Genomic DNA, 115,343 nt, shown 5'->3' on the forward strand with positions numbered 1-115,343 from the left:
GATCGCTGCGTGCAGTCTCTTGATCGCCTGCAGGCGGAGCCGCCCGAGCGTCGGTGGTCGGAGCAACGCCGCGTGCTCACCGAATTCTGGAACCGCGCCGATGTCGAGGTCGACGCCGAGCCCGGGGTGCAGCAGGCGATCCGCTGGAACCTGTTTCAGCTCGCGCAGGCCACCGCGCGCGCCGACGGCCTCGGGATTCCCGCGAAGGGGGTCACCGGCTCGGGATACAGCGGCCACTACTTCTGGGATTCCGAGATCTACGTGCTGCCGTTCCTCACGTACACGAGCCCGGAGTGGGCGAGAAACGCGATCCGCTCACGTCACCGCATGCTGCCAAAAGCCAGGCACCGCGCGGCGACCATGAACGAGGAAGGCGCGTTGTTTCCCTGGCGCACCATCAACGGCGAGGAGGCCAGCGCTTACTACGCCGCTGGCACCGCGCAGTACCACATCAACGCCGACATCACCTACGCGCTGGCGCGCTACGTGAGCGCGACGAGCGACCTCGAGGTGATGCTGCTCGGGGGCAGCGACATCGCGGTCGAGACCGCCCGCATGTGGGCAAGCCTTGGCTTCTGGCGCACCGACCTCGACGGCACGCACAACTTCCATATTCACGGCGTCACCGGGCCCGACGAATACACGACGGTGGTCAACGACAACCTCTTCACTAACGTGATGGCGCGCTTCAACCTGCGGTTCGCCGCCGAGGTGGTTCGCACTCTCGCCGAGGAAGCGCCGCGCGAACACGCGCAGTTGGTGGATCGGCTGCAGTTGCAGCCCGAGGAGGTGCGCGCGTGGGAACGCGCCGCCGACGGCATGTGCGTGCCGTACTCGGACGAGTTGCGGGTGCACCCGCAAGACGCGCACTTTCTCGAGCGCGAGGTGTGGGATCTCGAGGCCACCCCGCCCGAGCAGAAGCCGCTGCTGCTGCACTTTCACCCGCTCGTGATCTACCGCTTCCAGGTGCTCAAGCAGGCCGATGTGGTGCTGGCCATGCTGCTCGCCAGCGACGAGTTCACCACCGATGAGAAGCGTCGCAACTTCGAGTACTACGACGCGCTCACCACGGGCGATTCAACACTCTCTGCCGTCGTGCAGTCGATCATCGCCGCCGAGGTGGGGTATCAAGACCTCGCCTACTCCTACTTCGATCAGGCGCTTCGCGTCGATCTCGACGACCTACACGGCAACGCCGGCGACGGGGTGCATATTGCCTCCACCGGCGGCGTGTGGATGGCGCTCGTGCACGGTTTCGCCGGCATGCGAGATGTGGGCCGCAAGCTCGAGTTCGATCCGCGACTGCCTGACCACTGGGGCGGCCTGCGCTTCAAGCTCGCCTGGCGCGGGCAGGTACTCGGGGTCGAGCTCGCCCCCGCGCGCATCAGCTTCACGCTGCTCGACGGAGACCAACCCCTGCGGGTGCAGGTGCGAGGCGAAGAAGTGGTTGTCGAGCCGGGGGAGCCGCGGCACGTGCAGCTGGATAGCCAGGGCCCGATTCTCGGGCGTTTCCCGGGGCTCTCCGCGGCCATGCTTCCCCGCGAGTCGGAGCCCGGCGCCGTCGCAAACCTCACCTCGGAGATCCCCACTGTGACCTCCGAGATCCCGACTCGCCCGCCGCAGCCGTAAGCTTCCGGCTCGCACGATGGGCCTAGGATAGAGGGTATTCTCGGCCATTCTCGAGCTCTCGAAAGGCAGACGACATGACCTATGTGATCGCGCTTCCCTGCGTTGATGTGAAAGATCGCGCCTGCGTCGACGAGTGCCCGGTCGACTGCATCTACGAGGGTGAGCGTTCGCTCTACATTCACCCCGATGAGTGTGTCGACTGCGGTGCCTGCGAACCGGTGTGCCCGGTTGAGGCCATCTATTACGAAGACGATCTGCCGAGCGAGTGGTCTGACTACTACAAGGCGAATGTCGAGTTCTTCGACGAGATTGGCTCGCCCGGCGGCGCGGCAAAAGTCGGCATCTACAACTTCGACCACCCCATCATCGCGGCGCTCCCGCCGCAGGGGGAGTAGCGTGCGCGGGCCCCTGCCCGACTACCCCTGGGATGCGATGGCGCCCTACGCCGAGCGGGCCGCGGCCCATTCCGGCGGGGCACTGAATCTGTCGATTGGCTCCCCAGTGGATCCGTCGCCCGTCTCCGTGCGGGAGGCGCTGGCCGCTGCAACCGATGCGCACGCCTACCCGGCGACCGCCGGCACCCCGCGCCTGCGCGAGGCGATCGCCGAGTGGTACCTGCGTCGACGGGGCGTCACGGTCGCCCCGAGCGCCGTGTTGCCGACGGTGGGTTCGAAAGAGCTCGTGGCGCTGCTGCCGTTTCTGCTTGGCCTCGGTGCGGGCGAGGCCGTCGCGTTTCCTCGCATCGCGTATCCCTCATACGCGATGGGTGCGGCGCTCGTGGGCGCTGACGCGGTTGCGGCTGACGATCCTGCCGAGTGGCCCGCGCACACCCGCCTGGTGTGGCTGAACTCTCCGAGCAATCCCGACGGTCGGGTGCTGAGCATTGAGGACCTGCGCTCAGCCGTCGTCCGCGCCCGCGAGCTCGGTGCCGTCATCGTCGGCGACGAGTGCTACGCCGAGTTCGGGTGGGATGCGCCCTGGGCGAGTGAGCCCATTCCGTCGCTGCTCGATCCGCGCGTCGTGGGCGACGACCACCGCGGGGTGCTCGCTATCTACTCGCTGAGTAAGCAGTCAAACCTCGCCGGGTATCGGGCAGCGTTCCTGGCAGGCGACCCGCAGCTGGTGGATCAGCTCCTCACCGTGCGCAAGCACGCCGGCCTCATGTTGCCCGCCCCCGTGCAGGCTGCCATGGTCGCGGCGCTCGGCGACGAGACGCATGTTGACACCCAGCGCGAGCTGTACCGTGCGCGCCGAGCCGTGCTGCGCCCGGCGCTCGAGGCCGCGGGCTATGCGGTCGAGGGCAGCGAAGCCGGGTTGTATTTGTGGGTAACCCGCGGGGTCGACGCCTGGCAGAGCGTGGCAGAATTCGCCGAGCTCGGCATTATCGTGGGGCCTGGCCCGTTCTATGGTGACTATTCTCCGAATCACGTGCGCCTCGCGCTCACCGCGAGCGACGCCGACATCGCCGAGGCCGCGCGTCGCATCGCCGCCGGGCGCTAGACGTTTTAGCGACCCGAGACCGGGCGATCCGCTGTTGCGCGAAACGCATAGAAATTGCGCATTTGTTTCGATATCGAGATAGTCTGAGGGTCGAGAAACCTAAAAACTCGCCGAAAGATTGCCGTGAAACGGCTAAGCTTGGAGAGTGCTGTGCTCTATATCAGGCGCGCTGCACCCACACCGACCCCACGAGGAGACGACGTGACTGAATCGACTCAGGGCCAAAGCCTTGGTACCGCGAAGCTCACTGTGAATGGCCGCGAGGCGGAGTTCCCGGTGCTCACCGCGGCCGATGGCAACTCTGCCATTGACGTCAGCACGCTGACCAAGCAGACCGGGCTCACCGCACTCGACTACGGGTTCGTGAATACGGCATCCACCAAGTCGGCTATTACCTTCATCGATGGCGAAGAAGGCATCCTGCGCTACCGTGGGTACCCGATCGAGCAGTTGGCAGCCGGGTCCACCTTCCTCGAGGTTGCCTACCTGCTGATCTATGGCGAATTGCCCACGGCAAACGAGCTGGCCGCGTTCGATGGTGAGATCCGCCGCCACACCCTGCTGCACGAAGACATGCGTTACTACTTCGAGGGCGTGCCGCACACCGCACACCCGATGGCCGTGCTGTCTGGCGGGTTGCAGACCATGTCGACCTACTACGAGAACTCGCTCGACACCGCGGTGCCCGAGTTCGTCGAGGTGAACACGATTCGCCTGCTCGCGAAGCTGCCCGTGCTCGCAGCCTACGCCCACAAGAAGTCGATTGGGCAGGCCTTCCTGTACCCCGACAACAACCTGAGCTTTGTCGAAAACTTCCTGCGCCTGAACTTCGGCAACCGTGCCGAGAAGTACGAGATGAATCCGGTGCTCGTCGACGCGCTCGACAAGCTCCTCATTCTGCATGCCGACCACGAGCAGAACGCGTCGACGTCGACCGTGCGCCTCGTCGGCTCGACCGGGGCGAACATGTTCTCCTCGATCTCGGCCGGCATTAACGCGCTGTCGGGCCCGCTGCACGGCGGCGCCAACGAGGCGGTGCTTGACATGCTCGCGCAGATCCGCGATTCGGGTCAGAGCGTGCAGTCGTTCGTTGAGCGCGTGAAGAACAAGGAAGCTGGCGTGAAGCTCATGGGCTTCGGTCACCGCGTGTACAAGAACTACGATCCGCGTGCGCGCATCGTGAAGGAGAGCGCCGGAAAGGTGCTCGCCGAACTCGGAGTGAATGATCCGCTGCTGGCCCTCGCGCAGGAGCTCGAGCAGATCGCTCTCGAAGACGACTACTTCAAGGAGCGCAAGCTCTACCCGAACGTCGACTTCTACACCGGCGTGATCTACAAGGCGATGGGCTTCCCTACCCGCATGTTCACGGTGCTGTTCGCGATCGGTCGTCTCCCCGGGTGGATCGCGCAGTGGCGCGAGGCGCACGAAGACGCGCAGACGAAGATCGGCCGCCCGCAGCAGCTGTACATCGGCAGCCGCGAGCGCAACCTCGACCGCTAGACGCTCCGGGGGCCGCGGCCAGCTGTGCTGCCCACGGCATCGGAAGAACGGGTGGGAACCTCTGCTGCATCAACAGTTGGTCCAGGATCACAGGTGGGAAACTAGCCAACCAGCGATCAATAGAAGTTGGTCACCTTCGCTTCCACTCAGGTGACCACTGGAACACGCAACCGATCTTTCTCACGGCAAGTGCAGGCGGTAGCCTGCACGCGGCAGCTCTCGCACACTGACCCCGGTCGCGGTTCAGTGCCTCAACCGGCAGAATGACCTCCAACCGGCGGATCTCGCTCCAAACAGCCGGTTGAAGGTCATTCTGCAGGATGGGGGTGGGGCGGATTGCCCCGCCTACGCGTGCAGCGCGGCGTTGAGCACGATGCCGTGGCCGGTGCGCGGCAGGGCCTCAACGGCCCCCGTCATCGAGTTGCGGCGGAACAAGAGGTTTGGCACCCCCGAAAGCTCGTTCGCCTTCGTGTCCACCGGCTCGCCAGCAGACTCGACGGTGCCGTGCGGCAGTCGCACCTTGGTGCCCGCCGTTACGTACAGCCCGGCCTCCACCACGGTGTCGTCACCGATCGAGATACCGATGCCCGAGTTCGCGCCGAGCAGCGCGCGCTCGCCCACACGCACGCGCTCGGTTCCGCCGCCCGACAGGGTGCCCATGATTGAGGCACCGCCACCGATGTCCGATCCATCTCCCACAATCACGCCCTGTGAGATGCGACCCTCCACCATCGAGGCGCCGAGGGTACCCGCGTTGAAGTTCACGAACCCCTCGTGCATGACGGTGGTGCCGGGGGCGAGGTGTGCGCCGAGGCGCACGCGAGACGTGTCGGCGATCCGCACACCCTTCGGCACGAGGTAATCGGTGAGCCTGGGGAACTTATCGAGTCCCACCGCAGTGATACCGGCCCGCTTCAGCACCGGCAGTCGCCGCGCATAGTCGGCGGGCAGCATGGGCCCGGCCGTCGTCCACGCCACGTTCGGGAGCGCCCCAAAAATGCCGTCGAGGTTGATGGTGTTCGGCTGCACCAGGCAGTGCGAGAGCAGCTGCAGACGCAGGTACGCGTCCTCGGTGCTCGCGGGGGCCGCGTCGAGATCGATCTCGAGATTGACGAACCGCAGCTCGACACCGCGCGTTTCGTCGCGACCGGCGAGCTCCTCGAGGTCGGTGGGTGCGATCAGTGGATCGCGATCCGCCGGGCGACGCCCAAGCTCAGGGGCGGGAAACCAGGCATCGAGCGTGGTGCCGTCGGAAGCGATGGTGGCGAGGCCTGCGGCCCAGGCGAAGCGCGATTCAGTCATGCCTCTAGGGTAGTAGGGTGAGCAACTCCCCAGAAACTCTCGACCTTGATCCCGCGGCCGGTCCGGTCGAACTGACCCGGCAGCTGTGCAACATTGCATCTGTCTCGGGCGACGAGCGGCGCATCGCCGACGCGGTTGAGCGCCTGCTGCAGGGTGCCCAGCACCTCCACGTCACCCGCGATGGCGACACCCTGATCGCCCGCACTGAGCTGGGGCGAGCGCGCCGCGTCGTGATCGCCGGCCACCTCGACACGGTGCCCATCAACGACAACCTCCCGGTGCGCGACGAGGTCGACCCGGCAACCGGCGAACCCGTGATCTGGGGGCGTGGCACGGTCGACATGAAGGCCGGGGTCGCGGTGCAACTCGCGCTGGCGCTCGAGCTTGCCGAGCCAACGGCCGACCTGACCTGGGTGTGGTATGACCACGAGGAGGTCGAAAGCGATCTGAATGGGCTGGGCCGCGCGCTCGCCCACGCACCGCACCTGTTCGCCGCCGACTTTGCAATTCTCGGCGAGCCCACGAGCGGCACCATCGAGGGCGGCTGCAACGGCACGCTGCGGGCGCGGGTTACCTTGCAGGGTACGCGCGCGCACTCGGCGCGCAGTTGGATGGGCGTGAACGCGATCCACCGAGCCTCGGAACTGCTCGGCAAGCTCGCGCGCTTCGAAGCGGAGATAATCACCGTCGACGGCCTCGACTACCGCGAGGGCCTGAACGCCGTGCGTGTTTCGGGTGGGGTTGCGGGCAACGTGATTCCCGACCGCTGCGATATCGAGGTGAACTATCGCTTCGCACCGAGCCGGTCGAGCGACGAGGCGGTCGCCTTCGTGCGTGCGTTCTTCGCCGATGCCGACGAGGTTGAGATCGTGGATCTCGCGCCCGGGGCGCGCCCCGGCCTCGATGCTCCGCTCGCGCAGAGCCTCGTGCGCGCGGTCGGTGCTCAGCCCACCGCGAAGGTCGGGTGGACGGATGTCTCGCGCTTCTCTGCGCTCGGAATACCCGCGGTGAACTTTGGCCCGGGGGATCCACTGCTTGCGCACGCCGACGACGAACGGGTGTCGACCTCGCAGATTGAACTCACGTTTCAGGCGCTCCGAACCTGGCTCACCGGTGAATTGTGACAAGAGTGGGCACTGAGGGTTTCCCTCGTCTATCTCTCAACCGATACAATTGAGACACCGACGCACAAGCAAGGAGATGCAATGGCGGCAATGAAACCGAGGACCGGCGACGGCCCGATGGAAGCGGTTCGAGAAAGTCGTGTAATCGTAGTTCGGGTTCCGCTTGAGGGCGGCGGCCGTTTGGTTGTTTCTGTCAATGATGCAGAGGCCAAGGAGTTGCGCGACGTGCTTTCTGCTGTCGTCGACGGCTAAATAACAAGATCCAAATATGAACGAAACCCCTGCCCGGTGGGCGGGGGTTTCGTGATTCCGTGAGGCTCTGTGAGCATTCAGAACGCGGTCACACCTCGATGCGCGTGAGCATCAGCAACCCGTCACCCGCAGGCGAAAGCACCGGGGCGATAGCGGGCGACTCAGCGACGGTCGTGAGGAGGTCGCGCATATTCTGGGTCACCTCGTCGCGAGCGGCGGGATCGGTCACGCGGCCGTGGGCGAAGGCATTCGGCACCAAGACGGTGCCCCCGGGGCGTACGATCTGTAGTGCATGCTCGAAGCAGTCGAGCAGATTGGCCGCGTCTGCGTCGACGAGCACCAGGTCGTACGAGCCGAGATTCAAGCGGGGGAGCACCTGCAGCGCATCGCCCTGAATCAGGCGCAGGTGGGCTGAGGGCACCCCGGCTTCAGCGAACACGGTGCGGGCCTGGCGCAGATGCTCGGCCTCGATCTCGATTGAGGTGAGGGTTGCCTCGGGAACGAACCGCAGCAGCGACAGGCCGCTCAACCCCACTCCCGTGCCCACCTCACAAATGGCGCGCGCGCGGGTCGTCGCGGCCAGGCCCGAGAGCTGGGCGGCCACCGCACGACTCACCGGCTCGACACCGATCTCGAGCGACAGCCGACGGGCGCGTACCTGAGCCTCAGACTCAGTGGGGTACTGCTCGGCGTACTGCCAATTGCGTTCGAGCCGGCTCAAGGTTCCTCCGTGATGATGTGTTCGTCGTGCGAATGCCTCTACGTTACCGCCCGCGTTGGCGCCTGGGATGGCGGCGCGCGGCCGAGTCGGATCGGGTGGGCCCGCTGCACTACTATGGCTTCATGGGCTTGACGATCGACAAGATCCTGGTGATCCTCGTGATCGCCATGTTCGTGTTGGGTCCAGAGCGCTTGCCCATGTACGCGAAGAAACTTGGAGAGCTGGTACGCAGTGTCAAGCGCATGGCCGACGGCGCGAAGGATCGACTTCGCGACGAGATGGGCCCCGAGTTTGACGAGGTCGATTGGAAGCAACTCGACCCGCGCCAGTATGACCCGAGACGCATCATTCGTGACGCGCTGCTCGAAGACCAGAAGGAAGCTCAGACCGAGGCCAGGCGCAGCCGTGCCGCGCAGGCGAGCCAGACACGTCGAATCGGCGGCGGCCCCGTCGCGGCTGCGTCAGACGTTACGGGCGCAGTCGCTGCCAGCGGCCTTTCTCAGGACAACCCGGGTGGTCCCCTCAACTTCGACGAGGAAGCTACGTGACCGGTAGCGCCATGCTCGATCCCGAAACACTGGCGAACGAGTCCATTTCGCGTGTGCTCGAAGAGAACGCCTCTCTGCAGCGCACCCTGGATGATCTGGGTTCCGCAGTCGATGCACACTCGATCGTTGCCATCACGGATCGTCGCGGCGTGATCCTTGAGGCGAACAGCAAGTTCGTCGAGCTGTCGAAATACACCCGCGAAGAGCTGATCGGAGCGCCGCAGAACATCGTGAACTCGGGCCACCACCCGCGTGAGTTCTGGAAAGAGATGTGGGCGACCATCGGCCGCGGAAAGGTATGGCAGCGCGAGCTGTGCAACCGTGCGAAAGACGGCAGCGAGTATTGGGTTGCCACCACGATTGTGCCGATGCTCGACCAGCGGGGCAAGCCCGAACGCTACATCGCGCTTCGCACTGACACGACCAAGCTCCACGCGGCCAGTAGACGTATGCGTGATCTGGCATACCGCGATCCACTGACAGGGCTCTTGAACCGCACCGCCATGCTTGAACGCCTGAACGAATGCACAGCGGGGAGTTCGACGGGGTACCGGGCATTCGTCACGGTGGCGCTCGAAGATCTCGGGGTGTTGAACGACGCGTTCGGATACCCGGAGGGTGATCGGCTGCTGCTGCACACCGCAGAGCGTTTAATTGGCATGCAGCCGCGACCCGCCGAGGTCGCGCGCATCGACAACGCGGGGTTTGCGCTGATGTTCGATCAGCTGGGCGAGGACCGAGAAGAGGCCGAAGCGCAGGCGATGATCCTCGCAGAACAGGTCGTGTTCGAGGTGGGCACCACGATTCGACTCGATCTCGGCTTCTCGCTGGAGCCCGCGGTGCGAGTGGGTTTTGCCCTGTGCGGCGGTGGTGAAAACCGAAGCGGCGCGGAGGTATACCAGCAGGCAGAAATTGCGCGGCGACGTGTTTCGATGTCGCGCGGCACGCATCAGCCCAGCAAGTTTGAGCCCGAGATGGTGGAGGAGATCCGCGATCGAACCAAACTGCTGCTCGAGCTCCGTCACGCCGTCGCACACGATGAGTTGCGACTGTATCTGCAACCCATCGTTGATATTGCAGGAACGGTCGAGGCGTACGAAGGCCTGGTGCGCTGGCAGCACCCCGAGCGAGGCCTCGTGCCGCCTTGCGAGTTCATTCCGCTGGCCGAGCAATCGGGGCTGATCGTTGATCTGGGCACGTGGGTGCTGCATGAGGCGTGCCGGATACTTGGCGAGTGGGCACAAGACGAGGCGAGGAAGCACCTCACGCTGTCGGTGAACGTGAGCGAGCGACAGCTCAACCCACGAAACTTTCCCGATTCCGTGCGCGCAGCGCTTGCCCGGCACGGCGCGCCGGCGGATCGACTCAAGGTCGAGGTGACCGAGAGCCTGATGCACGACGACATTGAGCGCTCGATTCAGGTGCTCGATGAGCTGCGCGAGACCGGGGTGCAGGTTGCCCTCGACGACTTCGGCACCGGGCACTCGTCGCTGAGCTACCTGGTTCGGCTGCCGGTCGATCAGTTGAAGATCGACCGTTCATTCGTGCTGCCCATCACCGAAGACAGCACCGGCGCGGCAATCGTGCAGGCGATCGTTGATCTTGCCCACGTGATGCAACTGAAGGTTGTGGTCGAGGGGGTCGAGTCGCGCGAGCAGTTTCTCTTGCTGCGCGAACTCGGCGTCGACTCGTTTCAGGGGTACCTGTTCGGTCGGCCCGCGCCGCTTGCTCAGATCTCTTAAGACAGCGGATCAGCGCGCGTCGCGCACCGAGACGCCCAGGGGCTTGCCCGCGAGCCCGCGGCCCTGCGCGGCGAGCACCCCGGCGATGCGGTTGAGCTCGCGCGCGGCGGGGTCGTGCGGCAGCTCGAGCACAGCCGGCTGACCGGCATCTCCGGAGGCGCGAAACTCGGCGCTGAGCGGGATGCTCCCGAGCAGCGGTACCACTCCGTGTTCGTCGGAACTCAGGCGGTCGGCAACGAGCTTACCCCCGCCGGTACCAAACAGATCGAGCACCGTGCCGTCTGGCTGCGCGAGGCCCGCCATGTTCTCGATCACGCCGCTCACCCGTTGCCCCGTCTGCCTCGCGACGAGTGCGCTGCGCACCGCAACGTCTGCCGCAGCCTCCTGCGGGGTGGTGACGACGAGCACCTCGGCCTGCGGCAGCAGCTGGCCCACGCTGATCGCCACGTCTCCGGTGCCGGGCGGGAGATCGAGCAGCAGCACGTCGAGGTCGCCAAACCACACATCGCAAAGAAACTGCTCAATCGTGCGGTGCAGCATCGGACCTCGCCACGACACGGCCGTCTGCCGGGGGTCGGAATCGCCCAGGAACATTCCGATCGAGATGACCTTCACCCCGTGAGCTACGGGAGGCAGGATGAGATCGTCGACGCGGGTCGGCTGCTCCACCCGCCCGTCGTGGCTGAGGCCCATCAGCGACGGAATAGAGAAGCCAAACACATCAGCATCAATGAGACCGACGGAAAGACCGCGCGCTGCGAGCGCGGTTGCGAGTGAGACCGTGACCGACGACTTTCCCACGCCTCCCTTGCCGCTCGTCACGGCGATCACTCGGGTGAGTGAGGTCGGGCCAAACTGCGACACGCGCTGGGCGCGTGCGCCACGCACCCGATCGGTGAACTCCGCGCGCGCAGCGGGTGACATCACATCGACGTCGATGTGCGCGCCCGTCACGCCAGGAGCGGAGAGGGTCGCTGCGCGAGTGTCGGCCTCGATGCGTTGCGCGGCCGGGCAGCCGGAAATCGTGAGCGAGACACCGACGGAGGCGACACCCGCGTCGTCCACGGAGACCCCGCGCACCATGCCGAGGTCAGTGATAGGACGGAGGATTTCCGGGTCCCGCACGGTGTCGAGCGCGCGCCACACCGCCTGCTCGGTGACACTGGCCGACGAGCGATCAGCGAAGTCGATCATCGATCCCTGTGCCGGGCTCGGTCTCGGAGGCATCTTCGGCGTCATTCTTCGCCGAGATGTCGTGGGTGTGCTCTCGGAAACCCGCAGCGATTTCTGCGTCCTGCTCTGCATGCGCAGGACGCTCGGCCGCCTGTTCTTGGCGATCGATCTCGCGCTCCAGCTCGAGGTCGGCCAGGAGTGCCCTGAGCTCAGCGCGCACGAAGTCGCGGTCGGGAAGGTCGCGGAGCGCGATCCGCAACGCAACAACCTCGCGCGCGAGGAACTCGGTGTCGGCGAGGGCGCGTTCGGCGCGCTGCCTGTCCTGTTCGATCTGCACCCGATCCCGGTCATCTTGCCGGTTCTGCGCGAGCAGGATCATCGGGGCAGCGTAGGACGCCTGCAGCGAGAGAATGAGCGTGAGCGCGGTGAAACCGAGTGCTGCCGAGTCGAAGCGCCACGGCTCGGGCGACATCGTGTTCCAGGCGAGCCATGCCAATGCGAACACGGTGAGGCCGAGCAGGAACCATGGGGTGCCCATACCGCGGGCGATGCCCTCGGTCCAGCGGCCGAAGCGTTCGTTGCCGCCCCCGTCGCCACGGCGAAACAGGCCAAAGCGACGTTCGGTGCGGCTGGTCGGGCTGGTGGGGGAGTCGAGGGCCGGCTGGCGCTTCGCCGGAGTCATCGGTGGGCTCCGGGCAGCGGTGTCTCGTCGACCGCGTGGCGCCAGTCGTCGGGGAGGAGATGATCGAGGACATCGTCGACGGTCACGACACCCACCAGTCGCTGTTGATCGTCAATGACGGGCAGCGCGACCAGGTCGTAGCTGGCGAGGCGCCGCGCGACCTCGGCGGCACTCGCGTGCACGGACACTGCCTCGATCTCCGTATCGACGAGCGCCGACATGCGCTCGTGCGGCGGGTAACGCAGCATGCGCTGGAAGTGGGCCATGCCGACGTACTCGCCGGTGGGGGTCTCATACGGGGGAAGAGTGACATAGACAGCGGAAGCCATCGCGGCCGGAATCTCGGTCCGGCGGATCATCGCCAAACCCTCGGCGACACTCGACTCCGCAGAGAGCACAATTGGCGACGGGCTCATCAGGCCACCGGCGGTGTCGGAATGATACTTCAGAAGTCGCCGCACGTCTTTCGCTTCCTCGGGCTCCATCAGTTCCAGGAGTTCCTCGCCCTGTGCTGCGGGGAGTGCTGCGATCAGGTCGGCTGCGTCGTCGGGCTCCATTTCGTCAAGTACGTCGGCAGCGCGGTGGTTTGAGACCTGTCCGAGGATCGCAAGTTGGTCGGTCTCGGTCATTTCCTCGAGTGCGTCGGCGACGAGATTGTCAGGCAATTCGGTCACAACTTCGATCATGCGCGCGTTCGGGAGCTCAAGGAGTGCCTCAGCAAGGTCGGCCGGCTTCAGATCCACCAGGGTCTGAATCAGGGACTCCGCGGACTGGGCATTCGCCGATTCCGTCGGGAGTCGAACGTCGGCCCAGCGCACGATGCGGGAATCGCCACGCGCAAAGGGCGCCGCGGGCTTAGGTAGTCGCACGAATACCTCGGAAACGATCCACTCGCCCGAGCGCGTGCGATCGATCGCGGCATCTTCAATCGTGGCGACGCCTGTGACATCTGTCAGGTGCACCTCACGGCCCATCATCTCGGCGATCATGCGCGTCTCGCCCAGTCGCTGCTCGAATCTGCGCACATTGATGAGTCCGGTGGCGATGATTTGTCCCGCACCGATCGATGTGATGCGCCCGATCGGCACGAATACGCGACGTTTGCCCGGGATCTCGACGATGAGCCCCACGACCCGGGGGGCCGCGGCGGCGCGGTAGACCACGAGGACATCACGAACCTTGCCGATGCGGTCGCCGACTGGGTCGAATACGCCGCGGCCGGCGAGTCGACGCACGAAAATTCGCGAACTGCTCACAGGTCAAGACTAGCTGGGTTGCCCGGCCGACTCACTGGGCTAGACCCCCGCGTGCCGAAGTTGTTTTCGTGTGCTGCTTCCAAATGGAACGAAGTAGGGGAGCGTATGTTCGCTTTGTAGGGTGCTCAATGAGAGCAAGGGATGCTTTTTGGGCCCAAACGGGCCTTGGGGGGTCGTGCATGTCGGTGGCGCCTGGTTGACTGTACATATGTTCGAAAACGATCTCGCTCGCGGGCCGGCTGGCCTGGCTGACCCGGCATTTGTCGGTGCTGGTGCTGCTGCTGTTGGTGCTGTGGGCGTTGCGGGCATGGCGGCTTCGCTCGGCGGTAGTGCATCCGCGTCTCGGGTGAGGTTTATTTCTGCAGATGCCGGCTGTGGATCAGGTGGATCGGGTGGTGCCGGTGTCGCGGGTGAGGCGCCTATTGAAGGTATGGGTACGGGTGCGGGCCGCGGTGGGCGCGGAAAAGCTGGCGGGTCTGGTCTGATCCACGATTACGATCTGGCGTTGCTCGCCGGGTATCGCGACGATTGGGTTGCGGCGACGAAGCGCAAGGCCGAGGCGGAGGCTGATCAGGCGCGGGCCCTCGCGAAGATCGTGGCACTCTCGCAGCATGTGCGCGAGGAGGTGGTGCCAGCTCCTTCGGATCCGCACGATGTGGTGTTGCGGTCGTTCGTGGCGGAGTGCGCGACTCGGGTGCATGTGAGTGACCGTGCGGTGCTTGAGCAGTGCTCGCAGGCGTGGAATCTTGCTACCCGGTTTCCGGGTGTGTTGACGGCGTTGGGGGTGGGGCAGGTCACCACGGCGCATGTGCGCGCGATCACGGCTGCGGGGGCGCAGCTGCCGGGCGGTGACGAGGGTGCCACGGTGCGGGCCGGGTTCGAGGCGCGGGCGTTGGAGCTTGCGGGGGCGCTCACGCCAGGTCGACTGCGCACGAAACTTCGTCAGGTCGCGGAGACACTCAACCCGGTGGCGCTTGAGGAGCGGCATGAGGCGGCGGTGGCGTGTCGTCGGGTGTGGGTGCGGGAGCTTGAAGACGGGATGGCGGAGGTCGGGGCGGAGGTCTCCGCGGTGCTGGCGTATGGCATCTTCGATCGTCTCTCGCAGGGCGCACGCGCCACGAAACGGGCGATCGGTGCGACGGGGGCCGCGGATCCTGATGTGGATGTGCGGGGTATGGATCAGCTTCGCGCCGATATCTTCGCTGATTTGCTGCTGACGGGTGTGACCGGGAACCCGTGCGAAAACGATGCGGAGAGGTGTGCTGGCCTTGCCGATGCTGCCGATGCTGCCTACGTTGCCGGAGATGCTGGTGTCGGGGGAGCGGGCCGCGCATGGCGGGCCCCAACGCACCGGAGCGGGATCCGCGGCATCACTCCAACGATCACCTTGCTGCTGCCGACCGGTGAGCGTGCTGAGCACGCGACCCTTGCCGGGTACGGGCCGATCGACGCGGTCACCGCCAGGCAGCTCTCCGCGACCGCGCCGGGTTGGAACCGGGTCGGTCTTGATGATGACGGCGGGGTCATATCGACCGATCGGTATCGGATCACGGAAGCGATGCGGCGCACGCTCGAGGCCCGCGATCAGCACTGCCGGTTCCCGGGGTGCCGGATGCCGACCCACTTCTGCGACGTTGACCACACGGTGGAGTGGATGAACGGCGGGGCGACTACCCTCGGGAATGCTTCATTTCTTTGCCGCCGCCACCACGCGCTCAAACACCCTGATCTGATGGACACGGCACGGTGGTCCGTGCGACAAGAGACTGGTGGCACCCTGATCTGGACGAGTCCGCTCGGGGTGGATCACGCCGATCTCCCCGAATATCATTACGCTGGGCGCGCTTCGCCACCGCCACCGCCATCCCCGGCGCCATCCTCGGCGCCCCAGCCAGGCCAGGGGAGACCTGCGCCACCTGAGCGTTCCGAAGCACCGCCCGGTCGATGACCGAGCAAGGCTGATGAGAGTCAGTTCTTAGGTGATTACTTGATTCAACTGTCCTGCTCTGGAATATTGGGCAAGCGTGGGAGAATCGCGGCATGAGCAATTCAAGCCCCGGCGCAATGCGCCGCCTCCCGCAAATGCCCGAGCTGCCCAAGGGCGAGGTTATTTCAACCTACGATCACTATGCAGATGCCATGCACGCCGTCGATCGCCTCGCGCGCGCGAACTTTCCCGTGAACGAAGTCTCCATTCTCGGAAACGATGTCTGCAGTGTGGAGCGGGTTACCGGAAAGCTCACCTACGGCCGCGTTGCACTCATGGGGGCTCTCTCGGGCGCGTACCTGGGTCTCTTTCTCGGGCTATTGCTCTTCATATTCCAGCCCGATAATGCGGCGATATTCGGTGTATTTCTCTCGGCGATAGCAATTGGTGCCGGTTTTGGAATGCTGTTCGGTGTTCTCTCTTATGCTATGAATCGAAACAGAAGAGACTTTTCCTCAGTTATGCAATTTGTTGCTACGAGGTATGATCTCATTGCTTCTCCCTCTTTGGTGCAGCAGGCAAGAGAAATACTGGCGAAAAGCAACGATTAGTGCGCGGCCTCATATTTTTCGAGGAGTGCGGCTGGAATCCGGCCCCGGTCAGACACGTCCATGCCGTTCGCACGCAACCAGGTGCGCACTGACGTGAGATCCCTGCCAGAGGCAGCACCGGTGCGAGGTACCGCGCGTGATGAGGCACGAGTAGGACTCCCGACCTTTCGTGAGACCGCGAGATAGCCCGACAATGCCGCGCGCATTTCATCGGCGTGCTCATCGGTGAGATCAATCTCATAGTTCACACCCTCAAAAGCGAACTTCACGGTGCGGCCTGCGCCAGGAACAATCTCAGTGCCGTCGAGATCGTCGACGAGGATTTCTGTAATTCGCTTTGCCATGAGACACCCTGTATTTCATTCATTTGCGCGAATGTCGCGATATGTATCTGAATTGCCCCATCAGGTAATGAGTTGGATACATAGATTACGAATGAGTATAAGGGAACTCGGAATTCACGCGGGGATTCACCGAATCATTCCTCCTGATACGCAGAAGTGTATTTACTCTCCGGGTGTGCGACGTGAGCGAACCCATTCCTCGACGGCCTCGGGAGTGCGGGGAATCGCTGCAGAAAGATTGATGCAGCCGTCTTCGGTGACAAGAATGTCGTCTTCGATGCGCACCCCAATGCCGCGATACTCGGCGGGGGCAGTGAGATCGTCGGGCTGGAAGTAGAGCCCGGGCTCGATCGTGAACACCATTCCCGCCTCCACGATCCCGTCAAGGTACATTTCTCGCCGCGCCTGCGCGCAGTCGTGCACGTCAAGTCCCAGGTGGTGGCTCGTGCCGTGCACCATGTAGCGGCGGTGATAGGGGGTGGTGTCGTTTGTCGCGGCTGCGGGCAGCAATCCCCACTCGCGGGTCTTTCGCTCGATCACGCGCATCGCAGCATCGTGCACATCACCAAAGCGGATCCCGGGCCGCACGATGGCTCGCGCCGCGTCTGCCGCCTCGAGCACCGCTTCGTACACCCGGCGCTGCACCTCGGTGAAGGTGCCCGAGATCGGCACCGTGCGCGTAATGTCAGCGGTGTAGAGGCTGTCCATCTCCACCCCGGCATCGAGCAGCAGCAGCTCGCCGTCGCGCACCTCGCCATCGTTGCGCACCCAGTGCAGGGTGCACGCGTGGTCGCCTGCCGCCGCGATCGTCTCGTACCCGACGGTGTTGCCCTCAAGTCTTGCGCGCTGGTTGAACACGCCCTCGACGACGCGCTCACCGCGGGGCGCCTGCGCGGCCCTGCCGAGGGCGCTGAGCACGTCATCAAAGCCGCGGGCGGTCGCGTCGACGGCCGATCGCAGCTCGCTCACCTCGAACTCATCTTTCACGAGCCGCATCTCGGAAGTCACGCGCGCCAGCTCCGCGTCAGCCAGTGTTCGATCATGGTCGGTGTCGACGAAGGTATCGAGCGGTGCGGTTGCGATGCCAAGGTCGGCCGCGACCTGGGCGAGCGAGGGGCGGTTCCCGATCCAGAACTCTCCGATCTCGGAGTTCGCGAAGAACTCGTCGGTGTCGCGGCCGGCGCTCTCGCGGAAGTACAGCGTGGCGGTGTGGGTCTGCGCCGATCCGCCATCTGATGCAGCCTCAGCCACCGGGTCGAGCACGAGGATCGCGCGGGGCTCGGCATCGCTGCCCCAGCCCGTGAGGTGAGCGAACGCGCTGTGGGCCCGAAACTGGTAGAACGTGTCGTTTGAGCGCTGCTTCATGACGCCCGCCTTGATCACGAGCCGCTCACCGACGAACTGGGTTCCCAGGGCAGCACGTCGCCGCGCGGCAAACCCTGCCGCCGGGCGCTCGGTGGGAAGCTGCTCGTTACGCTCGGCCCAGCCAGACATGACGTAGGCGAGAAATCCCTCCCCGCCCGGGGTCGTGCTCCGGCTGCTGTTGTCGATCTCTGCCTCGTGAGTGGCTGCCTCGTGCGTGGTTGCCTCGTGCGTGGCTGCCTCGGTCTCGCTGTGCGTCATGCCTTCCATCTTCCCACTGGTCGCTGAAGTGGCACCCAGAGACAATACGATGGGGGAATGAGCACACGGTTGCGGGCTGACGGGATTTCGTCGCAGCCCATGCGTTTCGACCTCCACACGCACTCCGTGCACTCCGACGGCACGACGACCCCGACCGAGATCTCGCACCTCGCGGCATCGCTCGGGCTTGGCGGTTTCGCCCTTACCGACCACGACACCACCGAGGGCTGGGAGGAGGGGCGCGTCGCGGCCAGCGCAGCGGGTCTCGGGTTTCTGCCCGGCATGGAGATCACCACGAAGCACGAGGGGCGATCCACTCACCTGTTGGCCTATGGGATCGACCCGAGCCATGACGATCTCACCGCCGCGCTCGCACGGGTGCGTGAGTCGCGGGTAGGGCGTGCGCGCGAGATGGTGCGCCGTCTCGCCGCGGATTTCGACATCGTCTGGGAATCGGTGAACGCAGAGGGGTCAGTGCGAACCGTGGGGCGACCCCACATTGCCGACGCGCTCGTGGACGCGGGATACTTCGCAGATCGCTCGGCAGCCTTCGCCGATGTGCTGCACCCGGGATCGGCATACTACCTACCCACCTACGCGATTGACACGGTCGAAGCGATTCGACTGGTGCGCGATGCCGGAGGGGTCGCCGTGCTCGCGCACCCGGCCGCGGGCCGTCACCGCCGGGCGGTCGACCCGTCGGCACTCGAGATTCTGGTCGAGGCAGGGCTCTGGGGTATCGAGCTCGACCACCCCGAGAATCGACGCGAGTGGATCCCGGTGCTTGCCGACTTCGCCGATGCGCATGGGCTGCACGTCACCGGGGCGAGCGACTATCACGGCGCGGGGAAGCCGAACCTGCTGGGCGAACACACGAGCCCGGCAGCGATCTGGGACGCGATTCGCGCCCAGGTCGCTGTGCCGCACTAGCCGACCCGGTTCGGTTCAGTCCGCTCTGCCGCAAAGCAGGGTTCAGCGGGAATGCCGGGAAGCGACCGACCCGCTGAACCTCCTCGGGCCGGTGCCCGAGTCTCTGCTCTACCTATTCGGTGCTCTGCCTATTCGGTGCTCTGCCTATTCGGCGGAGCTTTCAGTGGCCTGCGCCTCGCTCGTGCCGCTCGTGGGTGCCTCGCCGGCACCGGTGTTGCGGCGGCGACGCCTGCGCCTGCGCGCCGAGGTCGAGGTTCCCTCGCCCAGGGCGATGGCCTGAATCGCTTCGCGATCCGCGCCGGGCTCGCCGGTTCCCTCACTGTCGTGGCCGTGACCCTCGTGACCGTGTGCCTCGTGACGACCGCGCCCCTTTGGGTTCGCGCTGCGCGTGCGGCTGCGGGTGCGGCTGGATGAGCCGGATCCGCCCTCTGACGAACCTGCTGAATCTTCTGAACCATCGCGAGCCGACCCGCTGCGAGCTGACCCGCCGCGAGCCGACCCGCCGCGAGCCGACCCGCCGCGAGCCGACCCGCTGCGAGCTGACCCGCCGCGAGTGGAGCCGCTGCGACCCTGGTCGCTGCGTGGTGCGCGCTCCTTGATCGGCGTCGCCTTGAGGCGGCCCTTGGTGCCCTCGGGGATCTTCAACTCCTCCATGAAGTGCGGGGAGGAGGAGTAGGTCTCGCGCGGCTCGGGGATGCCGAACTCGAGCGCGTTGTTAATGAGCGCCCACTTGTGCATATCGTCCCAGTCGACGAAGGTGACCGCGATGCCGGTGCGCCCAGCGCGTCCCGTGCGCCCCACCCGGTGCAGGTAGGCCTTCTCGTCTTCGGGCACCGTGTGGTTGATCACGTGCGTCACGTCGTCAACGTCGATGCCGCGAGCCGCGACATCGGTGGCGATGAGGATCTCCTTCTTGCCTGCCTTGAACGCGGCCATCGCGCGCTCGCGCTGCTCCTGATTCAGATCGCCGTGCACGCTGACCGCTGCGAAGCCGCGATCGGTGAGCTCTTCCTGCAGCCTCGCTGCGGCACGCTTGGTGCGCATGAAGATCACGGTCTTGCCGCGACCCTCGGCCTGCAAAATGCGACCGATGATCTCGTCTTTGTCGAGCGAGTGCGCGCGGTAGATGATGTGCTCGATGTTCGCCTGCATCTGCCCCTCGTCGGGGTCAGTCGCGCGAATGTGGATCGGGTTTTTCATAAAGCGGCGAGCGAGCGCGACGATCGTGCCCGGCATCGTGGCCGAGAAGAGCATGGTGTGACGCACCGGTGGGGTCTGCGCGAACAGCTTTTCAATATCGGCGAGGAAGCCGAGGTCGAGCATCTTGTCGGCCTCATCGAGCACCATTTCGCGCACATTCTTGAGATCGAGGATGCGCTGGCCTGCGAGGTCAAGCAGACGACCCGGGGTGCCGACGACGACCTGCGCGCCGTCTTTCAGCTGATCGATCTGGCCTTCGTACGCCTTGCCGCCATAGATCGGCACGATCTTGGTCGCGCGGCCCTTGGCGGCGAGCTCGAGGTCTTCGAATACCTGCACCGCAAGCTCGCGGGTCGGTACGACCACGAGGGCCTGCACACCGGGCCCGGGCGCATCGCCGAGGCGCTGCAGTAGCGGAAGGCCAAATCCGAAGGTCTTGCCGGTGCCGGTCTTGGCCTGCCCGATGATGTCTTGGCCCGAGAGCGCAAGCGGAATAGTTTCAACTTGGATGGGAAACGCGTCGATGATGCCGGAAGACGCCAAAGCGTCGACCAGGTCTTGTTCGACGCCGAGTTCAGAGAACGTGGTCACGTGAGATCCTGTCGGTAGAGCTGTTGCTACGCGCTGACTGAGCCCTACGCGTAGCGCGCCGCTGCTCCTCGGCAGTGGCGCCAAATGACGTGCAGGCGAGAAAAAGGGTCGCCTGCTTTGCCCAGTCTATGCGGTGGGCATCTGCGTGCGCCGGTACACTGGCCAAGTGTTCGAGTGGATCAAGGGGCTGCGCAAGCCGAAGGTGCCCGCGCGCTTGTCAGGTGTGCGAAACGGTGACGTCGATGCGGTGCGCGTTGAGCTTGCGGAATTTGCCCCCGGAATTCTGCCGTTTCTGGGTCTGACTGCCTACCTGCAACTCGAACTCTACGAGGCCTCTGCGACGGCCGTCGCTGGCGCACCAAACCTGCAAGCCAAAGAGGTGCTCGCCCGCGTGGCTGGGGTGAGCCTGCATAAACACCAGAAGCTCACCGATGAACTTCGGCGCCGCGGGCACGAGCCGCATCAGGTGATGACGCCGTTCACCGAGGTGATCGATAGCTACATCGATCGCATTGAGGTGCGCGACTGGCACCAACACGTGCTCTCCATTTACCTCGTGGGTGGGCTCTTCGACGGGTTCTTCGCGGCGCTCGCCGGGGGCCTGAAAGACAGCTATCGCTCCGATGCCGTGTCGATTCTGCGCGACTCAACCGGGCGCGACGAGCTGGCCGAGCTGCTTTCCTCTGAGATCGCCGCGGATCCGACGATCGCCCACCGCCTGTCGCTTTGGGGGCGCAGGCTTGTTGGCGACACGCTGCTCGTCTCGCGCGCGGTGCTCACGCTGAGCGAGAAGCGAGAGTTCGTGGCGAGTGAGGTCGAGCCGGTCTTCACCGAACTGATTGCCGACCACACCAGGCGCATGGACAGCCTGGGTCTGACCGCCTAGGTGTTCGCGACCGAGGGAGTGCCGGTGGGGTTTTCGGGGGTGGATCAGCCGCAGCTGCAGTGCCGCTACTTTCGCGCCGATGAGTGTCGCTCGTGCTCGCTTATTGAGACTCCGTACGCGCGGCAGTTACACGAGAAATTCGCATGGTGCCGCGAGCTTCTTCCCGCCATTCGCGAGGATGCCTGGCTCGAGCCCTTCACCGGCGGCGATCGCGGGTTTCGCAATCGGGCAAAGCTCGTGGTGGGCGGAGCCCCCGGCCACCTCACGCTGGGTATCCTCGGGCCAGAAGGCCGCGGCGTTGACCTGCGCGAGTGCGCGATCCAATCTCCGGGCATAGCCTCAGAGCTTCCGGCGCTCGCCGAAGTCCTGAATGCGCTCGGCATCGAGCCCTACGACGTGCCCGCGCGGCGCGGTGAGCTCAAGTTCGTGCACGTCACGGAGGCGCCAGCCGATCCACTGGCAAATGGGGGCGGCGAGCTGATGCTGCGGTTCGTGGTGCGCAGCGAACACGGGCTTTCCCTGTTGCGCTCGGCGCTGGCCTCGATTCGCCGCGCCCTGCCGCGGGCAACGGTCATCTCGGTGAATCTCCTGCCCGAACACAGGGCGGTGCTGGAGGGAGAGCGCGAGGAGATGCTGCTCGGCACCTCGCTGCCGATGCGACTCGGACCGGTCACCCTGCACCTGCAGCCCCAGAGCTTCTTCCAGACGAATACCGCGGTCGCGCGCGCACTCTACGCACAGGTCTCCGGGTGGATCGACGAGATCGCCCCCGCCTCGGTGTGGGATCTGTACTGCGGTGTGGGCGGTTTCGCGCTGCACTGCGCGGGCCCCGGCCGCGAGGTGCTGGGCGTCGAGCTCAGCCCCGCCGCGGTGAGCGCGGCGTCGCGATCCGCAAGTGAAACCGGTCTCGACGCACGCTTCCTGGCCGGCGACGCAACCGAATTTGCGTTAGCCACGGCACCCGGCGAGCTGCCTGATACGCTCATCGTGAACCCGCCCCGGCGCGGGATCGGACACGAACTCGCGTCGTGGATCGAGGGGTCGGGCATGGCCCACGTCGTGTACTCGAGCTGCAATCCCGAGTCCCTTGCGCGCGATCTCGCCGCGATGCCCGCCTACGTCGTGCGGGAGGCGCGAGTCTTCGACATGTTCCCGCATACCCGGCATGTCGAAGTCGCGTGCCTGCTCGAAAGAAGATAGGAAGAGACTGTGCCAAAGCGTTTAGTGTGCAGCGGGTGTGAGCAACTCCCGAAGCTCGTGTTCTCCGAATCCGATGTCTACGTTCACCTGCCAACGGATCGACACCTCGTTCTCGTCGAGCGGGAACTCACGGCACACGGCTACTCCTTCTCCCGGGTTGACGGCGGATTGCTCGTCCCTGAGGTCGACTTTGAGAGCTTTCTCGGGTTCCTGAGTTCCTCCGTGTTTAACACGGTCGAGAAGAAAGACGTGAAGGTTCTTCCGCTGCAACGAGGCGAGGCATTGAGCTTCGCTGCGATCCGGAATCTGAAGAGTCTCTCGGAGTGGGAGATCATTGCGCACGGCCAGGATGTCGTGTCGATCATCGATGAGGCACGCATCAAAACCCTGTTCCAGCCGATTATTCGGGCGCAGACGGGCGAAATATACGGCTACGAGGCGCTGAGTCGGGGCATCCTGCCCGACGGCAGCATCATGAGCCCGGCCCGCCTGTTCTCTCAGGCAAAGGCGATGGATCTGCTCTTCTACCTCGATCGCGCGTGCCGAGAGGCTTCCCTGCGTGCCGCGGCTCGGCAGGGGATCACCCGGAAAATTTTCATCAACTTCGTGCCCACGGCAATCTACGAGCCAACACTCTGTTTGCAGACGACGGCGCGCGTGCTCGCCGAGGAAGGGCTCGATTCCGAGCAGGTGGTGTTTGAAGTCGTTGAGACCGAGAAGGTGGAGGACTTCGGCCACCTCAATCGCATACTTGATTACTACCGCGACAAGGGATATTCCACCGCGCTCGACGACATCGGCAGCGGATTTTCAGACGTGGGAACGCTCCTGCAGCTCCGACCCGACTACATGAAAATTGACATGGAGGTCATTCGCGACATCCATCTCCGCCCGCACAAACAGGAACTGCTCGACGTGTTCATCGAGAACGGCAAGAAGATCGGCCTCAGCATTCTCGCCGAGGGGATTGAGACGCTCGAAGAGTACCGTTATCTGCGCGAGAGAGACGTTGACCTGATGCAGGGGTACCTCTTCGGGAAACCCGAAGAGGTACCAGTAGCAACGGTGAGGATGCCCGAATAGCGGGTAGCTGGGCTAGTTGACAAACCCCACGCGACGGCCTGCATCTGAGCCGAGCTCGACGTAGGCGATCGCGGCGGTGGCGACGAGGTAGTGCTTGCCCTTGGAATCGGTGAAGGTCACGAGCGGCTCGCTGCCTGAGATGGCCTTCCCCACGAGTTCCTGCAGTTCGGCGACTGCGACGTTCGACTCGAAGCTCAGTTCGCGAGGGGAGTGGGTGATGCCGATACGAACTTCCACGGGTGCCTCCTGGGGTGAATGACGTCTGAAACCGTTCGCGCGTGGGCGCTACAAGCTGTGCCTTGAGTCTACGGCGTTGCATGTTCGCAGATGGTGGATCAGGCCGCTCGTTCGCCATGAGCGCAGACCATGCCGAAACCGCGCGCAGTCGGTGTCGGAGGGTCGCCCTAAGCTTGCGGCATGGTCACGCTCGATCCCTCCCAGCAGCTCGTGCTTTCGCTCGACCCGGCCCGGCACGCGCGTGTGCTCGGCGCACCAGGCAGCGGCAAGACCGAGGTGCTCGTGGAAGCGGCCGCGCGACTGCTCGAACTGCTGGGCTGGGGCGAACATGACATCTGGGTCTGGGGGGCCAATCGCGAGGTGGCCGCGGGCCTGCGCGGCAGGCTCGAACGTCGCATTGATGGGCCGCTCGGGGGCACACCCGCGCGCACCGCGACATCGTTCGCCTTTGCGCTGCTGCAGCGGATCGCCGCGACCGAGGGGCGCACGCCGCCGAGGCTGCTGACGGGCACGGCTCACGACGAGGCGGTCGCGCTCATCGTCGAGGCTGCGCTCGCCGCGGGAGGCCAGACGCCGTCGATGCTTCAGGCGGGGGTGCTCCACCCTGATGTGCTGCGGGGTGAGTCGTTCCGCGCTGAGGTGCGCGAGGTGTCTCGGGTGCTCGACGACTTCGCGATCCACCCGGAAGAACTTGCCACCAGGTTGCGGCGTGCGCTTCGGGAGGGTGGGGGCGTCCACACGCTGTTGCCCGACCCCGAGCTTGCCGAACACTGGCTCGTCGCGTGCGAACTGGTAGCCGCGGTAAATGCGCATTTGCGAGCTACACGGCCCGACGAGCTGTCTTCCAGCGAGTTGCTGCGCGTGGCCGCAGGCGCGCTGGTGTCGCAGGAGAACGTCACGGTGCCGCGATTGGTCATGGTCGACGATGCGCAGGAGCTTGGAGAGGGAGAGCTTGCGCTTCTGGCCGCGCTCGTGAGGCGGGGCGCCCGCGTCTGGGCATTCGGAGACCCCGACACATCCACGGGCGCGTTCCACGGCGAGCGGGTGCGAATGCTCGCGGGGGTGAGCGCTGAGCTTGAGCGACGCGGCGCTCCGGCGTTGCCCACCGGATTCTCCGAGCAACTGGTGATTCTCACACACGTTCATCGGCAGGGTCAGGTGCTCAGAACATTCGTGCAGCAGGTGAGCGCCCGGGTCGGCACCGCGGGTGTCGGCCAGCAGCGGGAGGCGGGGGCCGCCCCGCGAACTGACGCTGCGGAGCCCGCAGGGCCTGGGGGCAGCGTGCAGTTTGCGACGGTCGCCTCGTCGGCCGAGCAGCTGGGTGTCATCGCGCATCGGCTGCGCCGCAGGCGGCTGGGCCTCGATGCTGAGATGCCGATGGCGTGGAGCGACATGGCCGTGATTTGCCGCAGTAGGGGTGAAGTGATCCGCACCGCGCGTGTGCTTGCCGGGCACCAGGTGCCGACGAGCGTGGCCGCCGGCGGTGTCGTGCTGCGAGATTCCCAGCTCGTGCGCGAACTCATCCTGATCTTGCAGCACGCGCTCGGTTTTGAGTCGCTCACGCCACGACACCTGCTCGATCTGCTGGGTGGTGTGATCGGCGGGCTCGATCCCATCGCGCTGCGTCGACTCCGGGGTGAGCTTCGACTGCAGGAAAATCGACGCGCGCGTGCCGAGGAGCGGCCGCCGGTCTCCGTCGAGGAGCTCATCGTGCAGGCCTGCGCCGCTCCGAGCAGTGCCCCGGTCGTAGACTCGCGCGCTGGCCGGAGTCTCGGACGACTCGGCGCGCTGCTCTCGGCGGCGCGGGTGGCGGCCGAACGGGGCGGAACCCCGCGAGAGGTGTTGTGGGAGATTTGGCACGGCACGGGGCTCGCCGCATCACTGCAGAATGAGGCGCTCGAAGGTCGTGGCTCGCGCGCGGACGAGGCCCACCGTTCGCTCGACGCCGTGCTTGGCCTCTTTTTTGCGCTGCAGCGACACGAGGAGCAGGACAGCGATCTCCCCATCTCCGACCTGCTGCGAGAGCTGCTTGTGAGTTCGGTCCCTAAAGACTCGCTCGCAGCTCGGAGCGAGCGCGACGTAGTGACGGTGACCACACCTCAGGGTGTCATCGGCCGCGAATTCGGTGTGGTGTGCGTGCTCGGCCCGCAGGAGGGATCGTGGCCCAACCTGCGATCCCGCGGCTCGCTGCTTGGCGTGATCGCGCTGGAACGATGGTTGCGCGGCGAAGTGGCCGCGGCACCTTCTCGCAAAGACACCCTGCACGATGAACTTCGCCTCCTCGTGCACACCTGTGCGCGGGCGCGCGACGAGCTAGTCGCTGTTGCGATTTCCGATGAGGATCACCACCCCAGCGCCTTTTTCGGCCTCGGCCGCGATTACGCGGTCGCCGGGCTCTTGCCGAGCACCAGGTTGACCCTGCGAGGTGCGGTGGCCGAGATGCGACGTCGACTGACCGCTGACTCAGGTGATGAAGTAGCGCTTCGTTCTCTCGTGGCGCTCGCCCGCGCGGGTGCCTCCGGCGCACACCCGACGGAATGGTATGGCGTGAGCCCCCCGAGTACCGAGCGGCCGCTGGTTGATCTTGCCGGCGACCCCGAGGCGTTCGTTTCGGTGAGTCCCTCGCGGCTCGAGGATGCCGAGCGGTGTCCGCTCGACTGGGCGATTTCGACGCTCGGGGGAGGCGGTACTGGCGTGAGCCAGGGAATCGGCACCCTGCTGCACCGTGCGCTGGAGACGGCGGATGGTGCGGTCAGTGCTGAGGAGCTGGTCGAGGTGGTGGCCGCCGAGTGGGGTGGTCTCGTATTCGAGGCCGAATGGGAGGCGGAGCGAAAGATGGAGCTCGTGAAAGAGATGGCCCGCGGGCTTGCCGACTACCTTGCTGAGTTCGAGGGTTCGAATCGGGTGGTCGTCGGGCGTGAAGCAAAGCTCCGACTGGAGATCGATCGTGCCCGCATCGTGGGTGTCGCCGATCGGCTCGAGGCGCGTGAACTCGCAGATGGAAGGGTCGAGATCTCGGTGGTCGACCTCAAGACCGGCGCCACGATGCCCTCGGGCCCAGAGCTTCCCACGCACGCACAGTTGCAGGCCTATCAGTTGGGGCTGATCCACCACGCGTTTGATATCGAGGGTGAGATTTCGGCTGCCAGCACGGTGAACGGAGGCGCGAGGCTGCTGTTCGTGCACCCGGATGTGCGCACCACCAGGGGGGCGGAGGCGGGCAGCACCTTTCGTCAGCCGACGCAGCCCCTGCTCGATACCGAGGGGCAGCGCGTGTTCAGGGAGCGCGTGGCCGCGGTGGCGGAGGTGATGGCCGCGGGTACATTCGTGGCTCGCGTCGAACATCACTGCAGCGACCCGCATGCCCTCGGGGGGGCGTGCAGGCTTCACGTGATTCCGGCGGTGAGCCACGCATGAGCGATCAGAGCCCCAACTCCAAGATGGAGACTCCCGCACGCATGCCCGTGCCCGTATTCTCGGCTGCGCGAGTGGCCGAAATTATGGCAGGTCCGGGCCATACCGTGATCATCCCCACCGCAGAGCAGACGACGATCATCGAGCATCCTCTCGGCGGCACCGCCCTCGTGATCGCCGGCGCCGGCAGCGGCAAGACCGAGACGATGGCCAACCGAGTGGTCTGGCTCGTTGCGAACGGTTTTGCTGACCCCTCGCAGATCCTCGGCCTCACGTTCACCCGTAAGGCGGCCGGAGAGTTGGGTGAGCGCATCGCGGGGCGGCTCGCGACGTTCACCGAGCGGCTGATCGATGCCGGCCAACGGGGCCGACTCAGTGCTACAGAGGTGGATCGGGCCCAGGCGCTCGCGGAGGTGCTCGGCGATGGCCTCGACCTGCCTGACGTGAGTACCTACAACGCCTTCGCGTCGGGTGTCGTGCAGGAGTTCGGAGCACTCGCCGGGATCGCCTCCTCGGCCACCGTCATCGACGAGGCCACCGCGTGGCGCATCGCGCGCGACGTGGTGTGCGCGAGCACCGACCCCGAACTGGTGTCGTCGGGCGATTCCATTGCGCAAGTGGTGGGCCGGGTCATCGAACTCGACCACGCGGTCTCAGACAACCTCACGTCATTCGACCTCGTCGCCCAGGTGATCACCGAGTTCGAGCGGGTGGGCTCGCTGCCCTATAACGACAAGTCGACAGGTGCACACAAGCTCTACGCCGAAATTCGAGACATTCTGAAGAACATGCGCGGCACGCAGATCGCGCTCCGGCTCGCGCGGGTGTTCGCCGAGGAGAAGCGACGGCGTGGGCTGATCGAGTTCTCCGACCAGCTAGCCCTCGCTGTCGAGACCCTCCAGCGCTTCCCCAAGGCGACGGTCCAACTTCGGCAGCGCACCCCGGTCGTGCTGCTTGACGAAGTGCAAGACACTTCGGTGGGCCAGACACGATTGCTGTCGATGCTTTACGCCGGAACCTCGGTGATGGCCGTTGGCGATCCGCACCAATCGATCTATGGCTTCCGCGGGGCCTCGGCAGACAATCTGCGGTCGTTCCTTCGCGACTTTCGCCGACCCGGGGCCCCAGCTGCGGAGGCCGCGACGCTCAGCCTCTCGGTGAGCTGGCGCAACCCGAGCGAGGTGCTGAAGGTAGCGAACACGATCTCGGCACCGCTGACCGCGACCACGCCGGTCGATGTGCCGCGGCTCCGCTCGAAGGAAGAGCATCTCGGACCGAAGACTGGCACGGCAGTCGGTGCCAGTGCCAGTGCCAGTGCCAGTGCTAGTGCTGGTGCAGGTGACCTCCGAGCGAAGGCGCACACTGCGGTGGAGTGGCGGTTTCCCGAGACGCTTGACGAGGAATTCGAGCAGCTCGCGACCTGGATGCGAGATGCCCGCGCCGAGCACCTGCAACGCACCGGAACTCCCGCGACTGCGGCCGTGGTGATGCGCGCTCGCAAGTGGATGCCGGCCGTTTCCGACGCGCTCACGCGGGCGGGGGTGCCCAATCGCATCGTCGGTCTCGGGGGGCTCCTCACCACACCCGAGGTGACCGAGGTGGTGTGCGCGCTGCGCTGCGTGTGGTTTGCAGATGCGGGTTCAGACCTCATACGGCTTCTCGCAAGCCCCAGGTTTCGCGTCGGCGCTGCGGACCTCGCGGGCCTGCGCCACGCCGCGAGCTGGTTCGCGAAGCGAGACACCGGCCAGCAACCGCTGAGCGAGGAAGACCTGCGGGGCGAACAGGCGCTTCCCGACCCGGATCGGCAGTTCACCCTGCTCGATGCGGTCGATGAAATCAGCTCGATGAAGCGGCTCGACCACGTCGCTCTTGCGCGCATCAGCGAGGTGGGGAAGGAACGTATTCGTGAGGCGGGTCAGGTGTTGCGGCGCCTGCGACAGGCGGTTGGGCGCGACATTCCGGGTCTGCTGCGTGCGGTCGAATACGAGTTGCGGATCGACATCGAACTCGAGGCGAATGAGCGCACGGGGTACGCGGGCGGTGCGCTTGCCCGCGCAAATCTCGATGCCTTCACCGACCTCATCGAGGTGTTTCTCTCGACCGACAAGCACGGCACCCTCGCCTCGGTGTTGGCGTGGCTCGAACGTCTCACCGAGCTCGATCAGGCCGCCGAACACGTTCCCGAACCCGAGCCTGGCACGGTGCACCTCATCACGGGCCACGGTGCCAAGGGGCTTGAGTGGGACCTGGTGGCGGTGCCGCGACTCGTCGAGAGTGAGTTTCCCGGCTCGCCCAAGGAAGGCCTGGGGTGGCTGCGCCCCGGGAAGATTCCTGACGAGCTTCGAGGGGATGCCGCCGCGCGGCCAAAACTCGACTGGCGCATCGCCACGACCCAGGCGGAGTTGCGAGAGCGCATCATGGGTACCCGCGGGAAGGGTGACGGGTCCACCGAGCCCGTGCCCGGGTATAAAGAGCTCCTTGCCGAACGCAGCCAGGAGGAAGAACGTCGCCTCGCTTACGTCGCGGTGACCCGCGCGGCCTCCCGGCTGCTCCTCACCGGATCGTTTTGGGGCGGAACGAAAACCCCGCGCGGTCCTTCGACCTTCCTCACCGAGCTCGCTGACGCGGGGGTCATCACGGGGCTTCCTGTGCAGAGTGCGCACGAGGAGGACCCCCTCGACCGGCCCGAACGAACGGCGGAGTGGCCACTGGATCCGCTGGGCGCGCGCGCGGAGGCGGTGCTCACCGCGGCGGCGACGCTCGAACGGGCGCTCGAGGAGCCGGCGGAGTCTCGTCCGCCGCAACACGGAGCTGGCGTGGAGCCCACGGTGGAACTCCTGCTTGCCGAGCGCGATGCTGCCACCCGGGACGCGGTTCAGCCAGCGAACGCTGAACGACTCACCGCATCGACCTTCCACGAGTTCATCGAACATCCCGCGGAGGCCGAGCGGCGCAGGATCCGCCCGGTGCCGATGCGACCCTATCGGCGTACCCGCACCGGAAACCGTTTCCACGAGTGGGTCGAACGTCGCGTGACCACGAGCCTGGGCACGGCGGTGCCGCTGTGGGGGTTTGATCCGGAAACCGACGATCTCTCGCGACTCGAGTTTGATGGAGAACCCGAACTGCAGCCACTGATCGAGCAGTTCGAGCGCTCACGCTTTGCTGATCGTCAGCCGATCGCCGTCGAACTCGAGGTATCGATTCCGTTCGCGGGCAGACGACTCGTCTGCAAGCTTGACGCGGTGTACGCAACCGGCGAGGGAACGGACGCTCGGGTCGAGGTCGTCGATTGGAAGTCCGGACGCCCGCCAAAGAACGACGCGGAGCGCCGCTCGCGCTTCCTGCAGCTCGACCTGTATCGGCACGCCTACGCGCAATGGGCTGGCATCGATCCCGCGCGCATCGATGTCACCCTGTTTTACGTTGCAGAGGGGCAGGAGTTGCGTGGCGAGGGCAACCGTTCCCTTGCTGAACTCGAACAACTGTGGCTGGCCGCCGCAGAGTCACTGCACGGGGAGGCATAGCCGCGGGCTTTTCCGAGGGTCTCCAGCTATCTCTCGAGCGGATCGATCGGCTGTGTCGCCTGATCGTTAATGGAGGCAGGACCCTCGCTGGGCTCTGACGTTTCTTCAGGCGCTTGTGCATCGCCCTGCGCGGGCACCGCAACGGGTTCGATGAAGTCGGTGTCCGCGTGAAACATGCGATCTTCGTCGAGCGCCTCGTATTCCGCGGTCTCAGAACGCGGGTCGAACGGCACGTCAGGAACCTCGTCGAGCAGTTGCTCGACTTCGCTTCCGGAAAGGGTGCTGCGCGCCGGAATGGGGGTGCCCAGTCGGTCAAGCCGATCCACCAATCGATCGAACATCGCAACCGCATCGTCGACAACAACCGAATCGTGCGTGTCGACCCCGTGGAGCAGCCAGCGCGCGACCTCGAGTTGATGGTAAAAGTGGGCCCGGGCGCGAATTTCGCGCATTCCCGTGACTCCGCGAATCGCCGAATACCGCGCGAGTACTGCATCGAGCGCGTCGCCACTCGAAGCGAGCAACCATGCGAGATCCGTCGCCGGATCGCCGGCGGCGAGCGCGTCCCAGCCCAAGATGCCGACAATCTGGTCGTCGGTCACGATCAGCTGATCTGCGGTCAAGGATCCGTGCACGACGGTCGGGGCGAAATCCCAGAGTGAGGTCGACCGGAGCGTGTCGAGCCACCTTTGATGCACGGTTTCGGGCAGCAGGTGGGTCTGCGCGGCACGCTCGACGAGTCGCAGGGCCTGGCCTCGCGCCTCTTGGGCCGACCGCGTGGGCAACCCACCCTGCTGCACCAACGAAGTGGGGAGATTGTGGATCGCGGCGAGCGCCTCGGCGACCGGCTGCAGCAGCAGTGCATCTGCCTCGACGTTGCCCGCATCGACACGACCGCCCTCAATGAATGTGGTGACGACTGCTCGCGTGTCGCCCGCGCGAGTGATTCCGCGTGTGAAGGGCACAGCGAACGGCAGTTCTTCCCGTGCGCCCTCGGCAAGGGCGGCAAGCCCGAGCAGCTCGGCCGACTGCCGTACCTCTGCGTTCGGGGTTCGGGGGACGCGGATAATCAGGTCGCCGTCGTCGGTGACGAGGACCGCCGAGCTGTACGCACCGTCGCCGTCGGCGGTGTGGGAACGGGTGCCGCGAACGTTCAGCCCGGGCACCGCCGAGGTTGCCAGCGCGGCTAAGGTTAGAGGGGTGCTCGCCATACGTTCAGCGTAGGCATGAGCACGGCGTGGCGGGGCACGCCACGCGCAGGGACTGCGATGCCGGCTGAATGAGGAGCAACGTATGACGCACCGGGATGCGCCGCCGCTATCGGGAAGCGGCATCGACCGCGATGCCCGCACCCGCATGAGCGAGGCCACGCTGGACGCTGCCTGGCGGGAGCCGCAGACCCGGCTCTTGCGGTTGCGCGGCGGGCAGGTGTCGGTCCTGCAATCCGTGGATGGTGCCATTGCCTTGGCGCTGAGCCCAATCACTTCTGACCGACTGCCTTCGGCTCTGTACCTCGGTCGCTGGGAAGGTCGCGCAATATTCGCGGAGGTTCTCGACGTGCAGTCGACGTCAGGGGAGCAGACCGACGGGACCACTGGCGAGCCGGGCGACTCGGGAGCTGCTGGCGACTCCGGCTCTGCTGGTGATGCCGGCGATGCCGGCGATGCCGGCGATGCTGCAGAATCCGGCAGCCCAATCGCACAATGGCGGCACCCCTTCGAGTTCAGCTCGGACCTTGACCGCGCGGAACGCGAACTCATGACCACGGCACTCGCACTGAGCAACTGGCACGCGAGCCACCCGTATTCGACCCGCGACGGCCAGCGCACCGAGCCGGTACTCGGTGGATGGGCGAGACACGATGCGCACGGTGGCGAGCACTTTCCACGCACCGACCCCGCGGTGATTGTTCTGGTTGAGCACGAAGACCGGCTGTTGCTGGGCTCGAACGTGTTGTGGGAATCCGGCAGATTCTCGTTGCTCGCGGGTTTTGTTGAGGCGGGCGAGTCGGCGGAACAGGCGGTGGTGCGCGAGGTGGGTGAAGAAGCGGGCATCCGCGTCGGCGACGTGCGCTACGTCGCCTCACAGCCATGGCCATTCCCGCGCTCGCTGATGCTCGGTTTCCGGGCGAGGCTCGCGCCGGGTGTGCACCCCGACGACGTGATTCCGGAGCCGGAAGAGATTTCCGAGTTGCGTTGGTTCACGCGCGAGGAGCTTCGCGCGCCCGCGCCGGGTCTCCTCCTTCCGGGCACGTTGTCGATCGCCAGGTGGCTGATCGACGGGTGGGTTGCCGAGGGCGACGACCACGGAGAAGGCTCGGAGGACGCGGGAGGCGTTTCGTGATCGACGTGCTCGACGGGCTTGATCCCGATCAGCGGGAGATTGCCGAGTGCGTGCGTGGCCCAGTGCTCGTGCTTGCCGGTGCGGGCACCGGCAAGACTCGCACAATTACACGGCGGATCGCGCACGGCGTGCGCACCGGGGTGTACACCCCCGAGCGTGTGCTTGCGGTGACGTTCACCCGGAAGGCCGCGGGAGAAATGCAGGGCCGACTGCGGGCACTCGGCGCAGAGGGCGTTCGCGCGCAGACGTTTCACGGTGCCGCACTCGCGCAACTCGGCTTCTTCTGGCCGCAACTGGTGGGTGGCCCCGCGCCGAAGGTGTTGGGGGGCAAGATTCCCACGGTCTCTCAGGCCGTGGAGTCGCTGCATCTGCGCCTCCCCACCGAGACCTTGCGCGACATCGCGAGTGAGATCGAGTGGCGCAAGGTGTCGATGCTCGGTCTCGAGAGTTACGCTGCGAAGCTCACCGCTGCAGTGGATCCGCGCCCCGTGCCCTCGGGCATCACTGCCGAGCAACTCCTCGCGATCCACGAGCGATACGGCAGTCTGCTCGACGACCGTCGCCAGATTGACTTTGAGGACGTACTGATTCTCTTGGCCGGCATGCTCGAAACCGAGCCCCGCGCCGCGATGCAGGTGCGCGAGCGCTATCGATTCTTCACCGTCGATGAGTATCAGGACGTGTCGCCGCTGCAACACGCGGTGTTGCGCGCCTGGCTGGGCGAGCGCGACGACGTGTGTGTCGTTGGTGACGCGAGCCAGACCATTTACAGCTTCGCGGGGGCATCGAGTTCGTTCCTGCTGCGGTTCGCCGGCGAACACCCGAACGCCCGCGAGTTTCGGCTCGAGCGTAACTACCGCTCGACTGAGCCGATCGTGCGCTGCGCGAACCGGCTGATGCGGGATCGGCCGGGCGCACTCACGCTCGAGTCCCAGCGTGAATCGACCGTGCACGAGAACCTTCCCACGGTGGAGTGGTTTGCGAATGAGAAGGACGAGGCGCAGGCTGTCGCTGCCTCCATCAAGGCGAGCATTGCCGCGGGAACGCCAGCCAGCGAGATCGCGGTGCTCTTTCGCACCAATGCCCAGTCGGCGAGCGTGGAGGCCGAGCTCGATCGATTCGGGATCGGGTCGCGGGTGCACGGCGCTCAGCGGTTCTTCGATCGTGCGGATGTGCGGCAGGCGGTCATGCTCATTCGTGGCCAGTCGAAGGTCGCGGATCCTCGCCCGTTGTTTCAGATTGTGAGCGATCTGCTCAGGTCGTGCGGGTGGAGCTCCCAGCCCCCCGCGGGGTCGGCTGGGCGGGAACGCTGGCAGGCGCTCAATGGCATTCTCACTCTCGTCGATGAGCAGCCGCCCGGAACCACCGTGCATGCGTTTAGTGAAGAATTGCTTGCCAGGCAGCGTGCACACCACGAGCCGACGCTTGACACGGTGACGCTCAGCGCGGTGCACGCGGCCAAGGGGCTCGAGTGGTCACTCGTTCACCTCATTGGCATGAGCGAGGGCCTGTTTCCTATCTCTTACGCCACAGACGAAGAAGCGATCGAGGAAGAACGTCGGCTCGTCTATGTGGCCATTACACGGGCAAGGGACGAGTTGCGTATCTCTGGCTCAGCCGGCCGTGCGCGCGGCGGGCGTCAGCCTTCGCGCTTCATCGCCGAGGCTGGGCTCACCATGGCTGGCTGAGGGTTGAGGCCTCGACGTGCCAGGGCACCGCGCTCGCCGTCGCACACGCACAGTCGGGGTGCGCCAGCACTGAGTGCTCCTCGGGAATCGTGCTCGGCATTCCGTCTTCGACTCTTAGGCGCAGCTGCGTCACCCGCTGCCAGTCGGACTCATCCCACCGTCGGTGCACGTAGGCCAGCGCGAGCGCCGAGGCGAACTCTGCACTCGCCGGAGTCTCCGCCGCGGGGAAGCGCCCGTGGAGTTGCGCGGCGAGCGCGGGGAGGCCCGGGTCGTGAGCGACCTCGCGGAGGTGCAGACAGGTAATACACGGTGCGCGGCCGGGGATCACCAGTGGCCCGATGCGGACGCTGCGATCGGTGAACCGCACCGCCAGGTGCGGCAGGCCAGAGGCGGCAAGTTCGTGAAAGGTCGCCGGAGGCTCCATGAATCGCTCCACCACGATGCAGAGGTCGGGTGAGACGTGGTCGCTCGCGAGTGCATCACTCGGTAGGAGCGACCAGTGAAGCGATTCCCAACCTGCGCGACCGACGGCGCTGCGGAGGCTCTCGGCCGCGCCGCCCGTGCCGAGAACCGCGATGCGCAGCCGACGTGCTTCGACGGGGGCCGTCCCGACAGCGGATTTCTCGCGTCTGTCGCCACTCGACCCGCCACTCGACCCGCCACTCGACCCGCCACTCGACCCGCCATTCGACCCTCCGTTCGACCCGCCCCGCGATACGCCGCGTGCGTTGCCGTGTGGGTCATCAATTCGTCGGGTGACGAGCACGGGGGCAACGAGTTCGATCAGTGCTCGCCGCTCTGCTGCTGTCGCGCCCACGAGCAGCGATGCCCGGGGCAATTCCGAGAGCGGCAGCCCCCGTTGTAGCACACCCAGAAGTCGCTGGGTGCCCGCGGAGGGCGCTGTGATTCGTGCCTCTGCTCGGTCAAAGCCCAGTCGCAGTGTCTGCGGATCTTCCCAACACAGGGGGAGTGCCGGGTCAATGCAAGCGAACGATTCCTTCATGCTCCCAGCATGCCGCTCGCGACCCCGCGTCTGTGAGTTCTCCACAGAGCCAGTCGAAGTGTCCGAGAATTCCTCCGTGCGCCCGGCCTGTGAGGGGGATTACACCGGTGGAGGAGTTGGCTCCTCGCCGCGGCGGTTCTCGCCGGAATCGCCCTCGCCAAACTGGCCCGTGTCGCTCCCCGCTGACGGCAGGTCACCATCAAGTAGCAGTGCGAGTTCCCGATCAAAATCATCTGGCTCGGAGGCTGCGGGTTCGACACCAGCGAGGCCCAGTCGCTCGAGCAAGCGGGCCGGGTGATCGAGCTCTTCGGCCGTCGGCAACAGATCGGGATGCGACCAGAGGTCATCACGTCGAGCGGTGCCTCCGCGCTCGGCCACCAGTCGCCAGACCGCCGCCGCCTCGCGTTGGCGGCGCGGACGAAGCTCAAGGCCCACGAGGGTGCTGAATGCGTGCTCGGCGGGGCCGCCAGCGGCACGGCGGCGCCGCACCATCTCGCCGATCGCGTCGGCACCCGGCAGACGTGTCACCGCGGCCGCAGTGACAACGTCGACCCAACCCTCGATCAGGGCAAGCATCGTCTCAAGTCGTTGGTGCGCAGCCTCTTGCTCGGGGGTCTTCGGCGGAATCAGAGCACCGCTGGAGACCAGGTCCTGGATCTTCGAGGTGTCGGACGGATCGAGATCCCTCGCGAGCTCTTCGATATGTGAGGTGTCGATGCGCATTCCGCGCGCGTAATCGGTGACTGCGGTGATGAGGTGCAAGCGCAACCACTTTGTGTGGCGAAACAGCCGCGCGTGGGCAAGTTCACGCACCGCGAGATAGAGCGTCACCGCCTCCGCGTCCTGGTCGAGGCCGGTGGCGAACGACGTCACCCCGCTGGGGATCAAGGTTCCACCCTCGCGGCCGGGCCCCGCGAACAGTGGGATTCCCACATCGCCGCCAGCGGCGACCTCGTGCGAGAGTTTGCCCACGATCTGTCCGAGTTGGGTCGCAAAAAGGGCGCCACCGACACTTCGCAACATGGGGCCAAACTGGGTGATTGAGCCAGACAGCTCCTCGGGAAGTTGGCCGGTCAGGGCATCGGTGAGCGCGCGGGCGATGGAGTCGGCGACGGGTTCGGCCAGGCTGATCCACGTGTCTACGCTTTGCTGTACCCATTCAATGCGGGTGATCGCTCGCGGCGCATCGGGAGCTTGGCCGACATCGGTCACCTCGTCGAGCCAGAGCGAGGCGACAGGAAAGGCTCGCAGGGCCCCGGCTGGGTCACCCGACGGCCCGCCTCCGCCAGCGATCTCGATCGCTGTACGCCGTGTGATGGACCAGTCGATGCCCTCGGTGGGATTCTGCATGGCCTGCTGCAGCGAGGCAAAAAGGCCCTGCAGGGCAGCAGGGTCGCCCGGGAGTCCGGCCGCCTGGGCGAGGGTCGCTGGATCGAAACTCGGGTCGGTCGGGCCGCCTCCGCCCGCAAGCAAATCGCGCAGCATGCGCTGCAGTTCATTGAAGGCATCGTCTCCGCTTGCCTCGGGTGTGCCTTCGTGGTCTTGCGCGCCCATGCTGTCTCCTTGCGTTCGAAACCACGCTACGGCACACACTCAAGAATCGGCTGCTAGATTGTGCCCACTCGGCCGCCCGGGTTCCGCTCACTGCGAACAGATGTCGGAAGCGGGCCGATGACGGAAGGACAGCGTGGCGCACAACACGAACGTGACGGCAGGTGGTGGGGTGCGCGGCTGGTGGATCGGGGCAGCCTTCCTGGTGCTCATGACCCTGGGTGCAGCAACAATTCCTTCCCCCTACGCTATCGAGCAACCCGGCCCGGTAGTCGATGCGTTCGGCAGCATCGACACCGCGGAAGGGGAAACCCCCGTCATCACAGTTGAGGGGGTCGAGACCTTTCCCACGAGTGGCACCATCAATATTCTGAGCGTGACGATCAGCGGATCGCCCGACCGGCCCCTCGCATGGCTGGCACTCGCGCGCACCTGGTTCGACCCTACGCAATCTGTGGTGCCGCTCTCTGCACTCTTCCCCGAGGGCATTTCAGCGGAGGAGCGCGCAGCCGCGAACGCCCAATTGATGGAGACCTCGCAGCTGCAGGCAACCGCAGCCGCGCTCGGTCAGCTCGGACAACCCCTGACCGGCGAGGTGCGGGTGATGTCCGTCGTAGACGGCGGTCCGGCCGAGGGGATTCTGGAACAAGGGGACACGATTCTTGCTGCTGGCGAGCGCGAGATCGGAGGGCTTGGTGAATTGCAGGCGGCGCTAGCTCAGGCCGGATCCGGCGGACAGCTCACCCTGGACATTGCCCGAGGCGGAAATGACCTGAGGGTTGTCGTGAGCCCGCAGGCACGCGGAAGCGATCCACAACCCTTACTCGGTGTGACCGTCACCACGGAACTCGAGATTCCGTTTGACGTCGAGTTCCAACTCGACAAGATTGGCGGCCCGAGCGCTGGACTCACCTTCGCGCTGGCACTCTACGACCTCCTCACCCCGGGTGAGCTCACGGGCGGGCTGACCGTGAGTACCACAGGAACGATTGATGAGGTCGGCACCGTCGGCCCGATCGGGGGCGTGCCCCAGAAACTGTGGGGCGCGGCAAACGCGGGCACGGACCTCATCCTCCTTCCCCTCGCAAACTGTAGGGATCTCCCAGAGTCCCTGCCTGAGGGGGTACAGGTCGTGCCGGTGGCGACACTCACCGAAGCGATTACCGCCATTGACGCCGTCAAGGCGGGCGAGACCCCAGCAGGGCTCGAGCGTTGTGAGGCCCCCGTGTAACAGGGCAGGAATCGGCCAGCCCGGATCCTGCCCAGTGCGTGTCCAGTGCTTTGTCAGAGCGGACAGATAGGGTGGGAAAGACGCTGAATACGCGACCCCTACAGGAAGTATCGACGTGACCGACCAGACCAAAGTTGACTCGCCGGCCCGCCCGCGCCGTATCTCACCCCTCGCCGTCACGGTGGTGTTGGTGGTGGTGCTCATACTCGGCTTCCTCGCGGCAGCCACCATCATCGGCGAGGTGATGTGGTTTGATCAGCTCGGCTTCTTGCCGGTGCTGACGACCCAGTGGATCGCCGCAGGTGCGATGTTCCTCGTCGGCTTTGTGGTGATGGCCGTGCCGGTGTTTTTCGCCATCGATCTTGCCTACCGGAAGCGCCCGGTGTATGCGCGACTCACCGCGCAACTCGATCGTTATCAGGAATTGGTTGAGCCGCTGCGCCGACTCATCAAGTGGCTCTTGCCAGCGGTCTTTGGACTCTTTGCCGGCCTGGCCACGGCATCACAGTGGCAGAGCGTATTGCTGTGGCTGAACGCCGAGCCCACCGGTACAACCGACGCCGAATTCGGCCTCGATATTTCCTTTTACCTGTTTGATTTGCCGCTTTTGCAGGGCATCGTGGGATTCGCGTCGGCGGTTATCCTGATTAGCCTGCTCGCGGGTGTCGCGACAAGCTATCTCTACGGTGGCATTGCCTTCTCCGGTCGCGACGTGCGCATTTCAAAGTCCACGCGCATTCAGGCCGCTGTGCTGGCCACGCTCTATCTTCTGCTGCAGGGTGTGAGCCTTTGGCTTGATCAGTACCTCACCTTGACCGACGACGCAGGTCTGTTTACCGGCGCGACCTTCGCGGGCGTGCACGCAGTGATTCCCGGCAAGCAGATTCTGGCGGGGATCGCGGTTCTGGTAGCGGTTCTCTTCATCATCACCGCGTTCACCGGCAAGTGGCGGCTGCCGGTCACCGGTACCGTGCTCTTGCTGGTGTCGAGTCTGGTTCTCGGCGTGGGGTATCCGTGGGCGGTGCAGCAGTTCCAGGTCACCCCTGATGAGAAGAGCCTCGAAAGTGATTACCTGGCGCGAAACATTGAGGCTACCCGTACCGCGTTCGGAATCGACGAGGTTGAGGTCGAGCGCTACGACGCGGTCACAACCGCAGAGCCGGGTGCGCTTCGCGACGATGCCGTAGCGACCGCCAACATTCGTATCATCGACCCCGAAGTGGTGTCGGCGACCTTCGCGCAGCTCGAGCAGAGCCGACAGTACTACCAGTTCCCCGACTCGCTGAGCGTTGATCGCTACGAGATTGACGGTGAGGTCGTCGACACGGTGTCGGCGGTGCGCGACATCAACGTGGAGAGTCAGACGAGCTGGTTCAACCGCACGCTCGTCTACACCCACGGATATGGACTAGTTGCCGCGTACGGCAACCAACGCTCCGAGGGCGGCGAGCCGGTGTTTCTGGAGAGCGGGATCCCGACGAGTGGGCGCCTCGGCGAGTTTGAGCCGCGCATCTACTTCGGTATGAACTCGCCCGAGTACTCCATCGTTGGCGGCGAGCGCGAGCGCCCAATCGAGCTTGACTATCCAGCTGATGATGAGAGCGAAGCTCCCGCAGCGGAACCGGCTGCCGCGGCTGACGAAACAGCCGCAGAGGGTGCGACTGACACGACAGACGCGGAAGCTTCTGCCGCCGAGGAAGAGGCCGCGATCGCAGCCGAGGCCGAAGCTGCAGCCGCCGATGAGGAAGTCGTAGCTGAGTCTGACGGGACGAGGCAGAACCTCACCACCTTCACGGGGGGCGGTGGCCCGGTGCTGTCGAACATCTTCACGAAGCTGATCTATGCCTTGAAGTTCCAAGATATGGAGGTCCTGCTCTCGGGTGCCGTCGTCGATGGTTCGGAGATTCTCTACGACCGAAACCCGGTTGACCGCGTGTCGAAAGTGGCCCCGTACCTCACGATCGACTCTGCTCCGTATGCGTCGGTCGTCGACGGGCGAGTGGTCTGGATCGTCGACGGGTACACCACCTCGTCCGACTACCCTTACTCTGACCTGAACGATTTCAACGCGCTCAAGGTCGATGCCGACAATCCCCGTACCTCGCCGCTCATCGATCCGGTGAACTACATTCGCAACTCGGTGAAGGCCACCGTCGATGCGTATGACGGCTCGGTGAACCTGTACGCGTGGGACGCGGAGGATCCACTGTTGAAGGCCTGGGGCAACGTTTTCCCCGGCACGCTGAAGCCGGTCGACGAGATGAGCGGTGACCTGCTCAGCCACGTTCGGTACCCGGGCGACCTGTTCCGCGCGCAACGCGAGGTGCTCTCGAAGTACCACGTCACCGACGCGGGAGCGTTCTACTCCTCAGAGGATGCGTGGCGGACGCCGAACGATCCGGTCTCAGCTTCAGCCGGGAGCGCCGACGCACTGCGTCAGCCGCCCTACTACCTGACCCTTTCCGCAGGTACCGGCGCTGAGCCCAACTTCTCGATCTACTCGACCTATATTCCTGCCGCGGAGGGCGAGGGGCAGCGCGACATCCTGACCGGGTATCTCGCTGCGAACGCCAACGCAGGTTCGAAAGACGGCGTCGTCGCTGAGGGGTACGGCACGCTCAAGCTGTTGACGTTGCCTAAGGGCAACACCGTGCCGGGTCCGGGTCAGGTACAGAACAGCTTCACCACCGATTCGCAGGTCTCGAACCTGCTAAATATTCTCCGTCAGGGTGAGAGCCAAGTCATTAGTGGCAACCTGCTCACTCTGCCGCTCGGTGGCGGTCTGCTCTACGTGCAGCCGGTCTACGTCCAAGCCTCCTCGGGTACGAGCTTCCCGATCCTGCAGAAGGTGCTCGTCTCCTTCGGCGATCAGATTGCGTTCGAAGACACGCTTGACCAAGCGCTCGATTCGCTCTTCGGTGGGAACTCAGGCGCCCAGGCCGGAGATGGTGACGTGCCGGTCGGCGAGGGGGAGACGCCCGCCACGGATGGTGCAACTGACGGCGGAGAGAACACCGCCCCCAGCGCCGGGTCGGCCACACAGTCGGCTGCGATGCAGGCTGCTCTGCAGGCGATGCAGCAGGCAATTGCGGATCGGGATCAGGCGATGAAGGATGGTGACTGGGCCGCATACGGTGAGGCCGATCAGCGGCTTCGGGCCGCACTTGAGCAGGCCATCCAGGCAGAGTAGTCGGTGCGGGTGGCTTCGCTCTCTCGGGAACGCAAGCCGCTCAAGATTAGGCGCTCACAGGCGGGCTCGGAAAGAAATTTCCGAGCCCGTTTCTGTTACTCGGGCGAGGTCGCGAATCGATTGCTACTTGGACGCTGAGAGGCCTGGCCGCGGAGGCTCCGCGAGAGGAAACCGGGAAAACAAAAGAGGCGCCCGTGAGGGCGCCTCTTTCTTTTTCGTTGCGGGGGCAGGATTTGAACCTACGACCTCCGGGTTATGAGCCCGGCGAGCTACCGAACTGCTCCACCCCGCGGCACAAGAATTAACTCTAGCACGGAAGTCTGCGCGGCACGAATCGAGGCCAGGTGAGGGCGTTTCTTCGGTCTCTCGTGCCTGTGGAAAGCGGGCGCGGCGGGGAAGCGCGCCCACGCATGCTGGGGAAACCAAATCGAAGGGATCCCCATGACTCGCTTACGAGCACGCACGTTTACATTCGCCCGAATGCTGGCGCTGGGCCTTGCGGTGGTTCTCGGCCTCTCGATCGTCGTCCTTGGCGGTCCTGGCCAGACTCCAGCGTCAGCGTATACGCCGGGGCGAATGCTTGACTTCAACGGATGGCCAGTCGGCACCTTTCAGCTCGCGAACGGCCAGTTCGTCTATTGCGTCGAGCCTGGTGCGAACCCACCGAACCAGACCCAGCAGTGGGCCGATGTGGTGGACGAACTGCGAGGGTACTCGATCGATATGTCGGATGTCACCGGCTGGTCGGGTCAGGTATCGACAGCGCCGATTAGCGGCGAGCCACTGAGGAGAATCAACTATGTGCTGTCGACTCACGGTGACACCCAGAGCGCAGACACCGCGGTGGCGGTGCAGTTCGCGATCTGGATGCTTCGTGAGGGTGCGGGCGAGGCTGCCTGGCTGGCTCATCACATCGCCTGGGTGGAGCAGCACGGTGGCATGAGCCAGATGAATGCGGCGCGCGCATTGGTTGCTGAGGCCATCGCCACCGCCCTTCCTCCGTCCCCGCCGAGCCCCCCTGCCCTGCACCTGCGGGAGGAAGGCGATTTCGGTGAGGGGGTGGTCACGTATCCCGCGGGCGCAACCGAACTGCGCATCTCCGGAGGCGCTTTTGCCGATGGTTCGACTGTCATGACGCTTGATAGCAGCGCATCGGGCGAGGTGAGCTGGCGCGCGCACCTGCATCCCAGCGGGTGGCAGCGCCTGAATCCCGTGCGGGTGAGCGGGTCGTGGAGCTTGCCCTCTCGGGGCTGGCCCGCGCAACTCGAGGTGTACCCGTCACTCGTTCCGGAGGAGCAGACGCTGAGCTGGGCGGTCGGGCCGGTAAGCGAGACCTATTCGGGGGAGTGGGCACCCGTCGAAATCGCCATCGATACACAGTTTTTGCCAGTCCTGTCCACGCAGGTTGTTGAGCGGTGGCTCCCGCGTGAGAGCACTCCCTTCGCCGACAGGGTCACCCTATCGGTGGGTGCAGACAGTGCGCCCTGGGCGCAGCGCGTTCATGGCGAGGGGGGATACACCTTCGCTCCGATCGTGGCGAACGGTGTGGTCTACGGCCCGTTCAACCGGCCCCAAACGCTCAGCGATTCGGTTCCCGTTGGTGCCCCGATTGCGGGAACGGCCACATTGGTGGCCGACCATGGACCCGGATCATACGAGGTCACCAGCGCGCACGTGCCTGACGAGTCGGGGTATTACTACTGGGTGTGGGAGGTCGCCGAGACCACCCAGCTCCCTGAGGTCAGAAGTGCGCAGCTCCTTGCTGCCGACTACCGCTTCACTGACAAGTTTGGCCTTGTTGAGGAAGGGCATGTCACAGCCACTCGGCTTCGCTGGAACACTGAGCTACTGAGTAATGAAGTGACGATCGATCAGTTGCATCTGACTGACCGGCTGACAGCCACGCTGCACGGCGGGGCTTGGTTGCGCGACGAGACGGGCGCCAGAATTCCCGCGCGCATCCGTCTCAGCGTCTATGAGTCCTCTCAGATGCCCCGGCAGCAGAGTGAGCTTCCCGTGGGCGCACAAGAAATTGCCCGAGGGTTTATTGAGGTGAATGCTCCGAATCGAACGGTCACCTCGGACCCTATCGCGCTCCCTGAGGGCACCCGCGGCTGGGTGACCATCCGTGCGTGCCTCGTGGCGGAGGACCAGCAGGAGAGGTGGCGTGGATACGTGGAGGAGTGGTGTGACGATTATGGCGTTCCTGCGGAGACGGCCCGCATCGTTGTGCCCGAGTCGCTCGCGATCACGGGCGGTGCAGGAATCGAGGCTTTGGCGATCGGCGGGTTTACCATCCTCGTAACCGGGGTCGCGCTGCTGGTTGTGTCGCGAGTCCGTCGTCCACGAGCGTGAGCGGCGGGTGCGAGGCAAAATCAAAGCGCGCAGCACCTCTCCAGTCGACACAAGTCAAATTCATAGAATTGCCGGGCATGCTGGTCACACGAGAAAGGGAGCCCCAATGACTCAGACCCCCGATGCGGATCAACCGATCACCCACTACCCGACCTTCGTGCAACAGCCCGTGCAACAGGTTTCAGAGGCTCCCCAGCCGATGCAGGCACCGCAGCCTCAGCGCAACCGAAGCGGAGGCCTGGTCGCTGGCATCGCCATTGGAGCCATCATCGGCGGTCTCGTCGGTGGCGGCGCAGCGGCGGTCATCGCCACGAATGTTGGTGGCGCGCCGGTCGTGCAGGCCACGGGTGGAACGTTGACGCTCTCGAACGTGGATTCCGCGACTGCGATCTCCGGGGTTGCAGCGGTTGCGACGCCCAGCGTGGTGACCCTCCAGGTCACCTCCGCAGCGGGCAGCGGATCGGGCTCCGGAGTCATCTTTACCTCCGATGGGTACATCATTACGAACGCTCACGTAGCCACGCTGTCGGGTGCGACCGCCGACCCCGAGATCTTTGTGCGCCTGAGCGATGGCACCAGGCTGAGCGCGGTGCTCGTCGGGAGTGATCCCTACGCAGACATCGCGGTGGTGAAGGTAGATGCCGAGGGGCTCACACCGATGGCCATCGCCGATTCTGAGGCGATCAACGTCGGCGATCTCGCGGTGGCCATCGGTGCGCCGTTGAATCTCTCGAATACGGTCACCAGCGGAGTAGTGAGCGCCCTCAACCGTGGGATCTCGATCGCCAGCTCCATGGTTCCGGAGGGCACAGATGATGAGGTTGCGCCGGAGGACCCAAACGGGGGCAACGAGTTCCCATGGGACTTCCGGTTCGAGACCCCCGAAAATCAGGGCCAGCAACAGATGCGTGCAAGTGCAAGCGTCGCGGTACCCGTCTTACAGACCGACGCATCGATCAACCCCGGAAACTCCGGTGGAGCGCTGCTGAACGCGCGCGCCGAACTGATCGGCATCAACGTAGCGCTGGCATCGAACGATAATTCAGCGACGGCCGGAAGCGACGGACTGGGCTTCGCCATACCGTCGAACCTCGCGGTGCGCGTCGCGGAGGCGATCGTCGCCGGCGAGCAGCCGTCGCACGGTCTGCTCGGTGTGAGCGTCGTGGCGGCAGGCCAAGACACCGACGAAGATGCAAATCGCGAGGGCGGCCTGATCGCCGAGGTGGTTCCCGGGGGAGCCGCAGAAGAAGCTGGCCTCCGAGTCGGCGACGTGATCACCGCAGTGGACGGCGTGGCTGTTGATTCCAGCACCGCGGTTTCTGCAATGATTCGGTTGCATGCGGGCGGCAGCGACGTGACCATTACGTACTCACGGGGTGGCGAGCTGAGCGAGGTCGAGGTGACACTCGGCACGCTCGAATGGTAGTCACGCAACGAACCTTCGCGGGCGCCGCTCACCGGGCATGAACCGGCTGCGCGGCGCCCGCGCTGTCTCTCCGCTTTTGCGCCCCGCGCATGCCATAGGGTGTCAGTCGTGAGTGATGGCGGACTGAACTTTGCGCGCGCGAACCTGGCGAAGCTTCTCGCGCTTCCCGCGTTTGCCCTCGCATGGATACTCGCACACTTCGTACCCCGGTCTGCTGCTCGCTGGGTATTCGGCAGCGGCAGTGGTGTCGCGGAGGGCGCACTTGCAGTGGCGCGCGCGCTGCGGCACACCGACCCGCAGGCACAGATCATGTGGGCGGTAGCTACTGATGCCGAAGCGCACGCTGCAGAGGCAGAAGGATTCGCCCCGGTGCGCCGGAGCAGCTGGTCAGGTTTTTGGGCAACACTTCGTGCCGGGCAAATCGTCGTCACCCACGGACACGGCGATGCGAATCGTTACGGAGTGTTCGGCGCCCGTGTGACGCACCTCATTCATGGTGCCCCGCTGAAGCGTCTACATCTCGATTCCCCGGTCACGACCCAGTTTTCCGGCCCCTCGATCGCGCGGACGCTCCTCCGGCGCATGTATCTCGCGGGCAGCAAGCGAATCGAGCTCTTCGTTGCCGGCTCGGTCACTGCCGCAGAACGACTTCGCACTGCGTATCGCGTGGCACCCGGGCGCGTGCGGGTGCTGGGCGATCCTCGTGACGATGTTGTCGCCGCACAGGCCGCGGATCCGCGTCTCGCCGCCAACGCGCGGATCGAGGTGCGTGAGCTTCTCGGGCTGCCGCCTGAGGACGCAGATTACGAACGTCGAGAGCCCCTGGTGCTGTATGCGCCGACGTGGCGAGACGGCGATGCCGACCCGGGAGTTCCGACCGCACAGGAGGCAGCGTCGATCCACAAGCTCATGGAGAGTTTGGGTGCACGACTGGTGTTGCGCCCCCACCCCCTGGGTGCCGGACCGTACGCCGAGGTCACTGGAACGCGGGTGCACCTGCTGGGCGCGGAGACAGTGCGCGACATCACCCCGCTCCTCGGCGCGTTTGATGCGATCATCACCGACTACTCGTCGATCGCGGTCGATTTCTCGCTGTTGGCGCGCCCGATCGTTTGGTTTGCGCCGGATCTCGAGCACTACGTCAGGACCCGGGGACTGTACGAGCCACTCGAGGTCACCTCGGCCGGCCAGTTGCAGCGGGACTGGCCCGGGGCCCTTCGCCACCTGGCCGAAGTCATTGTTCCGGGATCGCGGGCCCGTCGTGCGGCTGAGACAGACGCACGCACCCTTGCGAGGCGGTTCCACGCGCACCCCGAGGGGGGTGCCGCTGCGCGGGTCGTCGCGGAAATCGTGCGGCTTGGACAGCCGGCGCGCGAACGGATCTCTGCCGGGGCCGTGTTTTTCGAAAGCTATTTCGGGCGTCAGGTCAGTTGCAATCCGCTCGCCATCGACCGAGAGATCGCGAACAGGCACCCCGAGGTGCCGAGGTACTGGAGCGTCATCAGCGAGCGGATCACCCCGCCACCGGGAGCACTCCCCGTGCTGGTGGGTGGGGCAGACTGGCTCGCCGTGCGACGCTGCGCAAGACTCCTTGTGGTCAATGACTGGTTGCGTTACGGATTCCGCAGACACCGCGGTCAGACCGTGCTGCAGACCTGGCACGGCACGATGCTCAAGCACCTTGCGCTCGGTCGCCCCGGCATCACGCTGCGCACGCGACTCGCGATCCGCCGAGAGAGCAGGCGCTGGAATTTGCTGCTGTCTCAGAATCCGCATTCCACCGCCCAATTTCGCACCAGCTACGCCTACCGCGGGGAGATCCTCGAGACCGGCTACCCGCGAGACGATCGCCTGGCGAACGCGCTTGCTGGAGCGGAACGCAGCCCGGTGCGCATCGACACGGCGCGGAGAACACTGGGCATTCCCGGTGGCCGACGCGTGCTTGTCTATGCTCCGACGTGGCGCGACTCGCGACTCGCGCTCGTTGACGAGCTCGACGCGCGTGCGCTCGCCGCCGAGCTGGGTGACGACTGGGTCGTGGTCGCCCGTGGCCACACGCGCACGCACGGCCTGGGAACGTATGCCGGGGTCGACGGTGGTGTCATCGATGCGTCGGCTCACCCCGACGTGAACGACGTGATTCTGGCCGCCGACCTCCTTGTGACCGACTACTCCTCGGTGATGTTTGACGCGGCGGTCGCGCGGGTACCAACGATCTGCTTTGTTCCCGATCTCGCGCAGTATCGCGACCGCGAGCGCGGCTTCACGTTTGAGTTCGATGCGCTCGCGCCGGGCCCGCTGCTCACCGAGCGCAGTGCGGTTGTCGCATGCGCGCAGGAGCTTGCAGCCCATGGCGCCGCCGCCCCATGGATACTGGAGAACGCAGCGACCGCCGAGCGCTTTCGCGACACCTTTGCCCCGCACGACGACGGAGGTGCCGCAGCACGCGTGGTTGACGCGCTTGAAGCTCGGGGAGCCCTACCGCGCGCGTGACCGATCCACGGTGCGGCTCGCGCCCCCCGCGATTCCGGCGAGGAACCCGACCCCCCAGCTGACGTGCATGGTGACGAGCACTGCGGCACCCACGAGGCGTTCGCGCACTCCGTGCAGAGCGGGCAGCCGCGTCGTGGCAAATGCCACCGCGCCCGCGTAGGCGAGTGGCAGTGCGTGCACGACCGACCACCAGGCCCACGGTACGAGCCCGACGCACTGGAGCGCGAGCACGACGAGGCTCGTGGTCAACCCCAGCACGAGCGCACCCGGGGCGAAGAATCGCCACGGATGAGCGCGCGGGTGGCGACGCACCAAGACGGCTCGCCAGGCACCCGTGGCGAAAAACTGGCGTGAGAGATCCTGCAGACTGGCACGCGGCCAGTAGGTGACGCGCAACGACGGATCGAACCACACGATTCCGCCCGCCATGCGGATGCGCAGGTTGAGTTCCCAGTCCTCGCCCCGGCGGATGCCTGGATCGTAGCCTCCGACGGCTTCGATTGCCTCCCGACGGAAAATACCCAGGTAGGCGCTTTCGGCGGGACCGGGGGTTCCGTCTCCGTGATATGCGCCGCCCCCCAGACCATAGGGACTGTTGTAGCCGGCCGCGATCGCACGCTGAACCGTGGTGCGGCCCGCAGCCTGCATCACCCCGCCGACGTTCGCCGCGCCCTCGCGACGCAGCGCGGCGATCCCCGCGCTCGTGTACTCGGGCACGAGCTCGCTGTGGGCATCCACCCGCACAACCACGGGAAACCGGCTTGCAGCGATCGCGAGATTCAGGCCGATGGGGATGTCACGCCCGGGGTTCGCAACGAGCCGCACCCGAGGGTCGGCAGCGGCCAGGCGATCCGCAATCTCAGTGCTGCGGTCCGTCGACGGCCCGAGCGCCAACACGATTTCTTTCTCGCCCTTGTACTGCTGCCCAAGAATTGTGCGCACGGCGGTTTCGAGGTGCTCTTCCTCATTGAGGACCGGCATCACGTAGCTCACCGCGGGCAGTGAGGGCAGGGGAGTCAAGTGCACCCCATGATCTTCCCACGCGCCGCTCGGGAGGATCGTCCCAGCGGCCGCGGCTACGCTGGGAGGATGCAGTTTTCCAAGGACAGTAAGCGCGCGATTCGGCTCGCCAAGCGGGTACTCAAGGGTCGGCGCGCCTTCTTTGAAGTACGCGATTTGCTCGCCGCCCGTGGCCCGCTGCCGGCGGGTAACTTCCGCGTCGGGGTGTATTTCGCTGACAGCGACGTCAACATCTACCAGATGCGGCAGTGGTATGCACCGCTCCGCGAGCTTTCGAAAACACACCCGGTCCTCTTGATTGCTCGCAACGCAGCCGGAGCCCGGCAGCTCATGCACGAGAGTGGGCTGGAGGTCGCTTTCGCGCCAAAAGTCACCAGTCTGGAGCGGCTAATTGTCGAGCAACCGCTCGAGGTGATTCTCTATGTCAACCAAAACACCAGGAACTTTCAGATGATGCGGTACGGGAGTCGCTGGCACGTGTTCATCAATCATGGTGAGAGCGACAAGATGTACATGACCAGCAATCAGCACAAGGCCTATGATTTTGCGTTTGTCGCGGGAGATGCGGCACGTGCCAGACTGTCGAAGGCGCTGTGGGACTACGACGTTGACACGCGCACCGTCGCGATTGGGAGGCCGCAAGCCGATCACCTTGCGGGCGATCCGCCCTTCCCCGCTGACGGTCGCATCGTGGTGTTCTACGCCCCGACGTGGGAGGGCGACCGCCCGGCGGCCAGCTATGGTTCAGTCGCCTCTCATGGCGAAACGCTCGTGCGTCGCCTGCTTCAGACCGGCCGACATCGCGTGGTGTATCGGCCTCACCCGCGCAGCGGGGTGGTGGATCCCGCCTTTGGTGCGGCAAATGAGCGCATTATCGCGGCGCTCGCTGAGGCGAATCGACGCGACCCCTCGGCCCATCACGTCTTCGACCAGTCGCCCCAGCTCGGATGGCAACTCAGCTTGCCGGATGTTGCCATCTGCGACGTCTCAGCAATGATCTACGATCGGCTCGCGACCGGGAAGCCACTCATGGTCACGCGTCCGCTCGCGCCCGAGGCTGAGATCGATGAGGGCGGGTACCTCAGCGTGTGCGAGTGGTTGAGCGCCAGCGATACGGAGACAGTAGACGAAGTACTCGATCGTGTTATCGGGGACAACGCCGCGCGCGAGCGTCTGGGCACGTGGTCGAAGCACTACTTCGGCGACACCACACCCGGGGCCCCGAGCAGGCGCTTCCGTGAGGCCATTGAAGCACTCTTCGTGCGTGCCGACGAGTGGAAAGCTCGCACGCGGTCGTAATTCGGGGAACGGCTGAGCAGCGGCTTAGCAGCGCACGAAACCTAGCTGTTGTGCTCGGAGTTGTAGCGGTTCAGCACGTCATCGATCGGGCCATCGAGCTGCAGCTTGCCCTGGTCGAGGTAGAGCCCGCGGCTGCAGAACCGCCGGAGGTCGCGCTCGTTGTGAGAAACGAGAAACAGGGTCTTGCCCTCGGCGAGGAGCGCGTCGATCCGTCGATAGCATTTCGTTCGAAAGGCCTTGTCTCCAACAGCAAGCACCTCATCAACCAGCAGCACCGGCTCGTCGAGTTGCGAGACTACCGAGAAAGCAACGCGCACTTTCATGCCGCTCGAGAGGTGTTTAAACGGCGTGTCGAGCACGCCCTGAGCGCCGGCGAACTCGACGATTGCATCAAATCGCTCGGCGAGCTCCGCGCGACTGAGCCCGTGCAAGCCGGCCGTGAGGTGAATGTTGTCGCGCACCGTCAGGTCGCCAGCAAAGCCGCCGGTGAGCTCAATCAAGGGCGCAACTCCTCCGTGCACCGTGACGTGACCGGTGTCGGGAAGAAGTACTCCCGCGACGAGTTTCAAGAGGGTCGACTTTCCCTGGCCGTTTCGCCCCACCACCCCGATCGCTTCGCCCGCGTGAACGGTGAATGAGACGTCTCGCAACGCCCAGAATTCACCTGTGCGCGCACGTCGTTGTTTGCCGGCGAACAGGTCCTTGAAGCTGCGCCTCGCCCCGCGATTGCGTCGAAACCGCACGCCGAGCCCCGACGCGGTGATGATCGCCGGGGCAGCGTCTTGAGTGTTCTGCGGACTCGATCCGCTGTGTGCGGCCACTTCGTGAGATGAGGTCACGTTACAGCTCCTTCAAGACGCCACCGACGCTGCGGCGAAAGACGAGAATGCCGACGAGGAGCGTCACCGCGGTGATCGCCGATGAGACACCAATCAGGGCCCAGTTGAGTTGATCGGGGAAAAAACCCGCGCGGAAGAGGGCGAAAATGCCGGAGAGCGGATTGGCCCACGCGAGCGGTGCGACGACCGCCGGGAGATCACTCGCGCCGTAGATCACGGGTGAAGCATAGAACAACACGCGCAACACTAGTTTGGCCGCTCGCTCAAGATCGCGGAAGAACACGACAAGCGGTGCCAGTATGAGCCCGACACCCAAAATGAGGGCACCCATCAAGATGATTCCCAGCGGGAACAGCACGATGTACCAGTTCACGCTCGCGCCGTTGATCAGGGCGAACAGCACGAGCACGGGCAAGCTGAGAAGGAATTCGATGCCCTTTGCACAGACGATGCGGGCGACCCAGATCCACCGCGGAAGCGCGACGGAGCGCACGAGCTTGACGTCGCGCAGGAAGGCGCGTGTTGAATCTCCGACTGCACCGTTGAACCACACCCAGGGCAGCATGGCGGTGAGGAGAAACACGATGTATGGCTCCTCGCCGAGGCTCCGGGGGAGGAGCTGGCTGAAGATGAACCAGTAGATCAGGCTCATCAGCAGCGGGTCGAGGATGGACCAGAAATAGCCGAGCACCGAAGTTGCGTAGCGAACCTTGAGGTCACGAACCGTCAGGAGTCGCAGCGAGCGCCACGCGCTCGCGCGAGGGGAGCCCGGGGCGCGGTGCCTGCGGGTGTCGGCGGGTGAAGTCACAGGCCTATTCTGCCTGTATTCCGGGTGTCATTGCTGGAGAGTCAGTCGCGAACCGCAGGCGTTGGGGTTTGGTAGGTTAGGGGTGTGTCACATTTGCCCCCCAGCGCTGATCTCACGCCCGACTCCGGTTCCGGCGGTCTGACCGGTGTCGAAGCCGAGGGCAAGCCAGGTGCGAACGCGGATCCGGGTCTGCCGCGCACGGTGAGACGGCGTCCGCAGAGACGGTCGGTTTCTGCCGGAACGAGCCGATCCGCGACCTCGATCGCGTCTGACGAGGTGGCTGATGTGAGCAAGATTGAAGTCACCACTGATTTCGTTGCATCGACTGACGGGGCAGACCCCAGTACCGTGACCAGTTCAGTTGACCTGGTCGAGCCAGAGCTTGAGGATTCCCCTGAGCCCGAGCCCGAGCCCGAGCTTGAAACCCTGCTCGCTACCGAGGGTGCACCTCTGCCCGAAGCCTCCCCGGCGCCGGAGGCACTCCCGGTTCGTGACGCAGAGCCGTCACCCGAGCCAACACCGGCTCCTCAAGCTGCACCGCGCACTGGCCGCATTGAGATCCCCGTTCCGTCGATCGTGCGTGCGCGTGAACGTGCTGCGGCGGTGGCCCAAAACCCGGTGGTACTGCGCACCGAGCAACTCACCAAGAGTTACGGGCAGGTCTTGGCCGCAGCTGAGATTTCCATCGAGGTGCATGCCGGATCTTTTACCGGGATTGTTGGACCCAACGGAGCGGGTAAGACCACTGTGCTTTCGATGATCAGCGGGGTGAATCGTCCGACCTCTGGTCGCATTACGGTGCACGAAATCGATGTATGGTCTGACGGGCCCGCGGCGAAGCGGGTACTCGGCACTCTGCCCGACCGGTTGCGATTGTTCGACCGACTCAGTGGCGCGCAGTTGTTGTATTACGCGGGAGTCCTGCACGGTGTCGACGAGTCTTCACTCGCTCAGCGCGCATCCGAACTCGCAAAGGCTTTCGGTCTTGAGCCTGCGCTCGACCGGCCGGTGTCTGATTACTCCGCCGGAATGCAGAAGAAGATCGGCCTCGCGTGTGCCATGATCCACGCACCCGAGGTGCTGGTGCTCGACGAGCCGTTTGAAGCGATCGACCCCGTTTCGGCCTCCAACGTCACTGAGATTCTCGAGAAGTTCGTCGCCGGTGGCGGCAGCGTCATCATGTCGAGTCACAGCCTCGACCTGATCCAGCGTGTCTGCGACAACGTCGTAGTGATCGTCGATGGTTCGGTGATTGCTCAGGGCACGGTCGACGCGGTGCGCGACGGATTGAGTCTTGAAGAGCGGTTCCGGCATCTCACCGATGCCCCTGACTCCGGGAAGGGGCTGGAGTGGTTGCACGGCTCTGCAGACTCCGACTAGCACTTCTCCTCAGCGTTTTCCGCGGCACACCCTCGGCCGTTGCGCGGTCGGTCATTACCGGGGTGCTCGCTTTGGCTGGTGCTGTTGCCCTGACAGTTCTTCCCCAGTGGATCGAGCCTTCGGAGTCTGCCTACGCGGGGATTGACACGATACTGGTCTCCGTAGTGATTGCGGCTGCCGTCATCATGCCGCTCTTCGCAAACCGCAACCACCTCGAGCCGAAGCACTTCGCTCAGTATCCCGCTCGCTCCTCACAGATTGCCGCCGGGATGTTGATCAGTACCGTGTTGAGCTGGCCGACGCTGTGGTTCGTCGGATGGTGGGTGTCGCTCGTTGCACTCCGGCCTGAGTGGCGATCGGTGTGGTGGGCTCTGGCACTTGGTGCGGTGCTCGCGCTCCTCCTCACGATTTCAGGTGCCCGGGTTGCCTCCGCGGTTGCGAAGCTTGTCGTCTCTTCGCGAAGCGCCGGCGCTGTTCGGGCGACCGGCCTCCTGTTGCTCATTGCCGCGCTTCCTGTTGTCGTGTTTGCGGTCACGCAGGCGCTCAGTTCCCCTGGTGGCAAGCTCACACGTGACGCTGCGACGGTGCTGGGATGGACTCCATTGGGAGCCACCGTGGCAGGAATCACGAACGCCGCAGCTGGCGATATTGCAGGTGCCCTGCTGCGTTTCGGCGTGGTTGCGCTGACAGTGCTTGTGTTGGTTCTCGCATGGTTTTTGCTCGTCAGAGTCTCGCTTGAGCGCATCGATCGACCGACTGACCCGAACGTTGCTCGCCAAGGCCTCGATTGGTTTGATCGTTTCTCTGCCAAGCCGGGGCCGGTGATCGGCGCTCGCGCGCTCACCTATTGGGTCCGCGATCCGCGTTACCGGGTTGCGCTTGCCGCGATCCCACTGGCACCGGTGCTCATCGTGCTCGCGCTGTGGGTCGCTGGAGTTGATGCACACACGCTCGCGCTGGTGCCGCTGCCGGTCATCCTGTTGCTGCTGGGGTGGTCGCTGCACAACGATGTGGCGATGGATTCGACGGCACTGTGGATCCATGTGGCCAGTGGCACCCGGGGCCGAGACGATCGGTTTGGGCGACTTGCGCCGGTGCTGCTGCTGGGGTTGCCGCTCGCGCTGGTGGGATCAAGCGTCACGGTGACGGTGATGGGGGACTGGCGCGTGCTTCCAGCAGTCATTGGGATGAACCTCGGCGTACTGCTTGCTGCAGCCGGGGTGTCGAGCGTATTTTCCGCACTCATGCCATACCCGTCGACTCGCCCAGGGGACAGTCCCTTCGCGCAACCTGCCGTTTCTGGTGCCGGGTCAGGCCTCGCGCAGAGCCTGTCGATGATGGTCGCGCTCGTACTCGCGGTGCCCCCCATCTGGGTTGCCGCGTCCGCGATCAGCGCGGTGAGCTTTGGCATGAATTTCTGGGCACTCATCTTCGGTGCTGGGTACGGGCTCGTCGTGGTGACAGTCGGGGTGCTGATCGGCGGCCGTGTCTTTGACCGTGCCGCCCCAGAACTGCTCGCGCTGACGCAAACCTTCGATTGATGTGTGGATCGGGCAGTTCTGATCTCGATCACACTGTTGCCGAGTGCCACGATTATTGCTGAGGCGCTTCCCTGGAACGGCGCGTAGAATCTTCTCCATGGGTATCTTTACGCGTGACAATCCGGCCGGTGGCGGCGGAACTGATGTGCTGGATCGCGAGCTTGAGCAGCTGCTGAATGAGGAACAGGTCGAAGACGGCGATCATGAACGCTTCTCGCACTTCGTGCCGAAAGACAAGATCCTTGAATCCGCGGTGACAGGAAAGCCGGTTCGCGCACTGTGCGGCAAGAAGTGGACTCCGTCACGTGACCCGGAGAAGTTTCCGGTGTGCCCTGACTGCAAGAAGATCTACGATCGCATGCGCAAGTAGGCCGCGCCCCGGTCAGAGTAACTGACCAGGGCGGTGGTGCTTTGCGCGGGTGTCGCGCCAGACTCCTAGCGGTACTCCGTGGTAATCGCGGGGTCACCGCGGGTGAGGCTCATCGCGCTCGGAGGGAGCTCGGCCAGGCTGCGCCGGTGGCGGTCGCGCGCCGCCAGCATTCCACTCACTCCAGTGTGTTCTGGCTGGGTTATCCCGTCGCGCACCAGGGGAACGATGAGTTCTCGCGAGTCGCCCGCCAGCTCGGTTCCCTCTGGCTCGCCTCCGGGGCCGTCCCCAAGGAAGACCAGCTCAAGGGTCGCGATGCCGCGAGCATTCAACAGTCGGCGGACGCTCTTACGCCCGCCCACAGAGGCCTTGTCGGTGGATTTCTTCGCGACCGACACCCATTCGCCGTCGTTCCCCCTGCGGGCGACCAGTTTGTACACCATCCCCATCGTGGGTGATCCAGAACCCACGACCACCGAGGTTCCCACTCCAAAGCTGTCCACCGGCGCTGCCGCGAGCGCCGCGACCGTGTACTCATCGAGGTCGTTGGTCACCGTGATCTTGGTGGCGGTGGCTCCCAGTTCGTCTAATAACTCTCGTACACGGGCGACCACCACAGGGAGGTCGCCGGAGTCGATGCGAACTGCGCCGAGCGATGTTCCCGCGACCTCCACAGCGGTGCGCACCCCCTGCTCAATGTCGTATGTGTCGACGAGTAACGTGGTGTCTGACCCGAGGGTGGCGACTTGCGCGGCGAAGGCTTCGCGCTCGCTGTCGTGGAGCAGCGTAAACGAGTGCGCGGCGGTCCCCATGGTGGGAATGCCAAAGCGTCTGCCCGCTTCGAGGTTTGAGGTTGCGCTGAAGCCAGCGATGTACGCGGCTCGCGCGGCCGTCACCGCGCTGTGCTCGCCGGTGCGTCGGCTTCCCATTTCGGCGAGGGGCTTGCCGCCAGCGGCGTGCACCATCCGCGAGGCCGCCGTCGCGATCGCGGAGTCGGCGTTCAATATGCTGAGCGCCAAGGTTTCGAGTACGACCCCCTCTGCGAAGGTGGACTCGACGGTCAAGAGGGGGGCGCCGGGGAAGAACACCTCGCCTTCCGGGTACCCCCAGATGTTGCCCGAGAATCGGTAGTTCGCGAGCCAGTCGAGCGTTTCACTGCGCAGGAAACCCTGTTCGCTGAGCCAACTGAGCTCGGTCTCGGTGAAGCGGAACCGTTCGATCGCCTCGAGAAGGCGACCGGTGCCCGCGACCACGCCGTACTTTCGTGCCCCGGAGAGGCGACGCGCGAAGAGTTCGAAAACGCACGCTCGATCCGCGGTGCCCGCAGCGAGCGCCGCGTCGACCATCGTGAGTTCGTAGTGATCGGTGAGGAGTGCCGTTGATGTGCTCACTCCGCCAGCCTAATGAAAATCTCGTGAGGCGACAGAGGCCGGGGCCGAAAGAGGCTCGAAACGGTGTGCGATCACGTTACACACTCCCTCGGGAGTGCGCTCGAGCACCCCGGCGATGAGGAGCGCGGGTGAGGTGCGAGCTACCAGGCGATAACGGGCCCAGACTCCCGCAAAGACCACGACGTTCACGGTGCCCGACTCGTCCTCAAGGGTGAGAAACGTGATGCCACCCGCGGTGCCCGGGCGTTGCCGGTGCGTCACCAGCCCGGCCACCGTCACGACCCCACCCGGCCGAGCCCGCATGATCCGATCCGATCGGGTAATCCCACGCGCGTCGAGGCTGTCTCGCAACAGTGCGAGCGGGTGCGCTCCGGCGACCACCCCGGTGCTCCACAGGTCAAGCGCCGTTTGTTCGGCCGCGGTGAGCACCGGCAGCAGGGGTGGCTGCACGTGTACGGCAACGCCCGGCAGATACTGTTCGCGATTTTCGGCGGCCGGGCCGGCAGACCAGAGAGCCTCGCGCCGCCCGATGCCCAGTCCGGCGCACGCGCCGGCCGAACCGAGCGCCTCGAGCTTCACGCGATCGAGGTCGGCGCGGCGAGCCAGGTCTGCGAGATCGAGGAAGGGGCCATCGCGTCGCGCGCGAACGATGCGCTCGGCGGTGACGGTGTCGATACCGCGCACCTGGGCGAGGCCAAGGCGCACCGCGAACGCGCCGTCCCTGCGGTGCTGCATGCTCGTGTCGGGGGCGTCTGGAGCGAACGGCGGCACCGGGGGCTGCGTAAACGAGGTGCACGCGTCGAGCCCAGTGGGCTTCGCGCGATCCACCATTTTTTCGAGCCCGGCGAGCACATCCGACTGCTGCACATCGGCGGGGCGCACCTCCACCCCGTGCCGGCGCGCGTCTTCGACCAGCGTGCGTGGCGCATAGAACCCCATCGGCTGCGAGCGCAGCAGGCCAGCGAGAAACGCCGCGGGGGTGTGCAGCTTGAACCAGGCGCTCGTGTACACCAGCAGGGCGAAGCTGATGGAGTGACTCTCGGCAAAACCAAACGCCGCGAATGCCTCGATTTGCGCGTAGATGCGCTCGGCGGTGGCAGCATCGATGCCGTTCGCCTCCATCCCCTCGAAGAGTCGGGAGCGCAGCCGCTCAATCTTTTCCACGACACGCTTTGACCCCATGGCCCGCCGCAGCAGGTCGGCATCTTCGGCGGTACAGCCGCCCACGGCCATCGCCATCTGCATGAGCTGCTCTTGAAACAGCGGCACCCCCAGGGTGCGCTCCAGCACCGGTTTGAGTGACGGGTGCGGGTAGGTGATTGCCTCGGTGCCGGCCCTTCGACGCAGGTAGGGGTGGATCGCGCCGCCCTGCAGCGGGCCGGGACGAATGAGGGCGATCTCAACGACCAGGTCATAGAAGCAGCGCGGGCGGAGGCGGGGCAGTGTATTCAACTGGGCGCGGCTCTCGAGTTGGAACACCCCGATCGCATCGGCACGACACAGCATGTCGTACACCCCCGCCTCGTCACGGGGCAGTGTTTCGAGACTCCACCGCTCACCGGTGGCTTCCGCCGCGAGCTCGATGGTGACCTGCAGGGCACTGAGCATGCCGAGGCCAAGGAGGTCGAATTTCACGAGGCCCATCGACGCACAGTCATCCTTGTCCCACTGCAGCACGGTGCGCCCGGGCATCCGCGCGTGCTCGATCGGGCAAACCTCGCCCACCGGTCGCTCGGTGAGCACCATACCCCCCGAGTGGATTCCGAGGTGCCGCGGCGCGCGCATGAGCTGACCCGCCAGGGCGAGCACGTCGGGTGGGATCACAGGCCCGCCCTGCTCGGCGCTGTCGGGCAGGCTGCTCCAGCGCTCCAGCCCCCTGGTCCATGCGCGCTGTTGACCGCTGCTGAACCCGAGTGCCTTTGCGGCATCGCGCACCGCGCTTTTCGGCCGGTAGCTGATGACGTTCGCAACTTGCGCCGCGTTGCGCCTGCCGTAGGTGGCGTACACGTACTGGATCACCTCCTCGCGTCGGTCGCTCTCGAAATCGACATCGATGTCCGGTTCTTCCTCGCGCATGCTCGAGAGGAAGCGCTCGAAGGGCAGTTGATAGTGGATCGAGTCGACCGCCGTGATCCCGAGCACGTAACAGACCGCCGAGTTCGCAGCGGATCCCCGACCCTGACACAGGATGCCGCGGCTGCGTGCGAACTGTACGATGTCGCGCACAATGAGGAAGTATCCGGGGAAGTCCTTCGCCTCGATGAGCGCCAGCTCCTTCTCGAGCCGGGCGGTGATCTCAGGGTCGGGAAGGCGGTATCGTTCCGCGGCGCCCTGGTAGGCCAGTTCTCGTAGCCAGCTCATCAGGGTGTGCCCCTCGGGCGGCTGCAGTTTCGGTAACCTTGGCCGCGCCGTGCGCAGGGGGAAGGCCAATTCCTTGGCGAGCGGTGCGGTGCGTGCGACGGCGGCCGGGTGTCTGGCGAATCGGCGGTGCATGGCGGCCCCCGATCTGAGGCGCGCGGCACCGTTTGCGGGGAGAAACGGGTCGAGTTCGTCGAGGCTGCGCCGGGCGCGGATCGCGGCGACGGCCTCCGCCAGCGGAGCCTCTGCAGCCGTGGCAAAATGCACCCCGCCGGTGGCGAGGGTGGGGAGCCTCTCTTCGTGTGCCAGCGCGGCGAGGCGGTCGTTGAGTACGTCGTCACCGGGATGCCCGTGATCGGTGAGTTCGACGAACACTCGGTCTCGTCCGAAGAGTGACGTGAGGTGGCCCAGCGCTGCACGTGCCGCGCGTTCGCCATCTGCACGGTTGGAGGCGTTCGCGAGCGCACGGCGCACGCTGCCCTTGCGGCACCCGGTGAGCACAACCCATTCCTCACCGCTCGCCGCGGCCAATTCCTCGAGGTCGTACACGGGGCGCCCCTTATGCCCTCCGGCCAGTTGCCCCTCGGTGATGGCGCTGGAGAGTCGGTGATACCCCCCGACTCCCTGGGCGAGGAGGAGCAGGTGCGTGCCCTGCGGATCCGCAACGCCCAGTTGCGGGACATCGAGCCCGAGGGAGAGCTCGGCTCCGAAGACCGTGGCAAGCTCGGGGTGCTCTGCCGCGGCCTCAGCGAAACGCGCGGCACCCTGAAACCCGTCGTGGTCGGTGATGGCGAGCCCGAAGAGTCCGAGCCTTGATGCCTCGGCGACGAGCGCTTCGGGAGAGCTCGCGCCGTCGAGGAAACTGAAGTGCGAGTGCGCGTGAAGTTCGGCGTAGGGAAACGTGGCGGCGGGTTCGTGCCCTGCACGCGCGCCCGAACCAGGGTTCGCCGCGAGTGTTTCTGCGGGATGTGCTGTGGGATGTGGAAGCGACGGCGCGGGCGGTGATGTGGGCGGTGGTGCGGGACGCAGCGGGCCGCGCCCCGAGAGCGTGCGCTCAAGTTCACCCCAGGGAACAGCCGGATTATTCCATCCCACGTCAGCCTCCTTCCGTCGGTGTGCGACTATGCATAGTGAGCTTCGACGAGCCACCGCCCAGTGGGGTAAATCTCTCGGACGGCTTCTCGGCCAGACGCTCTGCCAGACGCTCGGTCAAGTGCTCCGCTAGGCCCTCGGCCAGATCCTGGGGCATCTTGAGTGTCAGTATCTGGGCCATGGGGTTGACCCGAGTGTCCATGTTCGTATCTCAAAAGCCAGGCATCGCCGTCCTCAAGTAGCACCTGTATGCGGTACCCGGCCCGGCCCCCCGCCCACCATCGTTCATGCAATGGCCAAGGGGCGGACCACGCCTCGATCGCCGCGGTCAAGTGCTTGCCATTGATGCTCAGGCGTGCCGGATGAGACGCGAGGACATCGTCTTCGGTGGGCCACACCGGGGCACCCGAGTTATCACGCAACTCCGCGCTCACTTCTTGCGTGAAAACGGTGTTGGGGAGTGCGCCGGTGATGCGCCCTGGCCAGGGGCCATCCCGCAGGCGAACACGGGAGCGGGGAGCACGCCGTGTCTCCGCGCGGGTACCCCAAGGCACTAATCGTTGCCGCTCTGCGGTGAGTCTTCCGCCGGTAAGTTCGCCCGTGCCGACACCCTCGTGACCGACGAGGCTTTGCACTCGGCTGAGATGGTGATGCACGCGTTCGTCAGGGGCCGTGTTCCACAGCCCCGGCTCGTGGCTCGCGGCGTGCGCTGTACGGATCGGAGTGAGGCGTACCTCGGCGATGCCCGAACCCCCTCGATCCGGATCTCGGGGAACGGTGGCAGCTTGCCATCGTACGCGGTTCACCACATCGCTGGTGGTGAAGTGGCTGGGGTGTGCCCAGGTGCGTTCGTGCCGAATGCCGATGTCGTCGGTGAGTTCCACACGCAGCTCAGTGCAGACGAGCCCGTGCTCAATTAACCCACGGGTGAATGCCTCGGCAGAGGAGCTGCAAGCAAAGGCGAGTTGGTCTGCGCCGTCGAGCGGGGGCTCGAACGCACAATCGACCGAAAGCTCAATCTCGGGGTCACGCGAACGAACCTCGGCGGCGTGCGCGGCACCCAGCCCGCGTGCGCGTCGGTGCGCGACGACGCCAGCAGAACCGAAGCGTTCGCGAACCGCATCCTCTGGGAGGGCGGCCAACGCGCCGAGCGTGCGAATGCCGAGCCGAGCAAGCACGTCAGCAAAATCGAGAGATGACGCACGTGCAACCGAGAGGGGGCCGAGGAACGCTGCCGTGTGCTCGGTGCGCACGATGCGCACGCCGGGCGAAGGGATATCCACCCCCGGGTCTGCCTCGAATGCTCGCGTGGCCTGCTCTGCGGCAAAGCGCCCGCTTGCTACCCCCACTCGGGATTCCGGAAACCCGAGCTCAACCATGCGGGCTATCAGCGTTGCCGCTGCCGCTTCCTCGCTGCCGAAGTAACGTGCAGGCCCGCGTGCGCGCATGGCGCAGAGCCCCGGGCGTAGCGGCTCGACTCCCGGAATGGTCTGTTCAATCGCTGCGAGTACCGGCGCGAAACGGCGCACGTCGACCTCCGGGTCGTGTGGGTGCACTTCGAGGTCAGGGCATCGCGAGCGTGCCTCTCGTTCGCGAAGTCCGACGCGCACACCAGCCAGGCGGGCTGCCTGCGAGCATGCGACCACCTGATGCTGCGCGATGAGGGCGAGCGTCAGATGTTCATTGATGGATCCCTCTTCTTCGTGTTCGCTGAGATATGCGTGCACGGGCCAGTCGGGCACCCACAGCGCGATCACCCGCTCGGCTTGCTCGCTCATGATGCACCCACTCGGGGAAGTGCCCCGGAGAGTCGACCGTCACGAAACACGACGGTGTGCTGTTTGGGGCCCCGTCGATCGTCGGAACGGACGGTGAGTTCGTGCGTCAGGAGCATTCCGTGGCCGCGTCCGAGCCCACCCCAGCGTGAGTTCGTCACGCGGAGTGTGCTCTCGGCCTTTGGCCACTGCCCGAGCACTACGAGTGCTGCACCATGATCGCGGAGTCGTGCAGCCAGCCGTTCCGCGTCTGGTGCGCGCACCTGACTCGACGGGCGCAGGAGCAGCACAGTGAGGACCTCGCTCAGGGTTCCCGCGATGCTGATCGAGTGCGGCCCCGGATCGGGCACCAGCACAAAGCGATCGAGCGCCACCCCGAGCTCGGCCGCTGCCTCAGCCCCGAGCTCGGGGAGGCCGATGGCTCCGCACCACGCGCCCGAGGCAGATGCGGCGGAAATCAGCGCGAGAGAGAGCTGCAGCGACCCCGAAACGATCGTGGCGCTGCCTCGCCGTAACGCACCGCCGGGCAAGAGATCGCGCAACTCTGGCGGAGTGGGGAGCGCGTCGTCCCCCAGCCGCATGGGCTGCATCTGCGTGATGCGCTCCTGCAGCGTGCGAACGGTTGCGGCCTGATTCATGCAGCAATGTTCGAACATATGTTCGAACAAGTCAAGTTGAAATTTCACTCACCGGCGCGTCGTCATACGTGCGCCTGTGCCCTGGGCGGGATCCACTTCGAACCCCGGGAAGGGGTGTCTCGGTGAACCAAGTAGGATGGGCGTGATGAATGACGATGACCTTGACGATTACGAGCGTGAAGCAGAACTTTCGCTGTTTCGTGAGTACCGCGATGTCGCTGGCCAGTTCCGCTACGTCGTCGAAACAGAGCGACGCTTCTACCTCGCCAACGATGTGCAGCTTGAGCGTCGAGACGCGGGAAGTGACTTCTACTTCGAACTCACGATGACTGACGTGTGGGTGTGGGATGTGTATCGCGCCGACCGCTTCGTGAAGTCGGTGCGGGTCCTCACCTTCAAAGACGTCAACGTTGAAGAGCTCACGGCGCGTGAGTTTAAGTTGCCCCAAGAACTCTCGATCGACGAATAGGGTTCGGCGGCAACGCTTTGCCGCTCACACCCGGGTCTGATCTGTGGATCGCCTGACCTTTCCACAGACTTCCTGAGGCGCCAGCGCGGCACGGGGATGCCCGGTCAGTCTGGTCGTATGACTGAATCGACCACCCCTCAGCACCCTACGGGGCAGCGCAATCGTGCCGTTGGAGCCCGCGGTGAACAACTCGCGGCCGACTATCTGGAAGCACTCGGGTATCGCCTCCTCGCGCGAAACTGGCGTGGGGGCAGGCAGGGTGAACTTGACCTCGTCGCCCGTGACGGCGACTGCATCGTCGCCGTTGAGGTGAAGACGCGCAGCGGCACCGGATACGGGCACCCACTGGAGGCGATCACTGCGCAGAAGGCCGGTCGCCTGCGGAGGCTGCTGCTCAGTTGGGTACGAGAAGTGTCGCCCGGACCCGCTCGGCTGCGTGTTGACGCGGTCGGCATCACCCTTCGCGTCGGCGAACGACCTCGAATCGATCACGTGCGGGGCATCGGATGAGCGCCACTGTCTGCCGTGTGGCCGCAATTGCACTTACCGGGCTGCAGGGAACGCGGGTGCTCGTGGAAGCGGCGGTGTCGAATCAGCTCCCGGGCATGGCGATCATCGGGCTGCCAGACACCGCGCTCGCCGAAGCGAAGCAGCGGGTTCGGCTTGCCACCCAGCAGGTCGGTTTGGCGCTGTCTGATCGTTTCATCGTGGTGAACCTCAGCCCCGCGGCGCTTCCCAAACAGGGGTCGGGGTTCGACCTGGCCATCGCACTCGCGGCGCTCGCCGCATCCGGGCACCTGCCCACGGGCCGCCTCGCCGAGACCGCTCACCTCGGGGAACTCAGTCTTGATGGTGAGCTGCGGCGACCTCCCGGGCTCCTCAGCGCGGTGCTCGCGGCGCGGGAGTTGGGTTTCAGGCGGGTGATGGTGCCCGCACACGGCGCACGCGAAGCCTCCCTGGTACCGGGCATCGAAGTGGTTGCCGCCCGCGACCTGCGTGATGCAGTCGCCTGGCACCGCGGTGAGAGTGGCGGTTGTGAGAATGCGCATTGGGCGGAGGGATCCTCTGCCGACCCAGCTTCCGAGGCAGGGGAGCAGGGAAAAGGGCTGCAATCCCTGGAACACACCGAGGGAGAACCCGACATGTTCGATGTGATTGGCCAGCCAGACGCGGTGGAAGCACTCATGGTTGCTGCAGCTGGGCGGCACCACGTGTCGATGATGGGCCCTCCGGGCGCAGGGAAGACGCTGTTGGCGACTCGGCTGCCGTCGATCCTGCCCGATCTCAGCCTCGATGAATCGATCGTTGCGAGCAGCATCGCATCGCTCGGAGGTGCGGGGCTCACCGAACTCGTCACGCGGCCTCCGTTCGAAAGCCCACATCACACGGCCTCGAAGGTCTCGATCATCGGAGGCGGCGATTCTGTCTCGGTGAGGCCAGGTGCAGTCACGAGATCCTGCTTTGGTGTGTTGTTTCTCGATGAGGCTCCTGAGTTTCCCAGCGCGGTGCTCGATGCGTTGCGGCAACCCCTGGAATCCGGAGAGGTCGAGATTCATCGAGCCCGAATTCGAGCGACGTTGCCCGCCCGCGTGCAACTGGTGATCGCTGCGAACCCCTGCCCCTGTGGAAATGCCGACTCGTTAGACGCAGTCGAGCCTTGTCGCTGTACCCCGAGCACACGAGTGCGCTATCGCAACCGGCTGTCTGGCCCACTTACCGACCGCATCGACCTCCGGTTGAATGTGCGCCGCGTTTCAACAGTGTTGCTCGGACAGGTCGAATCGTGTCCGCGGCCCACCAGCGCAGAGCTTCGGCTACGCGTGGTCGATGCCCGGGCGGCGATGGCCGATCGCCTTCGAAATACGCCGTGGTCGGTGAATGCTGATGTGCCGGGCCACTGGCTCCGCGATTCATTTGTGGCGCTCCCGAAAAGCGTTACGACGGTACTTGACGCCGCGCTGAGCAGAGGATCCCTGACGCTGCGCGGCTACGACCGAACCCTAAAACTTGCCTGGTCATTGAGCGATCTGGCAGGCAGAGGCAGCCCGGGTCGAGATGAACTCGCACACGCATTGGCTTTACGCGGAGGAGCAACCCCATGAACATAGTGCCAATACCCCGGCTCGTCGGTGCCGATCGGCTTGCTGCCGACCCGCAGGTGCGGGGGTTACTTACACGCCTCGCCGGTAGCCCAGACGATAGTCAGGAGCACGCAGACGCGCTGCTCGCGCGAATTGCCTGGTCGCGCATCGCCGAACCTGGGGACGGGGTGGCTGGCGAGCTCCTCGCTGCTCTGGGACCCGAGCGGTCCCTGCAACTGCTCATCGCAGGCGTGACGCCCGTGCAACTTCGTGATGCGGCATCACGGGCGGGAGTAGATCTCGCCACGTGCGCGGCAGAATCTGCGCTGGGTCGATGGCTTCCCAGAGTGGATCGCGCCGAGACCATGCACGACATCGAACGGGGCATGGAAGCAGATCTCTGCGTGATTGTTCCCGGCGATGCCGCGTGGCCGATCCTGCTGGACGACCTGGGGCCACACGCACCGTTTCTCCTGTGGGTGCGAGGTGATCCTGTGCATTTCGCCTCCCCGTCACTGTCGGTCGTCGGTGCTCGCGCTGCGACCGGATACGGTACCCATGTGACGGCCGAGATCGTCGCCGGTGTATGCGCGGCAGGATTCAGCATCGTGTCGGGTGCTGCGTACGGTATTGACGCGGTGGCACATCGCACTGCGCTTGCCGCAGAGGCCCCCACTGTTGCAGTGCTCGCCGGGGGTGCTGATCGCGCGTACCCGCAGTCGCATGACGGGTTGCTGGGTAAGATCAGCGTGACCGGTGCGGTCTGTGCGGAGATGGTGCCCGGTGCTGCCCCGACCCGCTGGAGATTTCTGCAACGGAATCGCATTATTGCTGCGCTCTCCTCTGCGACCCTGGTGACCGAAGCGGGGGTACGCTCCGGAACACTGAACACCGCAGGGCATGCGGCCGAACTGGGGCGGGCGCTCGGGGCAGTCCCCGGCCCGGTCACCTCGGTGGCATCCAGCGGGTGCCACAAACTTATTCGCGAGTACGGTGCGGCCCTCATCACCAACGCTCGTGAGGCATGTGAGCTGGCCGGCCTGGGAGACGAACTCGAGATCTTTCGTGATGCGTCACGGGTATCGGGGGAGACGGGCGGCACCGCCCGTCAACCCTCTGTGCACGGTCGGGTGATTGATGCCCTACCGCTGCGGGGAAGCAGAACACTGATTGAAGTTGCACGGCTCGCGGGTCTGAGTGTCGGGGAGGCGCGCGCTGCCCTTGCCGAACTCGAACTCCTGCAAGATGTCGCACGGCGCGATGACCCCGGCGCGGCAGAACAGAAGTGGGCCTTGGTGCGTCGACAATAGGGGCATGCGGCTAGACACGGCAATTGAGGGCTTTCTCTCCGCTGTTGAATTTGAGTACGGTTACTCGGCGCACACAGTAAAGGCGTATCGGCGCGACTTGCACTCGCTCGCCGAGTACGTAGCCTCTGATCTCGAAGCTTCTAACGCCAGAGAGGTCGGCGTCGAGGCGCTCGATCTCGAGCGCCTGCGCGGCTGGCTTTGGCGCCGGCAACAAGCGGGTCTCGCCGCCAGTACGCTCGCACGGAATGTTGCCACCGTGAAATCCTTCGGAAGTTGGCTCGAACGGAGACAGCTCGTTCCCGGCAGTCCGGCATCGCGGTTGCGCGCACCGAAAACGGCCCGCCCGCTCCCTCGAGTCCTCAGCGAGGACCAGGTCACCAGAATTCTTGACCGGGCCGCGGGCCGTGCCAAGACCGGCGATCCCGTTGAAGTGCGTGATCTCGCGGTTCTTGAGCTGTTGTACGCTACTGCGTTGCGTGTGAACGAGTTGTGTACCCTCTCGCTCAGCGGGCTTGACTTGCAAGAGCGCACCGTTCGGGTCACCGGAAAAGGCAACAAGCAGCGCGTCGTGCCCCTGGGCGCTCCCGCGGCGCGGGCACTTGATGCCTATCTCTTGAGCGCTCGGCACCGGCTCGCTGCTCGCGTGTCAGAGGTCCCTGCCGTGTCTCCCGTCTCCGCTCCTCCCGCAGAATCGGGGTATTCGGTGCTGCGTGACGCGGGGGATCGCGTCGTGTTCTTGGGAAACACTGGTCGTCCGCTCACGGCCCAGGCCGTGTACCGCTTGGTCGCACGCGAGTTGGAGCAGGAACCGGGCAGCGGCCCGCGAGGCCCGCACACGCTGCGGCACACGGCAGCCACCCATCTGCTCAACGGAGGAGCAGACCTGCGCGTGGTGCAAGAGATGCTCGGGCACGCGAGCCTCGGTAGTACACAGGTGTACACCCACGTCTCGACCGAGCGACTCGCAGCCGCCTACCGCCAGGCCCATCCGCGCGCGTGATGCGTCCGCCTGATCTACGCATTTAGCGCTCGAGCGAGGGAAGCATTACGGGTTTCGGTCGCAGAAATCTCAGCGGATTCACGTATGCGCCATCGACGCGCGCTCCCAGGTGGAGGCAGGATGCCTGACAGTGCCCGCCAGACCCGACCGTGCCGATGATCTCGCCCCGACTCACCTCGTCTCCCTCACGAAGCGTGGTGGTGAGGGGTTCAAACGACACTAGGGTGCGGTCGTCGATGCGCAGGGTGATGACGGGCCGATCCACCACCGTACCGACGAACGAGACCGTGCCTGCTGCTGGGGCGCGCACCGCGTCGCCCGCGCTTGCGGGAAGATCGATACCCCGGTGCCCTGCTGCATAGTGGCCGCCGGGAAGCGAGAACGGTGCACTGACGGTGAGCGGATGGCCGAGCGGCGGGAACCAGGGCGACCCCGCCAGCGTAATGAGCGCTGCGATAATACTGATGCGGTGAATTCCGAGCATGCATCAACGGTGTCAGCGACGTGAGTGCGGTGCCCCGGGGTGAAGACATCTGTGGACTACTTAGGCCACCGCACTCGTCGGTGTGGGGTGTGAGCGGTGAATCCGGCATCTGCCGGGTCTCCGGGGGTCACCGGGCCGTAGTGCTGTCGATGCTACACTTGTGGGGCACCTCTCACGAGGTGACTTCGCGTGCCCGCTCAATGGAGCACCGCCAACGGTCCCCACCGTACCTTCTCGCTTGCGAGTTTGTTGCAGGGGCGGCGGAGCCTGGGGCACCAGGATTCGGAAATCGTTCCGAAAAAATCAACCGCAAGAGTGCGCCTTTTTGAGGCGTGCAGAACAGGAGAACGGCAATGGCCGTCGTAACTATTCGTCAGCTGCTCGACAGCGGCGTTCACTTTGGACACCAGACGCGTCGCTGGAACCCGAAGATGAAGCGCTTCATCTTCACTGAGCGCTCGGGCATTTACATCATCGACCTGCAGCAGTCGCTCGGGTACATCGATGATGCCTACGCATTCGTGAAGCAGACCGTCGCGCGCGGTGGAAACGTTCTCTTCGTGGGAACGAAGAAGCAGGCGCAGGAAGCGATCGCCGAGCAGGCTGACCGCGTGAACCAGCCCTACGTGAACCAGCGCTGGCTGGGCGGTCTGTTGACCAACTTCCAGACCGTAACGGGCCGACTTGAGCGCATGAAGGAGCTTGAGCAGCTTGACTACGAGGGTGGCACCAGCGGATTCACCAAGAAGGAACTGCTGCTGAAGAAGCGCGAGCTCGAGAAGCTGCAGAAGTCGCTTGGCGGTATCCGCCACATGACCAAGACTCCGTCAGCGCTTTGGGTGGTCGACACCAAGAAGGAGCACCTCGCGATCGACGAGGCGAAGAAGCTGGGTATCCCCGTCATCGCTATCCTCGACACGAACTGCGATCCCGATGAGGTCACCTACCCGATCCCCGGGAACGATGATGCCATCCGTTCGGTAGCGCTACTCACACGCGTGATCGCTGATGCCATCGCCGAGGGCCTCATGGAGCGTCACCAGAAGAACGATGGCGGCGCAGTCGCTGCTGAGCCCCTCGCCGAGTGGGAGGTCGAACTGCTGAACGCTGACAAGACCGATGCGCCCGCCGAGGACGCTACTGCTGAGGCACCCGCCGCTGAGGACGCCGCTGTCGAGGAGCCTGCCGCTGAGGCACCCGCTGCCGAGGTCGCTGAAGCTGCTGCCGAAGCACCCGCTGCCGAGTAACTCGGCGTTCTTCCCACTTTCCACGATCTGACCAAGAACTGACTAAAAGGAGTCATCTATGGCATCGGTGAGCATGGCCGCCGTGAAGGAGCTACGCGACCGTTTGGGCGCTGGCATGGTCGATAGCAAGAACGCTCTGGTTGAGGCCGAGGGCGACATTGAGAAGGCAATCGAGATCCTTCGCCTCAAGGGGCTGAAGGGTGTCGCGAAGCGCGAAGGCCGCGAGGCAAGCGAAGGTCTCGTTGCTGTCGCGCAGACCGAAGGTCGCGCAACAATGATCGAGCTCGTGTGTGAGACCGACTTCGTCGCGAAGAACGAGAAGTTCATTGCGCTCGGCGAGAAGGTGCTCGGGGCGATTGCTGCCGCGAACGCGAATACCCTCGAAGAGGCGCTGGCCGCTCCTCTTGAGGGCGGTACCGTCGAGTCGGTCATCACTGATGAGTCTGCGATTCTGGGAGAGAAGCTTGTGCTTCGCCGGGTTTCGGTGGTTGAGGCCCCGAAGACCGCGTTCTATCTGCACCGCACCTCGAAAGATCTGCCCCCGCAGATCGGCGTGGTAATCGGATATGACGGTGACGACGAGAAGGCTGCCTTGAGCATTGCTCAGCACATCTCCTTCGCTGAGCCACAGTATGTGACCCGCGAAGAGGTGCCGCAGGCTGATGTCGACAAAGAGCGCGACATTGTCACGGAAATCTCGAAGAACGAGGGCAAGCCTGAGGCTGCACTGCCGAAGATCATCGCGGGTCGCCTCGATGCATTCTTCAAGCAGATCGTTCTGAACGAACAGGTACACGCACTTGACGAGCAGAAGCGCCCGGTCGCTGCCGTGGCGTCCGCCACGGGCACCACGGTGATCGGGTTCGCCCGCTCGAAGGTCGGTTCCTAACACCTCTGTTACGAGACCCGGGCCCCAGACGGGCCCGGGTCTCGTGCTGTACCCGCTACCCTGATATCAGACGCCGAATCAAGGAGATCCACACGATGACCACACCTCGCAAACGACGCGTGCTGCTGAAGCTATCCGGCGAGGCATTCGGCGGGGGAACCCTGGGCGTGAATCCCGATGTGGTCAGTCAGATTGCCCGCGAGATCGCGGCAGCGATGGATGTCGCTGAGGTCGCAGTGGTTGTGGGCGGAGGGAACTTCTTCCGCGGCGCGGAGCTTTCGCAGCGGGGTATGGATCGCGCTCGCGCCGACTACATGGGCATGCTGGGTACCGTCATGAACGCGCTCGCGTTGCAAGACTTCCTTGAGCAGGCGGGGGTGTCGAGCCGGGTGCAATCTGCCATCACGATGACACAGGTGGCTGAAACCTACATTCCACTCCGCGCCATCCGCCACCTCGAAAAGGGGCGAGTGGTGATTTTTGGTGCGGGAGCGGGCCTTCCATACTTCTCCACTGACACGGTCGCAGCTCAGCGTGCACTTGAGGTGCGAGCTGACGAGGTGCTCGTCGCCAAGAACGGTGTCGACGGGGTGTACACGGCGGATCCACGAATCGACCCCGACGCGACGCTCATCGACCAGATCAGCTACAACGACGCACTCGTGCGCGGCTTGAAAGTGGTCGATTCCACGTCCTTCAGCCTCTGCATGGACAACGGTATGCCGATGCGAGTATTCGGTATGGAGCCCGCGGGCAACGTGACCGCAGCGCTCCGTGGGGAGCCGCTCGGCACCCTCGTGCATAGCTGAGCGCCAGTACACTCAATCTAACGATAATCACCGAAGGAGCACACCGTGATTGATGAGGTCTTCGCAGACGTCAAGGACCGGATGACCAAAGCGGTCGACTCGACCAAAGAGAACTTCGCCACTGTGCGAACCGGGCGGGCTGCCCCTTCAATGCTGCAGAATGTGCTCGTCGATTACTACGGCACGCCTACCCCGCTTCCGCAGCTCGCGTCAGTACAAAACCAAGATGCGCGAAGCCTGATCATCACTCCCTACGACAAGGGTGCGATGAAGGAGATCGAGCAGTCGATCCGCGACATCCCCAACCTCGGCGCAAACCCGTCGAACGATGGGTCGGTCATTCGTCTCGCGCTTCCCGAACTCACGGAAGATCGTCGCAAGGAATTCGTCAAGATCGTGAAGGCGAAGGCCGAAGACGGGCGAGTCGCCATACGTAACCTCCGCCGTCACGCGAAAGATTCCTTCGAGGAGCTCAAGGGCGAGGTCGGCGAAGATGACGTGGCGCGCGCAGAAAAAGAGCTTGAGGCGGTGACCAAGCAGTTTATTGACCAGATCGACGAGGCAATGAAGCGCAAGGAAACCGAGCTGATGGAGGTCTAACTCGTGTCGGGCCACGACCGGCGAGAAGAACTGCGGGCTCAATTTGAGTTGACCAAAGCGAGCCTCGAAGCGACCAGCGCCAGGATCGAGAAGAAGGCTGGACGAAACCTCTTTCTCGCGCTTGGATCGGCCCTCGTCTTCGGGGGCCTGTTCCTCGGGAGCCTGTTCTTCATCGAGCAGCTCTTCATTCTTTTCCTGGCGGGGCTGCTCTCAATCGCACTCGTTGAGCTCGCCTCGGCGTTTCGTTTGGCAGGCCGGCGCGTGCCTCGAGTGGGCGTCGTGCTCGGCGGGCTCATCATCATCCTCGGCGCCTATTTCTGGGGTGCCGAGGGCATGCTGCTCGGTCTGTTTGCTGGGTCTGTGCTTCTCACCATGTGGCGCCTCGTTGAGGGTGTCCTTCCCGGGGGAGAAGTCGCCCCGCAAACGCTCATTCGCGATGTATTCTCGGGCCTCTTTTCTCTCGTGTACATCCCGTTCTTGGGCTCTTACACGGTTCTCATGGTGCAAGGAGAGCGCGGGGAGTGGTGGGTGTTCGCCATGGTGCTCGTGGTCGTCTCGGTGGATGTCGGGGCCTATGCGGCAGGGGTCACCCTCGGAAAGCACAAGATGACCCCGCGCATCAGTCCGAACAAGACCTGGGAGGGCTTCGCCGGTGCGGCGGTTTTCGCAGTGCTCTCTGGCGTGCTGATCTCGGTACTGGCACTGGAGCAACCGTGGTGGGTCGGCGTGGTGCTCGGCATTATTGTGCTGATCACAGCGACCGGGGGCGACCTTACAGAGTCGCTGATCAAGCGAAACCTCGGCGTGAAGGATATGAGTTCGTGGATTCCGGGTCACGGCGGTTTTCTCGACCGCCTCGACTCGTTGTTGCCGTCTACCGTCGGGGCCTACGCCCTCGCGCTGAGCCTCGGAGTCCTTGCATGAGTGGGTCAAAGCACTTCCGCACAGGTCGGAGCGGGCAGAATAGTACGGTGAGCACTGCATTTCCTCGAGCAACCGGCAAGCAATACGGATACCGACCCGAGCAAGTTGACGAGTTTCTGGCCCGCGCCCGAGCGACGTTTGAACAATCGGTCACCGAGAACGATGCCATGAAGTCTTCCGACATCCGGCACACGGCTTTTTCGCTCAAGCGTCGGGGCTATTCCGCGCGGCACGTGGATGCCGCGATGGATCGCCTGGAAGAGGTATTCGCTCAGCGCGAGCGCCGTGCCTACATGGCCGAGATTGGCGAGAACGCGTGGTGGGCCGAGGTGCAACAACTCCTTTCTGAAATCCGTGGACGGTTGGAACGCGAACGTGGCGAGCGGTTCCATTCGCGTGGTTTTTTCGCGATGGGATACCGGCGTTCGCAGGTCGACGCGTTTCTCGATCGGGTGCAGGCGCTGCTCGCAGGCAAGGGGAGTTTGGCTCCTGCAGAGGTGCGCAACGTGGTCTTTCACGCCCAGTGGAGAGGGTACGACGAAGACCAGGTCGACGCGTTTCTTGACGCGGTCGTTGACCTGATGCTTGCGACCTCCGACTGAGCCCGACCTGGCCGTTCGCCCAGCCATGAGATAGAATCGTTATATTGTGACTTCTTCGACACCTGCCGCACGACCGCCCATCTCTCGCCTGACCCGTTTTCGTGGGTTGTTCGCGGGCATCGCCGCCGTCGGTTTTTTTGGCACCGCGGTCGTTGCGCCACTCTCCATTCCGACCACTGCACTCGCTGACGAGGCGTTCTACGAGCGCATTCATCAGGAGTTTGTGCCTGAGGTCACCGAGTTGGCCCTCGACGTGAGTGTCTCGCCGCTGGTAGAGATTCCCGAGCCGAAGCCGGAACCTGTGGTGGCCCCGTCGCCAACACCCGCGGCCGCAGCGCCGGTGAGCTTCGCACCCTTGCTCTACACCGGTGGTGGATCACCCGCTGAGTGGATGGCCGCAGCAGGGATTCCCCAGGCTGACTGGGGGTACGTTGACTTCATCGTCAGTCGTGAAAGCGGCTGGAACCCCAATGCCACCAACAGTAGTTCCGGTGCTTGCGGACTGGTTCAGGCATTGCCCTGCAGCAAAGTTCCCGGTGGCAACGGTTACGACCCGGTCGCTAACCTGACGTGGGCAAACGGCTACGCGGTCGGCCGTTACGGCAGCTGGGCGGGCGCTCACGCGTTCTGGACTTCCAACCACTGGTGGTAGGAAACACCCGCAATGCCTCGAAAGCATCGGCGCTCGGAATCTGAGCCGCTCGGAGATATTTCACGTCTCGCACACGGAGGAGCCCGGCTCGAGTCGCGTCGAGGCCGTGAGTACAACGTACGCGATATACCCGCGCAGCGGGCCGAGAAAGCGTATCGATGCCCCGGCTGCGCACAAGACGTGCCTGCAGGTCAGGCGCACCTAGTCGTGTGGAGCGCTGACCATTTCTTCGGTGACGATGCAGCAGTGCGAGACCGTCGGCACTGGCACAATCATTGCTGGCGTCTGAGCTGATCTCACACCTCGCATCAGCACGCCTAGAACAGCGTGGGGGTGACCGCCTCGGGGGTGGGAAGCTCGACTGACGGAGTGGGGACGGAACCTCCCGCCAAGCCAGGGCCAGCGTCTGCAACGGTGCCGCGCTGGAACGCCGTCGCCGCGGCGCGTGCGCGATCGTCGGCCGCCTCGTTGAGGGGGTGGCCAGCGTGACCCTTCACCCATTCAAAACGCACGTTCCGTCCCGAAAGTGCCTCATCGAGCGATTCGAGAAGTTCTCGATTCAGCACCGGCTTGCCGTCGGCCTTGCGCCAGCCCCGGCGCTTCCACCCGGGCATCCACTGCGTCACGGAGTTAATGACGTATTGGCTGTCGCACAGAATAACGAGGGGAGTGTCTGGCTGATCCGCTGTGGCGTGCAGCAGATCGATGACCGCCATCAACTCGCCCTGATTATTCGTCGCTCGGGGCCACCCGCCCGCTCGCCACTGCGAGTCGTCGATGTACCAGGCCCAGCCAGCAGGCCCAGGGTTGCCGAGGGCAGAACCGTCTGCGGCTGCGGTGATCGTCATGACTCAATCTTGCCAGAGGCGAGACCCCTACCATTGACAGGAAGCATCGAAGGGGCGGGAATGAAAGACATCACCAGTGGATCAGTGCTCAGAGCACAGCGCGAAGATATCGAGTTGCACACCGCCGACGGCTTGAGGCTCGTCGGAGAGCTGGCGATGCCGGAGGGTCGCCCGCCACGCGCCACCCTCGTGACGCTGCATCCCCTGCCGACTGCCGGCGGATACATGGACTCACACGTGCTGAGAAAGGCCTCCTGGAGGCTTCCAGAGCTTGCTGATCTTGCCGTGTTGCGGTTCAACACCCGCGGCACGTCCTCGCCTCGCGGCACGAGTGAGGGATCCTTTGACGGCGGGAACGCCGAGAGCGCAGATGTTGCGGCGGCCATGCGATTGGTTGCCGAGCGAGGGCTCCCAAACCCCTGGATCGTCGGCTGGTCTTTCGGAACCGAACTTGCCCTGAAGTACGGGCTCGAACACCCGATCCGCGGGGCGATCCTGCTCTCGCCGCCACTGCACCGCGCCACCGACACCGATCTCTCGCGGTGGGCGGATGCCGAGCCGGAACTGCACGTCTTGGTGCCCGAACTCGACGATTTTCTTCAACCCGACGAGGCCGCACGACGTTTCGCTCTGGTTCCGAGGGCCCGTGTCATAGGTGTAGAAGGCGCGAAGCACCTCTGGGTGGGCGAGAAGTACGTGCGGCGGGTGCTCGACGAAATCGTCGGAATTATCGGCACCGCTGAAGTGCCGCTCCCTGAAGCGGTAACTGAAGCGCGGTTCGCCCAGTAGCTACGAGGGACTAATCCCCGCTGCCAGGCCGATCTGCTGGCGAGGGAAGTTGCGATGCCGATCGCTCGGTGGCGCTCTCAGTCGCAGACTCCAGTTTTCGCGCGTTGGTCACCACTTCTCCCAGGCTTTCAAAGTAACGAGCCACCGCAACGCGTTCGACCTTCAGTTGCGACATGCGATCCTCGGCATCGAGCAGAACCTTGGTGGCGCGGTTCTCAGCGTCGGTAAAGGTCGCATGGGCGCGTCGTTCCGCCTCCTGCACGATCTCAGCGGCCTGACGCTCGGCCTCTGACCTCAGCGTGTGCGCCTCGGTGGCCGCAGCCTGAGTCAGAGTGTTGACCTCGGCGCGAAGCTTCTCCGCGTGCTGAGTGAGCTGGGCAAGTTCAGCCTCGGCCGCGTGACGTGCTTCGAGAGTCGCCGCAGCTGTCGCAGCCTGTCGGTCGGCGATCTCGCGCTCCAAGTGCTCAGTTCGTTCAGCCATGCTGGTGGTGAACTCAGCGAGTTCTTTCGCCAGCCGTTGGCGCTGCGCCGAGGCTGCGTCTTCGGTCTCGGCGAGTAGTGTGGCGAGTGCATGCTTTTCGGACGCGCGAAGATTTGCGAGTTCCTCACGGGTATCCGCACGGAGCAACTTCACCTCCTCGTTTGCCTTGGCTCGCTCGCTGGCGACCTCACTCGCCACAGCGGCGACCGCGTGTTCGCGCTCGTTCGCAAGGGAGACGGTGTGCGCCTCCAACTCGGCGGCAATCCTGCGGTCGTGGTCAGCGCGCTCCCGGGTGAGGTCAGCTTCGAGGCTGGTGCGGTCCCGATCCACCTGGAGCATGAACTGCTCACGCTCGAGACCGAGGATTGCGGCGGCCTCTTCCTGTTCAAGTCGGAGGCGTTCGCCCTGCCCAGCTACCTGATCGGCGAGGGCACGCTCGTGTTCGGCAAGTTCTGTGTTCAGCCGAGCATCGTGGGCCGCTTGCTCCTCAGCAAGGCGAGTCTCGTGTGCCCGAACCGCTGTCGCGAGTTCGGCTTCATGACGTGTGACGAGTCGTTGAAGTTCCAGCTCCTGGGTCTCGCGCTCGGCCGCGATCGCTCGCTCGTGGTCAGCTCGCTCGCGCGCAAGCTCCACGCGCTGCGCCTCTCGCTCTGAGGCCAGCTGCGCCTCGTGACCCTCGATCTCGTCCCGCAACATCTGATCGTGCTCGGCGAGTTCCGCGGCCAGTTCGTCATCATGCAGCGATCGAGCCGACGTGAGCTCGGTGTCAAGCAGCGCCCGCGCATTCTCCATTTCTAGCCTGGACTGCTCTGCCTGCTGATCCAGCGAGGCACGTTGCGCCTCGGCTGCGCGCGCAAGGTCAGAGGTGTGCGCGGCAAATTCGGCTGCGAGGCGTGCGGTGTGTGAGTGTTCGCTCTGTGTGAGACGACGTTCATGGGCCGCACGCTCTTCAGCAATCGTTTGATCGTGCTCGGATCGCTCCTGCGCGATCTTCGCACGGAGCGTCTCGATCTCGTCGGTCAGTTGCAGCCTGAGTGCGTCGGTCTCGGCAATGAGCGCGTGTTCGCGTTCCGAGTAGCGGCGCTCGAGTTCGGTTTCGCGATCGTGTACCCGGGCAGTGAACTCCGCCTCTTGGCGCTCGCGCTCGCTCTCGAACTGGGCGCGGGCAAGTTCGGCCTCACGTGTGGAGGTCTCGCGCTCGCGCTCGAACTGCGCGGCTGCGAGCTCAGTGCGCTGCCGCACCTCGTCTGCGGCCGCGTGTGCGTCAATGGTGAGCCGCTCTGCACGTGCCTGTGCCTCCGCGACGAGCGCCCGCGCTTCAGCCTGGGCGGTCTCGAGTTCGGTGGTGGTGTCGCGGGTCGAAGTGCTTCGCAGCAACTCGGCCGACCGGTGTGCCTCATCGCCGAGACGCTTGCTTTCCGCCTGCGTGCGCGTGGTCAGCTCGTCCGCTTCCCGCCTCGACTCGGTGAGGAGTTTCTCGGCCTGCTCGGTCGCTGAGGTGACGAGCTCGTCTGCGCGCGCCTGCGCGTGTTCCAGCAGCCGCTTGGTCTCCTGCTCGGTCTTGCGACGCAAGCGCTCGGCATCGATGTCTGCCTGGGCGATGAGCGTCTCAGCGTGCTGCTCAGCAATTTGCAGGCTTTTTTCTACGCGCAGTCCCAGCCCGCTGTATCCCGTTGCACCGAGTTCGGCCACCTGGGCGCGGAGATCCTCAATCAACACCTGCTGTTCACCCGCGGTCTGTACCGACTCTGCGTAGCTGGTCTGCAGCGATTCGGTGTGCGCTTGAAGTGTCGTGATGTGCTGGGTCAGCGCGCTGATCTGAGCGTCGACCTCGCCGCGGTGGTAACCGCGAAGCGCGGGAGTGAACTGCGGGCTGGCTTCGGTCACGACGTCCTCCGGGTGGCAGGGGTATACGACCTCAAGTGCGACTTGCCGAGGCTTCCCTACCGAGGCCATGATAGTTCGGTCTGCTGGAGAGTGGCCTTGAGTTGTATGAGGTGTCTTGTCGCTCCGGATTGAACTCACGGAAAGCTCCGGTAGCGTTGACTTACAAAGTGTGCCGCCAATCTGGTGTGCACGTGCGACATTCAGACCCGAGCGACAGGAGGCACCCATGAGATTTGGGTTCGCTATTGCGGCTCTCGTGCTCTCAGGCATCTTCCTCGTTCTCGGAATTGGGCAGCGAACATTTCTCGCCGGACCATCTGAGATTGTGTTTGAGACCGCACTCGCGGAAGAGACAGGTTTTGCGGTCATTCCAGGAGACGTCTTCGCCACAGTTCCTGGGCAAGCCAATGTCGTGGTCAGTGGTGCAGCGGCATTCGCTGCGATCGGTTCCGCACGCGATGTTGCGGCCTGGGTTGAGCCGTTCTCACACGCGGAGATTGCGATTGACGAGTCCGAATCCCGACTGGTCAGCAGCTCGGTTCCCGGCGTCGAGTCACAGTCGGAGGTATCCACTTCCGCATCAGCCGCTGAGAATGGCACTCCGGCGGTCGACGGTGCCGCCGAGGGTGAAGCACCCGAAGCGGATGCCGAGCTCGAACTTCTCGATCCCCGCGGAAGTGACCTGTGGGTTGAAGAACGGAGCCTCGCGCCCGTCAGTGAGGCAGACGCAGACGCACCAGACGCTGCAGAGGGCGATGCCGCAGACAGTGAATCAGCCTCCGCGAGCTCCGATGCAGGGGGCAAGATTCGGCTTCCACTTGATGTTGATGATGGTGACGCGGTGCTCGTTTCGGTCGACGTTGCCGCTGGCGATTCGGCTGCGGTCGTGATCGAATGGGTCCAGGATCAACGCACTCCGTTCGCAGGCCCCTTGCTCGTGACAGGCGCTCTTCTTGCGGTCGTGGGTGCGGTGCTCTACCTTCTCGCGGTCGATCACGATCGCCGCGGTCTGGGGCCCCGACGAGGAAGGAAGGGCCCACTCCTCGGCATCCGGGATTCGGTGACGCGCCGACGGCGGGGCGAGCAGGATCAGAACCGCCAGGATTCGCCGAGCACCACTCCTGCCGAGACCAAGAATCAGCGCACGGCAGCGCGCAGGATCGCCCTCCCCAGCGTCGGGCTTGCGCTCGCGTTGGGCCTGAGCGGCTGCTCCGCGAGCTACTGGCCCGACCTGAGCCCGGCTGAGACCGAGGTGCAGGATCAAAACGATGACGGAGAGTCCGCCGTCGCACCGGTACCCGTGACGCGCACGCAGATCGATCGCATCGCCGGCGACATTGCTGCGATCGCGGGCGAGGCCGATGACGCGCTAGACGCGGAAATCCTCAAGGAACGCTTCACCGGTGATGCCCTTCTGCAGCGCACCGCGAACTTTACGATCAGGCAGTCGGTGCCTGATTATGCCGTGGTTCCGCCTCGCATCACGAGCGAAGCGCTGGGGTACGAGCTCGTCCAGTCGACAGAGGGTTGGCCCCGCACCGTGTTCGTGACCGTCGCCTCCGAGAGCGGCACTGACTCGGAACCCGAGGCCACCGATCCTCCCGCCGAGGGTGAAGACGCTGCGACCAGCGATGAGAACGCCGAGCCAGCGGCATCACCCTCGCTTGCGATCATCATGACGCAGGCTGCCCCGCATGAGAACTTCATGGTCTCGCGGGTGATTTCGCTTCGCGGCGGTATCACGATGCCTGAGGCCGCGCCCGCCGAAGAAGGCACCGCGATCTTGAAAGACGATTTGCAGACGCTGGTGCTTTCACCGGGGGAGGTGGGCGCTGCCTACGCTGCGGTGCTTTCCGGAGGTTCCGATGTTCCCGAGGCCGCGCTCTTCGACCTTGCCGAAGACACCCTGATCGAACGCAGTGGCGCCGCCTGGGCCGCCCAGTCACAAGCCACGGCAGATGCCGCGGGTCAGGGGGTCGTCTATTCGGTCACGGTAGAGCAATCAGGCTCGAAGATCATCAGCCTCTCTACCGGGGTGGGTGGCGCCCTCGTGGCGACGACCGTGCTTGAAAACCGTATTGAAGAGCCCGGCTCCAGCCGCTGGAAGCCCACTCCGCCAGCCAGCGTGACAGCGCTCTCCGGATTGTCGGGGCAGCAAGACCGACTCGTCAGCGAAGTACAGCATCAACTTCTGTTCTTCGTGCCGAGCAAGACCAGCAACGCCCCCATCCAGTTGCTGGGGTTCACCAGTGATCTCGTGGGAGCAAGGAACTAATCATGTCGCAGCAGATTCCCGAACGACTCCCCGGTGGCGGGGTCGACCTGAGTCACCTCGCAGCGCGAGGCCAGACACCGGCTCGTCCCGGGGCGCCCGAGGGCGCGCAGGCTGACGCTGCCGGGCAGACCGTTGACGTACCCGCGCTCGTCTTCGATGTTACCGAGCAGACACTCCAGAACGCGGCACAGCTGTCGATGGTGGTGCCGGTCATCGTCGAACTGTGGTCGAGCCTCGAACCGCAGTCAGCGGTATTGGGCCCAATCTTCCAGAAGCTCGCGCGCGAGTTCGCGGGGCGAATCGTGGTGGCCAGGGTCGACGTCGACACGAACCCCGGCCTCGCCCAGGCCTTCCAAGTGCAGGCGGTGCCCGCGGCCGTAGCGCTAGTCGGCGGTCGCCCCGTGCCGCTGTTTCAGGGCCAGGTGCCTGAAGATCAGGTTCGCGACGTTCTCAATCAACTCACACAGATCGCCGCGCAGCAGGGGATCCACGGACGGGTCAACGCGCCTGAATTAGCTGGCGACGGCGAGGCATCCCAGCAGCCCGCCGAACCCCCGGTGAACCCTGCCCACGCGGAGGCCCTCGAGGCACTCGGACGGGGTGATTTCGCCGCGGCCATCACGGCCTACGAAGCGGTGCTCTTGAAGGCGCCCGCAGACCACGAGGCGCGCGCGGCCCTGGTGCAGGTTCGTCTGCTCGATCGGTTGCAAGGTCTCTCCGCCGATGCGGTTCGCGCGGATGCCGCCGCGGCGCCCACCGACGTCGACGCGCAGTTGCGCGTGGCCGACCTCGACGTGTCTGGAGGGCACGTGGAGGATGCCTTCCTCAGGCTCCTCGAGCTGTTCTCCGCATCGACAGAAGCTGGCGATCGCTCTGCTATTCGGGAGCGAATGCTCGAGCTTTTCGAGGTTGTCGGCGTGGCGGATCCGCGAGTGCAGGCTGCGCGCACTCGACTCGCCAACCTGCTTTACTGAGGCTCACCGTGGCTCCTGTTCGGGCGTATCTCGACCACGCCGCGACCTCGCCGATGCCCGAACCGGTCTTTGAGGCCTACACCGCCGCGCTCCGCACAGTCGGGAACCCCGCATCGACGCACGCCCACGGGCAGGCGGCGAGTGAGTCTCTCGAGAGTGCGCGCGAGCGGATCGCCAGCGCTCTGGGCTGCGACTCAGCAGAGCTGTCCCTGACGAGCGGTGGCACCGAATCGATCAATCTCGCGCTCAAGGGGATGTACTGGGCGCGTCGTCGGCATGGCGCCGGCTCAGTCCTCCTGGTGCCCGAGGGTGAACACCACGCCACCATCGAGGCCGCCGAGTGGCTTCGCGACACCCAGGGTGCCGATCTGCGCTGGCTCCCGATCGATCACCAGGGGGTGCTTCGCCCCGAGGTGCTCGCGAGCGCGATTGAACATGCTGGTGCCGACAACGTGGCTCTGGTGTCGTTTCTCTGGGCCAACAATGAGGTGGGAAGCGTGCAGCCGGTGCGGACGCTTGCCCGCGCGGCGCGATCCGCCGGCGTGCCGGTGCACATCGACGCGGTCTCGGCGCTCGGGCAGGTGCCGATCGATTTTCGGGCATCTGGCGCCTCAGCGCTCAGCGTCTCAGCGCATAAGATCGGCGGCCCGGTGGGGGTGGGTGCGCTGGTGCTCGGTCGAGGCGCGAGTGCAGATCCGCTGTTTCATGGCGGATCCCAGCAGCGTGCACGCTCGGGCACGCAGAATGTCGCCGGTGCGGTGGGTTTTGCTGCCGCACTTGATTGGGCTGGCCTTGCGACCCCAGGGTCGACGCTCGAGACAGCAGCGGATCGGCACGCCCACATGGGGGATCTGCGAGATCGGCTCATCGCCGGTCTGCGAGAAGTCGTTCCCGACGCGGTGCTGCGAGGGGCGGCTCCGGGCCCGGGACGACTTCCCGGAAACGCTCATTTCACCTTTCCCGAGTGTCAGGGCGACTCGCTCGTGTTCCTGCTCGATGCCGCCGGAATTTCCGCCTCCGTCGGCTCAGCCTGCCAGGCCGGGGTAGCGGAGGTATCGCACGTACTGCTTGCGATGGGAGTGCCTGAGGAGGAAGCTATCGGCTCGCTGCGTTTCACCCTGGGGCCCGACTCCACCGCGGCGGAGGTCGATGCGTTGCTCGCCGCACTTCCCGACGCGGTGGCGCGCGCGCGACGGGCCGGATTGAGTTGACATGTTCAGCGTCTCGGGCGGGAAGCTGAGATTCACACCGCGGGGCTGCTGATTTTTCCGGCCCCCGATAGACTGCCCGGATGAAGATTTTGGCTGCGATGAGTGGTGGAGTGGACTCGGCGGTCGCAGCGGCTCGTGCGGTCGAGGCCGGTCACGAAGTCGTCGGGGTGCATCTTGCGCTCAGTCGCATGCCCGGAACGCTCCGTACCGGATCCCGGGGATGCTGCACGATCGAAGATTCGATGGATGCCAGGCGAGCCGCGAATCTCCTCGACATACCCTTTTATGTGTGGGATTTTAGCGAGCGTTTCAAGGAAGACGTCGTCGACGATTTTGTTGCCGAGTATGCTGCCGGGCGCACCCCGAACCCGTGCCTCCGCTGTAACGAAAAGATCAAGTTCCAGGCTCTGCTCGACAAGGCCATAGCTCTGGGCTTCGACGCGGTCGCGACCGGACACTACGCGACCCTGCTCGACACGCCGACTGGGCGAGAACTGCATCGGGCGAGCGCCTGGGCAAAAGATCAGTCCTACGTGCTTGGCGTACTCACCGAAGAGCAACTGGCGCACTGCTACTTCCCGCTCGGCGACACGCCCTCCAAACAGCTCATCCGTCGGGAGGCTGAGGAGCGGGGTCTGCAGGTCGCGCAGAAGCCCGACAGCCACGACATTTGCTTTATTCCCGACGGCGACACCCGCGGGTGGCTCTCCGGGCACCTGGAGCGCACACCCGGGGAGATCGTGGACGAATCCGGCGATGTCGTGGGCACCCACGACGGTGCTAACGGCTACACAGTGGGGCAGCGACGTGGGCTGCAGCTCGGCACGCCCGCGGCCGATGGCCAGCCGCGCTACGTGCTCTCGATCCGGCCAGTGTCGAACCAAGTGGTCGTTGGGTCGAAAGATCGTCTGGCGATCGGGCGGATCGCCGGTGGCCGGTACAGCTTCACCGGGGCACCGGGATTCGATCTGGAAGTGCCGTTCGCCTGCGAGGTGCAGATTCGTGCACACGCGGATCCGGTTCCAGCGACCGCTGCGCTGCGCAAGATCCACGATTCCGATCGCACCGAGCACCACCGTGCAGACGCGACCCACGAAATTGTGGTGGAGATTGACCTGGTGCACGCAGAACCGCTGCTCGGCGTTGCTCCCGGGCAGAGCGCCGTGCTGTACATCGGCACCCGGGTTCTCGGTCAGTTCACGATAGATCGCACCGAGGCGGCCGAGACGATGTCGGCAGTCGCTTCTACACTGGCTGTGTGAGCACGCAGCCTTTTGATCCCGCAGCCCCGGCACCAGTACCCATTGATTTCGCTAGCGCGCGGGCGGCCAGCGAAAAACTGACCGACCTGATCGACCGCTACCGCCTCGCGTATTACTCTGAGGCCACCAGCCTGGTCTCAGATGCCGAGTACGACGGGTTGATCCACCAGCTTGAAGCCATCGAGCAGGCGTTCCCCGAGCTCGCGGGGCTCGATAGCCCCACGCAGCAGGTGGGTGCAGCGGTCGTCTCAGCGGGTTTTCCCGAACACGAGCACGCCGAACGCATGCTCAGCCTCGACAACGTGTTTTCGCTTGAAGAGTTCACCGAGTGGGCGGAGAAAACAAGAGCCGCATCGGGTCGCAACGTGCGCTGGTTGAGTGAACTGAAAATCGACGGCGCTGCGATCTCGCTCGCCTATCGGAACGGCCAGTTGGAAACGGCCACAACCCGAGGCGACGGCCGGAGGGGTGAAGACATCACCGAAAACGTGCGGTTCATTTCGGCGATCCCCACATCGCTCACCGGGGAGGGCATCCCCGAATTTTTCGAGGCGCGCGGAGAGGTATTTATCGGGCGCGAAAATTTCGAGTGGTTGAATCAGAGGCAGCACGACCTGCAGTCCGAATTCGAGGCTGAACAACGAGCGAAGGGCGTTCCCGACGACAAGATCACGGTGCGATTTCCTGAGTTTGCGAATGCCCGCAATACCGCCGCAGGAAGCCTGCGCCAGCGCGCCGAGAAGAAGTCGGCGCGGGAGCTTGAGCTGATGGCGGAGCGGCTCGGGAAGCTTTCGTTGTACGTGCACGGAATCGGAGCCTGGAATGATCCGCAGTTCGCGAATCAGTCCGATGCGTACCGGCTGCTGGGCGAGTGGGGGCTGCCCGTGTCGCCACACTCTCGCGTATTCGATACCGTCGCGGAGGTCGTGGATTTCATTGAGGATCGCGGCACACACCGTGACCAGGTCGAGCACGAGATCGACGGCATCGTGGTCAAGGTCGACGAGCTCGCGTTGCACGCTGAGCTCGGTGAGACGAGTCGCGCGCCACGGTGGGCGATTGCCTTCAAGTACCCGCCGATGGAAGTGCACACCCGGTTACTCGACATTCGAGTCGGGATCGGCAGAACGGGGCGCGCAACTCCGTATGCGGTCATGGCCCCGATACGGGTGGCGGGATCGACCGTGAGCCAGGCGACGCTTCACAACCAGGAGGTCGTGAAGGCCAAGGGCGTGCTGATCGGCGACACGGTGGTGCTGCGGAAAGCGGGTGATGTGATTCCCGAGATTCTCGGTGCGGTGGTGGAGCGGCGCGACGGCACCGAACGGGAATGGCAGATGCCCGCTGAGTGTCCTGAGTGTGGGTCTGAGTTGCGCCCCATGAAGGAGGGCGACATCGACCTGCGGTGCCCGAATAGTCGCGGCTGCCCCGCACAGTTGCGCGGCCGGGTTGAGCACATCGGGTCTCGTGGTGCGCTTGACATCGAGGTGCTGGGGGAGGTCACGGCGGCGGCACTGACCCAGCCGGAGGTACCGGCTGATCCACCACTCACCACCGAGGCGGGCCTGTTCGACCTGACGATCGATCAGCTGGTGCCCATTGTGGTCATCGTGCGCGACGCGGAGACTGGCGAACCGAAGACTGACGAGGCTGGCGAAGCGGTGCGACGAGCGCCGTTTCAGAAGACCACCGTAACTTATCCGCCCGGGTGGGAAGATGCGCCGGCGGCCAAGCGGCGAGCCGCAGGCGTGAAGAAAGATTTCGCGGTGGTGACACCGTCGAAAGATGCCGAGACGCTCCTCGCCGAGCTTGAGGCCGCCAAGACCAAGCCACTGTGGCGACTGCTGGTGGCGCTCAATATTCGTCACGTGGGGCCGGTCGCCGCACGCGCGCTTGCCGATTGGTTTGGGTCGCTTGATTCCATCCGCGCGGCCAGCAGCGAGGAACTCGCTGAGGTCGAGGGTGTCGGTGAGACGATCGCGGAGTCGGTGCGTGAGTGGTTCGCGGTCGATTGGCACCGTGAAATTGTGGATCGCTGGGCGGCTGCGGGTGTGCAGTGGGCGACCCCCGGGCATCCGGGGCCGGGCGCGGCGGCGGCCAGCGGCGGCGTGCTCGCTGGCCTGACGATCGTTGCGACGGGCTCGCTCGAGGGGTTCACCCGCGACGGCGCGAAGGAAGCCATCATTCAGGCGGGTGGCAAGGCCGCTTCGAGCGTCTCGAAGAAGACGGACTTCGTAGCGGCTGGCCCGGGCGCGGGGTCAAAACTCGCGAAGGCGGAGGAACTCGGCATTCCTGTGCTCGATGCCAGCCAATTTGCCGTGCTGGTGACCCAGGGCCCTGGCGCGCTGGGAGGCGAGATCTAGCTGACACATCCTCGCCCTCGGATCGAGGGTTGGTCGGGTATCCGGTGAGTTATCCACAGATCCGGGTTGGGACAACCGAAGCGACGGTGCGATGCCTAGGCTCGAACCGGGGGACGTCACGGATCGCCCACTCCGGGCATCACGAAGGAGCAGTCATGCATCAAATCAGCGACGTGTGTCGCCCTACCTGGGCCGATTCCGACCCATTGCTGACCGAGTATTACGACACCGAGTGGGGCATGCCGGTGCTCGACGATGTCGGGATGTTTGAGCGGCTCACCCTCGAGGCCTTTCAGTCGGGGCTGTCATGGCTCACGGTGTTGCGCAAGCGCCCGGCATTCCGGGACGCATTCGAGGGGTTCGAGCCGAATGCCGTTGCCGCGTATACGGAGTCTGACATTGAACGGTTACTCGGAAACCCGGGAATCATTCGGAATCGGCGAAAGATCGAGGCGACCATCTCGAATGCCGCTGCCACGCTCGCGCTGCGAGAGCACGGGCGCGACCTGGCGAGCGTCGTGTGGTCGTTTGCGCCGGATCGATCGCCTGCGCCGCTGACCGAGGATGAGGTGCCGAGCACCTCCCTGGAATCGGTCGAGCTTGCGCGAGAACTCAAACGTCTGGGATTCGTGTTTGTCGGGCCAACGACCGTGTACGCGCTCATGACCGCGGTGGGCGTGGTTGATGCGCACCTGGTGACGAGCCACCGCCGCGGCTGCTCGGGGCTGTGGAATCCGGATGGCAGCCGAGCGGAATCCTGGGCGCTCGCACCCGCCGACTCGGCCGTGACACCGGTATCTGCCCCGCGATAGGCTCGCGGTATGTGCACACGGTTTCTCTGGTCATCCGCTGGCCAGCCAGGATCAGGTATTGTCCTCGTCGGTCGCAGCATGGACTGGGTTGAACCCACGCAAACCGTCCTGGCTGTGCGCCCCCGGGGTGCCGCGCGGGAGAGTGCGCCCGGCGATCCGGGAAACCTGAGTTGGGTTTCCGATTTCGGCAGCGTCGTTGCGCTGATGTACGGCAAGATCGCGGTCGATGGGCTCAATGAGCGCGGATTTCAGGTGAGCGGCCTCTACCTTGCTGAATCTGATTACGGATCGCGCGACACGGAGAGGCCCGGGCTCATGTTGCACCAGGCCGTGCAACTGCTGCTCGATCGCTTCGACACGGTCGCTTCGGCGGTGCAGTGGCTGACCGAGAGCCGAGTTCAAATCATTCCGCTCATGATTGGGGATCACCCCGGCACCGCACACCTGTCGATGGCAGACCAGGCCGGCGACTCGGCCATTGTGGAGTTTCTTGACGGCGACATCTCGGTGCATCACGGGTCCGAGTTCACCGTGATGACGAACTCGCCGACGTATGATCAGCAGCTCGAGCTGCTGAAGAACTATCGGGGTCTCGGTGGCGAGCAGCCGCTGCCCGGCGGTACCGATTCCCCGGAGCGGTTCGCCAGGGCCGCGTTCTACTCGGCACGGCTTCCCGAGACATCAGATGCGCGAGAGGCGGCAACCTACGTCTTCAGCGTGATCCGCAACGCTTCGGCGCCATACGGCACTGCCGACCCGGTGCGGCCGAACGTGTCGACCACGAGGTGGCGCACCGTGGCCGACATCACCGACCTCGTCTACTTCTTCGAGTCGACGCGCTCACCCAATGTCGTGTGGGTTCCCCTCGCCGAGCTTTCCTTCGCCCCGGGACCGGAGCGAGTGCTCGACCTCGTGAACGAACCTGATCGGAGCGGCAACGTCGCGTCCGAGTTCGTTGCCGTAGCTTAACCGGCGCTGTCGTTCGATCGGTCGTGGCCACGGCTGCGCCTCGTCGGGGGGAGCCATTGGGCGCCGGAAGGCGCGATCCCGAACGCCGGTAGGATGGTCGAGTTCCCACACGACCACTCCAGATGGAGCAGCATGCCTGAAACCAGCGCGGAGAACGGCGAGATCACGGTGGAAACCGTGAGGCACCTCGCCGGCCTTTCCCGTATCGCCCTGACCGACGGAGAACTCGATTCTCTCACTCGTGAGATCGACTCGATTCTGCACAGCATTGCCAAGGTGAGCGAGGTGGCCGGGGCGGACGTCCCGCCGACGAGCCACCCGATTCCCATCACGAACGTCACGCGACCCGACGAGATCGCTGATGTTCTGACGCTCGAGCAGGCGCTGCAGAACGCCCCCGACGCGGCTGATGGCATGTTTCGCGTGTCATCGATCCTGGGGGAGGAGCAGTGATGGGCGACCTGATTCGCATGACCGCGGCGGAGCTTGCGGGTGTGCTCGCGAGTGGAGAGGTATCGTCAGAAGAGGCCACTCGCGCCCACCTCGACCGCATTACAGAAGTCGACGGTGAACTCCACGCCTTCCTCGCAACGAACCACGAGGCATCGCTCGACGCGGCGCGGGCAGTGGATGCCAGGCGCGCGTCTGGCGAGAAGCTCGGAGAGCTCGCCGGCGTGCCGATCGCGATCAAAGACGTTCTGGTCACGACCGACATGCCCTCCACTTCGGGCTCGAAAATCCTCGAAGGGTATCGCTCGCCCTTCGACGCGACCGCCGTGGCGAAGGCACGATCCGCCGGGCTCATCTCAATTGGCAAGACCAATATGGATGAGTTCGCGATGGGCTCGTCAACCGAGAACTCCGCGTACGGGGTAACCCGCAATCCGTGGGCACTCGATCGCGTTCCCGGTGGTTCCGGCGGCGGATCGGCAGTGGCCGTGAGCGCGTTTGAGGCCCCGCTTGCGCTGGGCAGCGATACGGGCGGCTCGATCCGCCAGCCCGCCGCGCTCACCGGCACGGTCGGCGCAAAGCCCACGTATGGCGGGGTGAGCCGATACGGCGCAATCGCCCTCGCCTCATCGCTCGATCAGATCGGGCCGGTTGCTCGCACCGTGCTCGATACGGCGCTGCTGCACGATGTGATTGTCGGCCACGATCATCACGACTCGACTTCGCTCAATCACGACTGGCCATCGATGGCAGCTGCGGCACGTGACGGAGTCGACGCAGAGTCGCTTCGCGGGCTTCGGGTGGGGGTCGTCAAGCAGCTCATGCTCGAGGGCGTGCAGCCCGGGGTGAAGGCGCGCTTTGAGGAAGCGCTGGCGCTGCTGTCAGCCCAAGGGGCGGAGATTGTCGAGATCGACGCACCTCACTTCGAGTATGCGGTCGCCGCGTACTATCTCATCCTGCCTGCCGAGGCCTCCAGCAACCTGGCGAAATTCGACTCTGTTCGGTTCGGCCTGCGGGTGAACCCGCAGGGTGGTGGAACCGTGGAAGACGTGATGAGCGCCTCGCGGGCGCAAGGTTTTGGCGCCGAGGTGAAGCGACGAATCATTCTCGGCACCTATGCGCTCTCCGCCGGGTATTACGACGCGTACTACGGCAGCGCACAGAAAGTGCGCACGCTGATTCAGTGCGACTTCGCCGCCGCGTTCGCGCAGGTCGATGTGATCGCCTCGCCGACCGCGCCGACCACCGCATGGCGGTTGGGCGAGCACGCGGGCGATCCGATGCAGGATTACCTCAACGACGCGACGACGATCCCGGCGAACCTTGCCGGGATTCCGGGACTGAGCCTCCCCATCGGCACGGCCGTCGAGGACGGTCTTCCGGTGGGCCTGCAACTCTTGGCTCCGGCGTACGAAGACGCGCGCCTCTACCGGGCCGGCGCGGCCATTGAGCGCATCATCGAGGAACGCGACGGCACGCCGTTCTGGGCGCAGGCCCCGTCGCTCGCAGGCATCACCGCCGGAAAGGCAGCACTCTGATGGCGAAAACCAAACTGATGGATTTTGACCGAGCTCTTGAGCTCTTCGAGCCGGTCATCGGACTAGAGGTGCACGTCGAGCTGAACACGCGCACGAAGATGTTCAGTTCCGCACCGAACGTCTTCGGCTCGGATCCCAACACGAATCTGACACCCGTGTGCCTCGGACTCCCCGGTAGCCTGCCAGTCATCAACGAGCAGGCGGTGCGGTACTCGATCAGCCTCGGTCTTGCCCTCGGGTGTGAAATTGCCGAGGTGTCGGGCTTCGCGCGGAAGAACTATTTCTACCCGGACATGGCGAAGAACTACCAGATCTCGCAGTACGACGACCCCATCGCGTTTGACGGCTCGGTCGAGATCGAGCTCGCCTCGGGCAGGGTCGTGCACGTGCCGATCGAGCGCGCACACATGGAGGAGGATGCCGGCAAGCTCACCCATATGGGTGGATCGACGGGCCGCATCCAGGGCGCAGAATACTCGTTGGTCGATTACAACCGAGCGGGAGTTCCGCTCGTCGAGATTGTCACCCGCCCCATCTTCGGTGGGGAAGCTGACACCCCTGAGATCGCCGCCACCTACGTGTCGACGATTCGTGACCTCGTCGTCTCGCTCGGTATCTCGGACGCACGGATGGAACGCGGAAACCTTCGCTGCGACGCGAACGTGTCGCTCCGACCCCGCGGGAATGAGGGCGCCGGCATGACCGTGCTTGGCACACGCACGGAAACCAAAAACGTGAACTCGCTGCGTTCGGTCGAGCGCGCGGTGCGATTCGAGATTCAGCGTCAGGCGCAGATCCTGTCGGAGGGCGGCTCCATTACCCAGGAGACCCGCCACTGGCACGAAGACACGGGGGAGACTTCACCGGGCCGACCGAAGAGCGATGCCGACGACTATCGGTATTTCCCAGAGCCAGATCTGGCCCCGATGACCCCCTCGCGGGCCCTCGTAGAGGAGCTTCGGGCCGAACTTCCGGAACACCCGACGCTGCGCAGGCGTCGTTTGCGTGAGGACTGGGGCTTCACCGTGCTGGAGTTCCAGGACGTGGTGAACGCCGGACTGCTGCAGAACATCGAGGAGACGGTCGCCGCTGGCGTGCCCGCACACACCGCGCGGAAGTGGTGGACGGGTGAAATCGCCCGCATTGCGAACGAACGATCGGCAGCTCCGAGCGATCTCATCACCGTTGAGCAGCTCGCGGCCGTGGTGACGCTCGTCGACGCCGGCACGTTGAACGACAAGCTGGCTCGCCAGGTGATTCAGGGAATCATTGCCGGAGAGGGCACCGCGCAAGAGATCGTCGACGCCCGCGGGCTCGCCATCGTCTCTGACGACGGTGCGCTGATCGAGGCGATTGACGCGGCTCTCGCCGAGCAGCCCGATGTGTTGGCGAAGATCCGCGACGGGAAGGTACAGGCCGCTGGGGCGGTCATTGGAGCGGTGATGAAGGCGATGCGCGGTCAGGCCGACGCGGCGCGAGTTCGCGAGCTCGTGCTCGAGCGCGCGACCGCCTAGTGGTGGATCGGGGCTGGCTGCGGGGGTTCGCGGCTGGCCCCGATTGGCACTGTCGCTCGGCCAAAATTCCCCGGGAAGTGTCACACGTTCGTGACGCTCCGGGGTTCCGCTGGGCGCGCTTCATGACTAGGGTGGGGCCATGAAAGTCAACATTCCGAGCGATACCGAACTTGCCGACCTGATCGAGCATCGTGATCCCGCGAGTGTCACGGTCTATCTTCCTTCCTCGCCGGTGCCGGCGGAGCGGGAACGCCTCCAGCTTGCGCTCCGACAGCATGCAAAAACAGCGGAAAACGCCCTCGAGGCCGCCGGTATTGATGGCCATAACCGCCGTGCAATCGCAGACAGCTTCGACCGTTTACAGACCGACCGGGAGTTCTGGGATTCCCAGGCTCGCTCGCTCGCACTCTTCCTGAGCCCGAGCGGCACGCACGCCTTCCACGTCGCGAACGACCTCCCTGAGCACCTCTCGGTCGGCGACCGATTCGATGTGGGGCCGCTCCTGCGCTCGGTGTCCTTCGCGAACGAGGGATTCGTGCTCACGATTACGCAGAGTTCGGCTCATCTCTACGAACTCCGGGCGGATCGGGGCGCGACCGAAGTTCCTCTTGCAGACCTGCCCGAGGATGCGTCCGAGGTGTTGCGTCAGGAGCCGCACGGGGGCCAGGCCGATCGGGTGAGCGATACGGGAGCGTTGGGGCCGAAGATCCAGCAGCGCAAGTACTGTTCCGTGATCCAGGATGCCGTACTGCCGCACCTGGGAGACGACCACATCCCATTGATTTTGTGTGCGACCGACGATTTGGAGCCGGCGTATCGGGAGGTCAACTCCTATCGACACCTGGCTGAGGCGGGAATTCCTCAGCACCCGGATTCGCTCACCCCAAAGGAGCTCGATCGGGAGGCCCGTGCGATTCTCGATGCCTTGTACGTGCAGCAACTGGCCGGGTGGAAGGAACGATTCGAGAATCTGCGCGGGGAGGGCACCGCGGTGAGCCAACTTACCGAGGTCGCGCGCGCGGCCACCGCGGGCGCGGTGAGCGAACTGTGCTTCGACCTCGAATCGACTGCCCTTGAGGGTTCCATCGATGATGCGGGGGCGATTCACCCGGCCACCGGGGCCACGCACACCACCTATGGGCTGATCGACGAGTTGGCCGTTCGTGTGCTGCGCACCGGGGGCACCGTCCGTGCCGTGCGAAAGGGAGATCTTCCCGACGACAGTCCGGTCGCGGCGATCTTGCGGTATCCGCCGGTTCGCTGAGTTGGGGCGCACCGACTCCTCGATTCTGCACGTCGACATGGACTCGTTCTTTGTCTCCGTGGAGTTGCTCGATCGGCCGGAGTTGCGTGGCGTGCCGACGGCGGTGGCCCACGAAACCGGGCGATCGGTGATCTCCAGCGCGAGTTACGAAGCGCGAGCGTATGGAGTGAGATCGGCGATGCCCGTCTCCCGGGCCAAGCAGCTGTGCCCATCGCTCGTGCTGATGGAGCCCACGTACGCGAAGTATCGTGATGCCTCCCGCACGGTGATGGCGATCTTTCACGAGTTCACGCCCCTCGTCGAGCCGCTGAGTATCGACGAGGCGTTCCTTGACGTGTCGGGTTCGACGAAGCTCTTTGGTCCACCCGCCGAGATTGCGCGAAGGCTCCGCGCCACCATTCGTGAACGCACCGGCCTGCCGGCATCGGTCGGGCTTGCGAGCACGAAACACGTCGCGAAGCTTGCGTCCCAGCGCGCGAAGCCCGACGGGGTGCTCGAGATCCCACACGCGGGCACGCTCGATTTCCTGCACCCACTTCCCGTTGAGGCGATCTGGGGTGTCGGTGCGGCGACGGCGAAGGCCCTGCATGCTCGCGCGATCCACACGGTCGGAGATCTGTCGCGGGAACCTCTGCCCAGCCTTGAACGGGTGGTCGGGCGGGCAAGCGCCGCCAAGCTGCACGAGCTTGCGAACGGGCGTGACGCGCGCGAAGTGCGCACCACGCGCATCGAGAAGAGCATCGGGCACGAAGAAACCTTTGCGTTCGACGAGACTGATGCCGCGGTGATCGAACGCGAATTGCTGCGCCTCTCCACGCGCACCGCCGAGCGCCTTCGGGAGCACGGTGCCGAGGCGCGCACCATCGCGGTCAAAGTGCGGTGGGGCAACTTCGAGACCATCTCGCGCTCGCGCACTCTCGCCGAGGCGACGAATTCCTCGCAGCGGATCTACCGAACCGCACGGGAACTGTTCGCCTCCGTCGGCTCAGACGGTCGGGCGGTTCGGCTCATCGGTGTGCGGGCAGAGCAGCTCATACCCGAAGGGCAGGAGCCTGAGGCCCTCTGGAGCGAGGACGAGGAATGGCGCGCGGTGGATCAGGCCGTCGACGATGTGCGGATCCGCTTCGGAAGTGTTGGCCTCACCCCCGCCCGGCTGCTGCAGCCACGACAGGATGTGGTCGATCCGCGCTCGCTCGAATCGCCGTAGGCGCACCCGCGCTCGTGCATGCTGCGCTGCGCGCTAAGGGCGGAGGGTTGAGCGTTAGTCTTCCTCAGGCGTGGTCTGCATGCGCAGGATCGACTCCAGGATGGCCGCGAGCCAGTCGTAAACGAGCACCGTGCCACGTGTGTCAGGGGTGACGAGCAACCGCTCGTGGGCTTCATCTGAGTCGAGCCCAATACGGGCGGCGATGGCGAGCCGCAGCGCGGTCAGTGTGCGCACCCAGGCGGAGAGCGTGGCGGGTGTCACCTCGATCTCGACGGGTTCGGGCTCGTCACCCTCGGTCGGTGCATTGCCCATGCCGAGTTCAGAGGTCACCAGCATTGCGTCTTGCAGCTTGCGGTTAATGAGCCCTTGCTCGGTCACGCGACGAAACTGCGACGCGTCGTCGTCGGCCTCGTAGGCATCGGGGAAGAGCCTGGCCAAAGCGGGGTCTTCGGGGGTTGCCTCAGACCCGCCGACCTCGAGACTCGCGAACAGTGGATCCGGGTCGAGTGCCGTGCGGCTGTGGCTCTGCAGCAGCTCGATCAGTTGGCCAGTGAGCTGATCGAGCAGGTGCGCTTCGTCAAAGTCGAGCCGCACCCGAAGTGCGCCGCTCGGGAGGGGGAGGAGTCTCATGGGCTGCCTGCCTGCCGAACGGTTGCCCACAATCCGTAGCCGTGCATGGCTTCGACGTGCAGCTCCATCTCCTCGCGGGTACCCTCGGCGACCACGGCGCTTCCCTCAGTGTGTACACGCAGCATGAGCCTCTCAGACTCAGTGCGGTCGAATCCGAAGTGCTCCTGAAAGACGTATGCCACATACGACATGAGATTCACGGGGTCGTCCCACACCACCGTCTGCCAGGGCCGATCGGGCACGGGGGAGATCCGCTCGCGTCGGCGCAGTTCTGGCCGCGCACGCGTTTCGCTCATCATCCCCACCCCAACTCGTGAATGCGGGCCTCGCTTAGGCCGTAGAAGTGCGCAATCTCGTGCACAAGCGTGATGCGGATCTCGGCGATGAGATGCTCGTGATCGACGCAGTGCGCGAGCAGGTTCTCGCGATACAGGATGATGCGATCCGGCTCTTCTCCGTACCCGTACGAATCGCGCTCAGCCAGCGAGAATCCCTCGTACACGCCCAGCACGTCGCTGCCATCTTCGGGAGCATCCTCGACCAGAAAAATGACATTGTCGAGCTTGGCCAGCATGTCGGCATGCAGGCTGTCGAGCCCCTCGCCGACGAGGTGCTCGAAGTCTTCACGCGAGACATCCCACATGCCTTCACCCTACACAGTTCACTCGCAGTACGACGTCTCAACCCCGAGTTCTGGCAGGCGTCGCGCATGCCTGCGCGACGTGATCCACTGGGGTGTTCAGCGAACCGACACCCGCGGTTCGCCGTGCGGGCACCGTCGCATCATCTGGGACCGACAGCCTGGTGACCGTCCCCTGCGCTGCGTGCGCTGGGCTGCACCCATCGCGAGAAGAAAGTGGCGCATGCGTACTCGACACCCCTGGCTAAAGACTCTCGGCGGCATTGCCTGCGCGGGCGTCGTCGCGGCCCCGCTCATTGTGCCCGTGACAGCGTACGCGGCTCCGAGCCTGCCACCGCTCGTCATCAACGAGGTGATCCAAGATAACGACGCGATTGCCGACGCGATCGAGGTGCTGAACCTTGGTGACACAGCGGTCGATATCTCTGGATGGATCCTGGCCGACGACAAGAACTCGATGCCGGTGTCGGCTGGAACCGTGATTCAGCCGGGCCAGTATCTCGCCATCACGGTCGATGACGACACGCGTATCGACAAGTTCGGCCTGGGCAAGGCGGATCAGGCGAATCTCAAGCTTCCCGACGGCACGCTGGTCGACACGTACGCGTGGAGCGGGCACGTCAGTACTTCCTACGGTCGATGCGTCGACGGCACCGGCGATTTTCGGGTCACCGTCGAGGCGACCCCGAACGCGGCAAATGCGTGCGTCGCGACGCCCCTGGGCAACATCAAGATCAACGAGGTCGAGTCGAACGGCGACACCGAAGACTGGGTCGAACTGACCAACATCAGCGACTGGACGATTGACCTCGCCGGGCTTGTGCTGACCGATAGTGATCCCACACACACGTACGCGATTCCGGCGGGCACCTCACTGGCGCCGGACGAGTTTGTCGTGCTGAAGGGAAGCGACTTCGGCTTTGGGCTTGGCGGGAACGATGCGGCGCGGCTACTCGACGGCGAGACCGTCGTCGACGAGCACGCGTGGACGGCCCACGCGGCGCAGACCTATGGTCGGTGCCCGGATGGGGTGGGCAATTTCGCCTCGACCGCCTCGTCAACGAAGGGCGGCGCGAACGATTGCGCCGCACCCGAGATTCCGGCGATCGTGGTGAATGAGGTTGAATCGAGCGACGGCAATCCCGGCGATTGGATCGAGCTCGTCAACCTCAGCGGTGCAGCGGTGGATCTCACCGGCTGGGTGGTTCGCGACAACGATGACGCGCACGTCTCGACGCTGCCCGCAGGGTCGACGATCGCGGCCGGAGGGTTCTTCGTGGTCGAAGAGGCCCAGCTCGGTTTCGGTCTGGGTAAGGCCGACTCTGCGCGCGTGTATCTTCCGGGCGGTCACACTCTGGTTGATTCGTACTCGTGGACGGCAACTGCCGATGACCAGCACGCTCCGACGACCTTCGGGCGGTGCCCGGACGGCACCGGAGAGTGGAAGATCACCACGGCATCGACCAAGGGTGCCTCGAACGACTGTGGCATGGCCGTGCGCATCAACGAGGTGGAGACCTCGGATGACTGGGTCGAGCTGATCAACGTCGGGTTCGAATCAGTGGATCTCGGCGGCATGAAGCTGCGCGACGGCGGTGCAGGGAACGAAGCCTACGTGTTCGCCCCGGGCATCCAGCTCGCCGCGGGCGGCTACCTGCAGGTTGCGGTGAAAGAGACCTTTGGGCTCGGCAAGGACGATCGGGTCACCCTATTCGCCGCGGACGACGCTGAACTCGATTCGGTGTCGTGGCTGAGCCACCCGATGCCCTCACTCGGGCGTTGCCCGGACGGCACCGGCGAGTTCGTGAACACGCGAGAGGCGACCCCCGGAGCAGCGAATGCCTGCGTCGGTGACCTGATCGTTGACGCGTGGCCTGGAGCTGAGGGAATGACGACTGTTGACGTTGCCAACACCTTCGGCACCGACATGAGTGGCGTGGTCTACGAAGATGGTGGCGTGATCTGGGCGGTCAACAATGGCAACGGAACGCTGCACAAGCTGCAGCTCACCGGTGGCTCGCTGACCGAGGCCGACGGCTGGGTCGGCGGGCGCACCCTGCGCTACCCCGACGGCACCGGCACCGTGGATGCCGAGGGCGTCGCGGTGATCGCGGGCTCGTCTGCAGGCGGGGTGCTCGTCGCCTCGGAGCGCAACACGGGAGGCACCGACCGGGGGAGCCGACCCTCGGTGCTGCGCTTCGACGTTGACGGAACCGGCGACCTGGTTGCCACTCACTAGGGCGTGTTGATCAAGTCTTCTGAGGTGCTCGTCGGGGAAACTTGACCCATGGCAATACGTCAAGAGATCCCTGATGAAGTGTGGGCGGTGCTCGAGCCATTGATGCCGGTTCCTGATGGGCGTTCTCGCCCATGGTCGAATCACCGGCTCGCAGTCGAGGGCATGACATGGAAATATCGGACCGGTGCCCCCTGGCGGGACGTTCCAGAACGGTTCGGGAGGTGGAACACGATCTACAAACGCTTCACGAGGTGGGCGGAGGATGGCACCTGGGAGCGGATGCTCGCTGAGGTGCAGAAGCAAGCTGATCGGCTCGGGGCGATCGACTGGGTCGTGTCGATCGATTCGACGATCGCGCGCGTGCATCAGCACGGTGCGACATTGCCGCGCCTAAAAAAGGGATCTGTCGAATTACAAGAATCCGCTCGCGGAGCCTGACGACCACGCGATCGGGCGATCGCGTGGAGGCCTCACAACAAAGGTGCACCTGGTCGCGGACGGGAAAGGCCGACCACTGGGGATGGTCGTGACCGCGGGGAACGTGAACGACACCACGATGTTCGCTGCAACGCTGGACGATATCCGGGTGCCACGAGAACGAGGACGTGCGCGTTCCCGCCCGGACCGTGTGCTCGCCGACAAGGGGTACCCCTCGCGGGCGAACCGGGCATGGCTGCGTGCGCGCGGAATCGCAGCAACAATTCCTGAGCGTGCCGATCAGATCAAGCACCGCAGCAAGCGGCCGGGCCGACCGATCGAGTTCGGCGAGGAACAGCAGCGACGCTATCGGGGGCGGAACGTGGTCGAGCGGTGCTTCAACAAGTTGAAGCAGTGGCGCGGTATCGCGATGCGGTATGACAAACTCGCACGGAACTATCGTGCGGGTGTGGCGTTGGCATCGATCCTGATCTGGATCAACACAGAGTTAATCAACACGCCCTAGTGGAATCTCGCAACGGACTACCCGGGCATTGGTGCGAACGCCGGTGTCGAGGGTGTGGCATGGATCGCCGACTCCGAGCTGACCGCCGCCGGCCTTATCGATGAGACGACGGGCGCGGTCTACGACCCGGCCAGCTACCCGGCGCACCTGGGCGGTGTCGTCTTCGTGGGCGTCGAAGCGAGCAACACGGTCGCGGGCTACGTACTGGGTGAGGCCGGAGAAATGATCCGCATCACCGAGTCTGAGACCGCCTTCCCGGGGGTCATGGAGTTGGAATACGATCCCGCCACCGCGTTGCTGTGGGTCGTATGTGACGAGGTGTGCGACGGTCGTTCGCAGGTCTTCAAGATCGGCGCGTCCGAATCCGCACCCGGTGCGTTTGCTCCCGTGGCGACTTATGAGCGCCCGGCAGGCACCAGCAACTTCGCGAACGAGGGTTTCGCGATCGCGCCGATCGATCAGTGCACGGACGGTTCGCGTGTGGTCATCTGGGCGAATGACGATCAGACCGATGGTCACGCCTTCCGCGTTGGATCGATCGACTGTGTCGGTGATGAGACCGGCGGAGAAACCGGCGGGTCGACGCCTGACGGATCCACTCCTGGTGGCAGCACCCCAGGCGGCTCGACTACGCCCCCCTCGGTGACCAGCCTCACCGATTCGCTCCGCGGAGGCATCAGCGCACCGGGCGAATTGCGGGCCGGCTCGACGGTCACCATCACGGTGGGTGCCGCATATGCTGGGCAGACGGTCAATGTCTGGCTCTTCTCGACGCCAGTTCACCTCGGCAGCCCGGTCGTGAGCGCGACCGGTACCGTGACCGTGGCTCTGCCAACCGACCTGCCGACGGGCGCTCACCGCCTAGTGGTTGCCGCCGCCGATGGCTCTGTCATCGGGTGGCAGAACGTAAAGGTCGTCGGTCGGTCGACCGGTGGCGTGCTTGCCTCGACGGGTGTGGATCCCGCCTTCCACCTGATGCTCGCGGGTGGGAGTGCGGTGCTCCTGCTGCTCGCCGTCACGGCCACCGCCCTCGGGCGGCGCACCGCCTAGCGGGAGACTCTTCGTAGCGCTGAGCACTTCGGCTCGCTCGAGTGCTTGAATGGCTCGCTCACGCCCACATCGGCCCTTCTCGGTACCCACCTCGCATGTCGTGCGGTAGGTGTAGAGGAGGGCCGTGCGTGTCTGAGTTGGAGTTGCGAGCCCCGCATGGGATATGATCGTGGGGTTGCCTCGTGAGTTACGCTCGCGTGGTCAGCATGGTGGGCATAGCTCAGTTGGTAGAGCACCGGCTTGTGGTGCCGGTGGTCGCGGGTTCAAGTCCCGTTGTCCACCCCAAATGGGAGAGGTTCAAACCCTCGACAAGAGTAACCACTCTTTGTCCGGTTTGAACCTCTCCTTGTTTCTTCGCTTCGGCCGCCCAGTTCAGGGCGTTCATCTGCTCCTCGGTATCGCAGAGCGCACCGAAGGGTGTTTCGTACTCGACCCGGACATCACCCTCTTCCTCGATGAAAATTCTGTGGAAGAACGCCTGGTTGCACAGTCGTCGGTTCGCGTCATCAGCACGCTGGTAGATGCTGACGATGTTGGCGAGCAGGCCGAGCGAGTCGTCAAGGTTCGCGCGAGCTGACGCATACTCATCGTGGTGCGCTTCAAGCCGGTGCTGAATGTCACCGATCTGGTTCGCGATGCGATCCTGCTCCTGCTTCAACAAATCAATCGGGACCGCTCCTGCGTAGTGGGCTTGCAGAAGTTTCATCCGCTCGTCATCGAGACGGTCACGTTCGCTCGTGAGTCGCGAGAGTTCTTTCGTCTCGTTCGCCATGAGCGCGTCGAAGTCGGCGTGGATCTTCCCGGCGAGATCTTGCCGGAGGCCGGGGGACACTTCGATCATTTCGTAGTACGGGCCTTTGCCCTTGATCTTGGACACACTGTCAGATGGTTTTAGGCCGCGATACCGAGCCTATCGGGCATCGCCGCCTCGTACACATTCGGAGCGACGTTCCCGATCGCTGAGTGCCGTCTCCTCGTGTTGTAGCGGTTCGCCCACCGGAACACCGCCCGGTACGCGGTCGTCGCATCAGGGAACGCTTCCCGCCCCTCGAGGAGCTCTCGCTTCAAAGCCGCGTTGAAGCTCTCCGCGAGCGCGTTATCTGCACTCGACCCCACAGCCCCCATGGACTGCTTCACCCCGTACTGCCCGCACAACTTCACGTAGTCCTTCGAGGTATAGACCGACCCGTGGTCCGAGTGGAACACCGCACCCCGCAAGGTGCCCCGCTCCCGCCACGCCGCGGTGAGGGCGTCCTCGACAAGCGCGGTGCGCATGTGGTCAGCCATCGCCCACCCGGCGAGCTTCCTTGACCCCAGATCGATCACGCTCGCCAAGTACAGGTTCGACCCGTCTTGAAGCGGCAGGTAGGTGATATCGCCAACGTAGCGGCAGCCCGGCGTCCCGGCGCTGAAGTCCCGCCCGATGAGGTCGGGGAACCGCCGTCCGGCCTGATCTGGGATCGTGGTGCGCACCCGCCGGCGCAGCCGAATCCCGGCGTAGCCGAACTTCCGCATCACCCTCGCCACGCGTTTCCGGTTCACCCGCTCCGCGGGCGCGGCGTCCTCATTCAGATCGGCGGTGATCCGGGGCACCCCATAGGCTCGGTCGCCGCCCTGCTTCGGGTCCTGTAACGGCCGGATCCGTGCTGCAAGCTCCGCGTCCGCGGCCGCGCGGGCTCTCCGCCCCGGCGCTGCAGCCACCCAAGCATAGAAAGACGAACGGGCAATCCCAATGACCTCACACAACCGCTTCACGCCCCAGGCGTCCTTGTGATCACGGGCAAACTGGAAGCGGTTCACCAGCTCGTCTCCCCGGCGAAATACTTCGCCGCCTGACGGAGGATGTCACGCTCTTCCGCGAGCTTCCTCGTCTCAGCCCTGAGCGCATGATTCTCGGCCTCTAAACGCACGATCCTCGCGGCTTGCGGTTCGGGCCTCGCCGATGGTGGCGCGTCCCCAGGAAGGCCACCAGTGGCGCGGATCTGCCCGGAACCGTACTTCGTGACCCAGGTCTTCAACGCACCCCTGGATATCCCGAGGTCATTCGCGATGGCTTGAAACGTGGTGTCGGGCGTGGATTCGTAGAGTTCGACCGCGCGGCGGCGAAACTCGTCGGTGTAGGTGTTCGCTGGCATCTTGGTTATTCTCGCTTCTCCAGCTGGTTACTGGGTCATGCGTGTCCAAGATCAGGGGGTAAGTCCCTTACCAGGAAGATGATTCAACGACATGACCACTGAGAAACCTCGCAAACGCCAGTTCACTGACGAGTTCAAAGCCGATGCCGTGCAACTCGTCGTGCAGTCCGACCGGCCGATCGCGCAGGTCGCCCGCGAGCTCGAGATCAACGAGTCATCGCTCGGGTATTGGGTCAAGATGTACCGGCGTGCACACCCTGACCCGAAGGTTGCGCCGACCCCGGTCGACGCGGCCAGAGTCGCGCGGCTCGAGGCCGAGAACCGGCGACTGGCAGAAGAGAACGCGTTTCTGAAAAAAGCCGCGGCCTTCTTCGCGAAGGAACAGCGGTGAGCGAGAAGTTCCAGCTGATCCACGCGGAGAAGGCCCACTATTCGATCGGGCTCATGACTCGCCTCTTGGAGGTGTCACGCGCCGGCTACTATGCGTGGGTCAAGCGGCAGGGCGTTCGCTCTCCTGCGGCGCAACGACGAGACGAGCTTCGGGAAGTGATCGCGAAGGTTGATGATGACAAGAAGCAGACGTATGGGTTTCGGCGGATACTCGCCGAGCTGCACCGTCGGGGCCATGAAGCGTCGGCGGGGCTGGTGCGGAAGCTGATGGGCGAGCTTGGCGTGCACGGGGTACAGCCGCGTGCCTCGAAGCGGACCACGATTCCCGCCCGTGACGCTGCTGACCGCCCCGACTGGTTGCGCCGTGACTTCACCGCGGCCGAGCCGGGGCAACGATTTGTGGGAGATATCACCTACCTCCGCACTGGGCGGGCAAGCTCTACCTCTGCGCGATCAAGGATGTCTGTTCGAACCGGATCGTGGGGTACGCGATCGATAAGCGCATGAAGGCGTCGCTCGCGGTTCGTGCGCTCGAGAATGCGCTCATGCAGCGCGGCTATCCGAAGGGCGTGATCGTGCATTCGGACCGCGGGAGCCAATTCAGGTCCAGAAGCTTCCAGAAGGCGTTGAAGCGGCACGGGCTCGAAGGGTCGATGGGCAGAGTCGGGGCGTGTGGCGATAACGCGGCGATGGAGAGTTTCTTCTCGCTGTTGCAGAAGAACGTGCTCGATCGGCAGCCCTGGCGGAGCCGGCAGGAGCTGCGCCTCGCGATCGTGTCGTGGATCGAGGGGAAGTATCACCGCAAACGCAGGCAGCGGCGGCTCGGGAAGCTGACACCGGTCGAGTTCGAGACCATAATGATGGATGCCGTCGCTCTGGCGGCATAAACCCCGGACTCAACCAAACCGTCAGCAGACCCCTACTGGCAGTTTAAAGTTGCGCCTGACATTCGAGATTGAGAGATCCAACCTCGACCTTGGACACCCTCGCCCTTGCTTGCCGGGAGCGACACCCCTTGGAACCAATCATCTAGGCGTCTGCCGCCACAATCGCTCAGTCGGCGATCACCGAAACCGCGCGGTCAATATCATGCACCAACGTGCGGTTGTGGGTCGAGCGCGCACCCGGCACATAATTTACACTTACAATCCGGCCACCAGAAAGCCGGTAGGAGCGATGGCGCTCATACAGGTCCCAATCAACCGGCCCACCGTAGTCATAGCCCACACTGATGCCTGTAAATGGTGCCATACCCAAGAGCATTGGAACGGGTTCGAGTTCAGCATCTACGCGACCATCAACTTCAAGTATGAGGCGTACGCGTAATCCCTCTGTCTCTTCGACTCGCAGGAGCAACTTGTGCAGGCCTGGCGTAAGCTCCGACCCGCGTACTCGATGCATGTCACCATATGCGTTGTAAGAGAGTAGCGGCGCACCACCATCGATCGCGATAAGATAGCCGCCGCCCTGGTCGCCGTGTGCTACAAGCACACCGGCAGGCACGGGTTCGATCTCGATCTCGATCTCGATCTCGATCTCGAACGAACGAAGCACCGTGAGCTGTGCTGAGCGAAATCGTTCGAGTGGTGGCCGAAACGGCGGGATTGTCACGGGTTTGCTGAATGTGTCGTAGGTAGAGGGGCGGTTGAAGAAGAGCGAACCGTCATCGGAAAGCGGGAATACGGTATTGTCCCACGCTGCTGCACGCCAACGCTCCGCAAGAAGTTCGACTTGTTCCGGCTGTGCCTCTGCGAGGTCGTGTGTTTCGGTTGGATCTGTAGACAGATCGTAGAGTTCCCAAGGACCACTCAGGCTCGACTCGATACCGCTGGCTGGAAGCGGGGCGACGATTTTCCAATTCCCATCGACAAGTCCACGCTTTCCAACACACTCGAAGTACTGAGTCTGTCGACCCTCCCCAAGTATGTCGTTGAGCAATGCTGCCACACTTTGGCCATCTGGATTGAGTGTGGGCTTCCCGTCGAGGGACTCGAGCGGGGAGACCCCGGTGAGATCAAGAATGGTTGGGGTGAGATCGGAAACGAAGACGAACTGATCGCGGAGCCCACGCGAGGTGCTCGGAGCAGCTGGCCAAGACACGATAAGAGGCGCATGCACACCTCCCTCATAAACTGAGGATTTGAATGATCGAAACGGAGTGTTTGAGACACGCGCCCAGCCAGCGGGGTAGTGGGAAAACACTTGGGGCCCACCAATATCTTCTTGGTTGCGCGGCACATCACGAACCCAACCTTCGGGGGCTTCAACATCGTACAGAAACTGCGAAAAGTAGCTGCGCGTTCCGGTCGATCCGCCCTCAGCTGTTCCACCATTGTCACTGGCAATCACGATGATGGTGTTTTCCAGTTCACCCAGATTCCGTAGGTACTCGACCAGCCGACCCACGCTTTGATCAACCTCGTCAACTGCTGCGGCATAGACTTCCATGTGTCGCGCAAAGAGCTGTCGTTGTTCCTCGTTGAGTGCATCCCATTGGGGGATCGGTGGTCCATCATTGAGATGGTCATCAGGGAGCAGGGCATGCTGAGGGACAACTCCTAGCTCGCGCTGGCGCTCAAAACGAGTAGAACGAAGCGCATTCCAGCCGTCCTCGTAGCGGCCTTCATGCCGCTCGATGTCAACCGCTTTCGCTTGAATAGGGCCGTGCACGGAGGTGTGTGCGTAATAGAGGAAAAATGGCTTTTCAGAGTCATTCGCACGTAACCCATCAATCATGCCGAGGGCTTCATTGGTGAGTTCGTCGGTAAGAAAATAGCCATCCGGAAACTCTTGTATATCGACAACGGAGTTATCGCGTACCAGACGATGGGGGTGATGGAGAGAAGTGAAGCCGTCCATGCTTCCAAAGTATCGATCAAAGCCACGCGCGAGAGGCCAAGAAGACCTGTCTGCTCCATCATGCATCTTTGCCTCGGGTGTGAGGTGCCATTTGCCGACCATGAACGTCGCGTAACCCCCAGCCCGAAGAGATTCGGCAAGTGTCGGTGCATCCTTCGGTAGTTCGCACGTAAACCCCGGGTACCCGGGGTTTACGTGCGAAACAAAACCAAAGCCTGCACGGTGCGGGTTAAGGCCGGTGAGAAGTGCGGCGCGGGCTGGTGAACACAGCGGGGCGGTGCGATAGTTCGTGAAAACCCAACCGTCATGCGCCAGCAGGTCGATATGGGGTGTTGGAATCTCACTTCCGAAAGGCCCGAGGTCACTGAAGCCCAGATCATCGACGAGCATCACAATGACGTTGGGAGCGCCTGGTTCAGCTTGAATCGGTGCGGGCCACCACGGTGTTGACTGTGACGTAAATTCGCTTACCTTACCGCCAAAATTCTCGTATCCGCGCGACTTAGGCAAAGGTGTACCTGGAGCAGACATCTCAGCCGGCCTTTCTAATCAACTCAAATACTTCAGTTCGGATCTGTGCAAATTCGGGAAGTGAGCGAGTGCGAATTTGATCTCGCGGAGTGTCAAACTTAATATCAATGATCCGAGTGACACGGGCAGGGCGTTCGCCAAGAACAATGACGCGGTCAGAAAGATACACGGCCTCGTCGATGTCGTGGGTGACGAGCACAATCGTGATACCGAACTGCTCACGAATCTTGAGGCAAAGGTCTTCGAGCTCGAAACGAGTTTGTGCATCCACCGAGGCGAAAGGCTCGTCCATAATCAGCACCTCCGGCCGGTAAGCAATGGCGCGGGCGATCGCCACGCGTTGTTGCATCCCGCCAGAAAGCTGCCATGGAAATTTCTGCTCGGCCCCAGACAGGCCAACGGCTTCGATCGCGCCGGCGATCCGTTCGTCGCGTTCGCTGGAGGGCAGCCGCAAATGGTTGAGCGGCATGCGAACGTTTTTCCACACGGTAAGCCAGGGCATGAGCGAGCGAGTGTAATCCTGGAACACCAATGCCATCTCTTCGGGTGGCCCGTCAATGAGCCGACCGTCGAGGCGGGCTGCACCCGAGCTAATGCTTTGCAGCCCGGTCAAACACTTCAACAGCGTGGTCTTGCCGATACCCGAGGGCCCGACGATACATGCGATCTCTCCGACTCGAACGTCAAAGGTGAGATCGGCAATGACTGGTACGGCGCCCTTGGCGGTCTCATAAGTTTTCGCGAGCCCTGTGACACTCAGGCGAACCGGGGCGTCGATGAGTGATGATGTCATGAGTTTTTCTCCTGCTGTTGCGAGGCAATGTACCAGCGCAACACACGGCGCCGGAATAGAGTGAAGAACGCGGTGGCAGCATAGCCAAGCACGCCGAGTACGAGAATTCCGCCCCACATATCGGCGATCGCGAACGACTGCTGCGCGATAAGTGTGCGGGCGCCGAGCCCGGTTGATGAGCCCATCATTTCGCTTGCGATCATGACTACAAATGCCGCGATAAGTGCGACTTGCATGCCCGCAAGAATGCGGGGCCCAGCCGCTGGGAGCGTCACTCTGAAGAGCCCTTCGAGGGCGCCGAATCGATACACACGACTCACCATGCCGAGAGTGGGTTCAATTCCTCGGATCCCGTCAATAGTCGAAATAAGTACGGCGAATAATGCAGGCAATGTAATTGACAGCACACGTGTTTCATTTCCGAACCCAATAATTGACACAAAAATTGGGATAAGGGCTACTGCGGGAATTGCACGAAAGAAATGAAGTGTGGGTTCGGCGAACCACGACACCACCGGCACCAGGCCGAGCACGCACCCTAGAAATACGCCCAATACTGTGGCGATAACAAAGGACATCATAAGGTTTCCGACCGACGAGCCGACATCGATCCAGAATCCTGTGGTTTGGGCTGCGGCGAGCAAGTGTTCAAGGATGGTCTGCAACGGTGGAAAGAAAGGGTTCTGGGATCCAGAGGAAACTACCCACCACGCCGCAATGAGAATAACGGGAACAACGATTTCAGCACTGATTAATAGCCAGCGTGGCGCACTTGCGTCGCGTCGACGTCGGGCGACGACCGTGCGAGTCGGAATCGAAGAAGTGAAGACCATTACGCGTCCTCCTTTCGGTACTGAGGATGCCAATGCAGCAGGCGTCGTTCAGCCCACTGGCTGAGCGCCTGCACGAGAAGCCCCAGCGTTCCGAGAATGAGCACGTAGGCGAAGAGCTTTTCGCGGTCGCCTGTCACCTGGGAGAGCAGTAAACTTTGGCCGAGGCCGGGGCCTCCACCAAGTAAGCCTGCTATCACCGAAATAATGAGGGCGATAGGGGCCGAGATGCGAATGGCGGTGCCAATATAGGGCAATGCGCTCGGGATCACGATGCTGCGAAGTATCTCTAACTTTCCCATGCCATATGAGCGGCCAGTTGCGCGTGCCACCGGGTCGGTATCAAACACGCCGGCTGCGGACTGCACGGCCACGGTGATGAATGTGCCAAATACGACAAGAAAGATGCCCATCTGCATGGTCGGGCCAAGCACGAGCAAGACGATTGGCAGGATCACGATGGGGGGAACCGGCTTGAGGAACTCCAAAGGAACACGAGTTGCATGCATCGCGAGTGGTGAGATGCCGATGGCGACACCGAGGACAATACCGAAAACCACTCCAATGATGAGACCAATCATCATCATCATGATTGTCTCGCCGGTTGCTCTCCACATCTCGGCGGTGAACAGCAACTGCCAAGTCCTCGAGAGCGCCGCAGTCGCGGTAGGAAGCGGCGAGTCTCGAAGGGGGCCGACTGCGGCGGCAATCTGCCAAAGGCCGACTGCCGCCGCAACTCCGAGAGAACCGATTCCGTATCGCAACAATTGGGATTGGTTGCGCATGGAATCCACTTTTCTAATTCCTGAAGATGAGGCTATCGATGTCAAGCATCTCCGGAAGGACCCCGAGCTTGACGAGCTTTTCATTCGCGCGACTGAGATCGTCTGCGTTTACCTCTGAGATCCAATACGGTGGAGCAATCTGGTCAATCGTCAAGGGAGAATCAACTGCATCGAGCCCTGCTTGGACTGCGAGTTCACTGTTCTCGTTGGCGAAATCTTGGCTCTTGGTAATTGCGCGCTGGAACCGAGAGTACACGTCGGGATTCGCTTCGACCTGGGCTCCGCTCGCAACCCAGAATGCAACTGCACCCTGTTCGATGAATTCAATGTTTGGTGAGCCGAGATGCACCGCGCCATCGTCTTCAGCTTGGGCTGCAAAAGGGGAAACAAGGGGAACCGCGTCAATCGTCCCGTTGCGAAGCGCCTCGGTGGCGGAGGCAAAGTCGAGTGCTACCCAATTCACGTCTTCAGGGGAGACACCCGCGTCGACCAGCATGTTCGCGACCACAATCTCGAAAAACGCCTTGCGTGCGGGCACGGCGATAGTCTTGCCAGCGAGTTGCGACACCGACGTAATGCCGCTCGACTTGCTAGCAAAGAGTGAGGCATCATCATCTTCCGAAGTGGCACCTTCTCGGTAGCCCGCCGCTCCAGCGATCATTCGTAGATCAACACCCTGAGTTACGGCAGTAAGCACTGACACACTTGGTGAGTAAACGAGATCGACCTGACCTCCCTGTGCTGCTGCAAGGCCTGCGGGCGGGTTTGCGACAAGCGAAGTCTCGATCTCGAGGCCCTCTTCCTCAAAGAAACCCTCTTCAATGCCGAGGTGTAGTGCTCCATCATGCACGAGACCAACAACCGCAACCTTCAGGGTCGTCATCTCGGAACTCGGTGTTGCGCCAGCCTCAGCCTCCGTATTGCCATCTGTGCTTGAAGTGCAGCCGGTGGTTGCAAGGATCATTGCGCTGGCAAGAGCCACAGTAGTGATCAGCATCTTCTTGAATTTCATGTAACGACTCCTTTGTCGGGGTGCAGTTCTAGGTCAATCACCAACTGGTGACTATTATGCTATGCGGAACGCACCGTACCGATGTTACGCTTTGGTAACGATTAGTCTCCAGGCGGTGACGAAAAGGCTTTTCTGGCCATGCTTGGATACGAAGCTGAGAAACCTAGAAACGAAAAGGTCGCCGCTATGCCCAAGATTGTTGATCATGATCTGCGTCGCGAACAGATTGTTCAGGCCATGATAGAAGTCATCATACGGGGCGGCTTCGAGGCAGCAACCATGCGTGAGATTGCAGCTGAAGCCGGTTATGCACACGGGGCAATCGCACGCTATTTTCCGAATAAGCGGATCTTGCTTAAGGCGGCATTCCAGACTCTTCATCAGGACCTTCATGCACGTGTCGTCAACGACACCCGCGGGCTGCGTGGTCTCACTGCAATTGAGGCGATCTGTCGACAAACATTCCCGTTCGGTGATGCGGGACGCCGAGAGGCGAAGGTAGTAGTTGCTTTCTGGGATCGGGCTTCTCACGACGAGGAATTCAGCAGCATTCATCGCGAAAATGCGATCCGGTGGCGAGGGCTCTTTCGCACGCATCTTGACGAAGCAAAAGACGATCTTGGAGTGCCTGCTGATTGGGACACCGCTCCTATCGTAGATCAGATGGGCACACAAACGCTGGGGTGGAACCTGCTCGCCGCGGTTGCTCCTGAACTCGCCACGGATGAGATCATGGACCGTGCACTCACAGCGATCCTTTCGGGAATTCGAGTGCTTGGAGCGGCCAAATGACCGCATCTACAGATCGGGAAAAGCACCCCGAAGGAGCTACGCCTCAGGCCTGTTGCGCGCCGGGTCGGCAACACTCGCATGTGCCCCAAACGACCGGCATAAATGCCGATGAGTTGCCGAAATTCCCATCAGACACCCACGAGCGTTCCGATTCGCGTACGCGAGTGGTGGTTAAAACTGTGGTCAGTTCAGAAGGTGCATGGCTCAGCAGTGGCAAAGATCGTCATCAAATCGAGCAGTGTAGGGTGCCCGCGGGGCGCTTTGTCATGGGAGACAATTCCGGCGACGGGATCGCAGCAGACGGTGAGACCCCCACACGCGAAGTGCAACTTGACGCTTTTTCCATCGACGCGACACCAGTGACGAATGCGCAGTTTGCGCGGTATATCGCTGAGACAGGCTACGTCACTGACGCTGAAAAATACGGTACTTCAGCTGTGTTTCATTTGCTCGTATCGGCACCCACCGAGGATATTTTTGGTCCGACGCCTGGCGCGGCATGGTGGATCTCAGTTCGTGGTGCCAACTGGCGCCATCCAGGCGGGCGAGCCTCTACGATTGACGGCTTGGAGGACCACCCCGCGGTTCACCTGAGTTGGGATGATGCCCAATCGTATTGTGCGTGGGCCGGACGCAGGCTCCCGACCGAAGCCGAATGGGAGTTCGCTGCACGCGGCGGGCTTGACCGCAGTACCTATCCCTGGGGAAATTTACCCATTGATGGTTCTGATGGTGCGGGTTGGCGAGCTAACGTGTGGCAGGGCACATTTCCGGTGCATAATATGGCCGAAGACGGCTATATCGGTACCGCCCCCGTGCGCTCGTTTACGCCTAACGGGTATGGTCTTTGGCAAGCGGTCGGAAACGTGTGGGAATGGTGTGCAGACTGGTTTTCTCCGACGTACTATCGTGACAGTCTGCTGCAGAACACAGCACCGCGTCACGATACTTCAGTGAACGCGGAATCCGTGGCCACCATCGAGCAGTTCGATCTGCTGGCACGTGCTCCACAGCACAACCCACTCGGTCCCGAGCGTGGCACCGCACGGGTGCTTAGGGGTGGTAGCTATCTCTGCCACTCCTCGTATTGCAATCGATACCGAAATTCTGCCCGTTCGAACAACACTTCCCAGTCATCGATGGGCAACGCGGGCTTTCGAACGGTCAAATCCGACTATCCTGGACGGTAAAGGTGATGAGGTCCGCGTCACTCACCTAGAAAGAGCGAGCCCGCATCTCATCGCAATCGATGGGCTGCGGGCTCGCTCTTTCAGCCATTAGGCTTGCGGAAAGCCTTCACTTCGAAAACGAGATCCCCATCTGCCCGACTTTCCAGGCATGATGATCCCATTCGGGTCGAGAGTGTCTTTGATCAACTCGTTAAACCGGCTCTGAGCGTGGTCGTTGAAACCAAACTGTTCGGCTGCTGTGTCCATAAAGTGTAGGTGCGCTCGATATTCGCCATAACCGAGTTTTCCTGCTTTTGCCACCATTCGCTTTGCCACGTCGTAGGCCCTGGCAACTTCTTCAGCGTTCTTGGTGTCGAAAGGAATCACATTTATGAACGTGGTTGAGCGCGCATTGATCGGCAGCATCCCGCCGAGGTAATCGAGACCAGCCTCCGCGCACATCGATGAGAGTAACTCCTGCGCCTTCATTGTGAGTATTCGAGGGGTTGAGCAGCGGTGATATTGCCGATGAACAGCACCCAATATCGCTTGAAAGCAGCGCCTGGTCGCGCGAGGCGAGCAGCGCCCTTGTCGTCAGGATTGACCGCCACTCGCCCCGCGCTCGACTTACCGCCTCGTCGACGCTGTGTGTTCTCGCATGTTCGCGTCCCCGGTCTCGCTCCAGACCGCGCGATGCACGATCCGGTCCATGATCGCGTCAGCGTGAACATCACCGCCGAGACGCTGATGCCAGTCCTTCTTCGCATACTGACTACAGAACACTGTCGAGACACTGTCATAGTGGCGTTCGAGGAGCTCGAGCAGCATCCCACGCACATGCTCGCCCGGCTCGTCGAGGAGCCACTCATCGATCACGAGGAGATGGAACGCCGCGTATTTGCGGAGGAACTTCTCTTTCCCTCCCTGTTTATCTGCAGAAGCGAGCCAGGCCTCTTCGAGATCAGGCATCCGAACATACAGGGCGCGATAACGGTGCTGACACGCAGCCCTCGCGAGCGCCGACCCAAGATACGTTTTCCCAGACCCTGTGAAGCCTTGAAACACGACGTTCTCGCACCTTCCAATGAAGGTACAAGTCGCAAGATTCGCGATCACACCGCGATCGATGCCGCGCTTTTCCAGGAGGTCGAGCCGACGCAGTTCCGCATCGGGATACCTGAGCTGCGCCCTGCGGGTAAGGCCATCGATTTTCTGGCTCGTGAACGACGCGTGCGCATCATCAACGATCAGACTGATCCGCTCAGCGAATGGCATCCCGCCGACGAGGTGATCGTCTTGCGCTTCGAACGCGTCAGCGAGTGCGGTCACTCCCATTTCGCGGAGTTTGCGTTTGGTTTCGATATCGATGATGCTCACTTGCCGACCCCCTCGTAGTACGAGGTACCTCGCACATACCCCGGAACCTCGACGGGCTCAGCCGGTGTGAACCTCGGCGAACGCTTCTGCTGCCCTGGCTGGTCTTGCCGGGTCTCGAGGATGGGGCGCAGATGCGCATACCTTGGCGACCGCACTCGGCCGCGTAACGCAATCTCGCACGCAGCCTCGACCCTGGCAGCCGAATAGCGGCGGGTGAGGCGCAGCACCGCCAACGCTGGATTGATGCCCTGCTCCTCAACGGCAACAGACTCGAAGACCCGATCGATCACCGTCACCGCGTACGGGCCGAGACGTGCCGCCCACTCCTCAACTCGCCCGCGGTCCCATTCCCGATATCTCGGGCCTTCAGGGAGGTCACTCTCGCGGGTTCGATAGTCGCCCGTGACACCTGTCGGGGCGAGGAGATGAGAAGCGATTCGTTCGCCGCCCTGGTAAATCTCAACCGTCCGACTCGTCACCCTGAGGTCAACGGTTTCCCCGACGTGCTGGTACGGGACCGAGTAATGGTTCTTGGCCCACACGACGTGCCCGTCGCGGGCGACTCGACGCTGGTACGCCCACTGGCTGATCTCGTACGCCACTTGCGGCAATGGCCGCAGCAGCGCCTGCTCTTCCCCCTCGAACACGCTCACCCGAGAACCCGTGCGTTTCTGGAAGGGTTCGGCATTGAAGCGCCTGACCTGATCGTAGATCGCCGCGCGAAGCTCAGGCAACGAAGAGAAGGCCTCGTTGCGGAGGGCAGCGATGACCCAGGTTGCGATGCTCCAGACGGTGTTCTCCACACTCGGCTTGTCTTTCGGTTTCCTCGGTCTTCCCGGCAGCACTGCCGCCGAGTAGTGGGCGGCGAGTTCTCGATAGGCGTCGTTCAACACGACCTCACCATCGCGGGGATGCTTCACGACCCCGGTTTTCAAATTGTCCGGCACCAAGCGCGGGGTCGACCCACCAAACCAGTCATACATCGCGATATGGCATTCCAGCCAAGACTCCTGCCGCATATCGAGCCGGGGCTCCACAAACGCGTACCTTGAGAACGGCAGGCACGCAACGAAGAGGAACACCTTCGTTGTCTGCCCGGTGGTCAGGTTCGTGAGCTGCATCGTGGGACCGGACCAGTCGACCTCGATCGTTTGTCCCGGCTTGTGACCGACTCTGGAAGTCACCCCCTGCGCGCGTACATACGCGGCGTAGGTCTTACAGAAACGGTCGTACCCCATCCCGGGAGCTCCGGCGTATTGGCAGCGGTCGAGGTACTCCGCATGCAGCAGTTTCAATGTGACACCGACTCTCGCGAGCTCGCGATGTAACACAGGCCAGTCGGGTTGCACATAGGCGCTCTCTCGAACGCCGATGCCTGGGAAGAGGAGCTCGTAGACCTCGTTCTCGGTCATCCCGGCTGCAGTCTCCCAAGTCAGGTGTTCCCGGGCGGCGGCTCGTTCGACCTTGATGCTGCTGTGCTGGGAGATGCCCTGCGCTTCGATCTGCCGTAGGGAGAATCCTTCAGCGCGGAGCCGGAGGACCAGTTTCGCGTTGATCTTTCGTACCATCAGAATTACTCTTTCTGCCGCGTGGTTAGGACGCGCGGCAGAAAGAGCCTGGCACGCCTGTTCGGGCCGAAAGGCAGCGCTGCGCAAGAGCAATAATGTGCCATCGGCGGGACGCTGCTCACCCGCAATAACGATGCTGCTCAGAAGACCAAATACTCAGTTCATGCCGCCAGAGCGACGGCATCCATCATTATGGTCTCGAACTCGACCGGTGTCAGCTTCCCGAGCCGGCGCTGCCTCCGCTTGCGGTGATACTTCCCCTCGATCCATGACACGATCGCGAGACGCAGCTCCTGCCTCGTCCGCCAGGGCTGCCGGTCGAGCACGTTCTTCTGCAACAGCGAGAAAAAGCTTTCCATGGCCGCGTTATCGCCACATGCCCCGACTCTTCCCATCGATCCCTGGAGCTCATAGCGCTTCAGCGCCTTCTGGAACTTCCGGCTTCGAAATTGGCTCCCACGATCAGAATGCACGATCACCCCCTTCGGGTAGCCGCGCTGCATCACGGCGTTCTCGAGCGCCCTCACCGCGAGTGACGCCTTCATACGCTTGTCGATCGCATATCCCACGATCCGGTTCGAACACACGTCCTTAAACGCACACATGTAGAGACGTCCTTCACCGGTCCAATGCTCGGTGATGTCCACGAGCCACTTCTCATCCAGCCCGCTCGCAGTGAAATTACGCTGCACCAGATCATCACCCACCGGCGCCCCAGCCCGCCGGTAACGGCGTTTGCGCTTCGCGATCACCGACTGGATACCAGCGACCTTGCATAGCCGCCACACCCGCCGCTCCGACACTTTGTAGCCAAGATCGTGGAGGTCATCGGCGAGGACCCGGTACCCACCCTCGGGGTCATCCTCGTGGAGACCACGCAGCACCTCGATCAGGTGCTGTTCTTCCACCTCACGAGCTGACACTGGTTGTTGCAGCCACTGGTAGTACGCCTGCTCGCTGAACCCCAGAACCCGGCACGCCACCGCGACCGGCACCCGAACCCGGGCACCTGCCGCAGCCATCTCACGGACGAGCGGGAACACTATTTTGGGGGCGTGATATGCACCTGTGACAGATACGCTGCCGCACGGCGCAGCACCTCGTACTCCATCTCGAGCTCACGGATACGCTTCAGCGCGGCCCGCATCTCGCGTTGCTCCTCAGGGTCCTGCGATGGAGTCATCCCGTGAGCCCTGAACCTCGCATCGCGCACCCAGGACTGCAACGCGGTTCTCGAAATCCCCAGATCTTTCACGACCTGCTTGGACGCGATACCTGACTCGACCAGCGCTACCGCATCGCGCTTGAACTCATCGCTGTAGGTGTTCTTCGGCATAGCTGCCATCCTTCCAGCACGACCACCAAAGGTCATGCGGTCAAGGACTCAACCAAAGCTTCAGCAGACCCCACCTATCTGAACTGATTCAGGAACGTACCGAGTCTTTGGAGCCCGTAAAGATTCGACCAATCCCTTCCGAGATCATCGCGTTGGAGACATTGGACAATCTGTACTTTGGTTATCCAGGTATGTACGGCGGCTTCTCGATGTCGATATTCAAGGGTCGATTGCTGGTTGAGAGTTGGAGCCGAGTCGTTGACGGTTCAGGCCAGGCCCATGTCATTACCGAGAGCGGTTGTGTGCTTGTCGAGGAAGGCTTCGTTTAAATTCTCATGGTCGAGGCTTGATCGACGAGTGCACCAGCTGCGACTAAGGAGATGCGAACCTGCTTACGGTCGACACCGAGAGTGCGTGAGATAGCGCGCATTGAGATGCCACCGCCGTGCAGCTTCACTATCTCTGCGGCTTCCTCGATTGTGAGGCCGTGCTGGCGGCGCACGACGTTGCTCCGGGTGAGATGCTTCGAGACGGTTGCACGGTGCACACCATACTTCTGAGCG

At 64.0% G+C, this 115,343-nt stretch carries 96 protein-coding genes, 2 tRNA genes and 1 pseudogene (1 of these 99 cut by a window edge); 62 read left to right on the forward strand and 37 right to left on the reverse strand.

The window, feature by feature from the left end:
* From ACTNFK_RS05130 to ACTNFK_RS05145, 4 genes are all read left to right on the forward strand, one after another.
* Nucleotides 1-1,629 carry the 3' portion of a glycoside hydrolase family 65 protein gene (locus tag ACTNFK_RS05130; protein ID WP_435936323.1) on the forward strand. 933 nt of this gene lie to the left of the window's left edge, so only the last 1,629 of its 2,562 coding nucleotides appear in the window; its start codon lies beyond the left edge, outside the window; it ends in the stop codon at nt 1,627-1,629.
* 74 nt (nt 1,630-1,703) lie between these two features.
* Entirely contained in the window at nt 1,704-2,024 is a 321-nt protein-coding gene (gene fdxA, locus ACTNFK_RS05135; RefSeq protein WP_433647289.1) for a ferredoxin, read from the forward strand.
* A gap of 37 nt (nt 2,025-2,061) precedes the next feature.
* Entirely contained in the window at nt 2,062-3,129 is a 1,068-nt protein-coding gene (dapC, locus tag ACTNFK_RS05140) for a succinyldiaminopimelate transaminase (RefSeq protein ID WP_445117209.1), read from the forward strand.
* A gap of 201 nt (nt 3,130-3,330) precedes the next feature.
* On the forward strand, nt 3,331-4,629 hold the full coding sequence (locus ACTNFK_RS05145) for a citrate synthase (protein WP_435936325.1): 1,299 nt from the start codon (nt 3,331-3,333) through the stop codon (nt 4,627-4,629).
* Nucleotides 4,630-4,974: 345 nt separating this feature from the next.
* Here ACTNFK_RS05145 and dapD read toward each other — a convergent pair whose 3' ends face one another.
* The gene (gene dapD / locus ACTNFK_RS05150; protein WP_435936326.1) at nt 4,975-5,931 is read right to left on the reverse strand and encodes a 2,3,4,5-tetrahydropyridine-2,6-dicarboxylate N-succinyltransferase; all 957 of its coding nucleotides are present in this window, start codon (nt 5,929-5,931) and stop codon (nt 4,975-4,977) included.
* A 17-nt stretch (nt 5,932-5,948) separates the two neighbouring features.
* On the opposite strand from dapD, the gene dapE reads away from it, so the two are divergent.
* A complete protein-coding gene (dapE, locus tag ACTNFK_RS05155; protein ID WP_435936327.1) occupies nt 5,949-7,055 on the forward strand; it encodes a succinyl-diaminopimelate desuccinylase in 1,107 nt (368 codons plus the stop codon).
* An 81-nt stretch (nt 7,056-7,136) separates the two neighbouring features.
* Nucleotides 7,137-7,307 (forward strand): DUF3117 domain-containing protein, encoded by a 171-nt coding sequence (locus tag ACTNFK_RS05160; protein WP_433647283.1) that lies wholly within the window; start codon nt 7,137-7,139, stop codon nt 7,305-7,307.
* 88 nt (nt 7,308-7,395) lie between these two features.
* On the opposite strand, the gene ACTNFK_RS05165 is transcribed toward ACTNFK_RS05160, so the two are convergent.
* A complete protein-coding gene (locus ACTNFK_RS05165) occupies nt 7,396-8,028 on the reverse strand; it encodes an O-methyltransferase (RefSeq protein ID WP_435936328.1) in 633 nt (210 codons plus the stop codon).
* 122 nt (nt 8,029-8,150) lie between these two features.
* On the opposite strand from ACTNFK_RS05165, the gene ACTNFK_RS05170 reads away from it, so the two are divergent.
* Nucleotides 8,151-8,576 carry a twin-arginine translocase TatA/TatE family subunit gene (locus ACTNFK_RS05170; protein ID WP_433647314.1) on the forward strand — a complete coding sequence of 142 codons (426 nt, stop codon included), beginning with the start codon at nt 8,151-8,153 and terminating at the stop codon, nt 8,574-8,576.
* On the forward strand, nt 8,573-10,318 hold the full coding sequence (locus tag ACTNFK_RS05175) for a putative bifunctional diguanylate cyclase/phosphodiesterase (RefSeq protein ID WP_435936329.1): 1,746 nt from the start codon (nt 8,573-8,575) through the stop codon (nt 10,316-10,318). The genes ACTNFK_RS05170 and ACTNFK_RS05175 overlap by 4 nt, the downstream gene beginning before the upstream one ends.
* Nucleotides 10,319-10,327: 9 nt before the next feature.
* On the opposite strand, the gene ACTNFK_RS05180 is transcribed toward ACTNFK_RS05175, so the two are convergent.
* From ACTNFK_RS05180 to ACTNFK_RS05190, 3 genes are read right to left on the reverse strand one after another with little or no spacing between them, the layout of a single operon-like run.
* A complete protein-coding gene (locus ACTNFK_RS05180) occupies nt 10,328-11,512 on the reverse strand; it encodes an Mrp/NBP35 family ATP-binding protein (protein WP_435936330.1) in 1,185 nt (394 codons plus the stop codon).
* Entirely contained in the window at nt 11,496-12,173 is a 678-nt protein-coding gene (locus ACTNFK_RS05185; RefSeq protein WP_435936331.1) for a DUF1003 domain-containing protein, read from the reverse strand. The genes ACTNFK_RS05180 and ACTNFK_RS05185 overlap by 17 nt, the downstream gene beginning before the upstream one ends.
* Entirely contained in the window at nt 12,170-13,429 is a 1,260-nt protein-coding gene (locus ACTNFK_RS05190) for a magnesium transporter MgtE N-terminal domain-containing protein (RefSeq protein ID WP_435936332.1), read from the reverse strand. The genes ACTNFK_RS05185 and ACTNFK_RS05190 overlap by 4 nt, the downstream gene beginning before the upstream one ends.
* Before the next feature lie 208 nt (nt 13,430-13,637).
* Between ACTNFK_RS05190 and ACTNFK_RS05195 the strand changes: the two genes are divergently transcribed.
* Both ACTNFK_RS05195 and ACTNFK_RS05200 read left to right on the forward strand, forming a co-directional pair.
* Complete coding sequence (locus ACTNFK_RS05195) at nt 13,638-15,377, forward strand: HNH endonuclease signature motif containing protein (protein WP_435936333.1); 1,740 nt, start codon at nt 13,638-13,640, stop codon at nt 15,375-15,377.
* A gap of 92 nt (nt 15,378-15,469) precedes the next feature.
* Nucleotides 15,470-15,967, forward strand: a complete 498-nt coding sequence (locus ACTNFK_RS05200) for a YflT domain-containing protein (protein WP_435936334.1) — start codon at nt 15,470-15,472, stop codon at nt 15,965-15,967.
* Here ACTNFK_RS05200 and ACTNFK_RS05205 read toward each other — a convergent pair.
* A complete protein-coding gene (locus ACTNFK_RS05205; protein WP_435936335.1) occupies nt 15,964-16,311 on the reverse strand; it encodes a histone-like nucleoid-structuring protein Lsr2 in 348 nt (115 codons plus the stop codon). The genes ACTNFK_RS05200 and ACTNFK_RS05205 overlap by 4 nt on opposite strands.
* 162 nt (nt 16,312-16,473) lie before the next feature.
* Complete coding sequence (locus tag ACTNFK_RS05210) at nt 16,474-17,943, reverse strand: aminopeptidase P family protein (RefSeq protein WP_435936336.1); 1,470 nt, start codon at nt 17,941-17,943, stop codon at nt 16,474-16,476.
* A 48-nt stretch (nt 17,944-17,991) separates the two neighbouring features.
* Between ACTNFK_RS05210 and ACTNFK_RS05215 the strand changes: the two genes are divergently transcribed.
* Nucleotides 17,992-18,864 carry a PHP domain-containing protein gene (locus ACTNFK_RS05215; protein WP_435936337.1) on the forward strand — a complete coding sequence of 291 codons (873 nt, stop codon included), beginning with the start codon at nt 17,992-17,994 and terminating at the stop codon, nt 18,862-18,864.
* 144 nt (nt 18,865-19,008) lie between these two features.
* On the opposite strand, the gene ACTNFK_RS05220 is transcribed toward ACTNFK_RS05215, so the two are convergent.
* Nucleotides 19,009-20,655, reverse strand: coding sequence for a DEAD/DEAH box helicase (locus ACTNFK_RS05220; protein ID WP_435936338.1), 1,647 nt, complete (start codon nt 20,653-20,655; stop codon nt 19,009-19,011).
* Between the two features lie 166 nt (nt 20,656-20,821).
* Between ACTNFK_RS05220 and ACTNFK_RS05225 the strand changes: the two genes are divergently transcribed.
* The 3 genes from ACTNFK_RS05225 to ACTNFK_RS05235 are packed head-to-tail and all read left to right on the forward strand — an operon-like array spanning nt 20,822 to nt 23,824.
* Entirely contained in the window at nt 20,822-21,541 is a 720-nt protein-coding gene (locus ACTNFK_RS05225; RefSeq protein ID WP_435936339.1) for a ferritin-like fold-containing protein, read from the forward strand.
* 24 nt (nt 21,542-21,565) lie between these two features.
* A complete protein-coding gene (locus ACTNFK_RS05230) occupies nt 21,566-22,741 on the forward strand; it encodes a methyltransferase domain-containing protein (RefSeq protein ID WP_445117200.1) in 1,176 nt (391 codons plus the stop codon).
* 9 nt (nt 22,742-22,750) lie between these two features.
* On the forward strand, nt 22,751-23,824 hold the full coding sequence (locus ACTNFK_RS05235) for an EAL domain-containing protein (protein WP_435936341.1): 1,074 nt from the start codon (nt 22,751-22,753) through the stop codon (nt 23,822-23,824).
* A 12-nt stretch (nt 23,825-23,836) separates the two neighbouring features.
* Here ACTNFK_RS05235 and ACTNFK_RS05240 read toward each other — a convergent pair whose 3' ends face one another.
* Nucleotides 23,837-24,061, reverse strand: a complete 225-nt coding sequence (locus tag ACTNFK_RS05240; protein WP_435936342.1) for a DUF3107 domain-containing protein — start codon at nt 24,059-24,061, stop codon at nt 23,837-23,839.
* Nucleotides 24,062-24,241: 180 nt separating this feature from the next.
* Here ACTNFK_RS05240 and ACTNFK_RS05245 point away from each other — a divergent pair, with 180 nt between their 5' ends.
* A complete protein-coding gene (locus tag ACTNFK_RS05245; protein ID WP_435936343.1) occupies nt 24,242-27,478 on the forward strand; it encodes a PD-(D/E)XK nuclease family protein in 3,237 nt (1,078 codons plus the stop codon).
* Nucleotides 27,475-31,002, forward strand: coding sequence for an ATP-dependent helicase (locus tag ACTNFK_RS05250; protein ID WP_433647267.1), 3,528 nt, complete (start codon nt 27,475-27,477; stop codon nt 31,000-31,002). Before ACTNFK_RS05245 ends, ACTNFK_RS05250 begins: the two co-directional genes overlap by 4 nt.
* A 26-nt stretch (nt 31,003-31,028) precedes the next feature.
* Here ACTNFK_RS05250 and ACTNFK_RS05255 read toward each other — a convergent pair whose 3' ends face one another.
* Nucleotides 31,029-32,213, reverse strand: a complete 1,185-nt coding sequence (locus ACTNFK_RS05255; RefSeq protein WP_433647266.1) for a phosphotransferase — start codon at nt 32,211-32,213, stop codon at nt 31,029-31,031.
* A gap of 82 nt (nt 32,214-32,295) precedes the next feature.
* On the opposite strand from ACTNFK_RS05255, the gene nudC reads away from it, so the two are divergent.
* The gene (gene nudC / locus ACTNFK_RS05260) at nt 32,296-33,345 is read left to right on the forward strand and encodes an NAD(+) diphosphatase (RefSeq protein WP_435936344.1); all 1,050 of its coding nucleotides are present in this window, start codon (nt 32,296-32,298) and stop codon (nt 33,343-33,345) included.
* Complete coding sequence (locus tag ACTNFK_RS05265) at nt 33,342-35,033, forward strand: ATP-dependent helicase (RefSeq protein WP_433647264.1); 1,692 nt, start codon at nt 33,342-33,344, stop codon at nt 35,031-35,033. Before nudC ends, ACTNFK_RS05265 begins: the two co-directional genes overlap by 4 nt.
* Here the strand turns inward: ACTNFK_RS05265 and ACTNFK_RS05270 are convergent.
* Both ACTNFK_RS05270 and ACTNFK_RS05275 read right to left on the reverse strand, forming a co-directional pair.
* The gene (locus ACTNFK_RS05270; protein ID WP_435936345.1) at nt 35,017-36,081 is read right to left on the reverse strand and encodes a hypothetical protein; all 1,065 of its coding nucleotides are present in this window, start codon (nt 36,079-36,081) and stop codon (nt 35,017-35,019) included. The two genes, ACTNFK_RS05265 and ACTNFK_RS05270, sit on opposite strands and share 17 nt — an antisense overlap.
* A 54-nt stretch (nt 36,082-36,135) precedes the next feature.
* Complete coding sequence (locus ACTNFK_RS05275) at nt 36,136-37,590, reverse strand: zinc-dependent metalloprotease (RefSeq protein WP_435936346.1); 1,455 nt, start codon at nt 37,588-37,590, stop codon at nt 36,136-36,138.
* A gap of 133 nt (nt 37,591-37,723) precedes the next feature.
* On the opposite strand from ACTNFK_RS05275, the gene ACTNFK_RS05280 reads away from it, so the two are divergent.
* The gene (locus tag ACTNFK_RS05280) at nt 37,724-38,818 is read left to right on the forward strand and encodes a YlbL family protein (RefSeq protein WP_435936347.1); all 1,095 of its coding nucleotides are present in this window, start codon (nt 37,724-37,726) and stop codon (nt 38,816-38,818) included.
* 115 nt (nt 38,819-38,933) lie between these two features.
* A complete protein-coding gene (locus ACTNFK_RS05285; protein WP_435936348.1) occupies nt 38,934-42,008 on the forward strand; it encodes a UPF0182 family membrane protein in 3,075 nt (1,024 codons plus the stop codon).
* 218 nt (nt 42,009-42,226) lie between these two features.
* On the opposite strand, the gene ACTNFK_RS05290 is transcribed toward ACTNFK_RS05285, so the two are convergent.
* Nucleotides 42,227-42,300, reverse strand: a tRNA-Met gene (locus ACTNFK_RS05290).
* 149 nt (nt 42,301-42,449) lie between these two features.
* On the opposite strand from ACTNFK_RS05290, the gene ACTNFK_RS05295 reads away from it, so the two are divergent.
* The 3 genes from ACTNFK_RS05295 to ACTNFK_RS05305 all read left to right on the forward strand — a co-directional run bounded on the left by ACTNFK_RS05295 (nt 42,450) and on the right by ACTNFK_RS05305 (nt 48,282).
* Complete coding sequence (locus ACTNFK_RS05295) at nt 42,450-44,363, forward strand: hypothetical protein (RefSeq protein WP_435936349.1); 1,914 nt, start codon at nt 42,450-42,452, stop codon at nt 44,361-44,363.
* Nucleotides 44,364-44,469: 106 nt separating this feature from the next.
* Complete coding sequence (locus tag ACTNFK_RS05300; protein WP_435936350.1) at nt 44,470-45,789, forward strand: S1C family serine protease; 1,320 nt, start codon at nt 44,470-44,472, stop codon at nt 45,787-45,789.
* 108 nt (nt 45,790-45,897) lie between these two features.
* Nucleotides 45,898-48,282, forward strand: coding sequence for a CDP-glycerol glycerophosphotransferase family protein (locus ACTNFK_RS05305; RefSeq protein ID WP_435936351.1), 2,385 nt, complete (start codon nt 45,898-45,900; stop codon nt 48,280-48,282).
* Here the strand turns inward: ACTNFK_RS05305 and ACTNFK_RS05310 are convergent.
* Entirely contained in the window at nt 48,268-49,308 is a 1,041-nt protein-coding gene (locus ACTNFK_RS05310; RefSeq protein ID WP_435936352.1) for a glycosyltransferase family 2 protein, read from the reverse strand. The two genes, ACTNFK_RS05305 and ACTNFK_RS05310, sit on opposite strands and share 15 nt — an antisense overlap.
* Before the next feature lie 63 nt (nt 49,309-49,371).
* Here ACTNFK_RS05310 and ACTNFK_RS05315 point away from each other — a divergent pair, with 63 nt between their 5' ends.
* Entirely contained in the window at nt 49,372-50,601 is a 1,230-nt protein-coding gene (locus ACTNFK_RS05315; RefSeq protein WP_435936354.1) for a CDP-glycerol glycerophosphotransferase family protein, read from the forward strand.
* A 41-nt stretch (nt 50,602-50,642) separates the two neighbouring features.
* Here ACTNFK_RS05315 and ACTNFK_RS05320 read toward each other — a convergent pair whose 3' ends face one another.
* Both ACTNFK_RS05320 and ACTNFK_RS05325 read right to left on the reverse strand, forming a co-directional pair.
* Complete coding sequence (locus ACTNFK_RS05320) at nt 50,643-51,368, reverse strand: ABC transporter ATP-binding protein (RefSeq protein WP_435936385.1); 726 nt, start codon at nt 51,366-51,368, stop codon at nt 50,643-50,645.
* A gap of 73 nt (nt 51,369-51,441) precedes the next feature.
* Nucleotides 51,442-52,248, reverse strand: coding sequence for an ABC transporter permease (locus ACTNFK_RS05325; protein ID WP_435936355.1), 807 nt, complete (start codon nt 52,246-52,248; stop codon nt 51,442-51,444).
* A gap of 84 nt (nt 52,249-52,332) precedes the next feature.
* Between ACTNFK_RS05325 and ACTNFK_RS05330 the strand changes: the two genes are divergently transcribed.
* The 3 genes from ACTNFK_RS05330 (at nt 52,333) to ACTNFK_RS05340 (ending at nt 55,539) form a co-directional block, all read left to right on the forward strand.
* Complete coding sequence (locus tag ACTNFK_RS05330; RefSeq protein ID WP_435936356.1) at nt 52,333-53,628, forward strand: ABC transporter ATP-binding protein; 1,296 nt, start codon at nt 52,333-52,335, stop codon at nt 53,626-53,628.
* On the forward strand, nt 53,598-55,169 hold the full coding sequence (locus ACTNFK_RS05335) for a hypothetical protein (protein WP_433647252.1): 1,572 nt from the start codon (nt 53,598-53,600) through the stop codon (nt 55,167-55,169). The genes ACTNFK_RS05330 and ACTNFK_RS05335 overlap by 31 nt, the downstream gene beginning before the upstream one ends.
* A gap of 97 nt (nt 55,170-55,266) precedes the next feature.
* Nucleotides 55,267-55,539, forward strand: a complete 273-nt coding sequence (locus ACTNFK_RS05340; RefSeq protein WP_433647251.1) for a DUF3039 domain-containing protein — start codon at nt 55,267-55,269, stop codon at nt 55,537-55,539.
* 65 nt (nt 55,540-55,604) lie between these two features.
* On the opposite strand, the gene ACTNFK_RS05345 is transcribed toward ACTNFK_RS05340, so the two are convergent.
* From ACTNFK_RS05345 to imuA', 4 genes are read right to left on the reverse strand one after another with little or no spacing between them, the layout of a single operon-like run.
* Nucleotides 55,605-56,927 carry a nicotinate phosphoribosyltransferase gene (locus ACTNFK_RS05345; protein WP_433647249.1) on the reverse strand — a complete coding sequence of 441 codons (1,323 nt, stop codon included), beginning with the start codon at nt 56,925-56,927 and terminating at the stop codon, nt 55,605-55,607.
* A gap of 9 nt (nt 56,928-56,936) precedes the next feature.
* The gene (locus ACTNFK_RS05350; RefSeq protein ID WP_435936357.1) at nt 56,937-60,380 is read right to left on the reverse strand and encodes an error-prone DNA polymerase; all 3,444 of its coding nucleotides are present in this window, start codon (nt 60,378-60,380) and stop codon (nt 56,937-56,939) included.
* A 26-nt stretch (nt 60,381-60,406) separates the two neighbouring features.
* Nucleotides 60,407-62,155 carry a DNA polymerase Y family protein gene (locus ACTNFK_RS05355; protein ID WP_435936358.1) on the reverse strand — a complete coding sequence of 583 codons (1,749 nt, stop codon included), beginning with the start codon at nt 62,153-62,155 and terminating at the stop codon, nt 60,407-60,409.
* The gene (gene imuA', locus ACTNFK_RS05360; RefSeq protein ID WP_433647243.1) at nt 62,152-62,790 is read right to left on the reverse strand and encodes a DnaE2-dependent mutagenesis accessory factor ImuA'; all 639 of its coding nucleotides are present in this window, start codon (nt 62,788-62,790) and stop codon (nt 62,152-62,154) included. The genes ACTNFK_RS05355 and imuA' overlap by 4 nt, the downstream gene beginning before the upstream one ends.
* Before the next feature lie 145 nt (nt 62,791-62,935).
* Between imuA' and ACTNFK_RS05365 the strand changes: the two genes are divergently transcribed.
* The 5 genes from ACTNFK_RS05365 to ACTNFK_RS05385 all read left to right on the forward strand — a co-directional run bounded on the left by ACTNFK_RS05365 (nt 62,936) and on the right by ACTNFK_RS05385 (nt 67,650).
* Entirely contained in the window at nt 62,936-63,259 is a 324-nt protein-coding gene (locus ACTNFK_RS05365) for a DUF2469 domain-containing protein (RefSeq protein ID WP_433647241.1), read from the forward strand.
* A gap of 117 nt (nt 63,260-63,376) precedes the next feature.
* Nucleotides 63,377-63,769, forward strand: a complete 393-nt coding sequence (locus tag ACTNFK_RS05370) for a YraN family protein (RefSeq protein ID WP_433647240.1) — start codon at nt 63,377-63,379, stop codon at nt 63,767-63,769.
* Nucleotides 63,766-65,361 (forward strand): YifB family Mg chelatase-like AAA ATPase, encoded by a 1,596-nt coding sequence (locus tag ACTNFK_RS05375; RefSeq protein WP_435936359.1) that lies wholly within the window; start codon nt 63,766-63,768, stop codon nt 65,359-65,361. Before ACTNFK_RS05370 ends, ACTNFK_RS05375 begins: the two co-directional genes overlap by 4 nt.
* Nucleotides 65,358-66,650 (forward strand): DNA-processing protein DprA, encoded by a 1,293-nt coding sequence (gene dprA, locus ACTNFK_RS05380; RefSeq protein ID WP_435936360.1) that lies wholly within the window; start codon nt 65,358-65,360, stop codon nt 66,648-66,650. The genes ACTNFK_RS05375 and dprA overlap by 4 nt, the downstream gene beginning before the upstream one ends.
* 4 nt (nt 66,651-66,654) lie before the next feature.
* Nucleotides 66,655-67,650: a tyrosine recombinase XerC gene (locus ACTNFK_RS05385; protein ID WP_435936361.1), complete on the forward strand. Its 996-nt coding sequence runs from the start codon at nt 66,655-66,657 to the stop codon at nt 67,648-67,650.
* Nucleotides 67,651-67,672: 22 nt separating this feature from the next.
* Here the strand turns inward: ACTNFK_RS05385 and ACTNFK_RS05390 are convergent, their stop codons facing one another.
* Nucleotides 67,673-68,134 carry a M23 family metallopeptidase gene (locus tag ACTNFK_RS05390; RefSeq protein WP_435936362.1) on the reverse strand — a complete coding sequence of 154 codons (462 nt, stop codon included), beginning with the start codon at nt 68,132-68,134 and terminating at the stop codon, nt 67,673-67,675.
* 353 nt (nt 68,135-68,487) lie between these two features.
* On the opposite strand from ACTNFK_RS05390, the gene rpsB reads away from it, so the two are divergent.
* The 8 genes from rpsB (at nt 68,488) to ACTNFK_RS13015 (ending at nt 74,151) form a co-directional block, all read left to right on the forward strand.
* The gene (gene rpsB / locus ACTNFK_RS05395) at nt 68,488-69,381 is read left to right on the forward strand and encodes a 30S ribosomal protein S2 (protein ID WP_435936363.1); all 894 of its coding nucleotides are present in this window, start codon (nt 68,488-68,490) and stop codon (nt 69,379-69,381) included.
* A 58-nt stretch (nt 69,382-69,439) separates the two neighbouring features.
* The gene (tsf, locus tag ACTNFK_RS05400; protein WP_433647234.1) at nt 69,440-70,270 is read left to right on the forward strand and encodes a translation elongation factor Ts; all 831 of its coding nucleotides are present in this window, start codon (nt 69,440-69,442) and stop codon (nt 70,268-70,270) included.
* 95 nt (nt 70,271-70,365) lie between these two features.
* Nucleotides 70,366-71,079 carry a UMP kinase gene (gene pyrH / locus ACTNFK_RS05405; RefSeq protein WP_433647233.1) on the forward strand — a complete coding sequence of 238 codons (714 nt, stop codon included), beginning with the start codon at nt 70,366-70,368 and terminating at the stop codon, nt 71,077-71,079.
* 45 nt (nt 71,080-71,124) lie between these two features.
* On the forward strand, nt 71,125-71,679 hold the full coding sequence (gene frr, locus ACTNFK_RS05410) for a ribosome recycling factor (protein ID WP_433647232.1): 555 nt from the start codon (nt 71,125-71,127) through the stop codon (nt 71,677-71,679).
* A gap of 3 nt (nt 71,680-71,682) precedes the next feature.
* Complete coding sequence (locus tag ACTNFK_RS05415; RefSeq protein ID WP_435936364.1) at nt 71,683-72,603, forward strand: phosphatidate cytidylyltransferase; 921 nt, start codon at nt 71,683-71,685, stop codon at nt 72,601-72,603.
* Between the two features lie 47 nt (nt 72,604-72,650).
* Nucleotides 72,651-73,205, forward strand: coding sequence for a DivIVA domain-containing protein (locus ACTNFK_RS05420; RefSeq protein WP_435936365.1), 555 nt, complete (start codon nt 72,651-72,653; stop codon nt 73,203-73,205).
* A 46-nt stretch (nt 73,206-73,251) separates the two neighbouring features.
* Nucleotides 73,252-73,857 carry an aggregation-promoting factor C-terminal-like domain-containing protein gene (locus ACTNFK_RS05425; RefSeq protein WP_435936366.1) on the forward strand — a complete coding sequence of 202 codons (606 nt, stop codon included), beginning with the start codon at nt 73,252-73,254 and terminating at the stop codon, nt 73,855-73,857.
* A 12-nt stretch (nt 73,858-73,869) separates the two neighbouring features.
* Nucleotides 73,870-74,151, forward strand: a complete 282-nt coding sequence (locus ACTNFK_RS13015) for an Rv1322 family protein (protein ID WP_504925772.1) — start codon at nt 73,870-73,872, stop codon at nt 74,149-74,151.
* 23 nt (nt 74,152-74,174) lie between these two features.
* On the opposite strand, the gene ACTNFK_RS05430 is transcribed toward ACTNFK_RS13015, so the two are convergent.
* Nucleotides 74,175-74,705: a ribonuclease H family protein gene (locus tag ACTNFK_RS05430; RefSeq protein ID WP_433647228.1), complete on the reverse strand. Its 531-nt coding sequence runs from the start codon at nt 74,703-74,705 to the stop codon at nt 74,175-74,177.
* Nucleotides 74,706-74,765: 60 nt separating this feature from the next.
* Between ACTNFK_RS05430 and ACTNFK_RS05435 the strand changes: the two genes are divergently transcribed.
* Nucleotides 74,766-75,494: an alpha/beta hydrolase gene (locus ACTNFK_RS05435; RefSeq protein ID WP_435936367.1), complete on the forward strand. Its 729-nt coding sequence runs from the start codon at nt 74,766-74,768 to the stop codon at nt 75,492-75,494.
* 10 nt (nt 75,495-75,504) lie between these two features.
* On the opposite strand, the gene ACTNFK_RS05440 is transcribed toward ACTNFK_RS05435, so the two are convergent.
* Nucleotides 75,505-77,862, reverse strand: a complete 2,358-nt coding sequence (locus tag ACTNFK_RS05440; protein WP_435936368.1) for a hypothetical protein — start codon at nt 77,860-77,862, stop codon at nt 75,505-75,507.
* 226 nt (nt 77,863-78,088) lie between these two features.
* Here ACTNFK_RS05440 and ACTNFK_RS05445 point away from each other — a divergent pair, with 226 nt between their 5' ends.
* From ACTNFK_RS05445 to dinB, 12 genes are all read left to right on the forward strand, one after another.
* Nucleotides 78,089-80,137 carry a glycosyltransferase gene (locus ACTNFK_RS05445; RefSeq protein WP_435936369.1) on the forward strand — a complete coding sequence of 683 codons (2,049 nt, stop codon included), beginning with the start codon at nt 78,089-78,091 and terminating at the stop codon, nt 80,135-80,137.
* 2 nt (nt 80,138-80,139) lie between these two features.
* Complete coding sequence (locus ACTNFK_RS05450; RefSeq protein WP_435936370.1) at nt 80,140-81,111, forward strand: tetratricopeptide repeat protein; 972 nt, start codon at nt 80,140-80,142, stop codon at nt 81,109-81,111.
* 8 nt (nt 81,112-81,119) lie between these two features.
* Nucleotides 81,120-82,322: a cysteine desulfurase family protein gene (locus ACTNFK_RS05455; RefSeq protein WP_435936371.1), complete on the forward strand. Its 1,203-nt coding sequence runs from the start codon at nt 81,120-81,122 to the stop codon at nt 82,320-82,322.
* A gap of 80 nt (nt 82,323-82,402) precedes the next feature.
* A complete protein-coding gene (gene mnmA, locus ACTNFK_RS05460; RefSeq protein ID WP_433647222.1) occupies nt 82,403-83,584 on the forward strand; it encodes a tRNA 2-thiouridine(34) synthase MnmA in 1,182 nt (393 codons plus the stop codon).
* The gene (ligA, locus tag ACTNFK_RS05465; RefSeq protein ID WP_435936372.1) at nt 83,581-85,947 is read left to right on the forward strand and encodes an NAD-dependent DNA ligase LigA; all 2,367 of its coding nucleotides are present in this window, start codon (nt 83,581-83,583) and stop codon (nt 85,945-85,947) included. The genes mnmA and ligA overlap by 4 nt, the downstream gene beginning before the upstream one ends.
* 155 nt (nt 85,948-86,102) lie before the next feature.
* Nucleotides 86,103-86,759: a DNA-3-methyladenine glycosylase I gene (locus ACTNFK_RS05470; RefSeq protein ID WP_435936373.1), complete on the forward strand. Its 657-nt coding sequence runs from the start codon at nt 86,103-86,105 to the stop codon at nt 86,757-86,759.
* A 9-nt stretch (nt 86,760-86,768) separates the two neighbouring features.
* Nucleotides 86,769-87,728 carry a linear amide C-N hydrolase gene (locus ACTNFK_RS05475; protein ID WP_435936374.1) on the forward strand — a complete coding sequence of 320 codons (960 nt, stop codon included), beginning with the start codon at nt 86,769-86,771 and terminating at the stop codon, nt 87,726-87,728.
* 132 nt (nt 87,729-87,860) lie between these two features.
* The gene (gene gatC / locus ACTNFK_RS05480) at nt 87,861-88,181 is read left to right on the forward strand and encodes an Asp-tRNA(Asn)/Glu-tRNA(Gln) amidotransferase subunit GatC (protein ID WP_433647217.1); all 321 of its coding nucleotides are present in this window, start codon (nt 87,861-87,863) and stop codon (nt 88,179-88,181) included.
* On the forward strand, nt 88,181-89,716 hold the full coding sequence (gene gatA / locus ACTNFK_RS05485) for an Asp-tRNA(Asn)/Glu-tRNA(Gln) amidotransferase subunit GatA (protein ID WP_435936375.1): 1,536 nt from the start codon (nt 88,181-88,183) through the stop codon (nt 89,714-89,716). Before gatC ends, gatA begins: the two co-directional genes overlap by 1 nt.
* Entirely contained in the window at nt 89,716-91,230 is a 1,515-nt protein-coding gene (gatB, locus tag ACTNFK_RS05490) for an Asp-tRNA(Asn)/Glu-tRNA(Gln) amidotransferase subunit GatB (RefSeq protein WP_433647215.1), read from the forward strand. The genes gatA and gatB overlap by 1 nt, the downstream gene beginning before the upstream one ends.
* A 139-nt stretch (nt 91,231-91,369) precedes the next feature.
* Nucleotides 91,370-92,494: a baeRF11 domain-containing protein gene (locus ACTNFK_RS05495; protein WP_435936376.1), complete on the forward strand. Its 1,125-nt coding sequence runs from the start codon at nt 91,370-91,372 to the stop codon at nt 92,492-92,494.
* A 1-nt stretch (nt 92,495) separates the two neighbouring features.
* Complete coding sequence (gene dinB, locus ACTNFK_RS05500; protein ID WP_435936377.1) at nt 92,496-93,701, forward strand: DNA polymerase IV; 1,206 nt, start codon at nt 92,496-92,498, stop codon at nt 93,699-93,701.
* Nucleotides 93,702-93,755: 54 nt separating this feature from the next.
* Here dinB and ACTNFK_RS05505 read toward each other — a convergent pair whose 3' ends face one another.
* Genes ACTNFK_RS05505 through ACTNFK_RS05515 form a run of 3 tightly spaced genes read right to left on the reverse strand, consistent with a single transcriptional unit; the run spans nt 93,756 to nt 94,974 of the window.
* A complete protein-coding gene (locus ACTNFK_RS05505) occupies nt 93,756-94,331 on the reverse strand; it encodes a DUF2017 family protein (RefSeq protein WP_435936378.1) in 576 nt (191 codons plus the stop codon).
* Nucleotides 94,328-94,627 (reverse strand): ATP-dependent Clp protease adapter ClpS, encoded by a 300-nt coding sequence (gene clpS, locus ACTNFK_RS05510; RefSeq protein WP_435936379.1) that lies wholly within the window; start codon nt 94,625-94,627, stop codon nt 94,328-94,330. The genes ACTNFK_RS05505 and clpS overlap by 4 nt, the downstream gene beginning before the upstream one ends.
* On the reverse strand, nt 94,627-94,974 hold the full coding sequence (locus ACTNFK_RS05515; protein ID WP_435936380.1) for a metallopeptidase family protein: 348 nt from the start codon (nt 94,972-94,974) through the stop codon (nt 94,627-94,629). The genes clpS and ACTNFK_RS05515 overlap by 1 nt, the downstream gene beginning before the upstream one ends.
* Before the next feature lie 220 nt (nt 94,975-95,194).
* On the opposite strand from ACTNFK_RS05515, the gene ACTNFK_RS05520 reads away from it, so the two are divergent.
* From ACTNFK_RS05520 to ACTNFK_RS05545, 6 genes are all read left to right on the forward strand, one after another.
* Nucleotides 95,195-97,210, forward strand: coding sequence for a lamin tail domain-containing protein (locus ACTNFK_RS05520; RefSeq protein ID WP_435936381.1), 2,016 nt, complete (start codon nt 95,195-95,197; stop codon nt 97,208-97,210).
* A gap of 48 nt (nt 97,211-97,258) precedes the next feature.
* Nucleotides 97,259-98,153 (forward strand): IS5 family transposase gene (locus ACTNFK_RS05525; protein ID WP_435935979.1). Its coding sequence is split into 2 segments (ribosomal slippage): nt 97,259-97,617 and nt 97,616-98,153, totalling 897 coding nucleotides; the frame shifts between segments, so codons are not numbered across the junction.
* A gap of 54 nt (nt 98,154-98,207) precedes the next feature.
* The gene (locus ACTNFK_RS05530) at nt 98,208-99,203 is read left to right on the forward strand and encodes a hypothetical protein (RefSeq protein ID WP_435935978.1); all 996 of its coding nucleotides are present in this window, start codon (nt 98,208-98,210) and stop codon (nt 99,201-99,203) included.
* Between the two features lie 209 nt (nt 99,204-99,412).
* Nucleotides 99,413-99,488, forward strand: a tRNA-His gene (locus tag ACTNFK_RS05535).
* A 61-nt stretch (nt 99,489-99,549) separates the two neighbouring features.
* Nucleotides 99,550-99,780 carry a hypothetical protein gene (locus tag ACTNFK_RS05540; protein WP_445117201.1) on the forward strand — a complete coding sequence of 77 codons (231 nt, stop codon included), beginning with the start codon at nt 99,550-99,552 and terminating at the stop codon, nt 99,778-99,780.
* Between the two features lie 12 nt (nt 99,781-99,792).
* Entirely contained in the window at nt 99,793-100,098 is a 306-nt protein-coding gene (locus tag ACTNFK_RS05545; protein ID WP_435935976.1) for a hypothetical protein, read from the forward strand.
* Here ACTNFK_RS05545 and ACTNFK_RS05550 read toward each other — a convergent pair.
* Nucleotides 100,095-101,338 (reverse strand): IS3 family transposase gene (locus tag ACTNFK_RS05550; RefSeq protein WP_435935975.1). Its coding sequence is split into 2 segments (ribosomal slippage): nt 100,095-101,020 and nt 101,020-101,338, totalling 1,245 coding nucleotides; the frame shifts between segments, so codons are not numbered across the junction. The genes ACTNFK_RS05545 and ACTNFK_RS05550 overlap by 4 nt on opposite strands.
* Before the next feature lie 91 nt (nt 101,339-101,429).
* On the opposite strand from ACTNFK_RS05550, the pseudogene ACTNFK_RS05555 reads away from it, so the two are divergent.
* A pseudogene (locus tag ACTNFK_RS05555) lies at nt 101,430-102,615 on the forward strand (IS3 family transposase).
* A 166-nt stretch (nt 102,616-102,781) separates the two neighbouring features.
* Here ACTNFK_RS05555 and ACTNFK_RS05560 read toward each other — a convergent pair.
* The 5 genes from ACTNFK_RS05560 to ACTNFK_RS05580 are packed head-to-tail and all read right to left on the reverse strand — an operon-like array spanning nt 102,782 to nt 108,538.
* Nucleotides 102,782-105,118, reverse strand: a complete 2,337-nt coding sequence (locus ACTNFK_RS05560; protein WP_435935974.1) for an arylsulfatase — start codon at nt 105,116-105,118, stop codon at nt 102,782-102,784.
* Nucleotide 105,119: 1 nt separating this feature from the next.
* On the reverse strand, nt 105,120-105,911 hold the full coding sequence (locus ACTNFK_RS05565) for an ABC transporter ATP-binding protein (RefSeq protein ID WP_435935973.1): 792 nt from the start codon (nt 105,909-105,911) through the stop codon (nt 105,120-105,122).
* Nucleotides 105,908-106,744 carry an ABC transporter permease gene (locus tag ACTNFK_RS05570; RefSeq protein ID WP_435935972.1) on the reverse strand — a complete coding sequence of 279 codons (837 nt, stop codon included), beginning with the start codon at nt 106,742-106,744 and terminating at the stop codon, nt 105,908-105,910. The genes ACTNFK_RS05565 and ACTNFK_RS05570 overlap by 4 nt, the downstream gene beginning before the upstream one ends.
* Complete coding sequence (locus ACTNFK_RS05575; RefSeq protein WP_435935971.1) at nt 106,744-107,526, reverse strand: ABC transporter permease; 783 nt, start codon at nt 107,524-107,526, stop codon at nt 106,744-106,746. The genes ACTNFK_RS05570 and ACTNFK_RS05575 overlap by 1 nt, the downstream gene beginning before the upstream one ends.
* Nucleotides 107,527-107,539: 13 nt before the next feature.
* Nucleotides 107,540-108,538: an ABC transporter substrate-binding protein gene (locus tag ACTNFK_RS05580; RefSeq protein WP_435935970.1), complete on the reverse strand. Its 999-nt coding sequence runs from the start codon at nt 108,536-108,538 to the stop codon at nt 107,540-107,542.
* A gap of 138 nt (nt 108,539-108,676) precedes the next feature.
* On the opposite strand from ACTNFK_RS05580, the gene ACTNFK_RS05585 reads away from it, so the two are divergent.
* Together ACTNFK_RS05585 and ACTNFK_RS05590 are read left to right on the forward strand one after the other, a co-directional pair.
* Nucleotides 108,677-109,330, forward strand: a complete 654-nt coding sequence (locus tag ACTNFK_RS05585) for a TetR/AcrR family transcriptional regulator (protein WP_445117202.1) — start codon at nt 108,677-108,679, stop codon at nt 109,328-109,330.
* A 179-nt stretch (nt 109,331-109,509) separates the two neighbouring features.
* A complete protein-coding gene (locus ACTNFK_RS05590; protein ID WP_445117210.1) occupies nt 109,510-110,520 on the forward strand; it encodes a formylglycine-generating enzyme family protein in 1,011 nt (336 codons plus the stop codon).
* An 87-nt stretch (nt 110,521-110,607) separates the two neighbouring features.
* On the opposite strand, the gene ACTNFK_RS05595 is transcribed toward ACTNFK_RS05590, so the two are convergent.
* From ACTNFK_RS05595 to ACTNFK_RS05615, 5 genes are all read right to left on the reverse strand, one after another.
* A complete protein-coding gene (locus ACTNFK_RS05595) occupies nt 110,608-110,988 on the reverse strand; it encodes an FAD-linked oxidase C-terminal domain-containing protein (protein WP_435935967.1) in 381 nt (126 codons plus the stop codon).
* A gap of 138 nt (nt 110,989-111,126) precedes the next feature.
* The gene (locus ACTNFK_RS05600) at nt 111,127-111,876 is read right to left on the reverse strand and encodes an ATP-binding protein (RefSeq protein WP_435935966.1); all 750 of its coding nucleotides are present in this window, start codon (nt 111,874-111,876) and stop codon (nt 111,127-111,129) included.
* Nucleotides 111,873-113,444 carry an IS21 family transposase gene (istA, locus tag ACTNFK_RS05605; protein ID WP_435935965.1) on the reverse strand — a complete coding sequence of 524 codons (1,572 nt, stop codon included), beginning with the start codon at nt 113,442-113,444 and terminating at the stop codon, nt 111,873-111,875. Before istA ends, ACTNFK_RS05600 begins: the two co-directional genes overlap by 4 nt.
* A 161-nt stretch (nt 113,445-113,605) precedes the next feature.
* Nucleotides 113,606-114,780 (reverse strand): IS3 family transposase gene (locus tag ACTNFK_RS05610; protein WP_435935964.1). Its coding sequence is split into 2 segments (ribosomal slippage): nt 113,606-114,501 and nt 114,501-114,780, totalling 1,176 coding nucleotides; the frame shifts between segments, so codons are not numbered across the junction.
* 325 nt (nt 114,781-115,105) lie between these two features.
* Nucleotides 115,106-115,327 (reverse strand): hypothetical protein, encoded by a 222-nt coding sequence (locus ACTNFK_RS05615; protein ID WP_062243686.1) that lies wholly within the window; start codon nt 115,325-115,327, stop codon nt 115,106-115,108.
* Nucleotides 115,328-115,343: the final 16 nt, after the last annotated feature.

The sequence above is a fragment of the Leucobacter fengyongliangi genome (genome assembly GCF_052386045.1).

Bases quoted from the DNA above. Each gene is read 5' to 3' on its own strand.
- ACTNFK_RS05170 (WP_433647314.1), top strand. From the start codon at position 8,151: ATGGGCTTGACGATCGACAAGATCCTGGTGATCCTCGTGATCGCCATG.
- ACTNFK_RS05295 (WP_435936349.1), top strand. From the start codon at position 42,450: ATGACTCGCTTACGAGCACGCACGTTTACATTCGCCCGAATGCTGGCG.
- ACTNFK_RS05245 (WP_435936343.1), top strand. From the start codon at position 24,242: ATGGTCACGCTCGATCCCTCCCAGCAGCTCGTGCTTTCGCTCGACCCG.
- ACTNFK_RS05520 (WP_435936381.1), top strand. From the start codon at position 95,195: ATGCGTACTCGACACCCCTGGCTAAAGACTCTCGGCGGCATTGCCTGC.
- ACTNFK_RS05470 (WP_435936373.1), top strand. From the start codon at position 86,103: ATGCATCAAATCAGCGACGTGTGTCGCCCTACCTGGGCCGATTCCGAC.
- ACTNFK_RS05340 (WP_433647251.1), top strand. From the start codon at position 55,267: ATGGGTATCTTTACGCGTGACAATCCGGCCGGTGGCGGCGGAACTGAT.
- ACTNFK_RS05585 (WP_445117202.1), top strand. From the start codon at position 108,677: ATGCTTGGATACGAAGCTGAGAAACCTAGAAACGAAAAGGTCGCCGCT.
- ACTNFK_RS05435 (WP_435936367.1), top strand. From the start codon at position 74,766: ATGAAAGACATCACCAGTGGATCAGTGCTCAGAGCACAGCGCGAAGAT.
- tsf (WP_433647234.1), top strand. From the start codon at position 69,440: ATGGCATCGGTGAGCATGGCCGCCGTGAAGGAGCTACGCGACCGTTTG.
- mnmA (WP_433647222.1), top strand. From the start codon at position 82,403: ATGAAGATTTTGGCTGCGATGAGTGGTGGAGTGGACTCGGCGGTCGCA.
- gatA (WP_435936375.1), top strand. From the start codon at position 88,181: ATGGGCGACCTGATTCGCATGACCGCGGCGGAGCTTGCGGGTGTGCTC.
- ACTNFK_RS05355 (WP_435936358.1), bottom strand. From the start codon at position 62,155: ATGAGCGAGCAAGCCGAGCGGGTGATCGCGCTGTGGGTGCCCGACTGG.
- ACTNFK_RS05475 (WP_435936374.1), top strand. From the start codon at position 86,769: ATGTGCACACGGTTTCTCTGGTCATCCGCTGGCCAGCCAGGATCAGGT.
- gatC (WP_433647217.1), top strand. From the start codon at position 87,861: ATGCCTGAAACCAGCGCGGAGAACGGCGAGATCACGGTGGAAACCGTG.
- ACTNFK_RS05560 (WP_435935974.1), bottom strand. From the start codon at position 105,118: ATGTCTGCTCCAGGTACACCTTTGCCTAAGTCGCGCGGATACGAGAAT.
- ACTNFK_RS05250 (WP_433647267.1), top strand. From the start codon at position 27,475: ATGAGCGATCAGAGCCCCAACTCCAAGATGGAGACTCCCGCACGCATG.
- ACTNFK_RS05575 (WP_435935971.1), bottom strand. From the start codon at position 107,526: ATGCGCAACCAATCCCAATTGTTGCGATACGGAATCGGTTCTCTCGGA.
- rpsB (WP_435936363.1), top strand. From the start codon at position 68,488: ATGGCCGTCGTAACTATTCGTCAGCTGCTCGACAGCGGCGTTCACTTT.
- ACTNFK_RS05255 (WP_433647266.1), bottom strand. From the start codon at position 32,213: ATGGCGAGCACCCCTCTAACCTTAGCCGCGCTGGCAACCTCGGCGGTG.
- gatB (WP_433647215.1), top strand. From the start codon at position 89,716: ATGGCGAAAACCAAACTGATGGATTTTGACCGAGCTCTTGAGCTCTTC.
- dapC (WP_445117209.1), top strand. From the start codon at position 2,062: ATGGCGCCCTACGCCGAGCGGGCCGCGGCCCATTCCGGCGGGGCACTG.
- ACTNFK_RS05180 (WP_435936330.1), bottom strand. From the start codon at position 11,512: ATGATCGACTTCGCTGATCGCTCGTCGGCCAGTGTCACCGAGCAGGCG.
- dprA (WP_435936360.1), top strand. From the start codon at position 65,358: ATGAACATAGTGCCAATACCCCGGCTCGTCGGTGCCGATCGGCTTGCT.
- ACTNFK_RS05570 (WP_435935972.1), bottom strand. From the start codon at position 106,744: ATGGTCTTCACTTCTTCGATTCCGACTCGCACGGTCGTCGCCCGACGT.
- ACTNFK_RS05315 (WP_435936354.1), top strand. From the start codon at position 49,372: ATGCAGTTTTCCAAGGACAGTAAGCGCGCGATTCGGCTCGCCAAGCGG.
- ACTNFK_RS05205 (WP_435936335.1), bottom strand. From the start codon at position 16,311: ATGGCAAAGCGAATTACAGAAATCCTCGTCGACGATCTCGACGGCACT.
- clpS (WP_435936379.1), bottom strand. From the start codon at position 94,627: ATGAGCGAAACGCGTGCGCGGCCAGAACTGCGCCGACGCGAGCGGATC.
- ACTNFK_RS05375 (WP_435936359.1), top strand. From the start codon at position 63,766: ATGAGCGCCACTGTCTGCCGTGTGGCCGCAATTGCACTTACCGGGCTG.
- ACTNFK_RS05580 (WP_435935970.1), bottom strand. From the start codon at position 108,538: ATGAAATTCAAGAAGATGCTGATCACTACTGTGGCTCTTGCCAGCGCA.
- ACTNFK_RS05385 (WP_435936361.1), top strand. From the start codon at position 66,655: ATGCGGCTAGACACGGCAATTGAGGGCTTTCTCTCCGCTGTTGAATTT.
- ACTNFK_RS05275 (WP_435936346.1), bottom strand. From the start codon at position 37,590: ATGGGCGCGCAAGACCACGAAGGCACACCCGAGGCAAGCGGAGACGAT.
- dapD (WP_435936326.1), bottom strand. From the start codon at position 5,931: ATGACTGAATCGCGCTTCGCCTGGGCCGCAGGCCTCGCCACCATCGCT.
- nudC (WP_435936344.1), top strand. From the start codon at position 32,296: ATGACGCACCGGGATGCGCCGCCGCTATCGGGAAGCGGCATCGACCGC.
- ACTNFK_RS05450 (WP_435936370.1), top strand. From the start codon at position 80,140: ATGTCGCAGCAGATTCCCGAACGACTCCCCGGTGGCGGGGTCGACCTG.
- ACTNFK_RS05370 (WP_433647240.1), top strand. From the start codon at position 63,377: ATGACTGAATCGACCACCCCTCAGCACCCTACGGGGCAGCGCAATCGT.
- ACTNFK_RS05210 (WP_435936336.1), bottom strand. From the start codon at position 17,943: ATGGAAGGCATGACGCACAGCGAGACCGAGGCAGCCACGCACGAGGCA.
- istA (WP_435935965.1), bottom strand. From the start codon at position 113,444: ATGGTACGAAAGATCAACGCGAAACTGGTCCTCCGGCTCCGCGCTGAA.
- ACTNFK_RS05390 (WP_435936362.1), bottom strand. From the start codon at position 68,134: ATGCTCGGAATTCACCGCATCAGTATTATCGCAGCGCTCATTACGCTG.
- ACTNFK_RS05445 (WP_435936369.1), top strand. From the start codon at position 78,089: ATGAGATTTGGGTTCGCTATTGCGGCTCTCGTGCTCTCAGGCATCTTC.
- ACTNFK_RS05160 (WP_433647283.1), top strand. From the start codon at position 7,137: ATGGCGGCAATGAAACCGAGGACCGGCGACGGCCCGATGGAAGCGGTT.
- ACTNFK_RS05200 (WP_435936334.1), top strand. From the start codon at position 15,470: ATGAGCAATTCAAGCCCCGGCGCAATGCGCCGCCTCCCGCAAATGCCC.
- ACTNFK_RS05365 (WP_433647241.1), top strand. From the start codon at position 62,936: ATGAATGACGATGACCTTGACGATTACGAGCGTGAAGCAGAACTTTCG.
- ACTNFK_RS05215 (WP_435936337.1), top strand. From the start codon at position 17,992: ATGAGCACACGGTTGCGGGCTGACGGGATTTCGTCGCAGCCCATGCGT.
- pyrH (WP_433647233.1), top strand. From the start codon at position 70,366: ATGACCACACCTCGCAAACGACGCGTGCTGCTGAAGCTATCCGGCGAG.
- ACTNFK_RS05595 (WP_435935967.1), bottom strand. From the start codon at position 110,988: ATGAAGGCGCAGGAGTTACTCTCATCGATGTGCGCGGAGGCTGGTCTC.
- ACTNFK_RS13015 (WP_504925772.1), top strand. From the start codon at position 73,870: ATGCCTCGAAAGCATCGGCGCTCGGAATCTGAGCCGCTCGGAGATATT.
- ACTNFK_RS05565 (WP_435935973.1), bottom strand. From the start codon at position 105,911: ATGACATCATCACTCATCGACGCCCCGGTTCGCCTGAGTGTCACAGGG.
- ACTNFK_RS05495 (WP_435936376.1), top strand. From the start codon at position 91,370: ATGAAAGTCAACATTCCGAGCGATACCGAACTTGCCGACCTGATCGAG.
- imuA' (WP_433647243.1), bottom strand. From the start codon at position 62,790: ATGAATCAGGCCGCAACCGTTCGCACGCTGCAGGAGCGCATCACGCAG.
- ACTNFK_RS05300 (WP_435936350.1), top strand. From the start codon at position 44,470: ATGACTCAGACCCCCGATGCGGATCAACCGATCACCCACTACCCGACC.
- ACTNFK_RS05505 (WP_435936378.1), bottom strand. From the start codon at position 94,331: ATGAGACTCCTCCCCCTCCCGAGCGGCGCACTTCGGGTGCGGCTCGAC.
- ACTNFK_RS05515 (WP_435936380.1), bottom strand. From the start codon at position 94,974: ATGTGGGATGTCTCGCGTGAAGACTTCGAGCACCTCGTCGGCGAGGGG.
- ACTNFK_RS05185 (WP_435936331.1), bottom strand. From the start codon at position 12,173: ATGACTCCGGCGAAGCGCCAGCCGGCCCTCGACTCCCCCACCAGCCCG.
- fdxA (WP_433647289.1), top strand. From the start codon at position 1,704: ATGACCTATGTGATCGCGCTTCCCTGCGTTGATGTGAAAGATCGCGCC.
- ACTNFK_RS05195 (WP_435936333.1), top strand. From the start codon at position 13,638: ATGTTCGAAAACGATCTCGCTCGCGGGCCGGCTGGCCTGGCTGACCCG.
- ACTNFK_RS05430 (WP_433647228.1), bottom strand. From the start codon at position 74,705: ATGACGATCACCGCAGCCGCAGACGGTTCTGCCCTCGGCAACCCTGGG.